Raw genomic sequence first — 115,343 nt, 5'->3', positions numbered from 1 at the left:
TCCTGAAACTCCTGCGGATCTTCGCGCGCCTCAGGGTCCTGACCATCCAAGTGAACGAGAATTGCCCGCTCACCACCACCGTGGCGCTCAAAGAACAAAGGAGACTCCTATCAGGCGTTACCTGGCTCAGCGTCACCTGCTTCGGATTCGGTTGCGCTAGGCAGACGAATTGGACGAACCGGCACCACTGTAGAGATAGCGTGTTTGTAAACCATTTGGCTAACGGTGTTTTTTAGCAGGATAACGAACTGGTCGAAAGACTCGATCGTGCCTTGCAGTTTGATCCCGTTGACCAGGTAGATGGAAACCCCCACTTTCTCTTTACGTAAAGTATTCAAGTAAGGGTCTTGTAGCGAATGCCCTTTTGACATGTGCCGCACTCCTTTAAGGATTCAATATAAAAAATAGGTAAACAAATGGCTTGGGGCCGTCACACCCCCAAGGATAGACGGCAATTGCAAGGACTCAGCTCAATATGGAGATGGTCCCGAGGTATTTCAAGGCGCGCGGCAGATTGTCGCAATCGAGGCTGTCCAACCAGTGTAAATCAGCCCAACTGCGCAGCCAGGTGAACTGGCGCTTTGCCAATTGGCGCGTGGCAATGATTCCACGCTCCTGCATCTCGGCTTGCGTCAGCTTGCCATCCAGGTAATCCCAGACTTGTCGATAACCCACTGCACGTATAGACGGCAACCCTGAATGCAGGTCACCTCTATCTCGCAGGGCTACGACCTCTTCGATGAATCCCTGTTCCAACATATTTGTGAATCTTTGTTTAATGCGCTCGTGCAGTACCTGGCGATTTGCCGGAGCGATGGCCAAGTTCGCGACAGTATAGGGCAATTGTTGCAGTCCCGAAGCGGCTGCTTCAGTACTTTGCGCAGATTGTCGCAAGCGTAGCTCAGTCATGCTCTGACCACTGACGCGATAAACTTCCAGTGCACGACTGAGACGCTGTGGATCGTTCGGATGAATTCGCGCTGCAGATTGCGGATCGATGACCGCCAATTGATCATGCAGGGCTTGCCAGCCAAGGCGCGCAGCCTCTTCTTCGATTTGCGCACGCACGTCTGGATCAGCCGCCGGCATGTCGGCCAGCCCCTCGATCAAAGCCTTGTAGTAGAGCATTGTGCCGCCTACCAGCAGCGGAATTTTTCCCCGAGCGGTGATCTCGGCCATGGCCTCAAGCGCATCACGACGAAAATCCGCAGCGGAATAACTCTCGGCCGGATCGAGAATATCGATCAACCGATGCGGAAACTCAGCCAGCAACTCTTTGGAAGGCTTGGCGGTGCCAATGTCCATGCCACGGTAAACCAGCGCCGAATCGACGCTGATCAGCTCGCAGGGTAGAACCTTGGTGAGTTCGATGGCCAGGTCGGTCTTGCCGGCAGCCGTCGGCCCCATCAGGAAAATCGCAGGAGGGAGCTGGCTCATCAACGACCGCGCAAAAACAGTTTGTCCAGATCGTCCAGGCCCAATTGGGTCCAGGTCGGTCGGCCATGGTTGCATTGACCGCTGCGTTCGGTGTTTTCCATGTCCCGCAGCAGACCGTTCATTTCCGGCAAGGCCAGACGCCGATTCGCGCGAATCGCGCCGTGGCAGGCCATGGTGCCGAGCAGTTCGTTAAGGTGTGCCTGAATCCGGTCACTGGTGCCGTATTCCATCAAATCCGCCAGAACGTCGCTGACCAATCGATTGGCTTCAGCCTGTTTCAGCAACGCGGGGATTTGCCGGATCGCCAGCGACTCCGGACCAAGACGCTGCAACTCAAAGCCCAGCCGCTGGAACCACGCGACATGTTCTTCGGCACAATCGGCTTCGCGCTGACTGACCGCCAGGGACTCTGGCACCAACAACGGCTGACCGCTCAGGCCTTCGCTGGCCATGGCGATTTTCAGGCGTTCGTACATGATCCGCTCGTGGGCGGCGTGCATGTCCACCAGCACCAGGCCTTGGGCGTTTTCCGAAAGAATATAGATGCCCTTGAGCTGCGCCAACGCGTAACCCAGCGGCGGAATGTCGTCCTGCCCGGCCGGCAGCGCTACCGCATTGGCTTCGGGCAACGGCGCGAAGAACTCGCGGTAGGCCGCTTGAGCTTCGGCGACGGGCACGCCGGACTGAGGTCGCGGAGAGTACTGATATTGATAACCGGCACCAGCGCCCGAGCCAGCCGGCGTGTTGAACGACGGTTGGGCCTGAGGCTGTTCCAGCAGCGCATTGGCCGCCAGGCGCATTTCACCCTGTGGACCGAACTCTCCCGCGTCGAGCCCGGTTGGCCGGACAATGGCGGTCGCGACAGGCGCGGCCAAATGATCTTCCGGCCGCACATCGCCAAGGGCGCGGTGCAAAGTGCCATAGAGGAAATCGTGAACCATGCGCCCGTCACGGAAGCGTACTTCGTGCTTGGTCGGGTGCACGTTGACGTCGACGCCTGCCGGATCGACTTCGAAAAACAGCACGAACGTCGGGTGCCGACCGTTGAACAGCACGTCGCGATAAGCCTGGCGCACTGCGTGGGCCACCAGCTTGTCGCGCACCGCGCGGCCATTCACAAAGAAATATTGCAAGTCTGCCTGGCTGCGGTTGAAGGTCGGCAACCCGACCCAGCCCCACAAGTGCAGGCCATTGCGCTCGATTTCGATCGGCAGCGCCTGCTCCAGAAAACCCGCCCCGCAGATTGCCGCCACACGCCGGGCGCGGGCCGCGTCATCGTGGGCTTCGTGCAGGCTGAGGATGGTTTTGCCGTTGTGGCGCAAATGGAACGCCACATCGAACCGCGCCAGCGCCAGACGCTTGATCACTTCTTGCAGGTGATCGAATTCGGTTTTTTCGGTCTTGAGAAACTTGCGGCGCGCCGGGGTGTTGAAAAACAAATCGCGCACTTCCACCGAAGTCCCCACCGGATGGGCCGCCGGTTGCACGCGCGGCGCCATGTCCCGGCCTTCGGTTTCCACTTGCCAGGCCTGATCGGCATCGCGAGTGCGGGACGTCAGGGTCAGACGCGCCACGGAGCTGATGGACGCCAGCGCCTCACCGCGAAAGCCCAGGCTCATCACCTGCTCAAGGTCTTCCAGATTACGAATCTTGCTGGTGGCGTGACGCGCCAGGGCCAAGGGCAGGTCATCGGCGGAAATGCCGCTGCCATCGTCGCGCACCCGCAGCAGCTTGACGCCGCCCTGCTCCACATCGACATCGATGCGTTTGGCACCGGAGTCGAGGCTGTTCTCCAGCAACTCCTTGATCACCGAGGCTGGGCGCTCAACCACTTCACCGGCGGCAATCTGGTTCGCCAGCCGTGGGCTGAGCAGCTCGATGCGCGCAGCGTTGGTCAGCACCTGGTTCATTCTTTGGCCGCCAGTTCTGTGCCGGGGATGGTCAACGTCTGACCAATCTTCAACTCATCGCTTTTGAGGTTGTTGGCATTACGCAAGGTGGCCGGAGATACCTGATAGCGCACAGCGATCATTGCCAACGTCTCGCCCGGGCTCACCCGATGGTCACGTGGACCTTGAGCAATTTTGCCGGAGTCGCGCAGCCAGGCAATGTAAGTGCCCGGCGGTGGATTCTGCTGGAAGAACTGCCGCACGCCGCTGCTGATGGAACGCGCCAGCGCCTGCTGATGGTTCGCAGCGGCAAGCTTGGAAGCTTCGTTGGCGTTGGAGATAAAACCGGTTTCCACCAGGATCGACGGGATATCCGGCGACTTCAGCACCATGAACCCGGCTTGCTCCACGCGCTGTTTATGCAGCGGCGTGACGCGACCGATGTTGCTCAAGACTTTCTGGCCAACGTTGAGGCTGGAGGTCAGGGAAGCAGTCATCGACAAATCGAGCAACACGCCGGCCAGCATGCGGTCCTTGTCGTCGAGGCTGACGTTGCCGGCACCACCGATCAAGTCGGAACGGTTTTCGCTGTCGGCCAGCCAACGGGCGGTTTCCGACGTAGCGCCGCGGTCGGACAGGGCGAACACCGACGCACCGAACGCGGCGGCCGATGGTGCTGCGTCGGCGTGGATCGAAACGAATAGATCGGCGCCCTTCTTGCGGGCGATTTCGGTACGGCCGCGCAACGGAATGAAGTAGTCGCCGGTGCGCGTCAGCTCGGCGCGGAAGCCTTTCATGCCATTGACCTGACGCTGCAGTTCACGGGCGATCGCCAGCACCACGTCTTTTTCACGCTGACCGCGAGAGCCCGAGGCACCCGGGTCTTCGCCACCGTGGCCGGCATCGATCACCACAATGATGTCGCGCTTGCCGGCTGGGGCTGGCGGCAGCTTGACCGGCGGATCTACCGGAGTGACCGGCACCGGGGCCACAGTCACGACGTTGGTCGGTACAGGAATTGGCGCGGCATCGGCGGCGTTATCGAACAGGTCGACCACCAAGCGATTACCGTATTGGGCGTTGGGCGCCAAGGTAAAACTTTTCGGCGTGACGGCCTTTTTCAGGTCGATGACCACTCGCAGGTCGGTCGGCGTACGTTGAGCCGAGCGCATGGCGGTGATCGGGGTGTTCGACGTGTTGACGTTCAACGGCGCACCGAGGGTCGCGCCATTGATGTCGATCACCAACCGGTCCGGGGAGGACAGGGTAAAGACACTGTGCTGGACGGGCCCTGTCAGGTCGAACACCAGTCGCGTGTTATCCGGAGCCCGCCACAGGCGAACGCTGTTGACCTTCGTCTCGGCCACAGCGTCGACGGTCACCGCCAGAAACAACAATCCTACGGCAGCAACCAACGCGCGAAAGCGCATACCTAACCCCATCATTTAATTGGATTCCAATGCCAAAGCGGCACACCACAACTCGCCACGCGAGCCTTGGGGCAAAATTTTCAGCGAACGCCCGCTGTCTTGCGGGCTAATGGTAATGGTAATGGTCAGGTCGGGCTTTGGCAAAAAGCCTGCACCGTTCCGGGGCCATTCGATCAGGCACAGTGCATCGTCTTCGAAATAGTCGCGGATGCCGAGGTACTCCAACTCCTCTGGATCGACCAGGCGATACAGGTCGAAATGGAAGGCGCGGACCTCCCCAATCTCGTAAGGCTCGACCAGGGTGAAGGTCGGACTTTTTACCGCGCCTGTATGCCCCAGGCCCCGGATGATGCCCCGGGACAGCGTGGTTTTCCCCGCACCCAGATCTCCCTCGAGAAAAATCAGACCGTGCCCTTCAGTGGTTTGTGCGATGCGCGCACCCAATGCGCTCATCGCCTCTTCATCAGCCAGGTACAGGGTTACTTCAGACACGGTGCTTGCTCCTCCAACAACTGACGAATGGCTGGAATCAGATCACTGGCCGCCAGCCCACGGCCGAATTCACTTTGTTGCGCGCCGGCATTGGCGTGCAGCCAGACCGCCAGGCATGCCGCGTCGTACGCGTCCATGCCCTGCGCGAGCAAGGCGCCGACCAGCCCGGCCAACACATCGCCCAAACCGGCAGATGCCATGGCCGGATGGCCCTGATGACACAACGCCAGACGACCGTCGGGGCTGGCGATCAAACTGCCAGCGCCCTTGAGGATCACCACCGCTGTATATTTTTTGCTCAATGCATGGGCAGCGGCCGGGCGGTCGGCCTGAACTTCCGCCGTTGATACCCCCAGTAATCGCGCCGCCTCGCCAGGGTGCGGCGTGATAACACAACCTGCGGGCAAACTCACGCCACCTTCGGCCAACAGGTTCAACGCATCGGCGTCCCAGACTTGCGGCAGCGGCGCATTGGCCGCGGCCGACAACAGACTGCGCCCCCAGGCTGCCTGCCCAAGCCCTGGGCCGACGACCAGCACCGTGACCTTCTCAAGCAGCCCCATCAATTGATTGGCCGACGAAGTGCCGAGCACCATAGCTTCCGGCAATCGCGCCAGAGCAGCCGGAACATGCTCGCTACGAGTGGCTACGGACACCATGCCAGCGCCGCTTCGCAAAGCACTTTGTGCACCGAGCAGGATGGCGCCGCCAAAACCGCGATCACCGCCGATCAGCAATACGTGGCCAAATTTGCCTTTGTGGGAAGTGGGAGCGCGACCGGTCGGACGGGGCACATTAGCGGCCGTCAGGCGACGAGCGCTGACCGTGGCCCCGATAAACGTCTCAGGCGCGGCTTGCAGATCATTGAATGCCAAATCGCCAACCACATCCGCAGCGTCACCGGTGAACAGGCCCAGCTTCAAACCGATGAACGTCACCGTCAGGTCCGCACGAACCGCAATGCCGAGCTGGCGCCCCGTATCGGCGCACAGCCCCGAGGGGATATCCACCGCTGCAACCGGCAGCCCACTGGCATTGATCCCGGCGATGACACTGGCGTATGGCTCGCGCACTTCACCGGTCAGGCCAGTGCCAAGCAAGGCATCCAGCACAATGCCGCGTAATTCGCAGTGCGCGTTCCAGTCTTGAATGGCGACGCCCTCGGCTACTGCCTCGGCATGGGCTGCAGCAGCATCGCCCTGCAAACGCCCGGGATCACCGGCGGCCAGCACCCGCACGTGCCAGCCGGCACGTCGGGCCAGCACGGCCACCAGGTAACCGTCGCCCGCATTATTGCCGTGGCCGGTGACCACGCTCAATTCGTGCGCCGTTGGCCAATGACGGACCAGCGCGCGCCAGGTCGCCCGCGCCGCACGCTGCATCAATTCGAAGCCCGGTGTACCGGCCGCAATCAGGCTCGCATCAAGCCCTCGGACTTGCGCGGCGCTATACAGCGCGTCGGGTAATTCATCTTTAGTGTGCGGCATGCGTCTTCAGGCTCCGATGTCTGGCAGAATTATACGCATCTCAGCTCCGGTTTCTCTCGTCTCATGCCCGCTATTACCACAGACCTGCCCGCCCTCGCCCAATCCATCAAGGACTGGGGCCGCGAGCTGGGCTTTCAGCAAGTCGGCATCAGCGGCCTCGACCTGGCCGAGCATGAGCAGCACCTGAAGCGCTGGCTCGCGGCCGGCTACCACGGCGAAATGGATTACATGGGCGCCCACGGCAGCAAACGCTCACACCCGGAAGAACTGGTGCCCGGCACCCTGCGGGTCGTTTCCCTGCGCATGGACTACCTGCCGGGCGACACCGAAATGGCCAAACGCCTGGCCGAACCGGAAAAAGCCTACGTCTCGCGTTATGCCTTGGGCCGCGATTACCACAAATTGATCCGTAAACGCGTGCAACAACTGGCGGAAAAAATTCAGGCGGTGATCGGCCCGTTCGGCTATCGCGCCTTTGTCGACAGCGCCCCGGTGCTGGAAAAAGCCATCGCAGAACAGGCTGGCCTTGGCTGGATCGGCAAAAACACCTTGGTCTTGAATCGCAAGGCCGGCAGCTACTTCTTCCTCAGCGAACTGTTCGTCGACCTGCCGCTGCCGGTCGACCCGCCCCACGCCACCGAACACTGCGGGCGCTGCACCGCCTGTCTGGACATCTGCCCGACCAACGCCTTCGTCGGTCCGTATGTGCTGGACGCCCGACGCTGCATTTCGTACCTGACCATCGAACTGAAGAGCGCGATCCCCGAAGATTTGCGGCCATTGATCGGCAACCGGGTGTTCGGTTGCGATGACTGCCAGATCGTCTGCCCGTGGAACCGCTTCGCCCGGCCTTCCGGCGAAAGCGATTTCAAACCGCGGCACAATCTGGACAACGCCGAACTGGCTGAGCTGTTCATGTGGGACGAGGACAAGTTTCTCAGCAGCACCGAAGGTTCGCCGCTCAGACGCGCGGGTTACGAGCGTTGGTTGCGCAATCTGGCGGTGGGCCTGGGTAATGCGCCGTCGAGCATTCCGGTGCTGGAGGCACTGAAGGCACGGCGGGACTATCCGTCGGAACTGGTGCGCGAACACGTGGAATGGGCCTTGAAACAACATGAGCAACGCGCTGGTAACAATGGATCACGCACTTAACAAATGGGGTAATTAGACGATGAATTACCCCATTTGAAGTCGAATTACCCCGTTAAGAGTAAATCGCACACACGACCAGCAACCTTCGATCAAGCCTCGTCGTTATAAACGAACTTGGGCATTTCCCAGTGGAAACGGATCGCCAGTAAACGCAGCAGGAAGCCGCCGAACAGGGTGATCAGGATCGCCTGTTCACCGGGTAATTGCAGGTAGATGCAAAGCAGATAGCACCACGCTGCGGCAAACGAGACGCTGGCATAGAGCTCGCGACGGAAGATCAGCGGGATGTCGTTGCAGAAAATGTCCCGCAGGATGCCGCCAAATACCCCGGTGATCACACCGCTGACCGAGGCCACCAGCATGCCGTGGCCCATTTCCAGGGCAGTCATGCAGCCGATCAGGGTGAACGCCACCAGACCCACCGCGTCGAGTACCAGAAACAGTGAGCGCAGATGACGCATCCAGCGGGCGATGAAGATCGTCAGCATCGCCGCGACGGAGGTCAGCACCAGGTATTCCGGGTGTTTGACCCAGGTCAGCGGGTAGTGGCCGAGCAGCACGTCGCGCACCGAACCGCCGCCCAGCGCCGTGACGCATGCAATCAGCACCACGCCAAACCAGTCCATGCCGCGACGACCCGCAGACAGGGCGCCGGTCATGGCTTCGGCGGTAATGGCGATCAGGTAGAGCATCAGCAACATGGTGGCGGTCCTTACAAGAAGGCGCGCAGTCTAGCCATTTAGGAACGGCACCAAAAGAGGGCAAGAGAAAGCACAGAGAACCTGTGGCGAGGGAGCTTGCTCCCGCTGGGCCGCGGAGCGGCCCCTTTGCTGACAGAGCGATTCTTCAGATAGACCGCGCCGGCTGACTTTACGACTGCTGCGCAGCCGAGCGGGAGCAAGCTCCCTCGCCACAAAAGCCCACCCTATGCCCAATCAGAACTTGATGAAATTCTTGCGGTAGTGCTGCAGCTCGGCGATCGATTCGCGGATGTCGTCCAGGGCCAAGTGGGTGCTGCCCTTTTTGAAGCTGTCGCGTACGTCCGGCGCCCAGCGCGCGGCCAGCTCTTTAAGGGTCGACACGTCGAGGTTGCGGTAGTGGAAGTAGCTTTCCAGCGACTTCATGTGGGTATAAAGAAAGCGACGGTCCTGGCAGATGCTATTGCCACAGATCGGCGACTTGCCCTTCGGCACCCATTTTTCCAGGAAGGCGATGGTCTCGGCTTCGGCTTCGGCCATGCTGATGCGGCTGTCGCGAACCCGCTGGGTCAGCCCGGAGCCGCCGTGCTGACGGGTATTCCACTCATCCATGCCGGCGAGGATCTCGTCGCTGTGATGGATGGCGATCACCGGACCTTCGGCCAAGGTGTTCAAATTACTGTCGGTGACGATGGTGGCCATCTCGATGATGACGTCGGTATCAGGGTTCAGACCGGTCATTTCCAGGTCGATCCAGATCAGGTTCAGCGGGTTTTGCATGAGTCGGCTCCTCGGCGTAGGAGCGCAGTTTAGCCTAGGGAGGCCATCGGGCGTGCTAAACTCGCGGCCGTTTTACCTAATCGCTGCATTCTCGATACGGAACACCCATGGCCAAACGCCAACTCAATCGTCGTCAAAACTGGCGCATCGAAAAGATTCAGGGCGAGCGCGCTGCCCGCGCCGCCAAACGCGAGTCCTCGGCTGTCGAGGCACTCGAAGGCGGCGACCTGGGTCCGGAACAGACGGGCCTGGTGATCGCGCACTTCGGTGTGCAGGTCGAAGTCGAGGCCCTCGATGGTGAATTGGCCGGCCAGGTGTTCCGTTGCCATTTGCGCGCCAACCTGCCAGCGCTGGTGACCGGCGATCAGGTTGTGTGGCGTGCCGGCAACCAGGGCATCGGCGTGATCGTGGCGCAACTGCCGCGTAAAACCGAGCTCTGCCGTCCCGACAGCCGTGGCCAGCTCAAGCCGGTGGCGGCCAACGTCGACTTGATCGTTATCGTCTTCGCGCCGCTGCCCGAGCCTCACGCCAACCTGATCGACCGTTATCTGGTCGCTGCGGAACACGCGGGTATTCGGCCGTTGCTGCTGCTGAACAAATTCGACCTGATCGACGAGCAGAACGCCCCGGCGCTGAATGCCTTGCTGGCGGTTTACCGCACGCTGGGTTATCCGGTGCTGGAAGTGTCGGCCCACCACGGCAATGGCATGGAGCAGTTGCAGAAGCAGCTGGACGGGCACATCAGCGTATTCGTCGGCCAGTCCGGTGTCGGCAAGTCGTCGCTGGTCAACAGCCTGCTGCCGGAAGTCGACACCCGTGTCGGCCCGCTGTCCGAGCTGTCGGGCCAGGGCACCCACACCACCACCACCGCGCGGCTGTTCCACTTCCCCGGTGGCGGCGAGTTGATCGACTCCCCGGGTATTCGGGAATTCGGCCTGGGCCACGTCAGCCGCGCCGACGTCGAAGCCGGTTTCATCGAGTTCAACGACCTGATCGGCACCTGCCGCTTCCGCGACTGCAAGCACGACCGCGAGCCGGGTTGCGCCCTGCTCAAGGCTCTTGAAGAAGGCCGCGTGCAGCAGCAACGGATGAACAGCTACCGCTCGATCATCGCCAGTTTGCCTGAAAGCAGCTATTAAACAGACGTGCCAACCGCCCCTGACTATTACGGGGCGGTAGGTCGTTCGTGGCGTCCTACAAAAACTCCCTCAATTAAACGTCAGACCTCTCTGTAAGGCTTCTTCGCGCCTGCCTGAAGGACGCGTCTCTTTAACCGCCAAGACCTTGTTGCGGCCACTCAAGTGCATACATTCGAGCCCTCATCGCATTTCTGGCGATACCGAGGGACAGCCATGCAAACCTATCATTTGTTCATCAGCCACTCGTGGAACTACTCAGACGCCCACGACAATCTGGTCCGCCTGCTCAATGCGAAACCCGGCTTCACGTTCAAGAATTTTTCTGTGCCGCCGGACAACCCGATCATCGGCGCGAAAACCGACAAACAACTTGAAGAAGCCATCGAAAACAAGATTCGGCTCTGCTCGGCAGTGCTGATCATGGCGGGGATGTATTCGACCTACAGCAAGTGGATCAACAAGGAAATCGAGATCGCCAGGCGCATGAACAAGGTGATCATCGCGATCAAGCCGTTTGGTGCGGAGCGGATTTCCACGGTGGTACGCCGGGCGGCGCACGCGGAGTGTGCGTGGAACACCAACAGCATCATCAGCGCCATTCGTACTCACGCGGCGGGCTGAACCATGCGCAAGGGACTGTTCATCGGCATTAATAACTACAGCCATGTTTCACAACTGAGTGGTTGCAACAACGACGCGATGGCCATGGCTTCGGTGCTGAAAACCGACGCCAATGGCGATCCGAATTTCAAGAACCTGGTCCTGACCTCCGCCGAAGATTATCTGAGCCGTGAAAAGCTCGAAGGGCATATCCAGGAATTGTTTTCAGGCGATTGCAGCGTTGCACTGCTGTACTTCGCCGGTCACGGCAACTTCGACGTCGATACGGACGAAGGCATGCTGATCCCCCAGGACTACAAATCCGCCAAGGATGGAATTCGCATCAGCGACATCCTGAATTGGGCGACCAAAGCCGTAAAAATCAAAAACAAAGTGATTATTCTCGACTGCTGCCAGGCAGGCTCGGCGGGCGAAGTGCGGGCGCTACGCAGCGAAAGCAGCATGGTGTGCGAAGGCATGACCATCCTCACCGCGTGCAAAAAGGAAGAACCGGCAATGGAGGGCGCCAACCATGGGGTCTTCACGGGGCTGTTACTGCAAGCCCTGCACGGCGGCGCCGCGAACATATTGGGAAAGATTACCCCTGGCAGCCTCTATTCATTCGTCGACAACGCTCTCGACGCGTGGGAACAGCGCCCGGTGTTCAAGACCAATGTGTCGCAGTTCATTTCATTGCGAGAGGTCTCACCGCTGATCCCCAAAGAGATTCTGCGCAAACTGCCCGATTGGTTCGAAGAGGCGGAGTCAATGTTTGCCCTCGACCCCAGCTACGAACCTACCGAAGCCACGTTCGACCCGGTGCACGGCGAAGTCTTCGCCCAACTGCAAAAGTGCAATCGCCACAGCCTGGTCGAACCGGTGGACGCCGAACACATGTACTACGCCGCCATCCATTCCACCGGTTGCCGCCTCACAGCGCTCGGCGCCTATTACCGCGAACTCGCGATCAAGGGACATTTCTGATGCCTGTGTTTATCAGCTACCGCCATAGCGATCGGCCCCACGCCATCGCCATCAACTCCCGTCTGAAGCAGGCAAACATCAAAACTTACCTGGATGTGCTGGATCCGGAGTCCCAGACAACCGACGACATCACTGGAGTGATCACCCGCAACATCACAGAATGCACACACTTACTCGCAGTCGTTTCTGAGAGGACCGCACATTCCTGGTGGGTGCCGTTCGAAATCGGCGAAGCGACCATCAGCAACCGACGGATTTGCTCGTACCAGATTGGCCCCAGCGCTTTACCGTTGTACCTCGACAAATGGCCAAAACTGAGTGGCGATACGGACATCAATTTTTTCATTGATGCTTATCGTGAGGAGGTGATAACCAAACGCTCGACAGGACTGGAATCGATCAGTGAGTCGGTTCGCGGAATCTACAAAGGTAATGCAGACCTGTTCCACGACCAACTCAAGAACCGCATCCGACGCGGTTTCTGACAGATCGAGTAGGAGGCGGATTTACATCCGCCGTCCTCTCACACCACCGTACGTACGGATCCGTATACGGCGGTTCAAGCTATGCGGCTAAGCCGGTTTATCGTATCCAGTACCGAGACCAACCCAAGTTGATCCCATAGCTTCTTCGGCAGCGCCTGATTCATATGAGATGCTCCCGAGCTCCACCATGGGCCTCGGCCATTGAAGGCTGATTTGCAGGCGCGAGCTTCGCTAAGCCCCAGGCGCATCAAGTTACGTGCCCTCGTTGAGGGCCGCTTCCATTGACGCCAGACGACGCAGCGAAGTTTGCGCCGCACCCAGCCGTCAATTTCCTCAAGTGGCCGTTTGCTCTGACTGAGCTTGAAGTAGCCTGCCCACCCGCGCAGTACAGGGTTTATCCGTTCGATGACATTCGCCATCTTGTGGCCCCGCGCCCCGCGCAGCAGGTCTCTTAACCGGTCGCGCAAGCGACCCAGACTCATCGTCGCCACTCTCAGCCTCGGTTGCTGATGCCAGCTCATCCCATAACCCAGATAGTCGCAGACCCAAGGCCGTGCTACGTGGCTCTTTTCCCGGTTCAGCGTCAGTTTCAGGCGCTGATTCAGGAAACGCTCAACACCGGCCATCACCCGTGTGCCAGCTCGCTGGCTGCGCACATAGATGTTCGCGTCGTCGGCATAACGCACGAAGCGATGGCCTCGCCGTTCAAGTTCGCGGTCGAGTTCGTTGAGCAGGATGTTCGACAGCAACGGCGAGAGCGGGCCGCCTTGCGGCGTCCCTTCCTGCCGTCGGCTGACGAGTCCGCCCGACATCGTTCCCGCTTCGAGGTAACGACGGATCAGCGTGAGCACACGCTTGTCTTCGATTTGACGCGCCACGTAGGCCATCAGGACATCGTGGTTGACCCGATCAAAGAACTTCTCGAGATCAAGTTCCACGCACCAGCGGTGACCCGCTGCCACGTGGCCGCGAGCGGTTTCGATGGCTTGGTGAGCGCTTCTACCCCGACGAAAGCCGTAGCTGTAGTCCGAGAACAGAGGATCGAAGATTGGCGTGAGCTGTTGCAGCAGTGCCTGTTGGATCAAGCGATCCACGACGCTGGGAATACCCAGTTGCCGTGTTCCACCTTTGGGTTTGGGGATGTCAACGGCGCGTACACCCTGCGGGTGATACTCGCCGGCCAGCAACCTCACCTTGAGGGTCGGCCAATACTGTTTCACGTAGTCCGCCAAGTCGTCGACCGTCATGCCATCGGCACCCGGTGCGCCCTTGTTGCTGACCACACGTTGATACGCACGCCTAAGGTTGACCGGTGCAAGCACCCGCTCCATCAGCGTGTCCGGCTCCGCGTTCGTCCACGTCACAGACGCCGCCGATACCTGTGCGCTGTCAGCCGTCATCCTCGGATACTGTCCGGGACTCGGAGTAACAGTCTTCTCTTGGAGAACTTTCTGCATTTCGGTATTCAACGAGACTTTGACGCCTACTGGCGGCATAACTTGTTCAGCCCTTGGTGACGGGGTTATTCGCCACTTACTACGGCCTCGGCTGACTTCTGCACGTTCATCCCGTCGCCTCTCGACGCTCGGTAGCACTGTGGCAAACGTGCAGATCTCCCAGGGTAATTCGCGCGACCTTCCTGCTTATGCCTGTCGGATCTACGTCGCAGCGTCCCGTGCAAGTATTGGGCTTTAGGGAAACACGCCCCTTTACCCCGCTGCGCCGCCTCTATCCGCTTGCTGTTCGTCAGGCCAGCATTTTGCCTCGGGCTTCCTTCAGATTCGCGGTCACCCGCGACACCCTTGCCTCTGGCTAACACTTCCCCTTGCCGGGTGTGTAGAGGACTTTCACCTCCAAGTCACCAGCGAGGCCACCACAGCCAAGCTGGTTGCGCTTGCGCGCAACGCGCCATGCCTGGCGCACGTGCAAAAAAGCCGCGATGATCGCGGCTTTCTGATCTTCAACAATCAGGACGACTGCGACGCCTTGAATGCGCTGGACAGAAGCTGACGCACAGCAAGCGATGCTGTTGAGCGGTAATCGACCAGCCACCACACCTTACGCCCAAAAATCGGCGTTACAGAGCCCTCTTAACGGCCAAATAACAGGCATTACGCACGCTATCAGCGCTTGTGATACCGTGCGAAAAAAATGAATTAATTGAGGCCGAAGGCTTCTTGAATGGTCTTGATCAAACGGTCGGCGTCCACCCCTTTGTAACCTCGGGGGTTTGACGCAAGCTCAGCGGGCACTTGGCTGAGAAATGACCTCAAATCAAGAGCCATTCGTTCAGGGAGCTTGGTCATTCCTTCTGTAAGACCGACAGAAAGCAAGATCACATCTCTGAAGTGCTTATTGATATCACGACTGTCCACTCGTACGCCGTTCTCGATCTGCGCCTTCTTGTTAAGCCAGGCATGAGCTTTGAGCGGAACGAGCCGATCGGCCCCAATGTGACTGATTTCCTGGGTGTGATCGACGCCGGCCAGGAGAAAGTTGTAATACTCATCATCGAGGATGATCGCAGAAAGGCTTGCGGCTTGCTCTTCTACGGGGATTTTGGTCATTCTGGCCGCTTCTTCGTACTCCAGGCCATCTGGTACACGAGAAAAAAGCTCGATCTGAACTGGAAAGGATTTGTCCTGAGGATCCTGGAAGCGATAGAAAACAGGGGAGTCCCCTTCGCTGTCGCCATTTTGGCGAATGGCATACCCGCCGTCCTTGATGAACTTCCAGAACTGACCTACGAACTCACGATTGAGAGCCTCAACGACCAGTACGACATCCAAATCCTTGGTGGCTCGAAATGGCTCATCCAGAAGCTCCATGGTAATGGATGCTGCCACCCCGCCAATCAGAACGTAGCTGCCCTGATAGTCTTTGAAATACTCTCGAAACCGTTCGATACCCACTACCATTTCACGTTCTCCATCATTTCATCCAGACACATTTGCACGCGGTCATCATGGTCATCCTTGAGGCTTAGATAGAGAGAAAATGGATCTACAGTCCCAGTAGCCATATTGCTGTGCAGTGGGTCATAGCTCCAAAACTGTATGCAGCATGCTGCATGGTTTTGCGGTACCTCAAAATAGGGGAACGTGGTCTCGAATTTCGATTTAGCCGTCTTTGAGGTTGAGCCCCAGAAGCCGATCTCTACCTCATATGCCGTATTCACTTTTTGGCGGCGATCAGACTGAGCGAGTTCTCGAATATGCTCGAACTGCGCAGTCGTCATTGCGAAGCAAGGTACTTTTGGACCGGCGAGTAGGCTCCTCTCTGCCAGGGCCGCCTCCCCCGCCAACAGCATTGGGGTCTCAAACGCCTCAGGGATTGCATTTAACCAAAGCGTTTTTTTGACCGGCGTACGCATGTAGTCTTTCGCCATTTCCCAAGTCTCTTTAGGAGGCAAGTGAAAAAAGATCGCGGCTTCACCCATTTCCTTTCCAGGCTGAACGATGTCCAGGTCGGTCAGCTCTTTGATGGCTCTGGTGACGGTCATTTTCGCGTAGGTAAAGGATTTCTCGAAAGTAGAGCGAGTGGTCAGTAGCCGGGACTGCCATCCTTTGATCAAGAATTGAATAAGCATGGATTGAGTGGCAGGGCTCAGTACCTGAGGTTTTTCCAGGCGCTGCCTGTAATACTCACGCAAATCCATTCCAAGCGCGGGAAGATAAAGCTGGTTTCCCGGCACGATGAATTGGACGCCTTTCTCGACCAGTCGTTTTCTGTCATAGCTCGGGAGCGTGTCTGTGACGAAAACCATGAGGTCACTGGTTTCGGGCGACTTCTTCGCCAGCAGCTTGTTGATTGCCTGCATATGCTTGGCGACATCCGCAACGCTAGCTTCCCGTTGTGGACGTTCCTTGAGGATGAGACACCTGCCCCCTAAGATTTCCGTGACAAAAAACTCGTATCGATCACGCAGCGCATATGGAAGGATTTTGACGTGTTCCCACGGTTTTAAGCGTAGCTTTAGGCCTAGCACGCTCTCTACATAGACCTTGAGCTCGATCAGATCGCGCCTCTCATAGAGGTCGTGGTCGTAGCTGGTAAAATCAACCATGGTCATTCTTCCGTATCACGATTTCATCACGATATCAGAGGCTCTGATAGCGTGCAAAATTCCTGATATTCTTCCGTGATTTCTGATGTAGAGTCTCTGCGAAGCGACATAAAAAATAATAGCCGGGGAGCGAATGACAGTCGCGGTAGGGAGAAAGTTATTTACAACCTCTACCGCGACCAAATGTGCGACGATCGCGACGTTCCAGTCTTCAACGTGCAGCTTTTTCCAGCTTCCAGCCCAGCGCATCCAAGGCGTCACAGCCGTCCTGAATCAACATGTGTGCAGCATTGGCGAAATGCTCCAGATCGTGACCTTCGGCGTTTTTGATGCACAGGCAGGTGACGCTATTGAGCAGATTGCGCGCGGCTTTGATTCGGTGGGTGGCGGTTTCGAGGAAATCCGAGGCTTTGGCTTCGGTGTCGATATACAGAGTCGGGCCGACGCTGAAATTGCCTTGCAGAGGGTGATACTTAGCCATAGGTCTAACTCCGGTCACTTGGGTGAGGTTCCATCTTTGTTTCGACCGGCTAAGATCGATCGCCGATTCGTCGGCGACGGGCGAACTATAGGCGAGCAACCTGGGGAAGTAAAACCCGGCCAATACGCCTCGGAACTGTCCTACACCATTCTCCTAACAAGCCTCACTCCTTGATTTTTTACCGCTGGCAGCGTCAGCCCACCGCACGGTGAATCAATCAATCCGCCTTCCGTTCGTTACTGCCTTTTTCAAGTTCCAGATCGACAATCCCTGCCCGCCTTTGCCGATCTCGATCATTTTCGTGACACCACGAAAATGATTAGCGGCATCCACTCCAGAGGTTTCGCCGTTGCAGCTGTGGCAAGGATTGATTGTCCGCGACAATAGATACAAAAAAGCCGACATCGCTGTCGGCTTTTTCATGGATCACTGCTTGGGCGGCTCACCCGGTTTCGGCGCAGGAGCATCAAACAGATTCAAACGTTCCCGAAGCTCATGAGCCGGCAGCGGTTCTTTATCCGCCGGCAATGCGTTCGGATCGACTGGCGGCGCAGGCACTTCGCCTGGGCCACCCTGCCCTTGCGTCGGCACTGGCGCGGGTTCGGCACCTTGCGAACCTTCGATGGCACGCTGGGCTTTCTTGGTCAGCACGACGATGTCGATTCGGCGGTTGACCGGGTTGAACGGGTTTTCCCGGTCGAACAACGCGGACGAGGCGTAGCCCACGACTCGCGCTACTTGAGAGTCCGGATAGCTGCCGGCGATCAATGCACGGCGAGCCGCGTTGGCGCGGTTGGCCGAGAGTTCCCAGTTACCGAAATCGCCGGTGCCCGAGTACGGCTTGGCATCGGTGTGGCCGCTGATGCTGATCTTGTTCGGCACCGCTTTGATGGTGTCAGCCATGGCCAGCAGGATGTCTTCGAAATACGGCTTCAGACGCGCACTGCCGGAGTCGAACATCGGGCGGTTTTCGGCGTCCACGATCTGGATGCGCAAACCGTCCTGAGTGATCTCGAAGAGGATCTGGTCCTTGAACTTCTGCAACTGCGGGTTTTCTTCGACCTTGTTCTGCAACTCTTGCAGCAGCAATTCCAGGCGCTCTTTCTCGACCTGCTCGGCCATGCCTTCGACCTGTTCGGAGTCGATCGTCACCTTGTCTGGCTGAGGCTGGGATTTCACCTCGGGGTTGAGGGTGCTCTCCGGCGCCAGGGTCGGCGTGCCGCCCAGATCGATGATGTACGGCGTGCCGCTTTCGGAAAACCCGACCGGATCCTTGAAGTAACCGGCAATGGCGATCTTCTGTTCCGGCGTTGCCGTGGACAACAGCCACAGCACCAGGAAGAACGCCATCATCGCCGTCGCGAAGTCCGCGAAGGCGATTTTCCAAGCCCCCCCGTGATGCCCGCCGGCGATGCGCTTGACGCGCTTGATGATTATCGGCTGGTTATTTTCCATGACTTAGCGACCGCGAACCGCTTGTTCCAGCTCAGCGAAGCTAGGACGGTGCGCCGGGTACAGAACCTTGCGACCGAACTCCACCGCCAGCGACGGCGGCATCCCGGACGCCGAAGCGACCAGCGAAGCCTTGATGGCTTCGTAGACGTTCAGTTCTTCCTTGGCATCGTGGCCCAGGGACGTGGCCAATGGGCCGAAGAAGCCGTACGCTGCGAGAATACCGAAGAAGGTACCGACGAGGGCCGCACCCACGTGCAGGCCGATGGATTTCTGATCGCCTTCACCCAGGGAAGCCATGGTCACCACGATACCCAGTACCGCCGCAACGATACCGAAACCGGGCATGGCGTCGGCAATGCCGTTCACCGCGTGGGCAGGGTGTTCCAGGTCTTCTTTGAGGCTGTAGAGTTCCATGTCGAACAGGCCTTCCAGCTCATGGGGAGCCATGTTGCCGGAGGACATGATGCGCAGGTAATCGCAGATGAACGCGGTCATGCGTTCGTCTTTGAGCACCGCCGGGTACTTGGCGAAGATCGGGCTCGCGGCGGCATCTTCGATGTCGCCTTCGATCGCCATCATACCTTCGCGGCGGCTCTTGTTGAGGATCTCGTAAATCAGGCCCAGCACTTCCAGGTAGAAGGTGTGGTTGAAACGCGAATTGAACATGCCCAAGGACTTCTTGAGCACATGCATCGTCATGTAACCAGGGTTGGCCTGCAGAAATGCGCCAAGGGCCGCCCCCCCGATAATCATCACCTCGAAAGGCTGGATAAGAGCGGCAATCTTGCCGTGGGAAAGCACGTATCCGCCGAGCACGCTCGCGAATACGACGATGATGCCGATAATTTTAGCCATAGGTAGGAGAGCACTTACTGAGTCGGGTTCAAGGTCATATTCGGAAGTTAAAAAATCTCTTCTTCTACTTATCGGCAAAACTGCGCCAGACTATAGCCAGTTCAGGCGAAAAGCTATTTTGACCCGCGCGGGGATAGGTAATGCAGACGATGATTGCGTCCAGACATGGCTAACGAAACGAACGTCCCAACGCCAAAACCAACCACGCTCGAAGGCTGGGTCAAGCTTCTCGATGGTGTGCGCCTGCCGGTTCCGCAAGCCAGTCACGATCGGGTCAGCAAAGCCATCCGCGATAACCGCAGTTCACTGCGAGACATCGCCGAACTGATGCAGGACAGCCCGGCCCTGGCCTTGAGCGTGATTCGCGAAGCCAACCGCCACACCCATGGCAGCATGACCGAGCCCGCTGAAAACCTTGAAGTGGCGATCAATCGTCTCGGCTTGAAACGCACCGAAGAATTGCTCGAGCGCCTGCCCGCCGAATCCGAATCGCAAATTCCTGTCGCCTTGCGCCAGCTTCAACTGATCAGCCAGCACGCCACCCAACAGGCCAATGGTTTTTTTGCCGGTCGCCTGGCGCGGTTGTGGCAGGACATCCACTGGGGCAGCCTGTTGTTTCTTTCGCCGCTGTGGCCCATGGCGTTGACCCATCCACAATTGCTTGAAGAATGGGAGCTGCGGGTCATCCATCAAGGTGAGTCGGCGCGCAAAGTCGAAAAGCAATTGTTCGGTGTACGCCTGCTGGAAATCTGTCTGGCGCTGGTGGACACCTGGCGTTTGCCGATCTGGGTGCAGCAGGGTTATCGGCTGCTGCGCAGCGAACAACGCGAACTGGTGAAAGTCCTGCGCATCGCTCGCGATAGCGATCACCCATTGCGCCAACAGAACCGCCTCGATGACGACCCTACGTTACGACGCTGGCTCAATCAGCCAGCCAATACCGTGCTGCTGGCCAATGGTCTGGCGTTGTCGGCACAACAGGCCTGGGACAGTCCCCACTGTGAACGCTGGCAGTACCTGGCCAGCCTTTACTTGCAAATGCCGATGGATGAGGTGCAACAACAATTGCACCAACAGGCCGCTAACAGCGCCCGCCACCACGCCATGCCAGACCTCTGGCACCCGGCCGAAGCGCTGATCTGGCCTTCGGGCATGAACCGTGTGCACGCTGGTTTGCTGCCGGCCCCGGCACCCACCGCCGAAGACCTGGCGAAGTGGCGTAAACAATGCGCCGAACTGCTGGTGGAGCCGAGCCGTTTTACCAATGCCATGCACTTGACCACATCGGCCCGAGACGCCTTGGTGGCGTGTGGCATGCGGCGGGTGATGATTCTGATGGCCGACCGCACGCACGCCAATCTGCGCGTGCATCAGACTGCCGGGCTACCAAAAGAAGTCGCCGGCCTGAACCTGGTGGTCAACCAAAGCACCGTGCTGCAGCGCCTGCTCGCGCAACAGGCCCAGGTGCGCCAGACGCCAGCCAACAACGCACAATTCTCGGCCCTGTTGCCGGCCAGCCTGCGCAAACAGTTCAGCGGTGAGCACTTGCTGCTGCGCTCCCTGGTCAACAACGGTCGGGTGATCATGATCGTGGTGGCGGATCAGGGTGGCGGGCCGTTCTCGGAAATTACCGTGCAAGCATTCGGCAAAACCGCACAGTGCATCGAAAAGGCCCTGCACAGCTTTAGCCACCGCTAGGGCCTGATGCCAGTCAGTTAAGTTGCGCACACTTGTGGGAGCGAGCCTGCTCGCGATGACGCCGGTAAATTCAGCATCAATATTGTCTGACCCTCCGTTATCGCGAGCAGGCTCGCTCCCACAGGGCTGGCCGAAATAACTGATAACAGACCCTCATGACGCTGCGCTACAATCCTCTCCCTTTGTGCTCTGGAGACCTCACATGTCTGACTTCTCTGGCTTGGCGCTGGTGATCGAGCCGAGCGACCTGCTCCCGCGTCTCGACTCCCGCGAACTGATTCTGGTGGACCTGACCAGCAGCGCCCGCTATGCCGCAGGGCATATCCCCGGAGCACGCTTTGTCGATCCAAAACGTACTCAACTGGGTCAGGCGCCTGCGCCAGGCCTGCTGCCGACCCAAGCCGCGCTTGAAGCATTATTCGGCGAACTGGGCCACAACCCCGATGCGGTCTACGTCGTCTATGACGACGAAGGCGGCGGTTGGGCCGGGCGCTTTATCTGGCTGCTGGATGTCATCGGCCACAGCAAGTATCACTATATCGATGGCGGCCTGCCAGCCTGGCTGGCAGAAGGCTTGCCCATGTCGATCCAGATCCCGCCAGCGGTCGGCGACCCGATCGCCCTGACCCTGCACGACGAACCCATCGCCACCCGCGAATACCTGCAAAGCCGTCTCGGTGCCACCGACCTGGCAATCTGGGACGCACGCGGGCCGCTGGAATACTCCGGCGAAAAAGTCCTGGCGGCCAAGGGCGGGCACATTCCCGGCGCGGTCAATTTCGAGTGGACAGCCGGCATGGATCAGGCGCGCAACCTGCGCATCCGCACCGACATGCCGAAAATCCTGGAACAACTCGGTATCACCAAAGACAAAGAAGTCATTACCCACTGCCAGACTCACCATCGTTCTGGCTTCACGTATCTAGTAGCCAAGTCGCTCGGTTATCCGCGAGTCAAAGGTTACGCCGGCTCCTGGGGCGAATGGGGCAACCATCCCGACACGCCCGTAGAGATTTAAGGTTTTTTAAGGACAGTTAATGAATAAGCGTTTGTTTATCCTCAGCCAATACCTGCTGCCCCACCACTTGCTCTCGCGACTGGCCGGCTGCATTGCCGAATGCCGCGTGCGCTGGTTCAAGAACGCCTTAACCGCCTGGTTCGCCAAGCGTTATCAAGTGGACATGTCCCAGGCGCTGGTCGAAGACCTGACGGCTTACGAGCACTTCAATGCGTTCTTCACCCGTGCCTTGAAAGATGGCGCTCGCCCGCTGGACCAAACCCCAGGCGCGATCCTCAGCCCGGCCGACGGAGCCGTCAGCCAGCTCGGCCCGATCGAACACGGTCGCGTTTTCCAGGCCAAGGGCCACAGCTTCAGCGTGCTGGAACTGCTCGGTGGTGACGCAGCCAACGCAGCGCCATTCATGGGCGGTGATTTCGCCACCATTTACCTGTCGCCCAAGGATTACCACCGCGTGCACATGCCGCTGGCCGGCACTCTGCGCGAAATGGTCTACATTCCTGGCCGTATCTTCTCGGTCAACCAGACCACCGCTGAAAACGTACCGGAACTGTTCGCTCGCAACGAGCGTGTGGCGTGCATTTTCGATACCGAGCGCGGGCCGATGGCCGTGGTGCTGGTGGGCGCGATGATTGTGGCGTCGATCGAAACGGTCTGGGCCGGCTTGGTGACACCGCCCAAGCGCGAGCTGAAAACCTTCCGTTACGACGAAGCCGCCCGTGCGCCGATCCATCTGGAGAAAGGCGCGGAACTGGGTCGCTTCAAGCTCGGCTCTACAGCGGTCGTGCTGTTTGGGCCGGATCAAGTGAAATGGGCTGAAGGGCTGGGCGCTCTTTCGCCAGTGCAGATGGGCCAGGGCATCGGTTTGCCGACTGCCTGACCCGGATGCGCCGCTCCGAATTTCTTCCGGGCGGCGCATCCCCCTGCAGGAGCTGCCGAAGGCTGCGATCTTTTGATCTTGATTTTCGGCGCGGCTGAAATTGTTGAAGATCAAAAGATCGCAGCCTCCGGGAGCTCCTACACAGACAAGCGTCGCGACATCCCCTCCAGCGTTCATAGCTGCTACAGTCAAGTCATTCACTGCCCATTTCCCGGTCGGAGTTTGTCTACGGCATGAATGAGACCAATCCTGTCCTGCTGCTACGCGCACCGATCCCGACGCAGTCGCGTCTGACTTTCTGCGAAGCCACGCCTCGCGACCTCAAGCGCTGGATCGCCAACCTGCCCAAAGCCAACATCGGCGAAACCGCTCGCCAGTTGTATCAAGGCTTGAGCGAACTCAACCAACTCCTTACACCCAGCGACAATCGCCTGCAGTTACTCGAACTGCTGCGGCCCGAGGTGTATTACGTCTGCAAGCACCTGGAGCGGCATTTCCTGCATCAGGCGATTGTGCTCGACGAGCGCTCGCGCAAGATCGCCAACCTTTGCCAGGCGCTGCAGAGCCACTTGGCGATCGGCTACAAGCAAATCGTCATCCACATTGCACCGCGCTTCAGCAAGGACCGTGCGCCGCTGCTGACCCAGGCTTTGCAACGGGCAATCCATTGCCTGAACGGCGCATTGATCCGCGCCACTCAACTCTATTGTCCGGCGCCCGAAAATCTGTGGCTCGAGTTACATCAGCTGTACCGGATTGGCTGTCAGTTCCAACTGCAAAATCTGGGCGTGCGCGATGAACTGGCCAGCCAGACACAAAGCCTGAGCATCGAGCAAACCTACGTCGTCGCCCTCCTCCTGGGTGCTTCACGCTGCAATCAACTGCGCCAGAACCAGATCGCCCGGCTCGCCGAGGTGCTCGAACCCTGGAGCCAGAGGATCAAGCTGCAACCGGCCAAACCGGACAACGGGCTGTTTGCCATCGCCCCGGATCTCGACACCGGGCCGAGTTACCGCTCCAAATTCCTCGCCGAACAACAGGAACGCTTGCTGGGGATTGACCCGCAACCTCTGGTCGCGGCCATCGAAATCCATCTGCAACAGCCGGCTGACAAGGTATTGCCGCTACCCGTTCCGGCGGGTCTGAGCCTGGACACGCTGCAACACCTGCATGCCGCCTGGGGCCAGGCCGCCGAGCGCAGTTTCCAGCGCACCGTCGGCCACGGCACGTTGACCCTGTGCGTGGGCATGAGCGCATTGCATTTTTATCTCGGCGGGCAACGCTCGTTCAACGACATATTGAAAAAACCCGGCGCCCGCCCGGCGCAGTTCTCGGCGACCGACCCGACAGGTCGCGCCGAAGACCAATGGCGCCACGCCTTCGACGCCGCTCCTCATGGCACCGCGGATACGCTGCTGCCCTACGAAGAGATCGAATACCCGCACCTTCAGAACGATGACAGCCACGAGGCATCCGATCGCCAGCAGCACTTCCCGACCCATGTGCTGCCGGTGATCAATCACAGCCCTGGCGGCTATTGCCTGGCCTGGCCCGGCGCCGTGCCCGCCGAGCTACAGGCTGGCGAAATGGTCGGCATCGAGGATGCTGCCGGTCAAGGCTGGAGCATTGCAGTGGTGCGCTGGATCCGCCAGGTGCGGGGCGGCGGCACGCAGATGGGTATCGAGCAAGTCGCGCCTTGTGCCGAACCCTGCGGCCTGCAACTGATACGCTCCGGCGACGAGCACAGCCAGTACTTGCGCGGACTGTCGCTGCCCGCCATCAGCGCCATCGACCTGCCGGCCACCCTGCTCACCCCGCGCCTGCCGTTCCAGGAAGGCAACAAGGTGCTGATCAATATCAACGGCGAGGAACACCCGGCCGAGCTGGAGCGTCAGGTGGCGAGCACCAACAGCTTTAATCAGTTTGCCTACCGTTCGCTTGAGACAGCCAGAAACGAAAACGCCGCGAGGAGCGGTGGAATCGGGGTAGCGGAAGAATTTGATTCGTTGTGGAAGTCGCTTTGAGAGTGAGCCCACGAAACTGCGGCGCGCCCAATCGCGGGCAAGCCCGCTCCCACAGGGTTTGCGCTGTCCTTGTGGGAGCGGGCTTGCCCGCGAAGAGGCCCGCCCAGACAACCTGAAACTCAGAGCTGCCCGTCGCGATCCCGGAAGCCCAGCAGATACAGCACGCCATCCAGCCCAAGGGTGGAAATCGCCTGTTTCGCCGATTGCTTGACCAGCGGCTTGGCGCGGAACGCCACACCCAGACCGGCAATCGCCAGCATCGGCAGGTCATTGGCACCGTCACCGACGGCAATCGTCTGCTCCAGACGCAAACCTTCCTTATGCGCCAGCTCACGCAGCAGATCCGCCTTGCGTTGCGCATCGACAATCGGCTCGACTGCCACGCCAGTCACCTTACCGTCGACCACTTCCAGTTCGTTGGCGAACACGTAGTCGATGCCCAGTTTGGCCTGCAGCTGCTTGGCGAAGTAGGTGAAACCGCCCGACAGAATCGCCGTCTTGTAGCCCAGACGCTTGAGTTCGGCGAACAGGGTTTCGGCGCCTTCGGTCAAGCGCAATGAGGCGCCGATGGAATCCAGTACGCTGACGTCCAGCCCTTGCAGCAAGGCCAGGCGCTCCTTGAAGCTGGCGCGGAAGTCCAGCTCGCCGGCCATCGCCCGCTCAGTGATCGCGGACACCTGGTCGCCTACACCGGCAGCCTTGGCCAGTTCGTCGATGACTTCGGCCTCGATCAGCGTCGAGTCCATGTCGAATACCGCCAAACGGCGGTTACGGCGGAACAGAGAATCTTCCTGGAAGGCGATGTCGACGTTCAATTCTTGAGCGACGCTGAGGAATTCGGCCCGCAGCGCTTGCGGATCCGCCGCCTCGCCGCGCACGGAAAACTCGATGCAGCCCTTGCCCTTGTCGGCCGGAGTGTCCAGCGGCATGCGCCCGGACAGGCGATCGATATGGTCGATATTCAAACCATATTTGGCGGTGATCGAGCTCACACGCTGCAATTGCTCGGCGGTCACTTTGCGGGTCAACAGGGTGACGATGTGACGTTTCTTGCCCTGATTGCCGACCCACAGCTGGTAATCCTCTTCGGACACCGGCGTGAAACGCACCTGTTGCTCAAGCTCATAGCCTTTGAACAGGATGTCTTTGAGCACCGAGTTACCTTGTTCGGTATCGGGAATTTCAACCAGGATGCCGAACGACAGGGTGTCGTGGATCACCGCCTGACCGATGTCGAGAATGTTCACACCACCCTGGGCCAGAACGCCGGTAATGGCTGCAGTCAGACCCGGACGGTCGACTCCCGTGATGTTTATCAGGACGATTTCGCGCAAGGCGCACCCCCGCAGGTGGAAAAAAACCGCATTCTACCCATTTTCAGTGACCATCGGGCACCGCGAGCGCTTTGACGACCTATGGCCTGTCGCTATACTGCGCGTCAACTTCACGGACAAAGAGCCGAGCTCAAGTGAACCGGCCCACGCCAGTTAAAACCGATAACTTCTTTCTGCTGATCTTCCGGGCACTGCGTCATCGCCGTGTACCGATCGCATTGCGCATTGCCAGCCATAACGTGATCCTGGTCGCTCTGGCCCTGGTGATCTACGCCTGCGTGATGGGTTTGCAGTTCAAGCAGGCCATGCACGAGCAGGCGGATGCCCTGGGCGAAAGCCTGACCACCCAGACCGCGACCTCGGCCACGGAGCTGTTGGTGTCCAATGACATCCTCAGCCTGAACGTGCTACTCAATAACCTGACCAAAAACAAGCTGGTGGCCCACGCCGCCATCTACAGCATGGACAACCGCATCCTTGCCGAGTCCGGCCAGCGGCCCAAGCACAGCCTGCTGGGCGAAGCCGAGGGTATTTACCAAAGCAAGATTACCTTCCAGGACGTGACCGCCGGGCAACTGCGCATCAGCCTGGACATGGATCAGTTCCAGCAGCCGATGACCATCAGCCTGCAAAGCATGGGCATTCTGAGCGCCATTCTGCTGGCGCTGTCCCTGGCCTTGAGTCTGCGTCTGGGACGCAATATCTCCACACCGCTGATGCAATTGCGGGTATGGCTGCGCAATATCGACGAATACACCCCGGCCACCGAGCGCCAGGATGAGGTCGGCGACCTCGCTCGTCAGTTGCACGCCAATTTTGCGCCAGAGCCGGCCGAGCCTGTGCCGGAACCGGAATATGACGACAGCGATTACGAAGACGCTGACGACAACGAGCCGACCTTCGAAGTACGCAACCTGCGCGATCCAGCTTTCGATGAAACCAAGCCTGTCGCCGGCCTCAAGCCTGCGCCGCGTCGCACTGTCAGCACCGTCGAAGACGATGAGGACGACGAAGATCCGTTTGCCGATCTGCGTGATGATTCGGCAGATAGCGCACCGAAACCAGTCGTAAAGCCGCAGGCATCGAACCTGCCGCAGCACAGCGCAGTACTGGCCGTGCAACTGGGCGCGCAAGATCAGCTGCGCCGCCTGCCCCGCGCACGCCTTGAAGAGCTGCTGAAACGCTACCGCGATTGCCTCGATCAGGCCGCGTCGCTTTACCAGAGCGAACTGCACACCCTGAACGATGGCAGCACGCTGATGCTGTTCCACACCGAAGACAGCGGCGACGACTACCTGACCAACGCCATTTGCTGCGGTGAGTTGCTGCGTGCCTTGGGCCATCAGTTGCAGATCGAAGTCGCCGACAGCGGCATCACCCTGCAATTGCAGTTGGGCCTGACGCTGGGTGACGAGTTGTTCGGCTTGAGCCAGATTGATCTGCTGCTGACTGAAACCGCTCAGGATGCACTGGCCTTGTCGCAACACAGCCGCAACCTGCTGCTGGTAGAGCGCAAGATCAGCGACGACGCACTGATTCGCCAGCGTGCGCGGATCCGCCCGATCGCAAGCCCTGAGGGTGCGTGCTGCGTAGAGCGCTTGATGGAGCCTTATCCGTCGATGCTGGAACGGCAACTGGCGCGGATGCACGAACGCCGGGCATAAGCCTTAGTCCTGCTGTAAAGAAGCCCGCGGATGAGTGATCGTCTGCGGGCTTTTTGTTGCCTGTCCCGGCCCCATCGCGGGCAAGCCTCGCTCCCACATTGACCGCTGCGAATACAAAACCTGTATACGACAGAAATCCCTGTGGGAGCGGGCTTGCCCGCGAAGAGGCCGGCAGCAGCGCTAGAGATCTCCAATCCGCAGAAACAACAAAGCCCGCAGAACGAGTGATCGTCTGCGGGCTTTTTGTTGCCTGCTCCGGCCCCATCGCGGGCAAGCCTCGCTCCCACATTGACCGCTGCGAATACAAAACCTGTATACGACAGAAATCCCTGTGGGAGCGGGCTTACCCGCGAAGAGGCCGGCAGCAGCGCTAGAGATCTCCAATCCGCAGAAACAACAAAGCCCGCAGAACGAGTGATCGTCTGCGGGCTTTTTGTTGCCTGTCCCGGCCCCATCGCGGGCAAGCCTCGCTCCCACATTGACCGCTGCGAATACAAAACCTGTATACGACAGAAATCCCTGTGGGAGCGGGCTTGCCCGCGAAGAGGCCGGCAGCAGCGCTAGAGATCTCCAATCCGCAGAAACAACAAAGCCCGCAGAACGAGTGATCGTCTGCGGGCTTTTTGGTCCCTGGCCCGCGAAGAGGCCGGTACTGGCGACGTATGAGGTGAGGCTGGAACGCGGAGCGTCCCTGGAGGCATTCCCACGCAGAGCGTGGGAACGATCGGTGCGCACCAGAAACAACAAAGCCCGCATCAAGGCGGGCTTTGCTTTGCATCCATCCAGGCTTAGAACCTGAACACTTCCATATCCGTGCGAATCGGCGAAGCCATCGGGATTTTCGGTTGTTTCTCTGGCTCTGCTGCCGGTGCCACAGGCTTGGCAGCCTGTTTGCGAGGCGCTTCGGCGATCGGCGGCTGGTTGGCCAGCGGCTTGAGCGCTGTCGACAGCTGCTCGGCCAGACGCTGCAGCAACACACCCTGAGCCTGAACCTGAGCTGCAGTCCCGCCAGTGTGCTGCTCCTGCAGATGAATGATGCGGTTATCGCGCACCTGACCACGACGGTCGATCAGGCGCCATTGCGCATCAAGGACTGCCGGTTGCGATGCACCCGAGTCCAGACGCGTGATCGTCAGCAGAACCTGAACATCCGGTGCGAAACCCACTGTCGCCGGTGCCAGGACAACGCGCTGGCTGTCCAGATGACCGGCGACCTGACGCAGCAACAGCTGATCAATGTCCGACGACAGGCTACCCGCCCAACGACCGTCAACCGAAGCTTGCAGGCTGCCATCGGGCTGGCGCTGCAACAAGGTTTCGCGTTGCAGGTAGTCGGCCACCGTTACCGGGCCAAGCAATACCGCCATGCCCGCGCTTTGCGCAGGCTGAGCCGGACTTCCGCTGTCCAGCTGATACAGCGACACCGGTTGGTGAACGCTGCAACCCGCCAGGCCAAGAACGCCGGCGAGCATCAAAATAAAAGGAAGGCGCAGAGCAGTCATCGTCCCATCCAGGTGGCTGCCACAAGGCTAACCACAGTGAAAATACTCAAAAAATATGAAGAACGCTCGGCTACGCCGGCGCTTGAAAGGCCATATCATCCGTGAATATGCGTTCCGACTCCAGCGGCAAAGCGCCGATCTACGCGTTAAATCGTAGATCGAGCGCTCTAGCACGCCTAATTGAGGTTTTCGACGAACAGCGCATCCACCCTCTGAAAGCCCCGTGGCAGTTTGTTACCGCGACGCCCACGCTCACCTTTGTAGTGTTCGAGGTCGTCCGCCTTCAGCGACAAGGTACGTTTTCCGGCTTGTAGCACCAAAGTGGCACCCTCCGGCAAAACGGCAATGTCCGTGACATATTCTTCGCGACTGGCAACACGTTCACCGGAAATCCCGATGATCTTATTCCCTTTACCTTTACCTAATTGTGGCAGATCGCTGATTTTGAAAATCAGCAGGCGACCTTCGGTGGTCACCGAGGCCAGCCAGTTCTGCTCACGATCGGCTACCGGGCGCGGCAGAATCACTTTGGCGTTGTTCGGCAGACTCAACAGCGCCTTGCCCGCCTTGTTCTTGGCTTGCAGGTCTTCACCCTTGACCACGAAACCATAACCGGCGTCGGAGGCGATCACATACAGCGAATCGTCTTCAGGCATCAGCACGCATTCAAAACTCGCCCCTGGCGGCGGTGTCAGGCGGCCGGTCAGCGGTTCGCCCTGGCCACGGGCCGATGGTAACGTGTGCGCCGCCACCGAATAACTGCGACCGGTGGAATCGATAAACACTGCAAACTGGTTGGAGCGACCGGCCGCCAAGGCCTTGAAGCCATCCCCGGCCTTGTAGGAAAGCCCGGTGGCGTCGATTTCGTGCCCCTTGGCAGAGCGAACCCAGCCTTTTTCCGACAGAACTACGGTCACTTTCTCGTTCGGCAGCAGATCGTGCTCGGTCAAGGCCTTGGCTTCTGCACGCTCGACGATTGGCGAACGACGGTCGTCACCGTAAGTTTCGGCGTCCTTGATCAGTTCGGTGCGTACCAGCTTTTTCAGCTTGGCTTCGCTGCCCAGCAGGGCTTGCAGCTTGGCTTGTTCCTTGAGCAGTTCATCCTGCTCGGCACGCAGCTTCATTTCTTCCAGTCGCGCCAACTGACGCAAACGGGTGTCGAGGATGTAATCGGCCTGGATTTCGCTCAGGGCGAAACGCTCGATCAGTGCGGCTTTCGGGTGTTCCTCGGTACGGATGATGTGGATCACTTCATCCAGGTTGAGGTAGGCGATCAGCAAACCGTCCAACAGGTGCAGGCGACGCTCAACCTTGTCCAGGCGAAATTGCAGGCGGCGACGCACGGTCTGCACCCGGAATTCCAGCCATTCGACCAGCAGCGCCCGCAGGTTTTTCAACTGCGGTTTGCCGTCCAGGCCGATGATGTTGATGTTGACCCGATAACTCGACTCCAGCTCGGTGCTGGCGAACAAGTGCTGCATCAGCGCGTCGTGGTCAAAGTTTTTGCGGGCGCCCGGAATGATCACGATCCGGCACGGGTTTTCGTGGTCGGATTCGTCTCGCAGGTCAGCGATCTGTGGGGCTTTCGACGGTTTGGCCTGCATCATCGCTGCGATCTGTTCCAGCACCTTGGCGCCCGAAACCTGATGCGGCAGCGCGGTGACGATGATGTCGCCGTCTTCGATGTGGTACACGGCGCGCATGCGCACCGAGCCCTTGCCGGTTTCGTAGATTTTCAGCAGGTCGGCGCGCGGCGTGATGATTTCCGCTTCGGTCGGGTAATCCGGGCCCTGAATGTGCTCGCAGAGCTGCTCGACTGTGGCTTTCGGCTCATCCAGCAAGCGCACGCAAGCGGTCGCGACTTCGCGCAGGTTATGCGGCGGTACGTCGGTGGCCATGCCCACGGCGATACCGGTGGTGCCGTTGAGCAGGATGTTCGGCAAACGGGCCGGCAACACCAAAGGCTCTTCCAGCGTGCCGTCGAAGTTCGGCCCCCAGTCCGCGGTGCCCTGGCCCAGTTCGCTGAGCAGCACTTCGGAATATCGCGACAACCGCGCTTCGGTGTACCGCATGGCGGCGAAGGACTTGGGATCGTCCGGCGCACCCCAGTTACCCTGACCGTCGACCAGCGTGTAGCGGTAGCTGAACGGCTGGGCCATCAGGACCATGGCTTCGTAGCACGCCGAATCGCCGTGCGGGTGGAACTTACCGAGCACGTCACCGACGGTACGCGCCGATTTCTTGTGCTTGGAATCGGCGTCCAGCCCCAACTCGCTCATCGCATAGATGATGCGCCGCTGTACCGGTTTCAGGCCGTCGCCGATATGCGGCAAGGCACGGTCCATGATCACGTACATGGAGTAGTTGAGGTAGGCATTTTCGGTGAAGTCAGCCAGTGACCGGCGTTCTACACCGTCCAGGCTGAGATCAAGGGAGTCGCTCATGCGGGCCTCATCAGTTCGTTGTCTGGCGCAGCAGCATGGTGCCACCGCGCTGGGTAAATTCAAGTTTGTTCAGTGCGCTCATACCGAGCAGCACCTGATTGCCGTGCAAACCGGGCGCCACCAGCGCGCGAACGTCACGCAGCACGATGTCGCCCAATTGCAGCCGGTCGAGGCGGGTTCGATAGCCCTCGCTCAAGCCATTGGCCGTGCTCAGGGTCACCCCAAAGCCTTTTTCCAGTTTCAGCCGCTCGGCCACTTCGGCCGGGATCGCCACATCGGTCGCGCCGGTATCGAGCATGAAATCCACGGGCTGGCCGTTGATCTGACCAGTGGCGATAAAATGCCCCTGGCTGTTGCTGATCAGCTTCACTTCGATAAAACCTTTTCCCTGCTCAGAGCTGACCACCCCATTCGGATTTTGCTGGCGCTCTTCCCATTGCCCGAAAAACCGCGTTGCCAGAAACAGTGCGGCGCACCAGGCCAACACCATCAACACCCGGCCGGCGCGTTTGCCCGGCGGTTGCTGACTCATGGCTTGGCACTCCAGCCACCTTCAGGCGCGGCAAAGCGCCAGACAATCGGGCGTTTCTCGCCGTCGGCGCGCGCACCATTATTGTTGTCGATACCGATCCAGGCACCGTCGGCGTCCACGATCAACGCTTCCGCCAGCCCAAAGGGCTGTGAATAACGACGTTTTTCCTGCAAGGCCTCGGCGGCAAACGACCAGCAGCGCTCGACCTTGGCCGTCACCGCATCGCGACGGCAAACCTGAAAGACATTGCGCTCAAGGGTAAACAGCTTGCCGTCGAACAATGACAGATCGGCAAAATCCCGGGAGCGTGCACGGGCCTTGGGAAATTGCGCTGGCTGCATCTCCACCCCCGCTTCACTCAGCAGCACACAGCCACCGTCGCAGTCCCACACCGTTTGTTTGCGCTTGATCAGCAGCAAACCACGGCGCTCACGCTCAGCGGCCAGCCACAGCGTGTCACCGGCCGGATTGATCGTCAGGCCTTCGAACAACGCATTGAAGTGCAGCAACATGCCGCTGGCCCGTGCTTCGCGTACCAGCATCGGCGAGATTTTCAGCCAGGACGCAGGCCCGATTGGCGGCACTTGCAGCACCGCGGCGTGTGCTTCGCTGACGATGTAACGATTACCGGCGCTGTCGCAGGTAATGCCTTCGAAATCCAGGTCCCCGCCCCGCACGAACGACGCCGCCCAGGTCCGGGAACGCAAGCCCCAGGGCAAACCGCTGTCGGGTACCAGAGGTACGTCAATGCGCACGGTTTCGGCTTGCCAGGTGTTGTTGCGGGTGTCGAGGCGATAGATTTGATCATCGTCCCGATCCGAAACAGTCCACAGGTCCTTGCCGCACTGGGCCAGCCCCGACAGATTGCCGCCGCGCATGCCGTCGACGGCATGCTCGGATAACAGGCGCAGCTCAGGAGGCTGCGCCGAAACCGTTACCGAGGTCAGCAGCAACGCACACGCCAGGGCCCAGCCAAATCGCATCAGCCCAGAACCTCGGCCAGGTTGCCCTTGGACTCCAGCCAGGACTTGCGATCGCCAGCGCGTTTTTTCGCCAGCAGCATGTCCATCATTTCCGAGGTCGCGTCGAAATCTTCCAGCGTCAACTGCACCAGACGCCGTGTGTTCGGGTCCATGGTGGTTTCGCGCAGCTGCGGCGGGTTCATTTCACCCAGACCTTTGAATCGGGTGACCTGTGGTTTGCCGCGTTTCTTCTCGGCTACCAGGCGGTCGAGAATGCCATCGCGCTCAGCCTCGTCCAGGGCATAGTAAATCTCTTTGCCCAGGTCGATACGGTACAGCGGCGGCATGGCGACGTAGACGTGACCGGCATCCACCAGCGGGCGGAAATGCTGGACGAACAAGGCACACAGCAATGTGGCGATGTGCAGACCGTCGGAGTCGGCGTCAGCGAGGATGCAAATCTTGCCGTAACGCAGTTGAGCGATGTCCGCCGAGCCCGGATCGACACCGATGGCCACGGCAATGTTGTGCACTTCCTGGCTGGCCAACACTTCGCTGCCGTCGACTTCCCAGGTGTTCAGAATCTTGCCGCGCAACGGCAGGATCGCCTGAAATTCTTTGTCCCGCGCCTGCTTGGCCGAACCGCCGGCGGAATCACCTTCCACCAGGAACAGCTCGGAACGCATCGGGTCCTGCCCGGCGCAGTCGGCGAGTTTGCCCGGCAACGCCGGCCCTTGGGTAATGCGCTTACGCTCGACCTTCTTGCTGGCCTTCAGACGACGGCCGGCGTTGTTGATCGCCAGTTCCGCCAGCAGCATGCCGGTTTCCGGGTGAGCGTTGAGCCACAGGCTGAAAGCGTCCTTGACCACACCGGAAACGAAAGCCGCCGCTTCACGGGATGACAGGCGCTCCTTGGTCTGACCGGAGAATTGCGGTTCCTGCATCTTCATCGACAGGACGAACGCAATGCGTTCCCAGACGTCTTCCGGCGCCAGCTTCACGCCACGCGGCAGCAGGCTGCGGAACTCGCAGAACTCGCGCATCGCATCGAGCAAGCCCTGACGCAGACCGTTGACGTGAGTACCGCCCTGGGCCGTCGGGATCAGGTTGACGTAGCTTTCCTGAACGCTGTCGCCGCCCTCGGGCAACCACAGCAGCGCCCAATCGACCGCTTCTTTATTACCAGCCAGGCTGCCGCAGAACGGCTCGTCCGGCAGGCGTTCGAATTCACTGACCGCGTCCACCAGGTAGGAGCGCAGACCGTCTTCGTAATGCCATTCGACTTTCTCGCCGGTGGCCTTGTCTTCAAAACTGACCAGCAGCCCCGGGCATAGAACAGCCTTGGCCTTGAGCACGTGCTTGAGGCGGCTGATGGAGAATTTCGGTGAATCGAAATACTTCGGGTCCGGCGCGAAGAACACGCTGGTGCCGGTGTTGCGTTTGCCGACGGTGCCAATCACTTCCAGCTCGGTCTTTTTGTAACCGTCAGCGAAAGTCATCTGGTATTCGTTGCCGTCACGCTTTACACGCACCCGGACTTCGGTCGACAAGGCGTTGACCACGGAAATACCCACCCCGTGCAAACCGCCGGAGAACTGGTAGTTCTTGTTGGAAAACTTGCCGCCCGCATGAAGCTTGGTGAGGATCAGCTCGACACCCGACACACCCTCTTCCGGGTGAATGTCCACTGGCATGCCACGGCCATCATCGCTGACTTCCAGAGAGTGATCGGCGTGCAGGATGACCTGCACCGATGTCGCATGCCCGGCCAAGGCTTCGTCGACGCTGTTGTCGATAACTTCCTGGGCGAGGTGGTTCGGCCGACTGGTGTCGGTGTACATGCCGGGGCGTTTGCGCACCGGGTCGAGGCCCGAGAGGACTTCGATGGCGTCTGCGTTATAAGAGCTAGCGCTGGGAGTGGCCATGGGGTCTCATCGTCCGCCTGTAAAAAGTGTTCTGTGAAAAAGAGGCGACAAATCACAGTGCAGTGAAATCAATCGCCTGATACAAATCTGCGCCGATGCCGGCGAAACTCAGCATTGCCGGCAATCGCTCGGCAAAACCCTGGAAACTATGGTCGCCGCCCGCCTGGATACGCAAGGCACAGGCCCGGTAATACTGTTGGGCGAGGCGATAATCCAGCGTTTCATCGCCGGTCTGCAACCATACTTGAAACCGCTGCGGATCCTTGGGCGCCGGCACTTCCAGCTCGGCCAGGGCCGTTACGTGGTCGTGGGTCAATTCCCAGGTCTCATCGGTGTACAGGTTTTTCTGCGTCCCCAAGAACCCGTCGAACATCTGGTGTGGGCTGACGGCAGGGTTGATCAACAGGGCTTTCAAGCCATGGCGCTCGGCCAAGTGAGTCGCATAGTAGCCGCCGAGTGAGCTGCCGACCAGCAGTGGCCGCCCCAGCTCGACAATCGCCTGCTCCAGCTGACCGATGGCCTCGCGGGGATGGTGATGCAAGGCCGGCACACGCAATTGATCGCTCAAGCCCAGCCGTTCCATCACAGTGATCAACTGACAGGCCTTTTTCGACGCCGGCGCGCTGTTGAAACCGTGGATATAAAGGATCGAGCCAGACATTTGAGCTCCCTGTGCGTCGGGTAAAGAGGCGCAGTTTACAGGGTGTCGGGGGAATCGGGGATATGCGTGAAAATCATGTCGCCTGAGCGAACGCCATCGCGGGCAAGCCCGCTCCAACAGGGGATTTGTGAGCGCCTCAGATCCTTGTGGGAGCGGGCTTGCCCGCGATGGCCACGCCTCGGTCTTTGGAAATGACAAATAAATCAGTAGCCATTGGAGCCGTAATCAACCTGAAAGTCGAAACCGGTGACGCGCTCAACACCTGTTTCCAAATGGCCATCCGGCAACAACCGCAACCACCGATACCCCGGCGCCTGCTCGCTCACCTTGAAATCATCACTGCCCGGCTCGAACTGAATACAGGTCGAGGGCGATGCAATCAGGCGAACACCGTTGCGCTTCTGGTCAATTTCCTGATGCACATGCCCCCACAACACCGCACGCACCTGCGGAAAGCGATCCAGCACCGCGAACAACGCTTCAGGATTGCGCAATCCAATGGGCTCCATCCACGCACACCCGATCGACACCGGATGATGATGGAAACACACCAAATGATGCCGCTGCGGTGCCTCACTCAATGAGCGGGCCAGCAACTGCAACTGTTCATCCTGCAAATACCCCGGCACCGAACCCGGCACAGCAGAATCGAGCAACGTAACCCGCCAGTTGCCGATGTCCACCACCGGTTCCAGCAGCGCACTCTGCACTGCCGCCTCGGCCATGATCTGCGGCTCGTCATGATTACCGGGAATCCAGCGTGCCGGCGCATCGATCTGTCGGGTCAGGTCACGAAACAGCTGATACGACTCCAGCGTCCCGTCCTGTGAAAGATCGCCACTGGCAATGATCAAGTCGATCTGCGGCTGCTGAAGCTTTACCAGCTCAATGACTTTTTGCAGGCTGTCGCGGGTATTCATCCCCAGCAACGTCCCGTCCGCCTCGGCAAACAGATGGCTGTCGGAGAGTTGCACCAGCAACGCCGGATCGGCGGTGGTCAATGTGGATACGCTCGGCAAGGCGTTCTCCCAGGGCGTGATCACGGGATGGGTAAGGGCCGCAATTATGCTGGGGGACGATCAAAAGAGGAAACCTGTGAACCGGACGCAGTTCACAACTACCGAACGACTGCGTACTCGTGCCCACATGCCAGACAGTGACTCAGCCATTCCCCCAGGAACAGATTGAGCTGAGCCTTTTCATCCGGCTGATGCATCGCGGCGTTGGGGTAAGGATAGATGCCCCGGAAGCGTCTTGCATGTTCGGCGCTGACCACTTCGGCCATGCAGGCGTCGTGATAGACCTGAACTTCAAGTTGAGGAACCGGCAGCCACGGCAGGCTGTGTTCCTGGCGTACTTGCAGCGTCGTGGTGTACGGACAGACTTGCAACACTTCCAGGGCCAGCACGCCAAGCATCTGGTCGCCGTGGGTCACGGCAATGCGCCGCGCCTGCGGCTCGCTACGCATGTCCGGTAACAATCGCATCAGGCGTGCATAGTTGGCCTCGCAGGAGGCTTGCAGCCCCACGAGGTCGATCCGGTAGCGATCGCGCAGCTTGTTTACGACCATAGCCCCCTCACTTCAACGCGATTCAAAGCCAGCCATTGCAAGGCAATGATGCTTGCCGCGTTGGCAATACGTCCGTCGCGTACGGCTTGCAGGGCATCTTCGAACGCCCAGACCGTGACGCGAATATCTTCTGCCTCTTCCTCCAGCCCATGCAGGCCGCCGACCCCGGTTGTCTCGCAACGCCCCAGGTACAAGTGCACGAATTCATTGCTGCCGCCCGGCGATGGAAAATATTTGGTCATCGGCCAGAGCGCCCCGAATACAAGCCCAGCTTCCTCCTGCGCTTCGCGGTGAGCAACTTCTTCCGGCACTTCATCCTTATCGATCAGACCGGCGACCAGTTCGATCAGCCACGGGTTGTCGGTCTTGCCCATGGCGCCAACGCGAAACTGCTCGATCAGCACCACTTCGTCGCGCTGCGGATCGTAAGGCAGTACGCACACCGCATCATGGCGCACGAACAGTTCACGATTGATCTCGCGACTCATGCCACCGGCGAACAATTCGTGGCGCAAGTGCACGCGATCGAGCTTATAGAAACCCTCGTAGCACTTTTCGCGCCGAACGATATCAACGGCGGTCGGAATGGCGTTGGCAAAATCAGTCATGACAATCCTCGTATCTACACCGAGGCTCCAGCCTCGACTTCGCGCCATCCTAACGCGCCCGCGATGTTTGATGCAGCCCCTTTCCAGTCAGCGGGATAGACGGTGAGGGCGAAACCAACTCTAATTAGCTTAGTGGCGAACTGACTGCTTCGTTAAGAGTCGAAGCGGGTAACTTTTCGCCTTTCCCTGTTTTATGAAGGACGCCCATGTCGCTTTTTAAAATCGCCTCTGTGGCCGCAATCGCCCTGACCCTGGGCGCCTGCCAGAGTTTGTTTCAGCCCAACTATCGGGCGCCGCTGGAAACCACCCGCGACGCATCGGAACAGTTGAAACCAGGCTGCACGACCCCTGACTGCCCGTTGGTGAACATCGATACGCTGCGTTTCCCGGATGAGCCTGCACTTGACGGCATCATCGAAAAACGCCTGCTGCAAATGACCCGCACCTCACCCGAAGCCCCCGTAGCGCCGACGCTGGCGGCCTATCGCGAGCAGTTTTTGAGCAGTGCCGGCCCGCGCTACAGCAGCTACCTGCAAGCCAAGGTACGTGAGCAGCATGACGGCTTGGTGATCGTTGAATTATCCAGCTACCTGGACACCGGCGGTGCCCATGGCACGCCGGGCCGCGGTTTCATCAACTATTCACGTCAGCAGCATAAAGTACTGACCCTCTCGGACATGTTGATCCCGGGCCAGGAAGAGGCGTTCTGGAAAGCGGCCCAAGTGGCGCATAACAGCTGGCTGATCAGCACCAAACTCGATCAGGAACCGGAGTTCGTGAAGAGCTGGCCCTTCGTGAAAACCCAGAACGTGGCGCTGACCTACGGCGGGGTGATCCTCAAGTACGAAGTAAGCACCATCGCGCCTTACGCATTGGGCCACGTCGAACTGAAGATCCCCTACCCGCGCCTGAACGGTATTTTCAAACCTGAGCTGTTTCCCGGCCGTAGCTGAAGGCTCGACCGAGCAGCAGTTGCAGCAGCCCTGCCAGTACCAGCGACGGCAGGGTTGCGCCGATGTCCGGATAGAGATTGGCCAGCAAATGATAGGTGCTCACCCCGCCCAACCAGGCGAGCAACGCCGGCCAGCGCAATGCGGCTGACGCTACATGAGCACTGCGTTTGCGCAGGATGAAATGATCCACCAGCACCACGCCGAACAGCGGCGCAAACACCGAGCCGATCAGCAGCAGGAAGTTCTGATACTGAGCCAATGGCGCCAGACAGGCGATCAGTGTGCAGATCACGCCGATGGCCAAGGCCAGATGCTCGACTTTCAAGCGCAACAGAATCCCGCTGGACACCGCCGCCGAGTGAATATCGGCAAAGGCATTTTCCGACTCATCCAGCAGAATCAGCAGCAACGGAATCCCCAAACCTGCACCGGCCAATGCCAGCAGCAACGCATTCACTTCACCGCTCGGCGCGAACGCCAGGGTGTAGGCCACGCCCAGGCTCATCAGCCAGAAGTTACCGATAAAGAAGCCCAGCGCCGTACCGCCGAAGACATTCTTCGCGCGTTTGCCGAAACGCGAGTAGTCGGCAATCAGTGGCAGCCAGGACAGCGGCATGGCGATGGCAATGTCGAAGCCCACGGCAAACGGCATCGAACCATCACCGGCCTGCGCCCACAACGCCGCCAGATCGGCTTTGGCGAACAGGTTCCAGGTCAGCCAGATGCACGCGGCCAGCAGCAGCCATATACCCCACTTGCGCAGGATTTTGCGCACAAAGGTCAATGGGCCGCTGACGGCCAGCAAAGTCGCCAAACCACCGAAGAAAACTGTCCAAAGCAGCGGATTCGACAGCAGGCTGCCTTCGCTGAAGGCACGGGCGCCAAGCAGGCTGGCGGCGTCGCGCATGACGATGATTTCGAACGAGCCCCAACCGATCAGTTGCAGCAGGTTCAACACCGCCGGAAGGCTCGCGCCATGACGGCCCAAGCTGAGTTTGAGCGCGGCCATCGACGACAGGCCGGTGTCGCTGCCGATTACGCCGACAGCGGCCAGCAACAGAACGCCGACCAGCGTGCCGAGAAAAATCGCCAGCAATGAGCCAGACAGGCCCAGACCCGGTGCGAGCAAAGCGCCGGTCTGCAACACCATCAGGCCGATGCCGAGGGAGAACCACAGGGAACACAGATCACGGCCGCCGAAGACACGCTTGTCGATCGGAACCGCAGAATCCGGGGAATAAGTGCTGAGTTGAATGCTCAAGGGGTGTTATCTCAGAGGGACATTTTTTGTTGTGTTGATAGCTATCGCGGGCAAGCCCGCTCCCACAGGTATCGTATCGATCACAAAATCTGTGTCCGACACAAATCCTGTGGGAGCGGGCTTGCCCGCGATGGGGCCCTTTCAGGCCCCACCTTTTCAGGTCAGATCAAACCTTCTTGTACAACTGACTACCTTCCTGCTTGAACCGCTCAGCCTGTTCTGCCAGACCTTGCGCAACTTCCGCATCGACAGTTTCAATCCGCTGGTTGGCCGCGTATTCACGGACTTCCTGGGTGATTTTCATCGAGCAGAATTTCGGTCCGCACATGGAGCAGAAGTGCGCGACCTTGGCCGAATCCTTAGGCAGGGTTTCGTCGTGGTACGAACGCGCGGTATCCGGATCGAGGCCCAGGTTGAACTGGTCTTCCCAACGGAATTCGAAACGCGCCTTGCTCAAGGCATTGTCACGAATTTGCGCGCCTGGATGCCCCTTCGCAAGGTCGGCAGCGTGAGCGGCGATCTTGTAGGTGATGATCCCGGTCTTCACGTCATCCTTGTTCGGCAGGCCCAAGTGTTCCTTCGGCGTCACGTAGCAAAGCATCGCGCAACCGAACCAGCCGATCATCGCCGCACCGATACCGGAGGTGATGTGGTCGTAGCCTGGGGCGATGTCGGTGGTCAGCGGGCCGAGGGTGTAGAACGGCGCCTCGTCGCAGCACTCGAGCTGCTTGTCCATGTTCTCTTTGATCAACTGCATCGGCACGTGACCCGGGCCTTCGATCATGCACTGCACGTCGTGCTTCCAGGCGATTTTGGTCAGCTCGCCGAGGGTTTCCAATTCACCGAATTGTGCGGCGTCGTTGGCGTCGGCAATCGACCCCGGACGCAGGCCATCGCCCAGCGAGAAGCTGACGTCGTAGGCCTTCATGATTTCGCAGATGTCTTCGAAATGGGTGTAGAGGAAGTTTTCCTTGTGATGCGCCAGGCACCACTTGGCCATGATCGAACCACCACGGGAAACAATACCGGTCACGCGTTTGGCGGTCAGCGGCACATAGCGCAGCAACACGCCAGCGTGGATGGTGAAGTAGTCGACGCCCTGCTCGGCCTGCTCGATCAGCGTGTCGCGGAACAGCTCCCAGGTCAGGTCTTCAGCGGCACCGCCGACTTTTTCCAGAGCCTGATAGATCGGCACAGTACCGATCGGCACCGGCGAGTTACGGATAATCCATTCGCGGGTTTCGTGAATGTGCTTGCCGGTGGACAAGTCCATGACCGTGTCCGACCCCCAACGAATGCCCCAGGTCAGTTTCGCCACTTCTTCTTCGATGGACGAACCCAAGGCGCTGTTGCCGATGTTGCCGTTGATCTTCACCAGGAAGTTACGGCCGATGATCATCGGTTCCAGTTCGGTGTGGTTGATGTTGGCCGGAATGATCGCGCGACCGCGGGCGATCTCTTCACGGACAAATTCCGGCGTGATGATTTTCGGCACGCTGGCGCCGAAGCTGTAGCCGGCGTGCTGCTGGTCCAGCAAGCCCGCGGCACGGGCCACTTCGAGCTTCATGTTTTCGCGGATGGCGACGTATTCCATCTCGGCGGTGATGATGCCTTTGCGCGCATAGTGCATCTGGCTGACGTTGGCCCCGGCCTTGGCGCGGCGCGGATTGTTCACGTGGGCGAAACGCAGCTTGGTCAATTCCGCATCGGCCAGGCGTTCCTGGCCAAAATTGGAGCTCAGACCCGGCAGACGCTCGGTGTCGCCACGGGACTCGATCCACGGCGAACGCACATCGGCCAGGCCTTTGCGCACGTCGATGATGACGTTGGGGTCGGTGTACGGGCCCGAGGTGTCATACACAACCACCGGCGCGTTGATTTCGCCGCCAAAGTCGGTCGGGGTCACATCAAGGCTGATTTCGCGCATCGGCACGAGGATGTCCGGGCGAGTGCCCTGGACATAGATTTTTTGCGAGCGGGTAAACGGCTGAACCGATTGCTGATCGACCTTGGCCGAGTCACTCAGATTGGTTTCGATTTTTGATTTTGTAGTCATCACGGGCTCTCCGAACACACATCCAGGCAGTGGATTTTTGTCGGAGCGAACCTGTAAACGAATGGACGCACGGGCGCTGGAGAAACCAGCTGGTGCTGTGCTCGGTGCTCGAGGGGTGTTCGATTGTCGAACAACATCCCGGACGAAGCACAAGAGGACTCGCCGGGTGACGAGAAATCTTGTTCCCTACGCAGGCGCTAACCTGATCAGGTTCAACGGGATCCGAAATTATTCGATCTCAGCCTCATAGCAAGGCACCCCGACAAGAACCCGGCCAGTCTAGACACAACCGGCAAAGAACGCCAACTCCGCAGCAAACACCATGATGAATGGCGCAATTACCGGATTGTTGCCGTGCCTGCGTGCAACTACACTCGCTACGCCGCGCCGCGCCTTGACGCTGCAGGCCGCCGCGCCGTAGCCTTGGCGCTCAAATTATCAGCGTAATTTTTAGGGATGGCCTCATGCTGCGCAAACTCTCACTGGCCCTTGCCGTGTCTTGTGCGTCCAATGGAATGGCCTGGGCAGCAGAAGCGCCCTTATCGACCAGGACTGACTTGGTCAGCGTCTATCAGGAAGCGGTGGACAACAACGCCGATATCGCCGCTGCCCGCGCCCAATACGGCGCTCAGAAGGAAGTCGTGCCCCAGGCCCGCGCCGGGCTGTTGCCCAACCTGTCTGCCGGTGCCGACCTGAACAACACCCGCACCTCGCTCGATCAGCCATCGCTGACCTCGACCCGCAGTGGCACGGTGTATCAGGCGACCCTCGCGCAACCGATTTTCCGCGCCGACCGCTGGTTCCAGTTGCAGGCTGCCAAGGACGTCAACGAACAAGCGGCGTTGCAACTCTCGGCCACCGAACAGAACCTGATTCTGCAAAGCGCCGAAAGCTACTTCAACGTGCTGCGCAGCCAGGACACCCTGGCCTCGACCAAGGCCGAAGAAGCGGCGTTCAAGCGTCAGCTCGACCAGTCCAACGAGCGCTTTGATGTCGGCCTGTCGGACAAGACCGACGTGTTGCAATCCCAAGCCAGTTACGACACGGCGCGGGCCAACCGGATTCTCGCTCAACGTCAGGTGGACGACGCGTTCGAAGCGCTGATCACCCTGACCAACCGCCAGTACAACTCGATCCAGGGCATCGTGCATACCTTGCCGATCCTGCCGCCGGCACCGAACGATGCCAAAGCCTGGGTCGACACCGCCGCCAAGCAGAACCTGAATTTGCTGGCCAGCAACTACGCGGTAAGCGCCGCCGAGGAGACTCTCAAGCAGCGCAAGGCCGGACATGCGCCCACCCTGGATGCGGTCGCGCAATACCAGAAAGGTGACAACGACGCCCTCGGCTTTACCAACCCGAACCCGAACGGCGTGCGTTACGGCGGCGATGTCGAGCAGCGCACTGTCGGCCTGCAATTGAACATCCCGCTCTACAGTGGCGGCCTGACCAGCTCGCAGGTGCGTGAGTCCTATTCACGGCTGACTCAGTCCGAGCAGCAACGCGAAGCGCTGCGTCGTCAGGTCGTGGAAAACACCCGCAACCTGCACCGCGCCGTCAACACCGACGTCGAGCAGGTGCAGGCCCGCCGGCAGTCGATCATCTCCAACCAGAGCGCGGTGGAAGCGACTGAAATCGGTTATCAGGTGGGGACGCGCAACATCGTCGACGTGCTCGATGCCCAGCGTCAGCTGTACACCTCGGTGCGCAACTACAACAACACCCGCTACGACTACATCCTCGACAACCTGCGCTTGAAGCAAGCCGCCGGTACTTTGAACCCAGGGGATTTGCAGGACCTGACGCGTTACCTCAAAGCCGACTACAACCCGGACAAGGACTTCCTGCCACCGGATCTGGCCAAGGCTGCGGCCGAACAGTTGAAGGCCCGGCCCTAAAGGAATTTTGTGGCAGGGCTAACCTGTGGCGAGGGAGCTTGCTCCCGCTGGGCTGCGAAGCGGCCCCAAACCCTGAGCATGTGGTCTGTCAGGCAGACCACATCGACTGATTCCACGACTGCTTCGCAGCCGAACGGGACGATGCGGCGTTCCGACAAGCTCCCTCGCCACAATTGATCAGTGACAAATTCAGGACTTGTCGATCAACCGCCCCAATCCATCCAGCAACCGCTGCAACGCGCCCTGATTGGTGCGCATCACTTTCAGCCCCGCCTCCGCCATCCGCTGCGCATCACTCGGCAATTCGAACAGCCGTTGCACCGCCAGCGCCAGACTTTCGGCATCATCGACCTCGGCCAACGCCCCGGCACTGCGCAACTGCGCGGCGATTTCGAGGAAGTTGAACAAGTGCGGCCCACTGAGCACCGGTTTGGCCAAGGCCGCCGGCTCTAGCAGATTATGGCCGCCATTGGGCACCAGGCTCCCACCGACGAATGCGCTGTCGGCCAAGGCATAGAGAAACAGCAACTCGCCCATGGTGTCGCCCAGCAGTACCGAAGTGCTTGCGGTAACCGGCTCGCCCGTCGAACGCCGCACCGTGGCGAAACCCTGCTGCCGGCACAACTCGAACACCGGGTTGAAGCGCTCCGGATGACGCGGCACCAGAATCAGCAAGGCATCGGGATGATTGGCCAGCAGCCGACGATGGGCAGCCAGCACTACCTCGTCTTCACCTTCATGGGTACTCGCGGCAATCCACACCGGGCGATCCTGTGCCTGCCACTGCGCACGCAATTCGCCGGCGCGCTGCAGCAGTTGCGGGTCGATGGTCAGGTCGAACTTGATCGAACCGGTCACTTCGACGGTTTCCGGGCGCGCCCCCAAATCCCGGAAGCGCTGCGCCTCGGCTTCGGTCTGCACCGCGAACAGGCTCATCTCGGCGAGCATCGGCCGGGTCAGTTTACGGAAACGGCCATAGCCTTTGGCCGAACGTTCAGACAGTCGCGCATTGGCCAAGGCCACGGGAATCCCGCGTTTGGCGCATTGGTGGATATGGTTGGGCCAGAGCTCGGTTTCCATGATTACCGCCAGTTTCGGCCGGGCCCGATCAAGAAATCGCTTTGCTGCGCAAGGCAAGTCATAAGGCAAATAGCAGTGCTGGATGCGCGGCTCGTTGGCGAACAGTGCCTGGATGCGCTCGGACCCGGTCGGGGTCATGCAGGTGACGGTGATCGGCAGCGTCGGATACCGTTGCAGCAAGGCACGAATCATCGGCGCTGCGGCGATGCTTTCGCCCACCGACACCGCGTGCACCCAGAGGCCGCCCGGCTTCATCGCCGGCAGCGCGAGGGAGAAACGCTCGCCAATGCGTTTGGCGTACGCCGGCGCCTTGCGCGCCCGCAGCCAAAGCCGAATCGCTACCAATGGCAGCCCCAGGTAAAACAGCGCGGTGTAGAGAGTTCTATTCATGGCGGCGGAGTTTATCGGTTTTTTAGCTGATCGCCTGCAAGTGCACGGCAAAACGTTCCGCCAGCCAACGAGCCGCCGGGCCGAGGGGCTCATCGCGACGCCAGACCAGTTCGACAATCAATGCCGGCGGCGTCCATTCGCTGTTCAGTTCGACCATCAGATCCTGATACGCCGGGTACTGCACCACATGTCGCGGCAACCAGGCCCAACCGAGACCGCGCATCACCCATTCAGCCATCACGTAGAAACTGTCGGCGCGCCAGACCTGCGGGCTGGCCGGCTCGCTGCCGGGATAGACGCTGGACTGCGTGGACATCAGCAACTGTCGATGCTGCGCCAATTGCTGGCAATCAACTTGCGCCTGCTTCGCCAAGGGATGCCCCACGCCGCACACCGTGACCATTTCGATGCTGCCCAGCACTCGCCGTTCGAGGGCTTCGGGAATCTGATCGTGATAAAACAGCAAGCCCAGGTCGGCCCGACGCTCCACCAGTTTGCGCGCGACATCACCTTGGGCGGCGCTGGTCAGCTGCACTTCGAGGCTGGGAAACTGTTCTGCCAGGGCCTCGAAGCTTTCAACCACCGCTTGATAGGGCATTGCTTCGTCCTGGGCCACACGCAGACTCGCTTCCTGGCCGCGCATCATCGCCAGTGCCCGGCCATTGAGGCGCTCGCATTGGCGCAGCACTTCCCGCGCCTCTTCAAGCAGCGCGGTACCGGCTTCGGTGAGTTTCGGCTGACGACCACTGCTGCGATCGAACAGGCTGACACCCAAGTCCTCTTCCAGCAGCGCAATCGAACTGCTGACCGCCGACTGCGCCTTGCGCTGATCCCGCGCCACAGCGGAAAACGAACGCTGTTCCGCGACGCTGACAAACAAGCGCAGCTGTTCCAGATTCCATTGCATGTTCATGGCTCAACCCATCTTCAGAACAGATAGGTAATGACTTTACCGCATCTGGCGAATCTCTAGAATGCCGACCTCAGAGAGCAACGCTTCATACGAGGATTGACCCATGACCGCTTACTACTACCTGGCCATCGCCATCTGCGCCGAAGTGATCGCTACTGTTTCGATGAAAGCGGTCAAAGGTTTCAGCACGCCACTGCCGCTGCTGCTGGTCATCGTCGGTTACGGCATTGCTTTCTGGATGTTGACGCTAGTGGTGCGCAGCGTTCCGGTGGGCGTGGCCTACGCAGTGTGGGCCGGCATGGGGATCGTGATGGTCAGCGTTGCGGCGCTGTTTATCTACGGGCAGAAGCTGGATGTGCCGGCAATGCTGGGGATGGCGCTGATTGTGCTGGGCGTTGTGGTTATTCAGCTGTTCTCGAAAACCGCCGGGCATTAAACCCGAAGCACTTTCCATTGTGGGAGCGAGCCTGCTCGCGATAGTGGTCTTGCATTCAACCCTTATGTTGCATGTGCAGGCCCCATCGCGAGCAAGCCCGCTCCCACAGGTTTTGCATCCTCCCTATTGATCACCAACAAATCCCCTCCGCATCGAGTCTGTATACTGCGCCCTCGTCTTGAACACTGAGGTCGCTGCATGCCATCCGTTATTTCCACCGACGTTCTGATTGTCGGCGCTGGTGTCGCCGGCCTCTGGCTGAATGCGCGCCTGCGCCGCCAGGGCTTTTCAACTGTGCTGGTGGAAAGCGCCAGCCTCGGTGGCGGGCAGAGCCTGAAGTCCCAGGGCATCATCCACGGCGGCGCCAAGTACGCGTTGCACGGTGCCCTGACCGGCGCCTCGGAAGCCATCGCCGACATGCCGCGTCGCTGGCGTGAAGCGCTGGCCGGCGACGGCGAACTGGACCTGTCCGGCGTGCGCGTGTTGTCCGACGCTCATTACCTCTGGTCCCCCGGCACCCTCGCCGGCAACCTCACCAGTTTTTTCGCCAGCAAAGCCGTGCGCGGGCGGGTCGATCAGGTAAAAGGCGATCAATTGCCGCCGGCGCTGCAAGACAAGCGCTTCAAGGGCAAGGTCTATCGCCTGACGGAACTGGTGGTCGACGTGCCGAGCCTGATCCAGCGCCTGGCCGATCTGGCTGGCGACGGTCTGCTGGCCGGTCAGCACATCGAACCGCTGCTGGAAAATGGCGAGCTGGTCGGCTTGAAAGTCGACGAACGTGAGATCCGCGCCCAGCGCATCATTCTCAGCGCCGGTGCCGGCACCGCCGACCTGCTCACGACGCTGGGCCTGAGCAAACCGGCCATGCAGCGTCGTCCCCTGCACATGATCATCGTCAAAGGCCCGGGCCTCAAACCGCTGTACGCCCATTGCCTGGGTGGCGGGCCGAAGCCGCGCGTCACCGTGACCACTCACCCGGCCGCCGATGGCCAGTGGGTCTGGTACGTGGGAGGCGACATCGCCGAAGCCGAAGGCGTTGCCCGCGAGCCTGCGGCGCAGATCGCCAGCGCGCAAAAAGAACTCGGCAACCTGCTGCCGTGGATCGACTTTAGTACCGCACAGTGGGCGACCTTGCGGGTCGAACGCGCAGAGCCGCTGCAATCGGGCCTGACTCGCCCGGACAATGCCTTCCTCGCCGAGCAGAATCGTCTGCTGGTGGGTTGGCCGACCAAATTGGCCCTGGCGCCGGACTTCGCTGACCGTGTCATCGCTTCGCTGCAGCGCGACGGCATCCAGCCGAGCCACCCGGCGCCGCTGCCGGAACTGCCGAAACCGCCGATGGGCGTCCCTGCCTGGGAGCAACTGCTGCCATGAGCCAACCGACCCTGCACGATCTGCATCGCCCTTTGGGCAGCACCGGCCTGCTGGTTTCGCCCCTGGGTCTGGGCACAGTGAAACTCGGCCGCGATCAAGGGGTGAAATACCCCAACGGCTTCCAGATCCCCGACGATGACGAAGCGCGCATGCTGCTCAAACTCGCGCGCGACCTGGGCATCAACCTGATCGACACCGCGCCGGCCTATGGCCGCAGCGAAGAACGTCTCGGCCCGTTGCTACGTGGTCAACGTCAGGATTGGGTGATCGTCAGCAAGGTTGGCGAAGAGTTTGCCGACGGCCAATCGCACCACAACTTCAGCGCCGCCCATACTCGCCTGTCGGTGGAACGCAGCCTGCAACGCCTGGAAACGGATGTTATCGATCTGGTGCTGGTGCACTCCGACGGCAACGACCTGGCAATCCTCAATGACAGCGAGGTCTATGCGACTCTTGCCGAGCTCAAGCGCGAAGGCAAGATTCGCGGTTTCGGTTTTTCCGGCAAAACCGTCGAAGGCGGCTTGAAGGCTCTGGAACAAGGTGATTGCGCGATGGTCACCTACAATCTGAACGAACAGAACGAGAAGCCGGTCATTGACTATGCTGCTGCTCACGGCAAAGCGATCCTGGTCAAAAAGGCCCTGGCCAGCGGCCATGTGTGCTTGAGCCCGGGCGTGGACCCGGTGCGCGCCAGCTTCGAGTTGTTGTTTGAACACCCGGGTGTGGCCAGTGCTATTGTCGGGACCATCAATCCGCTGCACCTCGCCCACAACGTCGCGACCGTTGCCCAGGTCCTTCGTAGCCATTGATGCCGCCCTCGCGGCCTTAAGCAGGAGCCGACATGCCGCGTACGCTGATAAGAAAGAACCCGAGCAACTTCAAGACCCTGCCGTTATTCGTCGAAGCGACTCCCGAAGGCCTGAGTTACCAGAGCGTCGGGATGCCGTTGAATTTCTCCCAGACCCTGCAACGTCGCCGCCCGGTGACGGTGCCCGACAACGAGCGGTTTGCCCTGGAGCTGGCGAACCTTGGGGTTTCGGTGCGCCTGACCCTGCATTGGCAGAATCGCGATTACTGGGTGTTGGTGCGTCAGCGCCGGCAGGACCGCGGCGATGTGGTGCTCAAGCTGATCTCGGGTTACGTGCCGGCCCATGAGCTGAACCTGCCGCTGCACACGGCAACCCAGGAAATCGCCGAAGAGTGCCTGTTGGAAACCCCGGAAGGCTGGCTCAGCGGGCGTTTCAACGACACCTGGCTGCCGGCGCCCTACTCGTCCGCCCTGCATTATCGCGAAGCCCTGCCGTTTCGCCTGACACCGTTGTCCGGTTCGGCGCGGCCGGTGCGCTGCGCCAACATGCCGCTGATCGAGCGCCCGCGGGCCTACGTGCATTTACCGACCGCGTCGTTGCAATTGATCTACGACTTGCGTCTGGATGTGCCCAAGGAAGCCAAATCCCTGAGCCTGTTCCATGTGGACGAACGTCTGGAAGGCGATCAATTGGTGGCCCGGCTCGATCGCAAGCGTCCCGATTTGTATTTGATGCCCCTTCAGGACGGCCAACCGATGGCCGAGCTCTATACCCTGAAAAAGGATCAGCTATACCCGGCGAGTACACGGGGATTGTATCTGGCGGAGAGTTTTGCCCGGCAGGAAGGGTGGCTGGTGAAGGATGAGCGGATTCGCTGGAAAGACTGGGTACGGCAACAGGGTTTGAGCCCGCCGGGGAAAGATTCCGGTTTAGCCCGCTTGCATGGAAAAGCAAAGCAACTGCTGAAAAGAATCGTGCCGCGCAAGGCCGCACGATAAAGAAACCTGTGGCGAGGGAGCTTGCTCCCGCTCGGCTGCGCAGCAGTCGTAAAACTCGCGACGCGGTCAATCTGAAAAACCGCGGGCTATGGCTTTGGGGCCGCTTCGCGATCCAGCGGGAGCAAGCTCCCTCGCCACAGTGACCGCGCCGTTTCAGTGATTGCGGATCTTCTCGACAATCGCCGTGGTCGAGCTGTTTTCCACCAGCCCCAGCACTTTCACAGTCCCGCCGTAAGCAGTGACGATGTCTGCGCCGACCACTTGATCGATCCCGTAATCCCCGCCCTTGACCAACACATCCGGCTTGACCTCGCGCAGCAGGTTTTCCGGGGTGCCCTCAGCGAAGCTGATTACCCAGTCCACGGCGCCCAGACCTGCCAGTACAGCCATGCGACGGTCGACGCTGTTGATCGGCCGACCCGGCCCTTTCAAGCGGCTCACCGACGCATCGTCGTTGACCGCTACGATCAGGCGATCACCTTGGGCACGCGCCTGTTCGAGGTAGGTCACGTGGCCGGCGTGCAGGATGTCGAAGCAGCCGTTGGTGAAGACGATCTTCTCATTGTGTGCACGTGCGTCGTCGACGGCCAGCAACAGTTGCTCCAGCCCCAACACGCCACGCTCGGAACCTTCTTCACGCTGAATCGCGCGACGCAGTTCCGGCGCGCTGATAGCCGCGGTACCGAGCTTGCCGACCACGATGCCCGCCGCCAGGTTGGCCAGAGCCACCGCGTGCGGCAGTTCTTCGCCAGCGGCGATTGCTGCCGCCAGGGTAGAAATCACCGTGTCACCGGCGCCGGTCACGTCGAACACTTCACGGGCACGGGCCGGCAGGTGCAGTGCCGGATGATCCGGGCGCAGCAAGGTCATGCCATGTTCGCCACGGGTCACCAGCAAGGCGCCGAGGTCGAGGTCGTGCATCAGCTGTGCGCCCTTGCTCACCAGTTCGTGTTCGTCGGCGCAACCACCGACAATGGTTTCGAACTCGCTGAGGTTCGGGGTGATCAGGCTTGCGCCACGGTAGATCGAGAAATCCTTGCCCTTGGGATCGGCCAGCACCGGAATGCCACGGGCACGGGCAGCCTGGATCAGTACCTGATGGTTTTTCAGCGCGCCTTTGCCGTAGTCGGACAGCACCAGCACCTTGATGCCTTCGAGCAATTCGTCGACTTGCTCGCCCAACGCCAGGGCATCGGTAGAGAAAGGTTCTTCGAAGTCGATTCGCAACAATTGCTGGTGGCGGCTCATCACCCGCAGCTTGACGATGGTCGGCTGGTGCGCGATACGCTGGAACAACGCCCGCACGCCGGCACCCTTGAGGCTATTGACCAAACTATCAGCCGCTTCGTCGTCGCCGGTCACGCCAACCAGCGAGGCCGGGGCACCCAGCGCGGCAATGTTCAGGGCAACGTTGGCGGCACCGCCCGGGCGGTCCTCGATTTGCTCGACTTTGACTACCGGTACCGGCGCCTCAGGGGAAATCCGTGAGGTACCACCATGCCAGTAACGGTCGAGCATGACATCACCGACCACCAGGACAGGGGCCTGATCGAATCGTGGCATGGATAACTTCATGGAAACTCCAGGGGCAATAAAAGCGTCGCGGATAATAACATAGCGAAAGAATACGGCTGCACGCGAGCAAAGAGGCTCAGCGGCGGTCATCCTGTGGAGGTGCATCCAGTGGACGCACCCAGAAAAGTTCGTGTCGGCGCACCGCTTTACGGAAGAACTCGTCTTCACCGGTGCGGGGCCAGCGACGCCCGGCCAATAACCGCTGAATCACCCGGCGCAGACGTCTTTTAAGCGGTGGACGGCCCTGCAAGTCGTGCTGCATGCCCAAGGCCATGGCTTTGTCCATGCGCGTTGGCGCGTCCAGCAACGGGCTCCATAGCCCATCAGCCGGCAACGGCTCGATGGTCGGCGGCAGAGCAATGCCATAATCCGCCGGGCCCATCGGCCAGCGGTCATTGTCATGCAGGTGATTGGCATAGAGCAGTAGAGTTCGCGGGCGCCAGGCACTGAGTTCAATCGCCTCCATCAAGGCGCGAGTGCTGGCGACATGATCGCTGTGGGGATCCAGTTCGGGATGGGGCGTCAGTACCGCGTCGGGCCGGTGATGCTCAAGCAGACTCGCCAGATCAGCCACCAGGTTGCGCCAATGCGGCTGACCATCGACGTCACCCGGCAGGCTCAGGGCATTGTGCCGACGCACCTCGCGTATATCACTCTCCCCCGACTCCCTGGAACCGAAGCTTTGCTCCGGCTGCTGCGCCATCGCATTCAGTTGCAAACAGTAGTAGCCCAATTGCACACATTGTTGTTGCGGCACCCCGCCCCACAGCGGCACTGCCTGGCTGTCCCAACTGCGCAGGCGCCCCTTGAGTCGGGCAGCCTGAGCGGTGTCGAGGCCCATATCGTGGTAGTTTTCGGCCTCAATCTCGCCTTGGGTGAGTGTGACGATAGCCACCTCGGACGCCCGGCTATAGAGACCGAAAGCCGCCAATTCGGCATCATCGGCATGGGGGGCGATAATGAGCAGGCGCTGCTGGCCAAAATCCGGATGACTCAAGGCGTGCAAAGTTGCCTGTGGCGCCAGGCTGCAAAAGCGTCCACGTAATGTCAGGGTCCCGGCAGCCAGCGCCGAGCCTTGCCCGGACAGATTGAGAAAACGCTCTCCCGCAACACCGCGCTCCAGATCCTGACGGTCGTCACCGATCCATACCTGGGGGTCAAGGAAGCGCCCCAGCCAATGGCTCTTGACCCGCACCTGCAAAACCAGGGTTTGCGCCACGCCAAAGTCACCCGTCACCTGTATGACACCTTTGGCCAGGGTGGTGGGGAATTGCGGCGTACCCGCCGGGAAGTCATAGCGATAATCGTCGCTTGGGGCATAGAACAAATGGTCGGCGAACCAGGCTTCATGAGCGACCCAGCCCAGCAGCAGGAACAGCGGCAATGGCCACCATGCGACAAAAAAGCCAAACAGCAATGCAGCCAACAATGCACCGATCAGCACCACGCGTTTGCGTTGGCGATGGCGTTTAAGCAATTGCTGCTTGCGTGCGCTCATGACTGCCTGTCCTCGCTCAAACCTGATAGACCGGAACCCGGTGACACCAGCGGTCCTTGTATTCGCGATCGGCGCGGCCGAACGAGTAACGCAGCGGCTTGCCCACGGCTCGGGCCTGCTCCCAAGCGGCTTGGGTGTTGACGAAACTGAGTACACTGCCGGGGCTGAACTCGCGATTCTGCGGATCGACACCGCCGTTAATGTATTCCAGGCTGACCCACTTCGGCGCCTCGACCCGGTACAGAATCTGGATCGCCACCGGCTCGTCGTTCAGATAGATCAAGGACCCGGTCATGAACTCACGTAACAGGCTGAACACTTCAGCCAGATGCGTCTTGCCCGGTGCTTCAAAGTTCCAGCGGCGCTGGAACAGGTCAGCATAGATGATCGCCTGTTCGCTGGCGCTCAGCTCCAGCATCGGCCGGATAATGCCGCCCGCCTCTTCCAGCAAACGCTGATCACGACGCTGGTTGTAGCGAAACTTCTTGCTGTAGTCCTCGGGCTCACGAGCCAGCGCCAGGCCTTCAGGCTGCTCAGTGAGGCCAGTGATGCTTTGGGCGTTGAGTTCGGACACATAACGTGCGCGATGTCGCACACGAATCTGGACGTCTTCGTCAACCGGCAGAATGATCTCGGCATTGCCGAGATCAAGCAGGCCACGTTTGCCTTCACGCTTGAGCACTTCCTTGGACAAGGCCACATGACGCCCCCAGGTCGGCATCGCGGCGCACAATTCACCGTCGACGAACCAACCCAGATAACGCACCGGAATGCCTACCAGCCCTGCCAGACGCTCAACCACTTCGGGATGAGTCGCCACGCTGCCGCCAAACTGTTGCCAGGCCTGGGTATAAGCCGTTGCATCGATGGGCGCCCAGCCGCTTTCTCTCCAGGCTCGCCAGTAACTCAAAATCAAACGTGGGACTCCGTCATCGCCTCGTCGGTGCTTTCGACGAAATCCTTCTCGTGCAGGCGTGCATAGAGACCGTTCAACGCTAACAACTCGGCGTGGGTGCCGCGTTCGACGATGCGGCCCTGGTCCATCAACAGGATCAGATCGGCCTTCTCGATGGTCGACAAGCGGTGAGCGATCACCAGCGTGGTACGGCCCTTCATTACTTGTTCCAGAGCCGCCTGAATATGCCGCTCGGATTCGGTGTCGAGAGCCGAGGTGGCCTCATCGAGGATCAACAATGGCGCATTCTTGAGCAGCGCCCGGGCAATCGCCAGACGCTGGCGCTGACCGCCGGAAAGCAGCACGCCATTTTCGCCCACCAAGGTGTCGTAGCCTTGAGGCATTTGGTCGATGAACTCGGCGGCGTAGGCATCTTCGGCCGCCTTGCGCACGTCTTCGAATGGTGCGCCAGCAAGGTCGCCGTAGGCGATGTTGTTCGAAACACTGTCGTTGAACAGGGTGACCTGTTGGGTCACAAGGGCAATGTGACGACGCAAGTTGGTCAGTTTGTATTCTTCGACATCCATACCATCGAGCAGGATCTGGCCCTTGTCGTGGTGATAGAAACGTGGAATCAGGTTGGCCAAGGTCGACTTGCCGCTGCCTGAACGCCCCACCAAAGCGACCATCTGGCCTTCTTCGGCGGTAAAGGAAATATCGTTGAGCACGATTTTCTCGGTGCCCGGGTACTGGAAGCTCAAGTTACGCACTTCCAGGCGACCGTTGACGCGCACCATCTCCTTGGTGCCAGTATCGACTTCCGGTACTTCGTCGAGCTGCTCGAAGATGCTCTCCGCACCGGCCAATCCCTTCTGGATCGTGGCGCTGACTTCCGACAACTGACGAATCGGCTTGGGTAACAAACCGGCGGCGGTGATGTAGGCAACCAGTTCGCCAGCAGAGGCATCGCCGCGAAGGTAAAGCACCAGATACATCAACACAGCCATGCCAACGTAAATCACCAGTTGCAGCATCGGCGTGTAAATCGACTGGGTACGGGTCATGCCCAGGCTGCGGTTCATGTTATCGGCGCTAGCCTTGTGGAACCGCTCGATTTCGTAGGTCTCACCGCCAAAGCTGCGAACCACGCGATAGCCCTGGATCGTCTCCGAAGCCACATGGGTCACATCGCCCATCGCCACCTGGATTTTCTTGCTTTGCTTGCGAAATTTTTTGCTGGCGCTACTCACCAGAATCGCGATGACCGGCAGGATCGCCAGCAATACCAGGGTCATTTTCCAGTTGCTGTACAGCAGGTAAACAAACAGGAACACCACCGTCAGGCCTTCGCGAATCACCACCTTGATCGCATCGGTGGCGGCGCCGGTGACCATGGTCACGTTATAGGTAATACGGGAAATAAGATGACCGGAGTTATGGTTGTCGAAGTAGCGGTTAGGCAAGGTCAACAGATTGTCGAACAAGGCGCAACGCAGGTCGTGGACCACGCCACGGGCAACCTTGGCCAGGTAATAGTTGCCGAGAAATGAGCCAATCCCCTGGTAGACCGCAATCAGCACAATCAACAACGGTACACCGAGCACCAGCGAGACACCCAGGAACTTGGTGTCATCGGGTTTCTGCAAGGCGTCGAGAAAATGCTTGAGCATGTCCGCCAGCATCGGCTGGCTGGATGCGAATAGCACGAAGCCGACAATACTGACGGCGAAAGCGCCCCAGTACGGGAGCACGTATTTCAGCAACCGCAGGTAAATCTTCATGCTTGATTGCTGGTCGGAATTGGCCATTCGGCGCGCCTCGTACGTTTGAAAAAGACAGACAACCTGTGGATTGTAACAGCGAACGAATTACAACATCGGCCCCGCCAGGACGAGGTGCCGAAAACGCTGTTTCAACACTTCGCTTCCGGTCCAGGAGCATCAGGGGTTGAAAAACTCCAAACGGAATCTTTGGTTTCATTGCTCCCACGAGCAGCCAACACGATGCTCAAGGCAATCGGCAACCAAGTGATCAACCAGTCCGCATTGGGCTTGAGCCAGAGACCAATGCCATCGGTCATCAACGACGCCCCGGAAAACACCCAGAGTGCCAGCAACACCTGCCCCAGTGGCTGTGCGCGCGAAATCCAGCCACGCCAGCCAACCGCCAGCCACAACCAGCCGAACAGCAGCAGACCAGGCACACCAAGACGCACACCGATATCCAGGAACAGGTTATGGGGATGTTTGAAGGCCAGTCCGATTTCAGGGACAGGAATCAGGTACTCATGGAATCCCAACCCCATCCCCCAATGATCCAGCATCAATTGAACGCCGCCGTTCCATAGCTCCGGACGGAAAGAAACGCCGCGCTGCAACAGGATTTCCGGCTTGAATACAGCAATGGACGCCAACCCCAGAATCACCAGAATGATCAGTCCGCCCGCCATGCGCGACGGTCGCGCCACTCCCATCACGAAGAGACAGGCCAGCAAGCCGATCCACACACCGCGGGTTTGGCTGAAGCCCAGAAATAGCGCATACCCCAGCGCCGGAATCAGCAGCAACGCCATCATCCAGGGATTGAAACGTTTGGTCTGCAACGTGAAGATGCCAAGAATCAGCAAGGCCCCCACCGCATGCGCGGCCATGATTGCAGTGTCCCACAAGCCAATGGCAATCAGCCTGCCGCTGAAAGGCTGAGCAGACACGTCATAAAAGTAGACCCAGGAAGCCGCAGCAAAAAAACCGCCCATGATCGATGCATACAACAACATGGACTCGAACCGCCACTTGCGGTTCTGCGCAGCCAGTAGCACACCTAACAGGGTAAGGGTCACATAGAGCGTCACCTTGCTTTTGCCGAAGACGTTATCGCCCCCCTCAACCATCAGCACCAATAATGTCCAGGCCACGAAAATGGCGAAGAGGATGCACTCCGGTTGTTTGAGCATCAGCCGAAAATCCCGATGGAACAGCGCCAACACGGCGGGCAGCCAGAGCAGGAAAATTATCATTTGGTGATAAAGTTTATTGTTCGGCAGTACCCACGCTCCACACAGCAGCACAAGAAAACCGATAGACGCCCACACTTCCAGGACATCCTTAGCGAAAAATCTCTTCATTCCTGTCAGCACTCGGCTTTACCCAGCATTCGATTGGCGACCCGCTGCAACTGGGCCTTGTCAGCGTTCTTCCAGCCACCCTTGATGCAATAGTGCTCGGAGAGGTAGTGGAGGAAGTTACGCCTCAACCGCTCATCGAGTGGCCATTGCGGGAATGCGCGCGCCAGTTCCATCACCTGCTCGGCGTTATCGGCATGCATCACCAGCCCCTCGATATTGAAAAACGCCTGACCCAGAGTCAGCACAGGCTTGCCCAAGAGTAGGCTTTCCAGGCCAACCGTCGAGTTCAGCGTGATCACAAACTGGCTGGACTCGATCAACTGCTGAGTGGCATTGCCGTTGGCGAACAACAGACGCTCGTGAGTACGCTCATGCAACTCGGGATACGTTTCGCGACTGGATGGATGCTCCTTGAACACCACGGTCAAACCAGTCTCTTTGGCCAAGCGCTCGCCCAACGCAAACATCTCGCGCATGTTCCTGATCCAGGGAGAAAACAGCCGAACCTGACTATCGCGGTCATCCTGGAACGGAATAAAGACGAACTGCTCCGGCAGCACAATCGGTGCCGGGCCGCTGGTACGAGGTTGGCGTGGGATCAGCACAGGCACTGCCTGACTTTCAGGCACGGGAAAAGGATAGTTGAGGTAAAAACCGGCCTCGCGCGGAACGGCGTTCAGGTAGTTCACGCCCTGCGGATCAACGGTTGTGGTGTCGGGCAACAGACCGTTCTCGAAGAAAAAAGTCTTACAACCCGGCGGCGCCAAGGCCGTCAGCAATCGGCAGTATCGATGGGCACCATTCCAGAACACCAGCGCGTCGGGGCGCTCGCGATCAAGCAAGGCCTGGGCGCGCAGCGCCATCCAAATCAGCTCAAGACGTAACAACAGACGATACAAGCGACCATCGTTTTTGTTCTTGACGCGCCGCTCCTCGCATTTTTCTTCGATCAGGCTCGGCCAGTCGACTCGCGAAAGCACTCTGGATGTCTGCAACAACCTTGGCCAGGGCATCTGTGGTGGGGTAACGACTTTACCTTGTAGCTCGGTTTCATTGAGTAACCGATTGAAGTAGAGGCCTTGATGTTTGGCCAGGGAAATGAACAGCATTGTCGTCATAGGGTGTCCAAAAAATAGGCCGCATCCACCCGCCAAAGCGCAAATATAACCACGTGCGACAAGTCCGCAGACATCAACACCCTGTTATTCGCCCGTCCGCGTATAGAAGTATAAAACCAGGTATCAGAAGCAAGCACTCTATGGTATTGCGCCAGGCAACCCCGTGAACGGGCAACTGCATCTTAAAAAGTGCGGCGATTGTACCACAGCGGTTTTTTGCAGCATGCGCACTGCGGTAACATAGTCGGCTGCCCATCCCATCAGAGGCCAAGCCCTGGAGCCTTGATGCAAACGCTCGACCATACCGCTTATCTCAACATGCGCGAGGGCGCCGACGTTCTCGAGGCCGATGGTAAAGGGGATAAAGTCTTGTGCCTGGCCGATGGCTCGATGCTCAAGCTGTTTCGCCGCAAACGCCTGCTGACCTCTGCACTTTGGGCGCCTTACGCCCGACGCTTCGCCGACAACTGCCGGGCACTGCACGAACGCAATATCGAATGCCCAACGGTTCGCCAGATTTATCGCATTCCCAGCATCAAGCGCGATGCCGTGCATTACGACCCCCTGCCCGGTCGCACCCTGCGTCAGTTACTGGGCACCGACAATAACGAATCTCTTCGGGCACAATTGGGTGAGTTCATTGCACGCCTGCATGAGGACGGCATCTACTTTCGCTCTGCACACTTGGGCAATGTGGTATTGACGCCTGAAAACACGCTGGGGCTGATCGACATCGCCGACCTGCGCACCTATCGCAAGCCGCTGCGCAAAGGCCTGCGTCTGCGCAATTTCAAGCATATGTTGCGCTATCGCCAGGATCGCGAGTGGCTGCTCAAGGACAACCAGTTCCTTGAGCATTACCTGAACCATCAACGCGTGTGCAATGTTCGGGAACTGAGCCTGGCGCTGACTCCTTAAACCCTAAGCCGCCAGCGTCAGCATCAGCCGGCGGCAGACAGCCTGAAGGTCTCGAAGTCTCGCGCCGGGTCTGCGCCTCGCAGCAAGTCATCAACCAGCTGAATGGTCTTTGCCAAACCCTGAGAACCGTATACCAGGTGGTAATCGGCAAAACGCCGGGCTTGGGCCACATGCCCCGGATAATCCTGCTCAAGCGCTTGCAACTGGCGGGAAAACTCATGTTCATCGCGCACTTGAGGCCCAAAAAACAGCGAGTGAGAGAAGATATCCACATCGCTGCCCGCATTCACATGGATCACCGGCCGACCCGCCAGCCCTGCCTCGATACCTGCATTGGACATGATATTGACCACAACGCTGGCCTGCGCCAAAGCGTGCGCCAATGAACACTTGCTATCCAGCAAGGCGACGCTGGCCAACTGCGCAGCGGCATCGCTCCAGAATTGCGCCTTGCTGCGCGGATGACGCTTGAACAGCACGCGATAGTGCGGATGCTGCTCGGCCCAGTCGCGCAGTAACTGATAGGTGCGCTGGTAGCCCGATTCTTTTTCCCGATCAGGGCCAACGCCCAGAATTAACAACGTCTGAAGCGCAGGATCGGCAACTGGCAGGTTATAGGTTTCATCGGCGAGGTAAGAACCGATCAGCACCACCGTCGACTCACCGAACCGCAATGTTCTTTCTTGCAAGGCAACCAGCGAACTATGGCCAAAGACGCCGTAGTAGTCGTAATCGTTCATCCCCAGTCGCCGCGAAGACTCCAGCGTCGTGGCATGAGCCAGCTGCAGCAGTCGAGCACCACGCGCTGCCAATGCCAAGCGCAGGAACGGCGCATGAAGACTACCGTTGCGTTCATTGATCAGCACCTTTGGCGAATAGGTCATCACCAACCACTGGGCATGGGCGGCGTACACCAGATAACGCAACGGTACGGACTGCGGCGGCGCCAGCAGCATGCGCTGGGCGCAGGCGTCCGAGGGAGAACGTAACGCTGCCTCTGTCACGTGCTGCCCGCGCTTGCGCAGGCCCTCGATCAGAATATTCTTGCGCTGCAACACCATGGACTTTGGTGCCGAATGCAACAACAGCACCTCACAAGGCGCAGCGACAACCGAATCACTCAAACACGCCTTGGCGCGTATCCCGACCACCACGTCCACCAGCACATCACGAACCAGACGCAAAAGACTACCGCAGCGACCATGACGCTCGCGCAGCAGCTTCCAGCGATAACGGTCCAGCTCACGCGCTTTTTGTGCCCAGCATCCCGGCGCCTGGAACACACTTGCGTCAGACGGCGGCGTGTTCACTTGAACAATAACCGGATGGCCTTGCGGGTATAGGACCAGCGCGCGAGCGAGCGCAGATCGGCGCGCACGGCGCGGGCGTAAAAAGCCTTGGCGTTGACATAATCGCCGGCACTGTAGCAATCGCGGAACAACGACAGGCAACGCTGAGCCAGGAAAGCCTGACGCAGGTCCTGCAGTTCTTCAGGCATGCGTTCCGAGGAAAATACCTCGTCAACCATCCCCACGCCCGCCGCCAGGCTTTGCTTGAGGTCATGCCGCATGCTATCGCCATGCTTGTAGATCAACGCCAGGGGCTGATCGAGCACGCTGCACGGGAAACGCGCCAGTACCTGAGCAAACACCGGAATATCCTCAACGTTGCGCAAGTGCTCAGGATAGTTGCCCGGCGCAAACACTTCGCGATGCATCGCACAGGCGCCGTTAGACAGCGATACCGTCTTGTCCAGCAAGTAGCCACGCACACGCTGGCGCGGGGTGGCTGGCAAGGGTTTTACGGTGTGCTGGACGCGACGACCGTCGTCGAACACCGACCAGTGACCGCCAATGATCAAACGGCTGTCAGGGTTGCTGGAGATATGCCGGGTCAACGCGGCCAGCGCACCAGGCGCCATCTCATCATCGGCATCGAGGAAGATCAGGTATTGCCCCCGAGCCTCCACGATCCCGCGATTACGCACCGAAGACAAACCGCCATTGGGTTTACGCAGAGCTCTAAAGCATCCTGCATGTTCAGCCAGGAGCTGCTCCAGAACGTGCGGCGTCGCATCAGTGGAACCGTCATCGATCACCAGCAACTCAGCCTGGGCATCACCCAACTGCGCCAGCACCGATTTCACCGCACGCGGCAGGGTTTTGGCGTAGTTATAAGCAGGAATAACGACACTGATCAGCACGTCAGTCAACCGCATACCCGTCCGCACCTTCTTTGACCACCAGAATGTCTTCCATGATCAGGTACTGCAGGTCGGAACCGAAGAACATGTTCAAGGCGTCGGTCGGCGAGCAGATCATCGGCTCACCACGACGGTTGAGCGAGGTGTTCAGCGACACGCCGTTACCGGTCAGCACTTCCAGCGCCTTCATCATGTCGTAGTAGCGCGGGTTGTATTCACGCTTCAACACCTGCGCCCGGGATGTGCCGTCTTCGTGGACGACTTCCGGCACGCGGGTCTTCCACTCTTCAGCCACTTCGAAGGTGAAGGTCATGAACGGCGCCGGGTGATCGATCTTGATCATCTGCGGTGCAACGGTGTCGAGCATCGACGGGCAGAAAGGCCTCCAGCGCTCGCGGAACTTGATCTGGTGGTTGATGCGGTCAGCCACGCCGGTCGCGCTCGGGCAACCGATGATCGAACGACCGCCCAGGGCGCGCGGACCGAACTCCATGCGGCCCTGGAACCAGGCCACCGGGTTGCCGTCGACCATGATTTTGGCGATTTTTTCCGGCATGTTGTCGAGCTTGCGCCATGCAGGCGCGCTCGGGTGACGGGCGCAGGCCGCGATCACGTCTTCGTTGCTGTAGGACGGGCCGAGGTAGACGTGTTCCATCTTCTCGACCGGTACGCCACGGGCGTGGGACACGTAAGCCGCAGCGCCGACCGCGGTACCGGCATCGCCGGACGCAGGCTGAACGAACAGTTCCTTGATGTCGTCGCGGGCAATGATTTTCTGGTTAAGCTTGACGTTCAACGCACAGCCACCGGCGAAGGCCAGTTTGCCGGTTTCCTTGAGCACATCGCCCAGGTAATGATCGATCATCTGCAACGCCAGTTTCTCGAACAGCGCTTGCATGCTCGCGGCGTAGTGGATGTACGGCTCGTCGGCGATATCGCCTTCGCGTTTCGGACCCAGCCACTCGATCAGCTTCGGCGAAAAGTAGAAACCTTTGCCCTTCTCTTTATAACGACGCAGGCCGATGACGTTGGCGTAGTCGGTGTTGATCACCAGCTCGCCGTTCTCGAACGAGGCCAGACGCGAAAAATCGTATTTGCTGGCATCGCCGTACGGCGCCATGCCCATGACCTTGAACTCACCGTCGAGCATCTCGAAACCGAGGAACTCGGTGATCGCGCCATACAAGCCGCCGAGGGAATCCGGATCGAAGAATTCCTTGATCTTGTGGATCTTGCCGTTTTCGCCGTAACCGAAGAAGGTCGTGGCGTACTCGCCCTTGCCGTCGATCCCGAGGATCGCGGTTTTTTCTTTGAAACCGGAACAGTGGTAGGCACTGGAGGCGTGGGCCAAATGGTGCTCGACCGGCTCGATCTTGATTTTCTTCGGATCGAAGCCCAGTTGCTCGAGGCACCAGACAATCTTGTTGCGATAGCGCTTGTAGCGACGGTTGCCCATCAGGATCGCATCGAGCGCACGGTCCGGGGCGTACCAGTAACGCTTGGCGTAGTGCCAGCGAGCCTTGCCGAACAGGCTGATCGGCGCGAACGGAATCGCAACCACGTCAACGTCGGACGGCTTGATGCCCGCCTGCTCGAGGCAGAACTTCGCCGACTCGTAAGGCATGCGGTTCTTTGCATGTTTATCGCGCACGAAGCGCTCTTCCTCGGCCGCCGCGACCAGCTTGCCGTCGATATACAGGGCTGCGGAAGGATCATGGCTAAGGGCGCCGGACAGGCCAAGAATCGTCAATGCCACAGGGGTCTAGCCTCTTTAGTCTGCATGCAGGCGCAACGCGCCTCAAAAATTAATGTGCCCTCGCAAGGGGCGAGAGACAGCTAAAGGGCGGGATTATAGCGTAAACATGCCGGGAATGAGCCTGCCCTTATCAGCGCTGTGAAGATGGGGTCGAGCCCACGCGTTCGCCTTCGCTCATCCGCGACCGGGGCGCCAGTAGATCCTGATAGAACCTATCTTCTAGATCTCGCAAGACCGGTCTGGCGCCATCGCGGGCAAGCCCGCTCCCACAGTGATCGCGCCGCACACAAAACTTATGCACACCACTGAACCTGTGGGAGCGAGCCTGCTCGCGATGGGATTCAGGCAGCGCCAGAGATATCCTTGGGCAAACGCTGATCAATCACCTGATGCAGCGCACTGCTCTCGGGCCAATTGCGCATAAACCGAGCCCGATCCCGCGCGTACGCCGGGGCAAAGCTACTGAGCGAACCGTGCTGACACATCGAATCCAGATCAATCAGCGCCCAGCGATCCTGCTGCCAGAACAGGTTATGCCCCTTGAAATCGCCATGGCTGATCCGCTCGCGAATCAGCTCGGCGAACAGGTGATCCAAAGCCTGCAACTCGGCTTGCGGCGCTTCGCCGCTTTCCACGTACGGCGCAAACCGCTCGATGATATCCGGCCCCGGCAAATACTCGGTCACCAGGTACGCCCGGCTGCGCAGCCAGAGAAAACGTTTCTCCAGTAACGCCAATGGCTTGGGCGTGGCGATACCCAGGAACGCCAGGCGATTGCCTTCACGCCATGAGTGCCAGGCGCGGCTCGGGCGCCAGAAACGTTTGAGCCAGTGGGCAAAGCCCTTGATGTTGTAGCGCTTGACCAGCAATGTGCGCCCGGCCACGTCGACCTTGCCGACGCTTGCCGCGCCGCCGGTCTTGTACAGATGACCCTGATCGAGCAAGGCATCGGCCTGCTCCAGCACCGGCAACATCGCAGCCTCTTCCTCACGGCGAATCGCCCGCAAGCCGAACGCTCCGCGCTGGACGCTGAACAACGTACATTCACGGCCGACCTTGATCAGGAAGTCCTTCAAACGCCAGCGGCGGACCTTGTCGATCTGCTTCTGCAACGCTTCCATGGGCAAGGCATGCTCGCCGTTCTCCAGCAGGTAATACACCAGCAATTCTTCGGTGAAGGGTTCCAGCGATTTGGGCAACTGGGCAAAAAACACCCCGAGGTTTTCCAGAACTTTGTCCTGTGACAGTGGCTTGCCAGCCGTATCGGCACAGATCCCGGCGCCATCGATCAAATATAATTGACCGCCATGGCGCAGCAGGTTGTCCAGGTGCAGGTCTTCCTGCCACAGTCCCTTGCTATGCAGATGACCTATCGCGCCCAAGGCTTCGGCCAGCACTGCTGACTGTTCATCCGCCAGTACCGGCAAATGTTCAACCTGTTTCCAGGCGTCTCCCAGGCTCTCGGCGCCTTCAAGGAAATCGAACAATAACCAGCCGCCCTCGCCGTCCTTCAGGCCATCAGCCAATAGCAACGGCGTGGTCAGCCCCTGAGCGGCGAGCAAACGCACGCCGTCCAGCTCACGCTTGAAGTGCCGCGCCGCTTTACCGCCGACCAGCAACTTGGCCAATACCGGCCGACCGCGCCAGACCCCGGCGCCCACATAACGTTGCCCTGGTAATACCCGCAGCAGGCTCAGCAATTGCAACTCTGCCGGCCCCGCGGCATCGGCCAGTGGAATGTTCAACGGCAGGCTTGGGCTGCGGCCAGCGTTTTTCAGTTCGGACAAACGCATCAACGCGCCTCCTTGTGACTGCGCCGCGCACTCAGGCGCGATACCCAACTGTCCACCAGCGAACTGCTCAATGGCTGATCCAGATAAACTGCCAACAGCTCTCGCAGCTGACTTTCGCTCCATTCCGGCGCCCGACGCAGCAATGGGTCCAGGTCCTTGACCCGATCACGTTGACCAAAGAACAGCGGGCGAGTTTTTTCCAGATCAATCAACCGAGCCTGATAACCATCACCGGTGGCCTGGAGAAAAATGTGCTTGGGATAGAAGCAACCGTGGAGTTGATGCACTTCGTGCAGGCGTCGCGCCAGTTGCCCACAGGCTTTCAGAATCGCCGAATGCTGCGCCGCGCCAAGGTCGGACCAGCGCTGCAACAGCGAATCCAGATCATCCCAACCGTCCAGCGCGCGGGTCAGCAGAATCGCCCGGACTTCGCCGTCGACTTTGCGCTCACCGAAAAACGCCGCCTGCAGCGCCGGTATACCCAGTTTCTGATAACGACTGATGTTGCGAAACTCACGGGCAAAACTCGGCTCGCCAAAGGGCGAATGCAATGTGCGTGTCAGGTAGTTGCTCTGGCGTTTGAGGTAATAGCTATGACCTTCCAGTTCCAGCCGAAACACACTGCTCCAGCCACCCCGACCAGTGTTGGGTTTGTCCACGGCTTCGAGCTGTTTGGCCCAGAGCGCGTCGAAGGTGCCGAGGCCATGACGCTCAAGCAGCGCACGATCTTCAGCAGCCAGAAAATCAGTCATTCCCGTCCCTCAAAAAATCTCACCACGTGCCGAATCCGCTTCTTGTCGACGGCATTGAGCCGGGTGCATTGGCGGTATTGCAGGTAGAAGCGCAGACGCTGGGTGGCCGACAGGTGATATTTGGCAACTTTGTCCAGGCAAGCCAGGTCTTTGGTGATCCGGTACTTGAGCCAGAAGCCGCGCCAGAAATCACCGTTGGGGCAGTCGATCAGAAACAGCCGCGCCTCATCATCGATCAGCAGGTTGCGCCACTTCAAATCGTTATGGGTAAAACGGTGGTCGTGCATGGTCCGGGTATAGCCCGCCAACTGTCGACTGATGTTGTCGACCCAGGCGCGGTCCGCCAGTTTCGGATCATGCCGGTCAGCCAGGGCCGACAAATCTTCGGTATGAGGCAGTTCGCGCGTGATCATTGCCCCACGGTCATATGCCACGCCGCGCCGTTCCAGCCCCCAGGCCACAACTTCGGCGGTAGGAATGCCCCATTTGGCGAAACGCTTGAGGTTCTGCCACTCGGCCTTCACCCGCGGCTTGCCCAGGTAACGGCGCAGGCCTTTGCCGGCGCCGACGTAGCGCTTGACGTAATAGTTGACGCCGTTGCGCTGGACGCGAATGACCTCGGACAGTGGATCGTGGGTCAGTCGTTCGCCCTTGAGCGCGAACACCGCGTCAAGACTGCCGAAGTCTTCTGCCAGATCGCTGTAAGCAGGTTCCAGTGTCCAACCCGACATCAGAGCGCGTCCCCGTATCGCTGCTTACGCTCGTAGAGCTTGTTGGCCTTGCCTTCGAGCCATGCCAGCAGTCCCGCTTCTTCAGCCAGTATCTGGCGCAGGGGCTGCTGGAAGTAACCCTTGAGGAAGCGAAGTTTGTCGCGACGAGTCAGGCCGATGTCGAGCGCCGAAAAATACAGCGCCGCCAAGTCCTTGTTGCGCCAGCGCTGGGTAATCGTCGGACGGGTCTGAGCACGGTGCAGATCGATCACCGAGAGCTTGAAGTCGTCGGCTGTCACCGGTTTGTCGGTGTGCAGTAGAAAATGACAGATATAGCAGTCGCGGTGGTTGACCCCGGCGCGGTGCATCATGCCGGTCATGCGTGCGACTTCGGCGATCAAGGCGCGTTTGAGTTTGGGCTCGGGCGGCTGCTTGACCCAGTCAATGCTGAAATCTTCGAGGCTGACGGTGGGCGCCAACTCTTCAGTGACGATGAACGAATGCTGGTCCGCCGGGTTGCTGCCCTTTTCGCCGTAGGCCACAGCGGTCATGGTCGGCACACCGACTTCTTGCAGGCGCTGAATGGCCTTCCACTCCTGGCCCGCGCCAAGCACTGGCAACTTGGCGGTCAGCAAGTTTTTGAAGATCTCACCCCAGCCGATGCCACGGTGGATTTTCACGAAGAACCCGTGACCGTCCACTTCTGTACGCAGTGTCCGGCGCGCTTCAAGCTCGCGGTACACCTCGCCCTTGAGGCCCTCGACTTCGGCGAACGGATCGCGTCCGGCCCAGAGGCTTTTGAACGGTTCAGCCAGCATCAACTTCATTAAGCGTGCTCCGCCAGAATCACATCGGCCGCGTGCTGCGGCATGCTGTAGAGGTCGGCCGTCGCGGCGAAAGCCAGACCGTTGCGGCTCCAGGCCGCCCGTGCATTTGCGTCGTTCAACATGCCGGTCAGGTACTGCGTCAGTTGCGCCTGATCGAAGGGCTCGTCCAGCACCAGGCCCGCGTCGGCCTCGGCGATGTAATGAGCGTACCCGCACACCGCGCTCACCAGCACCGGCAAACCAGCCACCACGGCTTCAAGCAGCACCGTCCCGGTGTTTTCGTTGTACGCCGGGTGGATCAACAGATCGGCACCGAGCAGGAAACGCGGGATATCGCTGCGGCCCTTGAGGAACTGCACGTTGTCGCCGAGCCCCAATGTGGCGCTCTGCAACTGGAATACTTTGGGGTCATCCTGGCCAATTACAAACAGCCGGGTGCGCTTTTTCAGTTCGGTGGGCAAGGCAGCCAGCGCCTTGAGACTGCGGTCCACGCCTTTGGTCTTGAACCCGGAGCCGATCTGCACCAGCAGCAGTTCATCATCTTTCAGGTTGAACTCGCGACGAAAATCGGCACGGATCTCGGCGGCATTGGCCGGTGCGCGACGGTCCTGAGAGATACCCGGCGGCAGTAAATGAAAGCGCGCAAGCGGCGTGTCGTAATGCTTGATGAACAGCGGCTGCTGCACTTCGGAAATCATCAGCACTTCGGTCTTGGCATCCTTGGCGAACACCGCGCGCTCGTACTCGGCGAAGTGCCGGTAGCGGCCCCAACGACGGTACAGCGAGTTGCGCAGGTTCTGCGCCTTATCTTCAAAGCAGCCATCGGCGGCGTAGTAAACGTCCAGGCCCGGCATCTTGTTGAAACCGATCAGGCGATCCACCGGACGCTTGGCCAGATCGGCCTCCATCCATTCGGTGAGCTTTTCGTTGCGCCGATGATTGAAGAACGCCTTGACCGGTGCCACCAGCACTTCGAAACCCGGCGGAATATCGCCTTCCCAGATCAGCGTATAGACGCGAATCTGATGGCCGCGCTGCTGGCATTCGAGGGCGATGCGCATGAAATCGCGCTGCAAGCCACCAAACGGAAAATATTTGTACAGGACAAATGCCAATTGCATCAGCGCAGCTCCTCAGCCAGTAACAACGTGCTCAGTCGGCTCGCGACACGCTCGGGATTCAGACGCGTGAAGCACAGGGGCCACTCGCGTTTCAGGTCGAACCGACGGGCATCGTCGGCTGTCGGTTGATAGGTGCATTTCTTTTGTAGGCACGGTGCGCAGGGAAAGTCGCTGGCCATGTGAATCTGCGACTTGCCGTACGCGCCGGTCAGGCCCGGGTTGGTCGGGCCAAACAGCGACAGAGTCGGCACGTCCAGCGCCGCAGCGAGGTGACCGAGACCGGTGTCCACCGCCACGCAGGCTTGCGCTCCGGCCAGGACTTTGCCGACGCCCGCCAGGTTCAGCTTGGGCAGCACTTCGACGTGCTTCATGTCTTTGCCGATGCGTTCGGCGCGGGCCTTTTCGACCGGATTACCCCACGGCAGCTTCACCGCCACACCGAGGTAACCCACCCGCTCGGCCAACTCGCGCCAATAGGCTTCGGGCCAGTGCTTGGTGTCCCAAGTGGTGCCATGGAGAAACACCACGTACGGATTCTTGCGCGGCAACTCCACCAGTCTCTCGACGTTCAGGCCATAGTCGCCCAACCCTTTTGGCAGGTCGTAACCCAATGCGACCGCGAACAGCTGACGCACTCGCTCTACCGCGTGCTGCCCACGGGCCACGGCCAGACGTCGGGAGTAGAAATGCGCGGCGATCGGTTCGCGGGCCGAGTTCTTGTCCAGCCCGGCCACCGGAGCTTTGGCATAGCGGGTCAGCAAGGCACTTTTCAGCAGGCCTTGGGCATCGATCACCAAGTCATATTTGGTCGCGCGAATGCTTTGCTTGAAGCGCTTCCACTCGCCACTCTTGATGGTCTGCCAGATGTTCTTGCGCCAGCGACGGATCGCCACCGGAATCACCTTGCCCACGGCCGGGTGCCAGGTCGGAATTTCGGCGAAGCCTTCTTCCACCACCCAGTCGAACGTGATGCCGGGGATCGCCCGCGCCGCGTCGGTCAACGCTGGCAACGCGTGAATCACGTCGCCCAGCGAAGAAGTCTTGATCAACAGTACCCGCAAACTATTTGACCTCGACCACAGTGCCCAGCAACCGCTGCAAGGCTTCGTTCACCGCTTTCGGCATGAGCTGGCGCAAGCAATTGTAATGACCGAAACGGCAGGTACGATCGAAGCACGGACTGCATTCGATGCCCAGGCGCACGATTTCGACGTGCTCGGCCAATGGTGGTGTGAAACCCGGCGAAGTCGAGCCGTACACCGCCACCAACGGGCGGTTCAGCGCAGCGGCCACGTGCATCAGGCCGGAGTCGTTGGAGACCACCGCGTCAGCGCAGGACAGCAGATCGATGGCCTCGGCCAGGGACGTATCGCCACTGAGGTTCACCGATTCTTCACGCAGACCGGGAATCAGCCGCGCGCGAATGTCTTCGCCCACCGCGTGATCGTTTTTCGAGCCGAACAGCCATACCTGCCAGCCTTCACGGATTTTCGCTTCGGCGACCTTGGCGTAGTGCTCGGAAGGCCAGCGCTTGGACTCGCCGAATTCGGCGCCGGGGCACAGCGCCAACACCGGGCGGTCGAGGGCAAGACCGAATTTGGCCAGTGCGCCGTCACGGGTCACCGGGTCGATTTGCAGGCTCGGCCGCGGATACGGTTTCGGCAACTCGGCACCGGGCTCAAAGGCCAGGGCCATGAAGCGCTCGATCATCAGCGGGTAACGTTCTTTGTCGAGCGTGCGCACATCATTGAGCAGGCCATAGCGGAATTCGCCACGCCAGCCGGTGCGTTTCGGGATACCGGCAAAAAACGGTACCAGTGCCGACTTCAGAGAATTGGGCAGCAGGATGGCCTGGTCATATTGACCGGCCAGGGATTTACCGATGCGCCGACGCGTCGCCAGCTCCAGCACGCCGTGGCCGAGCGGGAAGCTCAAGGCCTGGCGCACTTCGGGCATGCGCTCGAGAATCGGCCGGCTCCACTCGGGGGCCAGCACGTCGATTTCGCACTGCGGGTGGCGCTGTTTGAGACACTGAAACAGTGTCTGCGCCATCACCATGTCACCGACCCAACTGGGCCCAACGATCAGAATTTTCATGTGGTTTCCATAAACGAGCCGGGGAGGCATACGCCTCCCCGCCTCGAGAATCCAGCACCTTCGGGGTGAACCGTCAGGTCATTTGGACGAGCCGATTGGGGCTCGTCGGATCAAGTTAATACACATTCATGTCAATCAGCATAAGCCTCTGTGGCGAGGGAGCTTGCTCCCGCTGGGCTGCGTAGCAGCCCCAAAACTTGCCACCGCATTCTCACTGACAGACCGCACAAGCTGACTTGGGAGCGCTTCGCACTCCAGCGGGAGCAAGCTCCCTCGCCACAAAGGCTCGCTCCCACATTTGAATCTCGTTGCCGTTTCAGCTTAACCCCAGCTCGCGCCAGATTCGCATGACCTGCCGTCGTTCATCCACGAACTGGTCGCCCGGTATCACGCCGGCGTCCTTCTGCAAGGCCTCCCGGTGAGCGGCGGAGCGGTAAGCCTTATAGGCTTCACGCAACAGGCTGGCGTCTTCGGCGGGTATCAGCCCGACCTCCTCCAACCCTTCCAGAATGCGGATATTGTCGGTATAGCGCAGCAATGACGGATGCGCTTGCGACCACGCCAGAGCCGCGTATTGCACCATAAATTCAATATCGACGATACCTCCGGCGTCCTGCTTGAGATCGAACGGCGCCGTGGCCTCGAAGGCATTTGCCGCCGTGCCCGCCGCAGTGCTCTTGCTGCCCAGATTATCGCGCATCTTGGCGCGCATCTCGCTGACCTCCTGGCGCAAGGTCGCCAGGTCCCGTGACTTGGCCAATACCGCCGCGCGAACTTTCTCGAACGCCTGGCCAACATCCTGACTGCCCACCAGCACCCGCGCCCGCACCAACGCCTGATGTTCCCAGGTCCAGGCTTCGTTTTCCTGATACCGGGCAAACGCCCCCAGGGAACTCACCAGCAAACCAGACGCACCGGACGGTCGCAGGCGCATGTCCACTTCATACAACTGGCCGGAGTTGGTCTGCGCCGTCAGCAAATGAATGATGCGCTGCCCGAGCCGGGTAAAAAACTGTGCGCCGTCGATAGGCTTCGGCCCGTCGGTTTCGGCCTGCGGATCGCCGTCGTGGATGAACACCAGATCCAGGTCCGAACTGTGCCCCAATTCCAGGCCACCGACTTTCCCGTAACCGACAATGATGAAACCAGGGTCGCACAAAGTACCGTCGGTGCGCAGCGGCGAGCCGTACTTGGCCACAGTCTGACGCCAGGCCAGGGCCAGCACTTGTTCGAGGATCGCTTCGGCAAGCCAGGTCAGGTAATCACTGACCTTCATCAAGGGCAGGCTGCCGGCGATTTCCGAGGCGGCGACGCGCAAGCGGTGCGCCAGTTTGAAATGCCGCAAAGCTTCCATTTGTTGTTCGAGGTCGTCTTCGGGAATCCGCGTCAAACGCTCGCGCAATTCGGCCGCCAGTTCCGGCGCCAGCGGTGGCTTGAACAGCCGACCTTCGTTGAGCAATTCATCGAGTAGCAACGGGAAGCGCGTGATCTGTTCGGCAATCCACGGGCTCGCGGCGCACAGCGTCAGCAAGCGGCGCAGAGCCCCGGGGTTCTCGGTCAATAAAACGAGATAAGCGGAACGACGTGCCACGGCTTCCACCAGCGGCAGCACCCGCTCCAACACCAGATCGGGATTGGCATGCTCCACAGCCTGAGCCAGCAAGCGAGGAATAAAAGCATCGAGGCGTTCACGCCCCAGGCGCTGCATGGCGCGCAATTGTGGACTGCCGCGCAGACTGGCCAAGGCTTTCAGCGCCTTGGAGGCGTCGGCGAAACCACCCTCTTCCAGCTGACGGCACGCGGCCTCCTCGTCCTGCGCCTCTTCCCACAGCGGCAGCCATTCGCCGCCGACCACCACTTCGCTCTCGGCGCCGTCCTCTTCATCGGGATCAGCGATCACCTGAGCAAAGTGCCAGGCGACCCGGCCACGCCAGTACATCAGCTGCTCATGGAATGCCGTCCAATTGGCAAAGCCGAGCATAAAGGCAATGCGCGCCTGGTCCTGTTCGCCATCCGGGAGCATCTGGGTCTGGCGGTCGGCAATCGCCTGGATTGCGTGTTCGGTGTAACGCAGAAATTCGTAGGCTTCGCGCAATTCGCTGACCACCGCCGCCGGCAGGTAACCCTGACCTTCGAGGGTGCTCAGTACTTTTAATAGAGGACGCTGCTGCAGGCTCAGGTCGCGGCCACCGTGAATCAACTGAAAGGCCTGAGCGATAAATTCGACTTCACGAATGCCGCCGGAACCCAGCTTGATGTTGTCGGCCATGCCCTTGCGCCGGACTTCCTGCTGGATCAGCTGCTTCATGGTGCGCAGCGCTTCGATGGCCGAGAAGTCCAGGTAACGCCGGTAAACGAACGGCCGCAGCATCTCTTGCAGTTGCGCGCCCGCCACTTGATCGCCGGCCACCACGCGCGACTTGATCATCGCGTAGCGTTCCCAGTCGCGACCCTGATCCTGATAATACTGTTCCAGTGCATTGAAGCTCAGCACCAACGCGCCGGACGAACCATACGGGCGCAAACGCATGTCGACGCGAAACACGAAACCGTCAACGGTCATCGGATCCAGGGCCTTTATAAGACGCTGACCGAGGCGAATGAAAAATTCCTGGTTATCCAGCGATCGCTTCACACCGACAGTTTCGCCACCCTCGGGGTAGGCGAAAATCAGGTCGATGTCCGACGACAGATTCAGCTCCACGGCGCCGAGCTTGCCCATGCCGAGGATGACCATCTGCTGCGGCTCGCCGCTACGTCGCCCGGTGGGCGTGCCGAACTGCTGGCAATGGCGCTGATACAACCACTGATAGGCCTGATCGATGCTGGCATCGGCCATGTCCGAGAGGTCGCGACAGGTCTGGATCAGATCGGCCTGGCGGGTCAGGTCGCGCCAGATGATCCGCACTTGCTGACGGGCGCGCTGGCGGCGCAGGGCACGCCCAAGCTGGTCCTCGGTTTCGGCGGCGCTCACTGCCGTCGCAATCTGCGCGCACAACTCGCCCGGCGCAAACGCGCGGTCCAGTTCGCCGGACTGCACCAGCGCAAGCAACATCAAAGGGTCACGCAGACTCTGTTCAATCACAAAGTCGCTGGCAGCAGTGACACGGGAAAATTGCGCCCAGCGCTCAGGCGTCCAGGCGGACAGGCCATGATCATCGGGAAAAACCGAGACGGCAGTACGAAACGACTGCTCGGCACGGGTGACAAATGGCAACAGTACGTTGGGCAGTTCGGCAAGCGAAGGGAGGCTCATGGTCTATCCTTGATCGGCGTGCGAAGGGCTGCATGTAGTGATTTTGGATAATGCGCTACCTGACTGACTGTCGAACAAAGGTTAGAAATAGCTGAAATTTGTTTATTTTTGGCAGCGATCATCAAGCCTTCACCTTTTTTGGTTGGCAAAAGACCAACCTTAACGATTATTCTCACAACGCAGCCGGAGGCCACAAGCCGATCTTCTGTAGTTTTACTACTCGTCTATACATTCGAAAGGCTGAAATGCCCGATGATTTGTAGTAAAACTACACGCCGCCGGAACATACCTCTCGGCAATCCAAGAATTTATATCGTCTGCCCACAAGGCCAGTCGCAAACTCAGGCAACCGATTCTGGAAGCCTTTCCGCCCTGGAGCAAGCCATGCAAGACCTCGATCCCGTCGAAACCCAGGAATGGCTGGACGCCCTGGAATCGGTTCTCGACAAAGAAGGCGAAGACCGTGCTCACTATCTGATGACCCGTATGGGCGAACTCGCGACCCGTAGCGGCTCGCAGCTCCCTTACGCCATCACCACGCCTTACCGCAACACGATCCCCGTTACCCACGAAGCACGCATGCCTGGCGACCTGTTCATGGAACGCCGCATTCGCTCGTTGGTACGCTGGAACGCGATGGCCATGGTAATGCGTACGAACCTGAAAGATTCTGACCTCGGCGGTCACATCTCCAGCTTCGCTTCCAGTGCGACCCTGTATGACATCGGCTTCAACTACTTCTTCCAGGCCCCGACCGACGAGCACGGCGGCGACCTGATCTACTTCCAGGGCCACACCTCGCCAGGCGTTTACGCCCGCGCATTCATGGAAGGCCGCATCACCGAAGACCAGATGAACAACTTCCGCCAGGAAGTGGACGGTCAGGGCCTGTCGTCCTACCCGCACCCATGGCTGATGCCTGATTTCTGGCAGTTCCCGACTGTATCCATGGGTCTGGGCCCGATCCAGGCGATCTACCAGGCACGTTTCATGAAGTACCTGGAAGCCCGTGGCTTCATCCCGGAAGGCAAGCAAAAAGTCTGGTGTTTCCTGGGCGACGGCGAGTGCGACGAACCAGAATCCCTGGGCGCCATCTCGCTGGCTGGCCGCGAGAAGCTCGACAACCTGATCTTCGTTATTAACTGCAACCTGCAGCGCCTTGATGGCCCGGTTCGCGGCAACGGCAAGATCATCCAGGAACTCGAAGGCGTGTTCCGCGGTGCTCAGTGGAACGTGACCAAAGTCATCTGGGGCCGTTTCTGGGACCCACTGCTGGCCAAAGACGTCGACGGTATCCTGCAACGTCGCATGGACGAAGTCATCGACGGCGAGTACCAGAACTACAAAGCCAAAGACGGCGCGTTCGTGCGTGAACACTTCTTCAACTCGCCAGAACTCAAGGCGATGGTTGCAGACTTGTCCGACGACGAGATCTGGAAACTCAACCGTGGCGGCCACGACCCGTACAAGGTCTACGCGGCGTACCACGAAGCGGTCAACCACAAAGAACAACCGACCGTCATCCTGGCCAAGACCATCAAAGGTTATGGCACCGGTGCCGGCGAAGCGAAAAACACTGCGCACAACACCAAGAAAGTCGACGTCGACAGCCTGAAGTTGTTCCGTGATCGCTTCGACATTCCGGTCAAAGACGAAGAACTGGAAAACCTGCCGTTCTTCAAGCCGGAACCAAACAGCGCTGAAGCCCGTTACTTGAGCGAGCGCCGCACTGCACTGGGCGGTTTCGTGCCACAGCGCCGTGCCAAAAGCTTCGACATTCCGACGCCACCGCTGGATACCCTCAAGGCAATCCTGGACGGCTCGGGCGACCGTGAAATCTCCACCACCATGGCCTTCGTGCGGATCCTCGCGCAGCTGGTCAAGGACAAGGAAATCGGCCCGCGCATCGTGCCGATCATCCCGGACGAAGCCCGTACCTTCGGTATGGAAGGCATGTTCCGTCAGTTGGGCATCTACTCCTCCGTCGGCCAGCTCTACGAGCCAGTCGATAAAGACCAGGTGATGTTCTACAAAGAAGACAAGAAGGGCCAGATCCTCGAAGAAGGCATCAACGAAGCGGGCGCCATGAGCTCCTTCATCGCTGCCGGTACTTCGTACTCCAGCCACAACCAGCCAATGCTGCCGTTCTACATCTTCTACTCGATGTTCGGCTTCCAGCGTATCGGCGACCTGGCCTGGGCCGCTGGCGACAGCCGCACCCGTGGCTTCCTGATCGGCGGTACCGCAGGCAGAACCACGCTGAACGGCGAAGGCCTGCAACACGAAGACGGTCACAGCCACATCCTGGCTGCCACCATCCCGAACTGCCGCACCTATGATCCAACCTACGGCTACGAGCTGGCGGTGATCATTCAGGACGGCATGAAGAAGATGACCGAAGAGCAACAGGACGTCTTCTACTACATCACCGTGATGAACGAGTCCTACCAGCAGCCAGCCATGCCGGCCGGTGCCGAAGAAGGCATCAAGAAAGGCATGTACCTGCTCGAGGAAGACACCCGCGAAGCGGCGCACCACGTTCAGCTGATGGGCTCCGGCACCATCCTGCGTGAAGTCCGTGAAGCGGCGAAGATCCTGCGTGAAGAGTTCAACGTCGGCGCTGACGTGTGGAGCGTTACCAGCTTCAACGAACTGCGTCGCGATGGCCTGGCCGTCGAGCGCAGCAACCGTCTGCACCCGGGCCAGAAGCCTAAACTGAGCTACGTCGAAGAGTGCCTGAACGGCCGTAAAGGTCCGGTCATCGCGTCTACCGACTACATGAAGCTGTTCGCTGAGCAAATTCGTCAGTGGGTCCCGTCCAAGGAATTCAAAGTCCTGGGCACCGATGGTTTCGGCCGCAGTGACAGCCGCAAGAAGCTGCGTCACTTCTTCGAAGTCGATCGTCATTTCGTGGTGTTGGCAGCCCTGGAAGCTTTGGCTGACCGTGGCGATATCGAACCTAAGGTGGTGTCTGAAGCCATCGCCAAGTTCGGTATCAACCCGGAAAAACGCAACCCACTGGACTGCTGAGGAGACACTCTGTGAGCGAACTCATTCGCGTACCTGACATCGGCAGCGGTGAAGGTGAAGTAATTGAACTGTTTGTGAAGGTCGGCGACCGCATCGAAGCCGACCAGAGCATCCTGACCCTTGAGTCGGACAAGGCGAGCATGGAAGTGCCTGCGCCGAAGGCCGGTATCATCAAGAGCCTGAAAGTGAAGCTGGGCGATCGCCTGAAAGAAGGCGACGAACTGCTGGAACTGGAAGTCGAAGGTGCCGCTGCTGCGGCCCCTGCGGCTGCGCCGGCTGCCAAGGCTGAAGCCAAACCGGCTGCGGCACCTGCTGCCGCGCCTGCCGCTGCCCCTGCTGCCGCTTCGGTTCAGCAAGTGCACGTGCCGGACATCGGTTCGTCGGGCAAGGCCCAGATCATCGAGATCCAGGTCAAGGTCGGCGACACCGTCGCGGCTGATCAGTCGCTGATCACCCTGGAATCCGACAAGGCGAGCATGGAAATTCCATCGCCTGCCGCTGGCGTGGTCAAGGCCATCAGCGTCAAGCTCAACGACGAAGTCGGCACCGGCGACCTGATTCTGGACCTGGAAGTGGCAGGTGCTGCTGCGCCTGTTGCTGCCGCTCCGGCCCAGGCTGCTGCACCTGTCGCCGCTGCTCCAGCGCCTGCTGCTGCCCCGGCTGCTCCGGTTGCTGACAGCGTTCAGGACATCCACGTTCCGGACATCGGTTCGGCCGGCAAGGCCAAGATCATCGAAGTCCTGGTCAAGGCCGGCGACACCGTCGTCGCCGACCAGTCGCTGATCACCCTGGAATCCGACAAGGCGAGCATGGAAATTCCATCGCCTGCCGCTGGCGTGGTGGAAAGCATTTCCGTCAAGCTGGATGACGAAGTCGGTACCGGCGACCTGATCCTGAAACTGAAAGTCAAAGGCGCGGCACCTGCCGCGGCTCCAGCTCCAGCCGCTGCTGCACCTAGCGCGCCTGCTCCAGCCGCCGCAGCGCCTGCTGCTCCGGCACCTGCCGCACCTGCTGCTGCACCGGCCAAGCCAGGCGCCAAGGTTCACGCAGGCCCGGCGGTGCGCCAACTGGCCCGTGAGTTCGGCGTCGAGCTGAGCGCGGTCAGCCCAAGCGGCCCGCACGGTCGTGTGCTGAAAGAAGACGTGCAGGTTTACGTCAAGGCCATGATGCAGAAAGCCAAGGAAGCACCGGCCGCTGCGGCTGGCGCAACCGGCGGCGCCGGTATCCCGCCGATTCCGGTCGTGGACTTCAGCCGCTTCGGTGAAACCGAAGAAGTGCCGATGACTCGCCTGATGCAAATCGGTGCGTCGAGCCTGCACCGCAGCTGGCTGAATATTCCTCACGTGACTCAGTTCGATTCGGCTGATATCACCGATCTGGAAGCGTTCCGTAATGCTCAGAAAGCCGTTGCAGAGAAGGCTGGCGTCAAGCTGACCATCCTGCCGCTGCTGCTCAAATCCTGCGCGCACCTGCTCAAGGAACTGCCGGACTTCAACAGTTCGCTGGCGCCAAGCGGCAAGGCGATTATCCGCAAGAAGTACGTGAACATCGGCTTCGCGGTCGACACCCCTGAAGGCCTGCTGGTACCGGTCATCAAGAACGTCGACCAGAAGAGCCTGTTGCAACTGGCAGCCGAAGCCGCTGCGCTGGCTGCCAAAGCCCGCGACAAAAAGCTCACCGCTGACGACATGCAAGGCGCCTGCTTCACCATTTCCAGCCTCGGCCACATTGGCGGCACCGGCTTCACGCCGATCGTCAACGCGCCGGAAGTGGCGATCCTCGGTGTTTCCAAGGCAACCATTCAGCCAGTCTGGGATGGCAAAGCCTTCCAGCCGAAACTGATGCTGCCGCTGTCGCTGTCCTACGATCACCGTGTGATCAACGGCGCCGCTGCTGCACGCTTCACCAAGCGTCTGAGCGACCTGCTGGCGGACATCCGCACCATCCTGCTGTAACACCGGCCGGCCCTCCAACACCTGAGGGCCAGTCGCGTTCCATGTTTTCCGAGCGCCACGCTCGTACCTCAACCCCGCCAATTTGGCGGGGCTTTTTTTGCCCTGAAGAAAGCCCTCCTCTGCACCTTATTCCTACACTCATGGCTTACGTCGCCTACAACTCGAGTCCACTTCCGCCCGATATTTTTTGCGAACCAATAACTAGGCTTAGTTTGGAGATTCTCTAAAGGAAACTTCAGTAACTTAACCTGCTTAGTTAGCATTACTTCGAATGGATTCGAACATGTTCAAACCGACTGTCGGCCCGATTATTGGCCACACTACAACTAATCACACCCGTATTTTCTTGCGGGGTAATTCACAGAACAACGCACTGGCATTTGCAGGTATCCGTTATCGACGCGCCGGTGAGGAATACTGGTCCAAAGGCGTATTTGCAAAACTGACAAACGTGCGCGACATGTCTGATGTGATTGCACTCAACGATCTTGCCACCGATTCCGACTATGAATATCAGGCTGGCTGGTTCAGCCCCATGAACCCGGTGCATACCGTCGAGTCGGTTCAGGAACTGCCGCTGCAATGGCCGCGGGACATCTACCGCTTTCGCACGCAGTCCAGCAAAAACACCACGCCACGGGCCTATATCGTAGGCTCATGCCGTTACCTGCGAATGACCGCCGGCATTGCCTGGGCCCCGCATTTGGGCGACCGGATCTTTGCCTCGATCACAAGCCTGGCGGAACGCGCCGAGCCGCCGATCAGCGCCATGCTGATGACGGGCGACCAAATCTACGTCGATGACCTGAACCTCGTGGCCCCCGACCGGGAATACAAGGACATCCTCAACAAATACCGCACGGCTTTCTCTCAGCCTCATATTTCTAAGTTAATGTCCGGCGTACCGACTTACATGATCCTCGACGACCATGAAATCGAAGACAACTGGCCTGCCAATGAGAGCAAGGCCGATGCCTACTTATACAAAAACGCCATGGCGGCGTATGAGTTATATCAAGCCAGTCACAGCCCTGCTTATAAGTTGCTTGCCAACGGGCAAGTAAGCAAAAAACTGGAACAGTATTGGTATCAATTCTCCGATGGCGATATCGAATGGTTTATCACCGACAGCCGAACCCGACGCAATCTGTCGGCCAACGACCGGCGTATCCTTGATGAAGAGCAGGAACAAGCGCTACTCAAATGGTTGATCAACAGCCCGGCCCGGGTCAAATTCGTGGTCACCAGCGTCATGTTCTACCCCGACCGCAAACTTAACGGCGATGACGCCTGGAAAGCCTTCCCGGAACAACGACTACGGCTGCTGGAGACGATTCGTACGCACGGCATCAAGAACGTCTTCTTCATTTCCGGCGACGTCCACGGCTCGCTGACCAGTCGCCTGACCCACAGCGAGGACCCGCATTTCGAAGTTCATACCCTCGTGTCTTCACCGCTGTGCAACAGCAAACTGCTGCCGTATCCCAAAGCATCCACCTTCATCCTCGACCAGGCGTTGGCCCGAACGGCCGCGGGAGATTATCGGCATGAGCTGACCAGTGCGGTGATCAGCCAGGATAACTTCGCGCATCTGGTTGTCGATGCCGAACAGGTTCGCGTCAGTTATCACGATCGGGATGGCAAGCAACTGCAGTCGACAGCCATAAAATTGCGTTGATTCCGGAACAGATCGCAGCCTTGCAGGAGCTACCGAAGCTGCGATCTTTTCGGCCAAATACATTACTTCTGGCCCCTCGCTGGAGAAATCTTCGCCCCTGCCGACATATTCTTATAGCACTTGGCCTTCATGTCTCTTGTCAGTCGGTGTTGCAATGATGCAACCTTGCCGCAGGCAACAGAAAAGAGGGCGAGAGCCCGGCGCGATCAGCATTTTCGAAGCGAGTTTCCCTCCATATGAAGAGCCAACCCGATGCCGCCAGCCGTATGGTGGCCGAGGTAGTGACGCAATTGCCTGTGCCCTCGCGGCTCGGCATGCTGCGTTTCGAACGGCTGAATGAACCGAGCTGGGCGCTGCTGTTTCTCGACCCCAATTGCGAACGACAGTTTGGCCTGCCGGCGGTGGAGCTCTGTGCCCTGGTCGGCTCGCCTTACGCCAGCCTGATGGAGCCCGAGGCGCGCTATCAACTGCACGACACGATCCAGCAGCAACTTACCGATAGCCCGCATTACCTGATCCGCTATACCTTGCACACTGCCGCAGGCGTCCTGAGCCTGCTGGAACTGGGCGAAGCTTACAAACAACACAATCGACACCTGCTGCGCGGCTACCTGATGGTGGTGGACGGTCTGTTCGACGGCGAACCGCTGCTGCCGGCGCTGGACCTGGAAACCCAGAACTCACGCCTGCAAATCGCCCTGGAACTCAATCAGCGCGCCCAACAGGAACAACTGCAGCACCTGGACCGGGTGCGCGCCCAGCAAGACCTGATTCTGCTGCTGACCCGCCAGCGCTACAGCACCAACAATTCCCTGCAAGAAGCCGCCGAGCTGATCACTCGCAGTGCCTGCGACATCTATGAAGTCGACTGCGCCAGCCTGTGGAACCTCGACGGCTCGCTACTGACGCCGATCTCCGCCTATCACCGCGTCACCCGGGGTCACCGACTGCCGGAACCGATCGACGTCAGTGTTTTTCCCGATTACCTGGACGCCTTGCACGCCGGGCGCGCTATCGATGCCCACAACGCCATGCGCGACCCGCGCACCCGGGAAATAGCCGAGAGCCTGCGCCCGCGCGACGTCAATGCCATGCTCGACGCCAGCATCCGCATCGATGGCCAAGTGGTCGGTGTACTCTGCCTGGAGCAGACCGGTGTGACCCGCGCCTGGCAGTCGGACGAAATCGCCTTTGCCGGCGAACTGGCGGATCAATTCGCCCAAGTCATCAACAACCACAACCGCCGCACCGCCACCAGCGCGCTGCACTTGTTCCAGCGTGCGGTGGAGCAAAGCGCCAACGCCTTTCTGCTGGTCAATTGCGATGGCGTGGTGGAATACGTCAATCCAAGCTTCACTGCGATCACCCAGTACACCACCGAGGAAGTCCACGGCCAGCGGCTGTCGGAACTGCCGGCGCTGGAAAACCTCAGCGAACTGTTGTTCGACGCGCCGTCGGCGCTGGCCAAGAGCAACAGCTGGCAGGGCGAGTTCAAGAGCCGGCGTAAAAACCTCGAACCCTACTGGGGCCAGTTGTCGATTTCCAAGGTCTACGGCGACAACCGTGAGCTGACGCACTACATCGGCATCTACGAAGACATCACCCAGACCAAGCTCGCCCAGCAGCGCATCGAGCGCCTGGCTTACACCGACAATCTGACCAACCTCGGCAACCGCCCGGCGTTCATCCGCAACCTCGATGAACGCTTCGCCCGAGACAGCGACACGCCGATCAGCCTGTTGCTGGTGGACATCGACAACTTCAAACGTATCAACGACAGCCTCGGCCACCAGACCGGCGACAAACTGCTGATCAGCCTGGCGCGACGCTTGCGCAACAGCCTGAGCCCTAGCGGCAGTCTGGCGCGCTTCGCCAGTAACGAATTCGCGGTGCTGCTGGACGACACTGACCTCTCGACTGGCCAGCAGGTCGCCAACCAATTGCTGGCGACCCTCGACAAACCGATGTTCGTCGATAACCAGTTGATCAGCGTCACCGGCTCCGTGGGCCTGGCCTGCGCGCCACTCCACGGTCGTGACCCACAGACGCTGATGCGCAACGCCGGCCTGGCGCTGCACAAGGCCAAGGCCAACGGAAAGCACCAGGTTCAAGTCTTCACCGAAGCGCTGAACGCCGAGGCCAGCTACAAACTGTTCGTCGAAAACAACCTGCGCCGCGCCCTGACCCAGAACGAGCTGGACGTGTTCTACCAGCCCAAGCTGTGCCTGCGCAGCGGTCGCTTGCTGGGGATGGAAGCGCTGCTGCGCTGGAACCATCCGGAAAAAGGCATGATCCGACCGGACCAGTTCATCAGCGTCGCCGAAGAAACCGGGCTGATCATTCCGATCGGCAAATGGATCGCCCGCCAGGCCTGCCGCATGAGCAAAGACCTGACCGCCGCCGGCCTCGGCAATCTGCAAGTAGCGATCAACCTGTCGCCCAAGCAGTTCTCCGACCCGGACCTGGTGGCGTCCATCGCCAATATCCTCAAGGAAGAAGAGCTGCCGGCGAACCTGCTGGAGCTGGAGCTAACCGAAGGCCTGCTGCTGGAAGCCACCGAAGACACCCACTTGCAGCTCGACCAGCTCAAGCGCCTGGGCCTGACCCTGGCGATGGACGACTTCGGCACCGGTTACTCGTCGCTCAGTTACTTGAAAAAATTCCCGATCGACATCATCAAGATCGATCGAAGCTTCATCCACGAAATCCCCGACAATCAGGACGACATGGAAATCACCTCCGCGGTGATCGCCATGGCCCACAACCTGAAACTCAAGGTTGTGGCTGAAGGCATCGAGACGGCCGAGCAGCTGGCCTTCCTGCGCCGCCACCGCTGCGATGTCGGCCAGGGCTACCTGTTCGACCGACCGATCCCGGGTTCCGAGCTGATCGAAAAGCTCAAACGCTACCCGCGCGGCCCAATCGCCTGACCCCACACTGGTCCGATTACTTTTCAGCCAAAACATAAATCCTGTGGGAGCGAGCTTGCTCGCGATAGCGGAGTGTCAGTCAGCATTTTTGTCACTGATACACCGCCATCGCGAGCAAGCTCGCTCCCACAGGGGTAGTGCGTAACTGACCGGCATTAGGCACACTGGCAGTCTGTGTATTTACATCTCAACCTGACTGAGAGGACTGATCATGGTTCTGCGCTCGGAAATCCTGGTGAACAAAAACGTGCTCCCGACTAAAGAACAAGCTCTGCCTGGCCGCGAAACCCCAATGACCGTGCCGGAAAAACACTTCGTCCACGACGCCCCCCTGCTGGGCCCGTTCGTCACCGACGTGGATTTCGCGATCTTCGGCCTGGGCTGCTTCTGGGGCGCAGAGCGCAAATTCTGGCAGCGTGAAGGCGTGGTGAGTACGGCGGTGGGTTACGCCGGCGGCTTTACCCCGAACCCGACGTATGAAGAAGTCTGCTCGGGCCTTACCGGCCACAGCGAAGTGGTACTGGTGGTCTACGAACCGGCAAAAGTCAGCTATGAAGCACTGCTGAAGATGTTCTGGGAATTGCACAACCCGACCCAGGGCATGCGCCAGGGCAACGACATCGGCACCCAGTACCGCTCGGTGATCTACGCCACCAACCCGACTCAACTGGCAGCCGCCAAGCACAGCGAGCAAGTTTTCCAAGTGGAACTGACGAAGGCTGGCAAAGGCACCATCACCACCGAAATCGAAGAAGCCCCGACGTTCTACTTCGCCGAGGCGTATCACCAGCAGTACCTGGCCAAAAACCCTGAAGGGTATTGCGGGATTGGCGGTACGGGCGTGACCTGCCCGATCTGATTTTCGGGCCCTGAAAGCATCGCGGGCAAGCCCGCTCCCACAGGTGATGTGTCTGACCACTATGTTGTGATCGACATAAATCCCTGTGGGAGCGGGCTTGATCTGGCCTAATAATTCCGGACACCTCTTAAGGGCGATATGATTTCGCCAATTTGGAGGTTCCATGAAAGAAAGAAGAGTCTTTTCCCGCGAGTTCAAACATCGTGCAGCCAGCATGGTGATTGATGACGGTTGTTCGGTACAGGAAGTCTGCGCGTCGCTGGACATTAGCGCCACCGCGTTGCGGCGCTGGGTGGATCAGGTTCGCAAGGAACACAAGGGGCAACCGGTTCAAGGCACCAAGGCCATTACTGAGGATCAGCGCCAGATTCAGGATTTGAAAGCCAAGATCAAACGCATGGAAATGGAAGCCGAAATCTTAAAAAAGGCTACCGCTCTCTTGATGTCGGATCCCGATCGTTTTCGATGATCGCGGAGCTAAGAGAGTCATTCCCGACCGCCATCCTGTGTCGCGTTTTCGATGTGAAGCGCAGCAGCTTTTACGAATGGCTACAGCGTCTCTCGCGGCCTAAGATCGAGCGCGAAGAGCTCAAGGGGAAGGTGGTCGAACTGCACAGCGAAAGCCGGGAAGCCATGGGGTCCAGAACGATCAGCAAGCATCTGCAGGCCCAAAACATAGCGGTCGGAAGAAGCCTTGTTAAAGCCCTGATGAGGGAAGCCAACATTGTCAGCAAACAACGCCAGCCTCATCCATTCAGATCCAAAGGAGTTGAAGCATTTGTCGCGCCCAACCTGCTCAAGCGCAATTTCAAGCCGACCGCGGTCAATCAAGTCTGGTGTGGCGACGTTACAAGCTTGATGGTAGGCAAGCGCTGGGTTCATCTGGCCATCGTGATCGATTTGTTTGCTCGTCGGGTCATTGGTTGGGCATTTTCGCTGGTCAATGACGCCAACTTGGTGAGTAAAGCGCTACGCATGGCGACAGAGCTTCGAACCTGCCCACCTGGGTTGATGTTCCATTCGGATCAGGGCTGTCAGTACACCAGTCGCAAGTTTCAAGAAGAGCTGATGCGCCATGGCATTTTGCAGAGCATGAGTCATCGCGGGCAGTGTTGGGACAATGCTCCAACGGAACGCTTTTTCGGCACCCTGAAGTCAGAATGGGTCCCTCGCAACGGCTACAGCACGAGCGAGGAAGCACAAACCGATATGGTGCGTTTCTTCATGTACTACAACCGCACCAGGCTCCACAGCTACAACAACTACCTGTCGCCAATAGCTATGGAGCTAAAAGCGGCATAAACACCGTAACTGGTGTCCGGGATTACTTGACCAGATCAGCTTGCCCGCGATGGCGTCGGATCAGACGCCACTAATGCATGTATCAACTCTCGGCAATCAACCAATCCATCTGCCACCCACCCTGGGTCTGTCCAAGCTTCTTGGACAACCACGGCAGCAACTCACGCAACTCCTCTTCCAGCCCCCACGGCGGATTGGCAATCGCCAACCCCGAACCATTCAAGCTATTGGGCGTATCCAACGGATGCACCAACAACTCCACGCGCAACAACTTCGGCGCGCCCGTGCCAGCCAGGTCCTGATAAAAACGCCGCAACATGCGCTGATCCTTCACCGGGTACCAAATCGCTGCCACCGTCTGACGCATCCGGCCAATCGCTTCTTTCAGCGACGCCGCACAACGCTGCATCTCATCGAGCTGCTCGAACGGCGGATCAATCAACATCACCGCCCGCTTCTCCTGCACCGGCAACATCGCACGCGGCACATGCCAGCCTTCGCCCAAGTGAACCTTTACCCGACGATCACCGGCCATGTTGTCCTTGAGCAGCAAGCCGTCTTCGGGGTGCTTCTCATTGAGCATCACCCGATCCTGCGGCCGCGTCAGACGCCGCGCCAACTCCGGCGACCCCGGGTAATAGCGCAACTGGCCATCCGGGTTCATGTCGTGCAGCACCTTCATGTAATCGGCAGTCAGCGCCGGCAAATCCGGCTGATCCCACAACCGCGCGATCCCTTCCAGGTACTCGCCGGTACGACTGGCCTGATCGCCCTGCAGGTCATACAGACCAATACCGGCGTGAGTGTCGAGATAGGCAAACGGCTGCTCCTTGCGCGACATCAAGGCGATGATGCGGGTCAGAGTCAGGTGTTTGAACACATCGGCGTGATTGCCGGCATGGAAGGCGTGACGATAATTCATGATTGCTCCTGCGAAGGCCGGGAAGTTTACCTTGTACCGAGGCGAACGTCAGGGCCTCGCAGCCGAGCGGACAATCTGCCCGGCAATCATCCCAACGCAGAAGCAAGAAAACGATCACACCCCCTAAGCTGCCGAAGGCTGCGATCTGTTGATCTCGCCCTTGTGGCGAGGGAGCTTGCTCCCGCTGGGCTGCGCAGCAGTCCCAAGAAACCTGAAACCACTACAAAACCCCGTGGCGAGGGGGCTCGCCCCCCGTTCGACTGCACAGCAGTCGCCAAACCAACCCCCGCGGTCTGCCTGACAAAACCGGATTGCTGATTCTGGGGCCGCTCCGCAGCCCAGCGGGAGCAAGCTCCCTCGCCACAAAAGCTCCCTCGCCACAAAAGCCACTCGACGCTAGTCCGAAGGCCGAGCCCGCAACCGCCGCCCAATCACATCCAGCACATCACACCCATCGCGCAATGGAATGGCGCAGAGCAAGGCAAAGTCACTGAGAATGAAGGATTCGCACTCAACCGAACCGCGCATCGACATGTTCTCAAGCACCTGGGTGACTGCGCGAATTCGATAGCTGGCGGCGTCGTATAAAACATCGAGCGGCGCGTGGGTATCGACGAACAGCGTGGGCATGTCGGTGCAGTTGCTGGTGAGCGCCATGAAGCGGTTATTGGGGTGGGGGATTGGTTTTTCGTAGGGTGGATCGGGTGTAAGCGTTTTCATTAGAGACTCCCAAAGAATAATAGGAGCTGCCATCAGCCTTCCTACAGGCTAGGGGTGGCAGCTATACGCGAGGTAGGAATATCGAGACCTTTGGGAAAACTCGACCACGCCGAAGCGTGCCCGCGCATAGCCGCCGCAACTGATCTTACGGACGCATGTTAACGACCGCAAACCAAGCATTGACACTATGAGCATCCCATCGGTCTTGAAGGGTTCCTACACCCCGCCACTGAAATTTCAGTGACCACCAGAGACTATCGATGGAATACATTTCAAACCAGTTCACGAAAACCGCCACAACTTGAAGGAAACTTCCGATGACCTTGCCCGGAAATTTCGCCTGGCCCTACACCCGATCAATCCAGTTCCGCCATCAAGTGCTCCAACAACTCAGCTTTTGGCCCGGGAGGTAGGCCTGGCATCGCAAGAAACGTCTCAACCTTCCTGCGCAAAACGCTTTCTGAAAACGCCTCGAGCAGACCCGGATGCTCTTCACTCAACCAGCGCATCAGGTTATTGATAAGTGTCGAAGCATCTTCAGCACCGAGGTGTTGCAGCAGGGATTGAGAAACCTCCCACCACGGGAAAACCTTCGACGTTTTCAGCGCGCTAACGCCTATATCAACCGACTGCCCATTGATCAAACACCTGCGGATCACCGGCAACAGTTCCGAGGTATTCAAATCAGCAGACTGCAAAATCGGCAGCAAATAACGCCCATCCCAAAAGCGGAAAAACACCGCTTTACCATTTGGCAACATGACTTGCGTAAGGCTGCAAAAATGCTCGACCAGCACTTCATGAGAAGCAGAAGAAACCGCCAACCACCCCCAATCGCGAGACTCAGTGGTGGCAACCCACTCCAAAAAATCACTGCCCGCAGCGACGATTCCGACATAGGGCATCACCGCTTCCCACTCGGCATACGCGGTGTCAGCCCAGATCGGGCTCGGCGCTTGAGTCATGATCGAGCGTTGCCAGGCTTTGAACGGTTCAGCAGCACTGGCACTGCTGAAAATCGCAAACAGTTGCTCCGACGGTTTCAGCGGCTGGCGCTCCAGCCAGGCGTGAGGGGACAAAACTTCAGGCAGCACAAACACCGTCCTTGCAGCGCTCGCATTCTTCGCAGAATGGCGCGTCGCTTTGCAGGCTGAGTATTTGTGCGGCACTGAGCAGCGCCGCCGGGGCCGCCGCAAGTTTCAACGGAACATCCGGCAGGCTCGGCGCCGCAGCCATGGCCGCCATCGGTGCGCCACCGACCTGAATCGGCACGCTGCTGAAAATCCCGCCGGGGCCGATGTTGATCCACTGCCCGCCCGCCTGAATGGTCGCACTGGCGCCGCCGTCGATGACCACTTGCTGGCCGGCGCTGACGTGGAATTGCTGACTGGCGTTGAGGGCCTGACTGGTCACGCGAATGTGTCGGTCGCCGACCACCACCAGGTGATCGTCCAGCCGCACTTCGGTCTGGCGCTGACCGTGGGTGATGCGCTTTTCGTCGGCCTTCAGTTCGTGGCGAGCGGTGCCGGTGACGACGATGCTGCGGGCGTTATCGACCTGCACCTGTTGATCGTTCAGTACATGCTGAGTCCAGTTTCGCTGGGCGCGCAGGTAGATTTCCTCGGCGCCCTTGCGATCCTCGATGCGCAATTCGTTGTAACCGCCGCCACCGGGAGTACTTTGGCTGCGGAAAATGCTGCGGGTTTTGTCTGCCGGCAGATCGAGCGGCACCGGGGTCGCCGCGTTGGGCAGGCAACCCATCACCAGCGGTTTGTCGGCATCGGCGTCGACGAATCCCACCAGCACTTCCATGCCGACGCGCGGAATCATCACGCTGCCATAGCGGTCATGCGCCCAGCCAGTGGCGACGCGCAACCAGCAACTGGAATGCTCGTTGAGCTGACCGTCACGGTCCCAGGCGAGTTGAACCTTGACCCGACCGTACTCGTCGCAGTGGATTTCGCTGTCAGTCGGGCCGGTGACCACGGCAGGTTGATAGCCGAGCATCCGTGGTTTTTCTGGCCCCAGCGGCGAGCGAAAGGAAACGTCCCACGGCGTCGCCAGAAAGGTATTGCGATAGCCCTGGAAATCATCCGGGCTGTCGCTGGTGGCCGACTCTTCCAGCACCTGCGGCTGCCGGCCACGGTGTTCGATTTCAGTGATCAACCACAGGTCATTCCACGTCTGACGCGGGTGTTCGGCGAGGTGTAGGAAATGCCCACTGACCAAAGCAGATTCGTCGCCGCGACCTTCAGCCTGGCGGTAATCTGCCCCGTGGCGCTCCAAGATCCGTTGAGCCAGATGCTTGCCGTGTTCGCGATCGGTGAATTGGCCGGGAAAGTGGTAGTCCTCAAGCACCGGTCGCTGCTCGCTGTCGAGGCGGCTTTCGAGTTGCAAACGCGGTTTACGGAAGTCGTAGTCCCTGCGAGTGACCGCTGTAGTCCGGGTTTCCAGCCGCACGCTGAAACGCTTGATCGCTGGCGCATCCGCTGCCATCCCGCTGCCCGGCAGGTACAGCGTCGGTTCGGGCAGGCGGGGGAAAACCGTCTGGTCATCGCCGAACACCAGCAGGTGCCCATCGGGGCTGTGCTGGAAGTGGTAATGAATACCGACTTCTGCACACAACCGCTGGATGAACGCCAGATCGCTTTCGGCGTACTGCACGCAATACTCGCGCTCGGGGTAGTCGCTGCCGAGCTGGAACTCGAAGGCATCGCGCTGGATGCCGTGGTCTTTGAGGATTTGCGTGACGATCGCCGGCACGCTTTTGTGCTGGAAGATTCGCTGATTGATGCGCCGAGCGAGGTACGCCAGGCGCGGTACGAGACTGATTTGGTAGCCCGTCAGGCGTTGGCCGGAATCGCTCTGGCCGACGCGAAAAATCTGACCGTGAATGCCGGAGCCTTGTGCATCGAAACTCAGAAACGCCTGACAGTGCAGCAGGCTTTCGAGGTCAATGTCGGGCCGCTCGCTGACCAGTTCCAGGTCAAAGCGATAGGGTTGGCTGATGGCTTCCTTGCCCGTGAACTCAAGTACCTTGAGCTCATTCTGGACACCGTCGAGGGTCAACGTGAAACGCGGTTGATTGGCAGGCGCGAACATCCGATGTGTCTCTGCAGAATGAAGGCGGGGGATTCTGCATGAGCGACAAGGGGTGTTGACGGAGGGACAAGGAAATCAGATTTGCCCTGTTTTTTTAGGGAATTTTCCTTCACAAGTTGAGATATAGAACTACAGACATTCCTGTCAGAAGCACCACCGAACAACTGTGGGAGCGGGCTTGCCCGCGATAGCGGTGGGTCAGGCAATGTATTTGTGACTGACAGGGCCCTATCGCGGGCAAGCCCGCTCCCACAGTGGAATTTCGATGCTTCATGCCCTACGTCAAAAGAAATAGCGCAAAAAAACGGCCCGCCTCCAAAAGGAAGCGGGCCGTTTTCATGTTCAGCGAAAGATCAGAGCATCAGCTCACCCCATCACTGATTCAGGCGGAAATCCTTCTCGGCCGCTGCAAAGCGATGAAGCATGCCGGCGGTCGGGGTGCCCATTTTGCTGACGAAGTAGATCGCCAGGCTGGCGAAGATGAAACCAGGGATGATTTCGTACAGGCCCAGCAGTTCGAAGTGTTTCCAGACGATCACGGTGATCGCGCCGACCAGGATGCCGGCCAGTGCGCCGTCGCGGGTCATGTCTTTCCAGATCACGGAGATCAGGACAACCGGACCGAACGCAGCACCGAAACCAGCCCAGGCGTAGCTGACCAGACCCAGTACACGGTTTTCCGGGTTAGCCGCCAGAGCGATGGCGATCAAGGCAACCAGCAGCACCATGGCACGGCCGACCCAGACCAATTCAACCTGAGAAGCAGTTTTGCGCAGGAAGGTTTTGTAGAAGTCTTCGGTCAGGGCGCTCGAGCACACCAGCAGTTGGCAGCTCAGAGTACTCATTACCGCCGCCAGAATGGCCGACAGCAACACACCGGCAACCCATGGGTTGAACAGGATTTTCGCCAGTTCGATGAACACACGTTCGTGGTTTTCGGTCACAGGACCGGCCACTTCAGGGTGCGCCGAGAAGTAAGCGATACCGAAGAAACCTACAGCGACGGTGCCGCCCAGGCACAGGATCATCCAGGTCATGGAGATGCGACGAGCGTTGGCGATCGACTTGACCGAATCCGCCGCCATGAAACGCGCCAGGATGTGCGGCTGGCCGAAGTAGCCCAGACCCCAGCCCATCAGCGAAATGATGCCGATGAAAGTGGTGTTTTTCAGCATGTCGAAGTTGCTTGGATCTTGCGCTTCGATGGCCAGGAACGTGGTGTCGACGCCGCCGGTAGCCAGCAGCACGATGATCGGCGTCAGCAGCAGGGCGAAGATCATCAGCGTGGCTTGTACGGTGTCAGTCCAGCTCACTGCCAGGAAACCACCGACGAAGGTGTAGGCAATCGTCGCCGCAGCACCGGCCCACAGCGCTGTCTCGTAGGACATGCCGAAGGTGCTTTCGAACAGACGGGCGCCGGCCACAATGCCGGAAGCGCAGTAGATGGTGAAGAACACCAGGATCACGACCGCGGAGATGATCCGCAGCAGGCCGCTTTTATCTTCAAAACGGCTGGAGAAGTAATCCGGCAGGGTCAGTGCATCGCCGTTGTGCTCGGTCTGCACGCGCAGACGGCCGGCGACGAACAGCCAGTTCAGGTAAGCACCGATGATCAGGCCGATGGCGATCCAGCTTTCGGAAAGACCGGACATGTAGATAGCGCCTGGCAGGCCCATCAACAACCAGCCGCTCATGTCGGAAGCGCCCGCGGAGAGTGCGGTCACGACGCTGCCCAGGCTACGACCGCCCAGAATGTAGTCAGAAAGGTTGTTGGTGGAGCGATAGGCCATGAAGCCGATCAGCACCATTGCTGCGATGTAGATCACGAACGTGATCAGAGTTGGATTGCTTACGCTCATTGAGTTACGCCCTGGCATTGTTTTTATGTAACGGCGGCTAGTGAACCGCTCGCAAACGATGACGTTTGACAGACGATTCCGGATCCCGCGCATTTATGACTGATGTTTCCCCAGGAAAGCCATCAGCCGGCACACCGATCTTTTTGACCGGTTGCACCTTGACCGCGAATGCTATTCAACAAAGCAAATAAGGTGCAACCAGTTTCGTGCGAATAAGTTGCACCTAGTCGGATTTACCTGAAAAGGGTCGGTTTTTGCTCCTTTTTAGGGCGTTTTCCGGGTTTCGCTAGAAGTAAAAGCACCAAGCAGGCGCGGGAGGGATGTACCAGAATTGATTTCCTGACGAGCTGCTTATTATTCCGACAAAAAAAGGGTTGCACCCGGTTGCACCTCGACCGACGCACAGCTAATCTTGCCGCCAGCTGATGCCACGCGGTCGTGGCAAACATGAGGATAAAAATATGGCTACCACCACTCTTGGGGTCAAACTTGACGACCCGACCCGCGAACGCCTCAAGGCCGCCGCGACCTCGATTGATCGCACGCCGCACTGGCTGATCAAGCAGGCAATTTTCAATTACCTGGAAAAACTCGAGGGTGGTGCAACCCTGTCCGAGCTGAACGGCTTGAACGGCAAGGAAGTTGACGAAGCGGGCGAGATCCACGTCGATCACGCGCATCAGTGCTTCCTGGAATTCGCTGAAAGCATCCTGCCGCAATCGGTGCTGCGCGCCTCTATCACTGCCGCCTACCGTCGCCCGGAACCTGAAGTGGTGCCGATGCTGATCGAGCAGGCGCGCCTGCCGGCCGCGATGGCCGACGCCACCAACAAACTCGCCGCCTCGATTGCCGAGAAACTGCGCAATCAGAAAAGCGCTGGCGGCCGTGCCGGGATTGTTCAAGGCCTGTTGCAGGAGTTTTCCTTGTCGTCCCAGGAAGGCGTGGCGCTGATGTGCCTGGCCGAAGCACTGCTGCGCATCCCGGACAAAGGCACCCGTGACGCCCTGATCCGCGACAAAATCAGCACCGGTAACTGGCAGCCGCACTTGGGCAACAGCCCGTCGCTGTTCGTCAATGCCGCCACCTGGGGCCTGCTACTGACCGGCAAACTGGTCGCCACCCACAATGAAGCCGGCCTGACCTCGTCCCTGAGCCGAATCATTGGCAAGAGCGGCGAGCCGATGATCCGCAAGGGCGTCGACATGGCCATGCGCCTGATGGGCGAGCAGTTCGTCACCGGCGAAACCATCGCCGAAGCGCTGGCCAACGCCAGCAAGTTCGAAGCCAAAGGCTTCCGCTATTCCTACGACATGCTGGGTGAAGCTGCACTCACTGAACATGACGCCCAGAAGTACCTGGCCTCGTACGAACAAGCCATCCACTCGATCGGCAAAGCCTCTCACGGTCGTGGGATTTATGAAGGCCCGGGCATTTCGATCAAGCTGTCCGCCTTGCACCCGCGTTACAGCCGCGCCCAGTACGAGCGCGTGATGGAAGAGTTGTACCCGCGCCTGCTGTCGCTGACTCTGTTGGCCAAGCAATACGACATCGGCCTGAACATCGACGCCGAAGAAGCCGACCGCCTCGAGCTGTCGCTGGATCTGCTGGAGCGTCTGTGCTTCGAGCCGCAACTGACCGGCTGGAACGGCATCGGCTTCGTGATCCAGGCCTACCAGAAGCGTTGCCCGTATGTGATCGACTACGTGATTGACCTGGCTCGCCGCAGCCGTCATCGCCTGATGATCCGTCTGGTAAAAGGCGCGTACTGGGACAGCGAAATCAAGCGCGCCCAGGTCGAAGGCCTGGAAGGCTATCCGGTCTATACCCGCAAGGTGTACACCGACGTTTCCTACATCGCCTGCGCCCGCAAGTTGCTGTCGGTGCCGGAAGTCATTTATCCGCAGTTCGCCACGCACAATGCCCATACCTTGTCGGCCATCTACCACATCGCCGGTCAGAACTATTACCCTGGCCAGTACGAGTTCCAGTGCCTGCACGGCATGGGCGAGCCGCTGTACGAACAGGTTGTAGGTAAAGTTTCCGAAGGCAAGCTGAACCGTCCGTGCCGCGTGTACGCACCGGTTGGCACACACGAAACATTGTTGGCGTATCTGGTGCGTCGTCTGCTGGAGAACGGCGCGAACACTTCGTTCGTTAACCGCATCGCCGACCAGTCTATTTCGATTCAGGAGTTGGTGGCCGATCCAGTGGCCAGTATCGAGCAGATGGCGACGCTGGAAGGCGGCTTCGGCCTGCCGCACCCGCGTATCCCGCTGCCGCGTGATCTTTATGGTGCCGAGCGCGCCAACTCCAGCGGCATCGACATGGCCAACGAACATCGTCTGGCTTCCCTGTCGTGCGCCCTGCTGGCCACTGCTCACAACAACTGGAAAGCCGCGCCGATGCTCGGTTGCGCGTCCAGCACCGAAACCCCTGCGCCAGTCCTGAACCCGTCCGATCTACGTGACGTGGTTGGCCATGTGCAGGAAGCCACCGTCGAAGACGTCGACAATGCGATCCAGTGCGCCCTGAAAGCCGCGCCGATCTGGCAGGCGACCCCGCCGGCCGAACGCGCCGCGATTCTGGAACGTGCCGCCGATTTGATGGAAGGCGAGATCCAGCCGCTGATGGGCCTGTTGGCTCGCGAAGCCGGCAAGACCTTTGCCAACGCCATCGCCGAAGTGCGTGAAGCCGTGGACTTCCTGCGTTATTACGCGGTGCAGGCTCGCAACGATTTCACTAACGATGCCCACCGCCCATTGGGTCCGGTGGTCTGCATCAGTCCGTGGAACTTCCCGCTGGCGATCTTCAGTGGTCAGGTCGCTGCTGCACTGGCCGCCGGTAACCCGGTACTGGCCAAACCTGCCGAACAAACCCCGTTGGTGGCCGCTCAAGCCGTGCGCTTGCTGATCGAAGCCGGGATTCCGGAAGGCGTGCTGCAACTGCTGCCGGGCCGTGGTGAAACTGTCGGCGCCCGTCTGGTCGGCGACGATCGCGTCAAAGGCGTGATGTTCACCGGCTCCACCGAAGTCGCTCGTTTGCTGCAACGCAACGTCGCGGGTCGTCTGGATGCTCAAGGTCGCCCGATTCCACTGATCGCCGAAACCGGTGGCCAGAACGCGATGATCGTCGACTCTTCGGCACTGACCGAACAAGTTGTGATCGACGTCGTATCCTCGGCTTTCGACAGCGCCGGTCAACGCTGCTCGGCGCTGCGTGTACTGTGCCTGCAGGAAGATTCCGCTGACCGTGTCATCGAAATGCTTAAAGGTGCCATGGCTGAATGCCGTCTCGGCAACCCTGAGCGCCTGTCCGTGGACATCGGCCCGGTGATCGACGCCGAAGCCAAGGCCGGTATCGAGAAGCACATCCAGGCCATGCGCGACAAAGGTCGCAACGTGTACCAGGTGGCAATTGCCAACAGCGAAGAAGTCAAACGCGGCACCTTCGTGATGCCGACCCTGATCGAACTGGAAAGCTTCGACGAACTGCAACGGGAGATCTTCGGCCCAGTACTGCACGTGGTTCGCTACAAGCGCAAAGAGATCGATCAACTGATTGGCCAGATCAACGCTTCCGGCTACGGCTTGACCCTGGGCGTGCACACTCGCATCGACGAGACCATCGCCAAGGTGATCGACAACGTCAACGCGGGTAACGTTTATGTGAACCGCAACATCGTCGGCGCTGTGGTCGGCGTGCAACCGTTCGGCGGTGAAGGCCTGTCGGGCACTGGCCCGAAAGCCGGTGGTCCGCTGTACCTGTACCGCTTGCTGTCGACACGTCCTACCGATGCGATTGAACAATCCTTCGCTCGCGGCGATGCAATCGCTGCACCGGACGTCCGCCTGCGTGATGCCATGAGCAAACCGCTGACTGCGCTGAAAGCCTGGGCCGACAGCAACAAACTCGCAGACTTGAGCACCCTGTGCGTACAGTTCGCGGCGCAATCGCAAAGCGGGATCACCCGTGTTCTGGCGGGCCCGACCGGTGAGCGCAATAGCTACGCGATCCTGCCGCGCGAACACGTGCTGTGCCTGGCGGACGTCGAAGGCGATCTGCTAACTCAACTGGCGGCGGTGTTGGCCGTAGGCGGATCGGCGGTGTGGCCGGACGCTGAACCGGGCAAGGCTTTGTTCGCACGCTTGCCGAAAGAAATCCAGGCGCGGATCAAGCGGGTTGGCGACTGGACCAAGGATGAGGTGGTAATTGATGCGGTTCTGCATCATGGCCATTCCGATCAGTTGCGTGCGGTCTGCCAGCAAGTGGCCAAGCGTGCCGGCGCGATTGTTGGGGTTCATGGTTTGTCCCAGGGCGAAACCAACATTGCGTTGGAACGTCTGGTGATCGAGCGTGCATTGAGCGTTAACACCGCTGCGGCGGGTGGCAACGCCAGTTTGATGACGATCGGCTAAACCGCAACAAGACCGGGCACCTGCAATGGGTGCCTGGTTAGCAGGACCCTTGTGGGAGCGGGCTTGCTCGCGATAGCGATGTATCAGTCACTGATGATATTGACTGGTCTGACGCCATCGCGGGCAAGCCCGCTCCCACAGTTGCTTGTGGCGCCTGCTAAGCCGCCGCCCTGCTCCACCATCACCCACATCAATCATCCTTTCAGCCCGCCCTCCCCACGCCTAGACTCGGTCCATTCCAAAAAAAGGTAGACCGCCATGTCCGAGACGTTGCTCAGTTCCCGCAATCTGGCTTTCGAGCTGTATGAAGTCCTTGATGCCGAGGGCCTGACCCAGCGTGAGCGGTTCGCCGAGCACAACCGCGAGACCTTCGATGCGGCTATCGGCACTGCCCGCAGCATCGCCGAAAAATTCTTCGCCCCGCACAACCGCAAGGGCGACGAGAACGAACCACGCTATGAGGACGGTCAGGCGATTCTGATTCCGGAAGTGAAACCGGCGGTGGATGCCTTCCTCGAAGCCGGTTTCCTCAATGCCGCGCGCAGTTTCGATGCCGGCGGCATGCAACTTCCTACATTGCTATCCCAAGCCTGCTTCGCGCACTTTCAGTCGGCCAACGCGGCGTCGACCTCCTACCCATTCCTGACCATGGGCGCGGCGAATCTGATCGAAAGCTTCGGCACCGATGAGCAGAAACAGCGATTCCTGCAACCGATGATCGACGGCCGCTTCTTCGGCACCATGGCCCTGACTGAACCTCACGCGGGCTCCTCGCTGTCGGATATTCGTACACGCGCGGAGCCTGCGTCCGACGGCACCTATCGACTCAAGGGCAACAAGATTTTCATCTCCGGCGGCGATCACCCGCTGTCGGAAAACATCGTGCATATGGTGTTGGCCAAGCTGCCGGATGCACCGGCCGGGGTGAAGGGCATATCACTGTTCATCGTGCCCAAGTTTCTGGTCAACGATGACGGTAGCCTGGGCAAACGCAACGACGTGTTGCTGGCCGGGTTGTTCCATAAGATGGGCTGGCGCGGCACTACGTCCACCGCGCTGAACTTCGGCGACAACGGCGAGTGTGTCGGCTATCTGGTAGGCAAGCCGCACCACGGTTTGAGCTACATGTTCCAGATGATGAACGAGGCGCGGATCGGCGTCGGTATGGGCGCGGTGATGCTGGGTTATGCCGGTTACCTGTATTCCCTGGAGTACGCCCGCGAACGTCCGCAAGGTCGAGTGCCGGATAGCAAGGATCCGAGCACCGCACCGGTGGCGATCATTCAGCATGCCGATGTCAGACGTATGCTGCTGACGCAAAAGTCCTACGTCGAAGGGGCCTTTGACCTTGGGTTGTACGCAGCGCGACTGTTTGACGACACCACGACCCTTGAAGGCGAAGCCGAGCGCAAACAGGCTCATGAGCTGCTGGATCTGCTGACGCCGATCGTTAAATCCTGGCCGTCGGAGTTTTGCTTGAAGGCCAACGAACTGGCGATCCAGATTCTCGGTGGCCACGGTTACACCCGCGAGTACCCGGTGGAGCAGTACTACCGCGACAACCGCCTGAACCCGATTCATGAAGGGACTCACGGCATTCAGTCGCTGGATTTGCTGGGGCGCAAACTGGCGCAGAACGGGGGCGCGGGGCTCAAGCAACTGATCCGCCTGATCGCCAACACCGCCGAGCGAGCGCAGGCGTATGAATCACTGACGTTGCTGCGTGAACCGCTGGAGAAACTGGTGGCTCGCCTGCAAACCGTGACCATTGGCCTGCTGACCGATCTGGCTCAGGGCAAGGTCAATAGCAGCCTGGCGAACTCAGCGCTGTATCTGAAAGTGTTCGGCCACACGGTGATTGGTTGGCGTTGGCTGGAACAGGCGATTCGTGCAGAGGAAGGGTTAGCCAAAGGGAACGCGGCGGATGTGAGCTTTTATAAAGGCAAGCTGCAGGCGGCGCGATATTTCCTGACGTGGGAAGTTCCGGGTTGTCACCATGAGCTGGCGATTCTCGAGGCGCGGGATGATGTGTGCCTGGGCATGCAGGATGAGTGGTTCTGATTAGAACTCTGTGGCGTAGCTGAAACCCAATCGCGGGCAAGCCCGCTCCCACAGGGATCTCTGTTGTTCACAGATAATGTGTTCAACACCCAAATCCTGTGGGAGCGGGCTTGCCCGCGATGGCGTCGGTACAATCAACGCGATGTCAGCTCAACCGAAACCCGCTCATCTGCCGCGCCAGATCATCCGCCAACCGCTGCAACGTCTGACAGTCTTCCCGACAAGCCCTGACCTCCCCCGCTGTAGCCCGCGCCAAGTCAGAAATCCCCTGCACATTCCGGTTGATCTCTTCCGTCACCGCCGACTGCTCTTCCGTCGCCGTGGCCACCTGATGGTTCATGTCGCTGATCCGCTCGACCTGCCCGGTGATCGCCGTCAACGACGCCCCGGTGCGCTGACTCGACTCAACGCCGGTGCCGGTCGCTGCTTGCCCGGCGTGCATGGAAGACACCGCATTCTCCGCGCCCTGCTTGAGGCTGCCGATCATCTGCTGGATCTCGTCGGTGGACGACTGAGTCCGCCGCGCCAGAGTCCGCACTTCATCGGCTACCACGGCAAACCCGCGCCCCATGTCCCCGGCCCGCGCCGCTTCGATGGCGGCGTTGAGCGCCAGCAAATTGGTTTGCTCGGAAATCCCGCGAATCACCGCCAACACCTGATCGATGGACGCCACTTGATGGGCCAACTCGCCCACCGCACCGGCGGCTATGCCAATCTCGTCGGACATGCTTTCTATATGCCGGATCGATCCGCCCACCACTTCCCGCGCCTGCAGCGCTTCATCCCGCGCGGTTTGCGAAGCGACGGCCGCGTTACCGGCGTTTTGAGCGATTTCCTGCACGGTCAGGCCCATCTCGTGGACAGCAGTGGCGACCATGTCGGTCATTTCCTGCTGACGGCCCGAGCGTTCGGCCGTGTTATCCACCACCCGTGCCACTTGGCCAACTGCCGAGCGCAAACGCTCACTGGTGGCCAGGACTTCGCCGATCATGTCGCGCTGACTTTCCAGGAAGCGATTGAAACCGCGAGCGAGGTCACCCAGTTCATCGGCGCGGCTGGAATCTAACCTGTGGGTCAAATCTCCACCACCGCTACCGATGGCTACCAGCGCCGCTGTTACCTGACGAATCGGTCGCACCAATCCACGGGCCAGAAACACCACCAACAACAGGCACACCAGCGCCACCGCCAGACCGATGGCGCTGCTCATCCACATCGCGCGACGGGATTCGGCATAGATTTGCGACTGCGGCACTTCGGCCACCAGGGTCCAGCCCAGATCACGCAGCGGCAGGCTCAAGGCCAGAAAATCTTCGCCATCGCGGACAAAACTGCTGGTGGCGGACGCTGTGGAGGTCGAGAGCTGCCCCATGACCGCTTGCGCCGCCGGGGCGCCGATCTGTTCGACCAGCGTGCGCTTGCCGCTGAACTGCGCCTCGGGATGAACCTGGATCAAACCGTCGGAACGCACGAGATAGACCTTGCCACGCTCACCGAAGTTGAAATTCTGGATCAGCTCCGACAGCTCTTTCATGCTCAGCCCGAGACCAGCGACGCCCACGACTTTGTCGGCCTGCTCGACCTTGAAGTCGATGAACAGCGCCAATTCGCCGGTGGCGGTGTCATTGTCGATATTGAGGGTGCGCGGTTGGTTGCTGTCGAGGAAAGCATAGAACCAGGCGTCCTTTGGATTGGAGCGACTGAGGGTCCGGTCCAGGCCTTTTTCAGTGAAGTAATGGTTGGACGCGGTGCCGACAATAATCGCGGTAAAGGCTTTATGCTCGGCGCGGATGCCTTCCAGATACTTTACGAATGTGTCGGTCTGGGCACTGTTCTCGCCCCCGCCCAACCAGTCGCGAACCATGCTGTTACTGGCGATGTCCTTGGCGGCGGTGAGGGGTTGAACGAGGATTCGTTCGATGTCATTGCGCATCGCTTCGATGCTCGACGGCAGCGCTTGTTCGACCAGATAGCGCTGGGCGAGGCGGTTGACCACGAGGGTATAAACGCCAACCACGATCAGAATACTGATCAGCAGGGCGGTGCCCATGCTCAGGATCAACTGCCATTGAATACTGCGTCGCCAGAACTGCATGGAGCACCCCCAAAGAATAAGAGGCTGAAACACTGCAACAGCCATGCCGATTGTATACAACGTAAACGACAATTTATTCTTTGGTTGTGCGCAAAGCTGATCAAGCCTGATTGATTGTCTTGGCGATCACTTCAACCGTGGCGCTGACTTGCTCTTGGTAACGGTTGAGTTCCTCTTGATGACGCTTTTGCATTTCGATCTGCTGCGAGCACAGATTCATCGCCGCCAACACCAGCAAGCGGTCACCGATCAGCGTCGGGTATTTCTTTTTGGTCTCGGCCAGGGCGGCCTTCAACATCAATGCGGCGTCCAGCAGGGTCTGTTCTTCCCCGGCCGGCGCCTTGATCGAATAGTCCTCCCCCAGAATCGAGACGACTTTTACCCCTGCGGCGCCGTAACTCATGCGCTGACAGGGCCGGCGCTGACGCGCTCAACCAAGGCCTGAATGCGTGCCGCGGTGGCACCTTGTTTCTCTTCCTGTTCCATCAGGCTCAGTTGCAGGCTTTCGTTTTCATCCTTGACCTGGGCCAGTTCTGCACTCAGGGATTGATGGGTGCCGAGCAGGGTCTGGTTCTGCTGCACCAGGTCGCTGACCAGTTGTTCCAATTGGCTTAGGGATGCTTCCAACATTTTGATTTTCCGGGCATTTTCAAAGGGCGCGTACGATAAAGAAAAGTCACCACTGACGCCAGGGTTATTCGGGCGCAAGGCCTTGATTTTGCTGGCGGGCGACCTTCCTCGCGAGCTTTAAAGACTGTGTTTGGCGGATCTGGTTCCTGCACTTCGTCGCCGCGGCCCTTCTGCGACAAAAACGCGCAGCGCCTCAAGACTTTAGTCGTATGACCGATAAGTCATCCATACAACAGTCTCAGCGCCGCACGAATGCGCTTTTTTCGGTGAACACCATGTCCCTACGTAATATGAATATCGCACCGCGGGCGTTCCTCGGCTTCACCCTGATTGGCGCCATGATGCTGATCCTGGGGGTGTTCGCCCTGAACCAGATGAGCAAGATTCGCGGCGCCGCCGAGGAGATCACCTCGAACAGCGTACCGAGCATCAAAAGCCTCGACGAGTTCACTCAACTGACCCTGCGCCTGCGTGTCCTGGCTTATCGCCTGTTGGTGAATCGCGAGCCGGACGTCCAGCAGAAAACCATGGACCTGCTGGAAACCCGTAACCAGCAGATTCGAGCGGCTCAGACCTCCTATGAAAAACTGATCGCCAGCCCGCAGGAACGTGCAACCTATGATCAGTATGTGCAGTTACTGGGTCAGTACCGCCAGATCGAAGACCGGATGAAGAGCCTGTCGCGCAACAATCAGGTCGACGAACTGCGCACACTGGTCAACACCGATTTGCTGAACAACTCTGAAGCCATCAACACCGTGCTCAACCGCTTGCTGGAGATCAACACCCAGCAGGCCGACAGCGCCAACCAGCAAGCTACCGACCAGTACTCGTCAGCCTTCAACCTGGTGGTGACCCTGCTGGTCATCGCGACCGGCCTGACCCTGCTGTTCGCCTGGCTGCTGACTAACAGCATCACCAAGCCGATCGCCAACGCCTTGAGCGCGGCTGAAGAAATCGCCGAAGGTAACCTGACGCGGCCGATCACCGTCGATGGCGAAGATGAAGCCGGTCGTCTGCTCGCCGCGATGGCGAAGATGCAGGAAAAACTGCGCGATACCCTGCAACGGATTTCCGGTTCGGCCACGCAACTGGCATCTGCCGCGGAAGAACTCAACAGCGTCACCGACGAAAGCGCTCGTGGCCTGACTCAGCAAAATAACGAAATCGAACAGGCCGCCACCGCTGTCAATGAAATGACCAGCGCCGTGGAAGAAGTCGCCCGCAACGCCGTGAGCACCTCCGAAGCCTCGAAAAACGCCACCTCCTCGGCGGGCGACGGGCGTGACCTGGTTCAGGAAACCGTGAGCGCCATCGAGCGCATGAGCGCCGACGTACAGAGCACCGCCAGCCTGATCGGTGATCTAGCCAACGAGTCGCGAGACATCGGCAAAGTGCTGGACGTGATTCGCGGCCTGGCGGACCAGACCAATCTGTTGGCGTTGAACGCCGCCATCGAAGCGGCCCGTGCCGGTGAAGCCGGTCGTGGTTTTGCGGTGGTCGCCGACGAAGTGCGTGCCCTGGCCCATCGCACTCAACAGTCGACCAGCGAAATCGAGCGCATGATTGGCAGCATCCAGAGCGGCACCGAACACGCCGTGGATTCGATGCGCAACAGCACCGAGCGCGCTGAATCGACCTTGAACATCGCCCGTGGTGCAGGCATGTCGCTGGACACCATCAACAGCGCCATCGTCGAAATCAACGAACGCAACCTGGTGATCGCCAGTGCCGCCGAAGAACAGGCGCAAGTGGCCCGTGAAGTAGACCGCAATCTGGTGAACATTCGTGACCTGTCGGTGCAATCGGCCACCGGTGCCAACCAGACGAGCGCGGCCAGCAACGAGCTGTCGCGACTGGCGCTGGACCTGAACAACATGGTTGGGCGGTTTAGCCTGTAACGGCTACACCACCACTGTGGCGAGGGAGCTTGCTCCCGCTCGGCTGCGCAGCAGTCGCAATTGGCCCACGCGCTGAAACTGACACACCGCAGCGTCGGTTTGGGGTCGCTACGCGACCCAGCGGGAGCAAGCTCCCTCGCCACAGTGGTCTCACCCAGCTCGAGCGGATGTACATCGTAAAAAGCTTTTTGACAGCATCACATTTCAACAGGTTAGAATCGCTGGCACGCAGACTGCATGGTCAGTTTGTGCCCGCCTTTAGCTTTCTGGAGTACTGCCTTTGAATGCGACGACCATCAACAGCCTGTTCTTGATCGGCGCGTTGCTGGTAGGTGCGAGCATTCTGGTGAGCTCACTTTCATCGCGCCTCGGTATCCCGATTCTGGTGATTATCCTCGCGGTGGGCATGTCGGCCGGTGTCGACGGTGCCGGCATTATTTTCGATAACTACCCAACGGCTTATCTGGTCGGCAACCTCGCCCTGGCAGTGATCCTGCTCGACGGCGGCTTGCGCACCCGGGTGGCGAGTTTTCGCGTGGCGTTATGGCCGGCATTGTCGCTGGCCACAGTCGGAGTCTTGATCACCACCGGGCTGACCGGGATGGCGGCGGCGTGGCTGTTCGACCTGAACATGATTCAGGGCTTGCTGATTGGCGCCATCGTCGGCTCCACCGACGCCGCGGCCGTGTTCTCGCTGCTGGGCGGCAAGGGCCTGAACGAACGGGTGAGCGCGAGCCTGGAGATCGAATCCGGCAGCAACGACCCGATGGCGGTGTTCCTAACCGTGACCCTGATCGACATGCTCGCCAGCGGCGAGACCGGCCTGCACTGGAATCTGCTTGTGCATTTGGTGCGCGAGTTCGGCATCGGTGGTGTGATCGGCCTCGGCGGTGGTTGGCTACTGCTGCAACTGGTCAACCGTATCAACCTGGCCACCGGTCTTTATCCGATTCTGATGATTGCTGGCGGTCTGGTCGTGTTTGCCTTGACCAACGCCCTGCACGGCAGTGGCTTTTTGGCGGTGTACCTGTGCGGCCTGGTGATCGGCAACCGCCCGGTCCGCAGTCGCCATGGCATTTTGCATATGCTCGACGGCATGGCCTGGCTGGCCCAGATCGGCATGTTCCTGGTGCTGGGGCTGTTGGTTACGCCCCATGACCTGCTGCCGATTGCTTTGCCGGCGCTGGGCCTGGCGCTGTGGATGATTCTGTTTGCCCGTCCGCTATCGGTGCTGGTCGGCCTGCTGCCCTTCAAAGCGTTCCATGGTCGCGAGAAGGCATTCATTTCCTGGGTTGGCCTGCGCGGTGCCGTACCGATCATTCTGGCGGTGTTCCCGCTGATGGCGGGGCTGCCCAATGCTCAGCTCTACTTCAATCTGGCGTTCTTTATCGTGCTGGTCTCGCTGCTGGTGCAAGGTACAAGCCTGCCCTGGGTTGCCAAGCTCTTGAAAGTGACGGTCCCGCCGGAGCCCTTGCCGATCTCCCGTTCTGCGCTGGAAGTGCATGTCACCAGCGAGTGGGAGCTGTTCGTGTATCGCCTCGGTGCCGAGAAATGGTGCATTGGATCCCCTCTTCGCGAGCTGAAAATGCCCGAAGGCACCCGTATTGCAGCCCTGTTTCGTGGCCAACAACTGCTCCATCCGTCGGGTAGTACGGTGCTCGAAGTCGATGATTTGCTCTGCGTCATCGGCCATGAACACAACCTTCCGGCCCTCGGAAAACTCTTCAGTCAGGCACCACAGCGGGGTCTGGATTTGCGCTTTTTCGGCGACTTCGTACTCGAAGGAGACGCCCAGCTGGGTGCGGTTGCTGCCCTGTACGGGTTGAAAGTCGAAGGCATCGATCCGAACATGTCCCTGGGCCACTTCATTGCCCAGAAAGTGGGCGGTGCGCCGGTAGTCGGTGACCAGGTGGAATGGAACAACACCCTCTGGACCGTCGCGGTCATGGAAGGGAACAAGATTGGTAAAGTGGGCGTCAGATTCCCCGAAGGAAGTCGCCCCGGACCCGGACTCTTCCTCTAAACTCCACACTTCGTCTCGCTTTCGATCGGTTTCTATGTCAACTCTGCGCACCTTTTTCATCATGGCCCTGCTGGGCTTGAGTCTTTCCATCAGCACGCTGCAAGCCGCCGAACCGCCGTCCAGCGAAGCCGTGCAGGCGAGCCTGGACAAGATCGCCGACCGCAAACTGCCGGAAGCCGATCAAAAAGCCCTGCAAGCGGTCCTGCAGAGCACGCTCACTCAGCTTAACAACCAGCGTGATTACGATCAGAAGCTGATCGATCTCAAGCAGCAGTTGACCAGCGCGCCAAGGCAGAACATCGAGAACCAGCGCGAGCTGACCCGTCTCAAGGCCACCAAAGTGGTACCGGTGGCGCAACGCTATACCAAAGAGACCATTCAGCAGCTTGAGCAATTGCTGACCGAACGCTCGACCCAGCAAAGCGATCTGCAGAAAGCCCTGGCTGAAGCGAACAGCCTGATCATCACCGCCCAGACCCGCCCCGAGCGCGCCCAGGCCGAAATATCTGCCAGCCAGACGCGCATCCAGCAGATCAACAACATCCTCAAGATCGGCAAGGACAGCGGCAAGACCTTGACCCCTGAGCAACGCGACCAGCTCAACGCTGAACTCGCGGCACTGAACGCCTTGATCCCGTTGCGTCGCCAGGAACTGGCCGGCAACAGCCAGTTGCAGGACTTGGGCAACAGCCAGCATGACTTGCTGTCGGAAAAATCGGCGCGCCTGGACCAGGAAATTCAGGAACTGCAAACCCTGATCAACCAGAAACGCCTGGCCCAGTCGCAAGAAACGGTGACCCAGCAATCCATCGAAGCGCAGAAGGCTGGCGGCAGCAGCCTGCTGGCTACCGAAAGCGCGGCCAACCTGAAGCTCTCCGACTACCTGCTTAAAAGCACCGACCGTCTTAACGAAGTCACCCAACAGAACCTGCAGACCAAACAGCAACTGGACAGCGTGACCCAGAGCGATTCGGCGCTGGACGAACAGATCAGCGTGCTCAAGGGCAGCCTGCTGCTCTCCAAGATTCTCTACAAACAGAAACAGGCCCTGCCGCGCCTCAAGCTCGACCGCGATCTGGCCGACCAGATCGCCGACATTCGCCTGTATCAGTTCGAAGTCAGCCAGCAACGGGAACTGCTCAGCAACCCGACAACTTATGTCGATAACCTGCTGGCGACTCAGCCGCCCGAGCAAGTCACCCCGCAACTGCGCAAGAGCCTGCTGGAACTGGCCACCACCCGCGCGGACCTGCTGGAGCGTTTGTATCGCGAACTGAACGCGGTGCTTAACGAATCCATCACGCTGCAACTCAACCAGAAGCAACTGCTCAGCACCGCGCAAAGTCTGCGGGCGACCCTCGACGAGCAAATGTTCTGGATTCCCAGCAACAAACCGCTGGACCTTGAGTGGATGCACGGCGTGCCGGAACGCCTGGAACGTCAGGTCACCACCTTGCCTTGGGCCTCAAGCCTGAGCGAACTGACCGATGGCCTGACGCAGCGACCGCTACTGTTCCTGCCGCTGGCCTTTCTGATCGGGGCGCTGCTGTGGCGCCGCAAAAATCTCTATGCCCGCCTGAACAAAGTTCACCTGGACATCGGCCATTTCAAGCGCGACAGCCAGTGGCACACACCGCAAGCGATTCTGATCAACATCCTGCTGGCGATGCCGGTATCCCTGGGTCTGGCCTTGTGCGGCCTGGCTTTGCAGATCGACGCTCGCGGGCAGAACGCCAATATGGGCGCGGCGCTGCTGCAAATGGCCCAGGCCTGGCTGGTGTTCTACACCGCCTACCGCATCCTCGCACCGGGTGGCGTGGCCGAACTGCATTTCCGCTGGGAAAAACCTCAGGTCGAATTCCTTCAGGGCTGGATTCGCCGGCTCGGGCTGGTGGTGATGGCCTTGGTGACCGTGGTGGCGGTCGCTGAACTGCAACCGGCGGCGCTCGCCGATGACGTGCTCGGCATGCCGGTGGTGCTGACCTGCTACGCCTTGATGGCCTGGCTGCTCAGTCGCCTGCTGGTCAGCAGCCCGACCCACCAGAATGCTTCGCTGTTCCGCAAGGCCGTGGGAGTCATGTTCACTGTCCTGCCAATCGCGTTGTTCGTCGCCGTGTGCTTTGGTTATTACTACACCGCGCTGAAACTCAGCGACCGGTTGATCAACACGCTTTACTTGCTGATGTTCTGGCTGGTGATCGAGGCCACCTTCGTGCGCGGCCTCAGCGTTGCCGCACGGCGCCTGGCCTATCAACGCGCCCTGGCCAAACGCCAGGCCGCCAAAGAAGCCGGCGACGGTGAAGCGGTGATCGAAGAGCCAACCCTGGACATCGAGAAGGTCAACGAACAGTCACTGAGACTGATCCGCCTGGCCTTGCTCGGCGGTTTCATCGCGGCGTTGTATTGGGTCTGGTCGGACCTGATTTCAGTGTTCTCGTACCTGGACAACATCACCCTCTACGAATACACCAGCGGCACCGGCGCCAACATGAGCATGGTGCCTATCAGCATCGGCGACATGCTCGGCGCGCTGATCATCATCGGCATTACCTTCGCGCTGGCGCGCAACCTGCCGGGCTTGCTGGAAGTGTTTGTGCTGTCGAAGCTGAACCTGGCCCAGGGCAGCTCCTACGCCACGACCACGCTGCTGTCCTATGTGATTGCCGGCGTCGGTTTCGTTTCGACCCTGTCCACGCTCGGCGTGAGCTGGGACAAGTTGCAATGGCTGGTGGCAGCGCTGTCGGTCGGTCTCGGTTTCGGGATGCAGGAGATCTTCGCCAACTTCATCTCCGGCATCATGATCCTGTTCGAACGCCCGGTGCGGATCGGCGACACCATCACCATCGGCAACCTGTCGGGCACGGTGAGCAAGATCCGCATCCGCGCCACGACCATCACCGACTTCGACCGCAAGGACATCATTGTCCCGAACAAGACGTTCATCACCGGGCAACTGATCAACTGGTCCCTGACCGATACCATCACCCGAGTGACTCTCAAGCTCGGCGTCGACTACGGCTCGGACCTGGACTTGGTGAAAGAGCTGCTGCTCAAGGCAGCCCGCGACAACCCGCGCGTGCTGAAGGACCCGGAACCCCACGTGTACTTCCTGAACTTCGGCGAAAGCACCCTTGATCACGAATTGCGCATGCATGTGCGCGACCTCGGCGACCGTAACCCGGTGCTCGACGAGGTTAACCGCTTCATCAATCGTGAGTTCAAGAAGCAGAAGATCAACATCTCGTTCCGGCAAATGGAGGTCTACCTCAAGAACCTTCACGGCCAGGAGTACAAGATGGTGCCGGTCGAGCCGGAAACCAAAACCATCGTGCCGCTGCCCGATGGCAAATCGCACCGAGAGCCTCCGCCGGTCGAACTCGACTAACCGGTCTATCCCTAGCAGAATGCTCGGACATTCTGCTGGAGATGGCCGTTGAAAGCCCTCGACGAACTGACCTTCGACAATCGCTTCGCCCGCCTGGGCGACGCGTTCTCAACCCATGTGCTGCCCGAGCCCATCGCTGCTCCGCGACTGGTGGTCGCCAGCCCCGCCGCCATGGCGCTGCTGGACCTGGACCCGACGGAGGCCGAGACACCGGTGTTCGCCGAGCTGTTCGGCGGCCAGAAGCTCTGGGCCGAAGCCGAGCCGCGGGCGATGGTCTATTCCGGGCATCAGTTCGGTTCTTACAACCCGCAGTTGGGCGACGGTCGTGGTCTGTTGCTGGGCGAGGTCTATAACGAGGCCGGCGAGCATTGGGACCTGCACCTCAAGGGCGCCGGCCAGACGCCTTACTCGCGCATGGGTGATGGACGCGCGGTGTTGCGTTCGTCGATCCGCGAGTTTCTTGCCTCCGAAGCCCTGCATGCCCTGAATATTCCCACTACTCGCGCACTGTGCGTAATCGGCTCCGACACACCGGTCTGGCGCGAGAAACAGGAACGCGCAGCCATGGTCTTGCGCCTGGCACCGAGCCACGTGCGCTTCGGGCATTTCGAATTCTTCTACTACACCAAGCGCCCCGAGCAGCAGAAAGAACTCGGCAACCATGTGCTGGCCATGCATTTCCCGCACTGCCTGGAACAGCCGGAACCGTACCTGGCGATGTTCCGCGAAATCGTCGAGCGCAACGCCGAGCTGATCGCCAAATGGCAGGCTTACGGGTTCTGCCATGGCGTGATGAACACCGACAACATGTCGATCCTGGGCATTACCTTCGACTTCGGCCCGTTCGCCTTCCTCGACGATTTCGACGCCCACTTCATCTGCAATCACTCCGATGATCAGGGCCGTTACTCCTTCAGCAACCAGGTGCCAATCGGCCAGTGGAACCTCAGCGCCCTCGCCCAAGCCCTGACGCCGTTCATCAGCGTCGAAGCCCTGCGCGAAACCCTGGGCCTGTACCTGCCACTGTTCCAGGCCCACTACCTGGACCTGATGCGCCGCCGCCTCGGTCTCACCACTGCCGAAGACGACGACCAGAAACTGCTGGAGCACCTGCTGCAACTGATGCAGAACAGCGGCGTCGACTACAGCCTGTTCTTCCGCCGCCTGGGGGATGAGTCACCCGAACTGGCCGTCGCCCGTTTGCGCGATGACTTCGTCGACATCAAGGGCTTCGATGCGTGGGGCGCGCTCTACATCGCCCGGGTTGCTCGTGAAGGTGTGATTGATCAGCAACAGCGCCGCAAACGAATGCATGCGGTCAATCCGCTGTACATCCTGCGTAACTATCTGGCGCAGAAAGCCATCGATGCGGCGGAAAGCGGCGACTATGCAGAAGTTCGTCGTTTGCATGCGGTATTGAGCAATCCATTCGAGGAACAGCCTGGAATGGAGAGCTATGCCGAGCGGCCGCCAGAGTGGGGCAAGCATCTGGAGATCAGTTGTTCGTCGTGAGACTTAACAACACTGAATTGATCCGTCAGGGACACCAGCACTCGTAGGGTGTATCTCTAACCAAGGAAGGTTATTGCCTACAAACTTCTGCCTTGATAAACATCATTTCCGACTCCAGATCAGTGCCATAGATTGCCTACTCATCCGGAACCCGATCATGCCTGACCCACTCCTCATCCCCTGCCCCCACTGCAACGGCCTTAACCGCATCCCCGCCGAACGCCTCGACGACCATCCAAAATGCGGCCGCTGCAAGGCCGAAGTCCTGCTCAACAAGCCGTTCGAATTGAAGCAAGGCGATTACGCCAGTCAGATCAAGGGCGACCTGCCGTTGCTGGTGGACGTGTGGGCGGACTGGTGCGGGCCGTGCAAGTCGTTTGCGCCGGTGTTCGAGCAGGCGGCGGGGCAGTTGGCGGGCAAATGTCGGCTGGCCAAGCTGGACAGCGAGGCGAATCAGCAGTTGTCGGCGCAATTGGGGATTCGCTCGATCCCGAGCCTGATTCTGTTCAAGAATGGCCGGGAAGTGGCTCGCCAGAGCGGAGCCTTCCCGTTACCGCAATTGATGAGCTGGTTGCGTAGCCAAGGGATTTAGAGCCACCACAAATAAATGTGGGAGCGACGGTGCGACGATTCGACCTGCTCGCGAAGAGGGCTTCGCATTCAACATCTCTGTTGACTGGACTTCCGCTTTCGCGAGCAGGCTCGCTCCCACAGTGGTTCGGTGTTGTTTACAGGAATCAGGCATTTTCCAACAGATTGTGCAGGTCGACGAACTGCTGGGTCAGTTTATGCCGCGGGTCGAGGTGGATCAGCGGCGTGTTGGCCTGGTGGGATTCGCGCATGCGCACCGAACTGGCCAGGTACACTGGCAACACCGGCAGGCCCTCGGCGATCAGTTCGTCGAGGATTTGCTGAGGCAAACTGGCGCGGGCCTGGAACTGGTTGACGACGATGCCTTCAACTTCCAGCCCTTCGTTGTGGTCCTCCTTCAATTCTTCGATTTCCGCCAACAGGCCATACAGCGCCTGGCGCGAGAAACTGTCGCAGTCGAAGGGAATCAGCACACGATCAGCGGCGATCAAGGCCGAGACGGCATAGAAATTCAGTGCTGGCGGCGTATCGAGGTAGATTCGGTCGTAATCGCCGTCCAGCTCCTCGAGCAATTTGCGCAGCTTGTTGATCTTGTGCTTGGCCTCAAGCTTGGGCTGCAAATCAGCCAGCTCGGCGGTGGCGGTGACGACGTGAAGGTTGTCGAATGGGGTTTCGTAGATGTCGACCTGGTTTTTCTTCGAGAACGGACCCGAGGACAGAGTCTGCTTGAAGAAGTCAGCGATCCCCATCGGGATATCATCGCCGGTAAGTCCCGTCAGGTATTGAGTGGAGTTGGCCTGAGCATCGAGATCCACCAACAACGTGCGATAGCCTTCGCTGGCGCTGACCGCCGCCAGATTACAGGCAATGCTTGACTTGCCCACGCCACCTTTCTGATTGAACACCACGCGCCGCATGTCAAAACCTCCGTGTATCAAAGAATGACCGAGTGTAGTAGTCCACGGCGCTGCTTAGCTACCTCGCCGGCATCGGGACTACACAGTCATTGGAAAAAATCCGGCGGAAAAGCCGCCAACTTGCCCATCGATAGCCGATAGAGCTGACAGACATGTCCGCTGCAACGTGGATAATGGCCAAACGACAGTTTTTTCGCGAACCAGACGGTACATTTCGTTGCGCAAAATGTAACCAGCATTTGCTACACGCCCGCCGCACCGGGATAATGCGCGCCACTCGGCGTTAAGCGCCACGTAAGGTCAGCCGCGTTTTTTGCGACTTGCCGCGGTCAAGGAAGCCCCGCAGGGGCGGGATGAATGTCTGTGATCAACTTCAACATCGCCCAATGGCGCGCGTGGGCCCCTGGGCTTGAAAGCGTGGATGATTGGCAGGCCTGGAGCCGACAACCGGTCGTGCTCGAGCCTAGCGATGCCGCCCCCGATGTATCGTTTCTGCCGGCCATGCAGCGTCGGCGACTCAGCCGTCTGGCGCGGATGGCGTTTAGTGTCGGCTGGCCTTTGGCCGATGGTCGCCAGGACCTGCCGTTGGTCTTTATTTCGCGCCACGGCGAAACTCCACGCACTTTCGAAATTCTCAGCGATCTGGCGACTGACCAACCGTTGTCGCCCACCCAGTTCAGCCTGTCGGTGCACAATGCGGTCATTGGCCTGTGGTCGATCATGCGTGGTGAAACCAGCGAGATGACCGCCCTCGCCGCAGCTGGCGATGGCCTTGAACACGGCATGCTAGAGGCGGCGGCATTGCTTGAGGAAGGAGCGCCTGCGGTACTGCTGGTAGTGACTGAAGAGCAACCGCCCGCGGCCTACTCGGCCTGGATCGACGACGTGCCATTCCCTTACGCGGTCGGCCTGCTGATTACGCCCGGCAATCAGTGGCAGCTGTCGCTGAACAGCACCTCACAAGCGTTGTCCAAACCCCACTGGCCTCATGCCCTGAATCTGTTGCGTACCCTGCTCAGCCAGCAGACCACCTGCCAACATGCCTGGAAAAATCGTCTATGGACCTGGCAACGCAACCCGTAACCGATAAAAACCGCGACGCTTATTACTGGCGTCTGCTGGCCACTGCCGCAAGCTTCACCCTGTTCGGGTTGGGCGGGCTTTGCCTGCGACTGGTGGTGTTCCCGCTGTTGAACTGCCTGCCGGGAGACAACCAGGCCCACCGTCAGCGGGCACGACAGACCGTCAGCCGGTGTTTCTGGTTTTTCATCCGATTCATGGCTCGCACTGGCGTGCTGACCTATGACATTCAGGGGGCGGAAAAACTCGGACGGCCAGGTCAGATGATCGTCGCCAATCACCCCTCGCTGATCGATGTGGTGTTTTTGATCGGCCTGGTGGGCCACGCCAACTGCGTGGTCAAGAAAAGCCTCTGGGAAAATCCGTTCACCCGCGGCCCGCTACGCCGCACCGATTACATCAGCAACGACGGCAGCATGGACATGCTCGACGCCGCTGCCGACGCACTGAAAAGCGGTCAGACCCTGATCATTTTCCCCGAGGGCACCCGCACCCAACCCGGTAAACCGCCGGCCTTTCATCGGGGGGGCGCGGCAATCGCCCTGCGCGGTGCGAGAATCCTCACCCCGGTGATCATCAAGGTCAGCCCGACCACACTGACCAAGGCCGAACCCTGGTATCGGATTCCCAAACGCCGCGTGCACTTCAGTTTTCGTGTCGGGGCCGATATAGACCCACAGGCCTTCGCTACGCAGGGGCCCGCGCCCCAGGCCTCGCGCAAGCTCAATGATTATTTGCACCATTACTTTATTAAGGAGCTCGCCGAAGATGAGCGATCTGCACCGTGAAATCAAAGAACTGATCATTGACGCCCTGGGCCTCGAAGACATCAGCGTCGCCGACATTGGCGATGAACAAACGCTGTTCGGCGAAGGCCTGGGCCTGGACTCTGTAGACGCCCTGGAACTCGGCCTGGCGATCCAGAAAAAGTACGGCATCAAAATCGATGCCGACGCCAAGGACACCCGTAATCACTTCACCAACGTGACGAGCCTTGCGGCGTTCGTCACTGCAAAACAGGCAGCTTGAGACCGGACCATGCAAACTCGTGACGATATTTTCAATACCCTGCGCGATGCTCTGGTCGAACTCTTCGAGCTGGAGCCCGAGCGCATCAGCCTGGGGTCCAACCTGTATCAGGATCTGGAAATCGACAGCATCGATGCGGTCGACCTGATCGATCACATCAAACGCCAGACCGGCAAGAAAATCGCTGCCGAAGAATTCAAATCGGTGCGTACCGTCAGCGATGTGGTCGACGCGGTCTACCGCCTGGTTCAACCGGCCGCATGAGCCGACTGATCGGCCTTGGCCTGCTGCTGGCAGGCCTGCTGTACCCCTTTGCGGTGTATTTCGGCATGGAGCATTTTGCCCCGTGGCAGTTCGGTCTGCTGCTGGGTAGCCTGTGGCTGGCGCGAGCGCTGACTGGCGAGCGGCGTCCCGGAAGCCTGTGGATGGCCACGGCCGCCATCGGGTTTTGCCTGCTGCTGGCGCTGTTCGACAGCCCGGTGCTGCTGCGCTGGTACCCGGTGCTGATCAGCGTCTTCATGCTGGTGCTGTTCGGCCTGAGCCTGAAATACGGCCCACCGATGATTGAACGCCTGGCCCGTCTGCGAGAGCCGGAATTACCGGCCAGGGCCATTCGCTACACCCGCCAGGTGACGATGGCCTGGAGCGTGTTTTTTCTCTGCAACGGCTTGTGCGCCGCCGCCCTGACTCTTTGGGCGCCGCTGAGTTGGTGGATGTTGTACACCGGCCTGATCTCCTATGGATTGATCGGCCTGATGTTTGCCATTGAATGGCTGATACGACAACGGGTAAGAGGCCGCCCATGAATTGGATAACACTTGAGCAACTGTTGCTCAAGGCTCAGCCGGACCGTGCTGTGACGGTGGAACCTGCGTTGAATCATGCACAGATGTGCGAACAGGCCCTGAGCCTGGCCGCCGGCCTGCAAGCTCAGGGGGTGCAGCGCATCGCCGTGCACCTCGAAGACGCCGCCGACCTGGCCATTGCCCTGCTCGGCGCCTGGCGTGCCGGGGTCAGCGTACTGCTGCCCGCCGACTTGCAAGCGCAGACTCGCCAGCGCTGGTCGACCGAGGTCGATCTGTGGCTGACCGATCAGACCGATGATGCTCATTTGAGCGATTATCGGTATTCACCGTTGCCGGCCAGCCTACTGGATCTGGATCGCTGTCAGCTGAGCCTGTGCACCTCCGGCTCCAGTGGCGAACCCAAGCGCATCTCTAAAACCCTGCGCCAATTGGCCAATGAAGTCGAAGCGCTGGAACACCTGTGGGGTGCAGATCTGGG

The 115,343-nt window shown here is 59.6% G+C and carries 93 protein-coding genes and 1 riboswitch (2 of these 94 only partly in view); of the genes, 37 read left to right on the top strand and 56 right to left on the bottom strand.

Annotation, left to right across the window (positions count from 1 at the left end):
• The 7 genes from hflX to AB3226_RS17365 form a co-directional block, all read right to left on the bottom strand.
• Positions 1-98, bottom strand: partial view of a ribosome rescue GTPase HflX gene (gene hflX / locus AB3226_RS17395; RefSeq protein WP_008009827.1) — the beginning only. 1,204 nt of this gene lie to the left of the window's left edge; the window shows 98 of its 1,302 coding nt (coding positions 1-98); it begins with the start codon at positions 96-98; its stop codon lies beyond the left edge, outside the window.
• A 12-nt stretch (positions 99-110) separates the two neighbouring features.
• Positions 111-371, bottom strand: coding sequence for an RNA chaperone Hfq (gene hfq, locus AB3226_RS17390; protein WP_007902656.1), 261 nt, complete (start codon positions 369-371; stop codon positions 111-113).
• 94 nt (positions 372-465) lie between these two features.
• Positions 466-1,437: a tRNA (adenosine(37)-N6)-dimethylallyltransferase MiaA gene (miaA, locus tag AB3226_RS17385; RefSeq protein ID WP_367373953.1), complete on the bottom strand. Its 972-nt coding sequence runs from the start codon at positions 1,435-1,437 to the stop codon at positions 466-468.
• Positions 1,437-3,335, bottom strand: a complete 1,899-nt coding sequence (mutL, locus tag AB3226_RS17380; protein WP_367375810.1) for a DNA mismatch repair endonuclease MutL — start codon at positions 3,333-3,335, stop codon at positions 1,437-1,439. The genes miaA and mutL overlap by 1 nt, the downstream gene beginning before the upstream one ends.
• Before the next feature lie 8 nt (positions 3,336-3,343).
• On the bottom strand, positions 3,344-4,771 hold the full coding sequence (locus AB3226_RS17375) for an N-acetylmuramoyl-L-alanine amidase (RefSeq protein ID WP_367373952.1): 1,428 nt from the start codon (positions 4,769-4,771) through the stop codon (positions 3,344-3,346).
• Entirely contained in the window at positions 4,772-5,248 is a 477-nt protein-coding gene (gene tsaE / locus AB3226_RS17370; protein ID WP_367373951.1) for a tRNA (adenosine(37)-N6)-threonylcarbamoyltransferase complex ATPase subunit type 1 TsaE, read from the bottom strand.
• Entirely contained in the window at positions 5,236-6,735 is a 1,500-nt protein-coding gene (locus tag AB3226_RS17365; protein ID WP_367373950.1) for an NAD(P)H-hydrate dehydratase, read from the bottom strand. The genes tsaE and AB3226_RS17365 overlap by 13 nt, the downstream gene beginning before the upstream one ends.
• A gap of 63 nt (positions 6,736-6,798) precedes the next feature.
• Between AB3226_RS17365 and queG the strand changes: the two genes are divergently transcribed.
• Positions 6,799-7,887, top strand: a complete 1,089-nt coding sequence (queG, locus tag AB3226_RS17360; protein WP_367373949.1) for a tRNA epoxyqueuosine(34) reductase QueG — start codon at positions 6,799-6,801, stop codon at positions 7,885-7,887.
• Between the two features lie 89 nt (positions 7,888-7,976).
• On the opposite strand, the gene AB3226_RS17355 is transcribed toward queG, so the two are convergent.
• Together AB3226_RS17355 and orn are read right to left on the bottom strand one after the other, a co-directional pair.
• Positions 7,977-8,588 carry a trimeric intracellular cation channel family protein gene (locus tag AB3226_RS17355; protein ID WP_030128339.1) on the bottom strand — a complete coding sequence of 204 codons (612 nt, stop codon included), beginning with the start codon at positions 8,586-8,588 and terminating at the stop codon, positions 7,977-7,979.
• A 234-nt stretch (positions 8,589-8,822) separates the two neighbouring features.
• Positions 8,823-9,365: an oligoribonuclease gene (gene orn, locus AB3226_RS17350; RefSeq protein WP_008068863.1), complete on the bottom strand. Its 543-nt coding sequence runs from the start codon at positions 9,363-9,365 to the stop codon at positions 8,823-8,825.
• A 107-nt stretch (positions 9,366-9,472) separates the two neighbouring features.
• Between orn and rsgA the strand changes: the two genes are divergently transcribed.
• The 4 genes from rsgA (at position 9,473) to AB3226_RS17330 (ending at position 12,573) form a co-directional block, all read left to right on the top strand.
• Positions 9,473-10,504: a small ribosomal subunit biogenesis GTPase RsgA gene (gene rsgA, locus AB3226_RS17345; protein ID WP_007902636.1), complete on the top strand. Its 1,032-nt coding sequence runs from the start codon at positions 9,473-9,475 to the stop codon at positions 10,502-10,504.
• Between the two features lie 213 nt (positions 10,505-10,717).
• A complete protein-coding gene (locus AB3226_RS17340; RefSeq protein WP_367373948.1) occupies positions 10,718-11,125 on the top strand; it encodes a TIR domain-containing protein in 408 nt (135 codons plus the stop codon).
• Positions 11,126-11,128: 3 nt separating this feature from the next.
• Positions 11,129-12,088: a caspase domain-containing protein gene (locus AB3226_RS17335; protein ID WP_367373947.1), complete on the top strand. Its 960-nt coding sequence runs from the start codon at positions 11,129-11,131 to the stop codon at positions 12,086-12,088.
• Positions 12,088-12,573: a toll/interleukin-1 receptor domain-containing protein gene (locus AB3226_RS17330; protein WP_367373946.1), complete on the top strand. Its 486-nt coding sequence runs from the start codon at positions 12,088-12,090 to the stop codon at positions 12,571-12,573. The genes AB3226_RS17335 and AB3226_RS17330 overlap by 1 nt, the downstream gene beginning before the upstream one ends.
• 74 nt (positions 12,574-12,647) lie before the next feature.
• On the opposite strand, the gene ltrA is transcribed toward AB3226_RS17330, so the two are convergent.
• The 7 genes from ltrA to motA all read right to left on the bottom strand — a co-directional run bounded on the left by ltrA (position 12,648) and on the right by motA (position 19,430).
• Positions 12,648-14,069 carry a group II intron reverse transcriptase/maturase gene (gene ltrA / locus AB3226_RS17325; protein ID WP_367372100.1) on the bottom strand — a complete coding sequence of 474 codons (1,422 nt, stop codon included), beginning with the start codon at positions 14,067-14,069 and terminating at the stop codon, positions 12,648-12,650.
• A gap of 660 nt (positions 14,070-14,729) precedes the next feature.
• On the bottom strand, positions 14,730-15,491 hold the full coding sequence (locus AB3226_RS17320; protein ID WP_367373945.1) for a hypothetical protein: 762 nt from the start codon (positions 15,489-15,491) through the stop codon (positions 14,730-14,732).
• Positions 15,485-16,639 carry a hypothetical protein gene (locus tag AB3226_RS17315; protein WP_367373944.1) on the bottom strand — a complete coding sequence of 385 codons (1,155 nt, stop codon included), beginning with the start codon at positions 16,637-16,639 and terminating at the stop codon, positions 15,485-15,487. Before AB3226_RS17315 ends, AB3226_RS17320 begins: the two co-directional genes overlap by 7 nt.
• 211 nt (positions 16,640-16,850) lie before the next feature.
• Complete coding sequence (locus AB3226_RS17310) at positions 16,851-17,120, bottom strand: hypothetical protein (protein WP_367373943.1); 270 nt, start codon at positions 17,118-17,120, stop codon at positions 16,851-16,853.
• A 213-nt stretch (positions 17,121-17,333) separates the two neighbouring features.
• Positions 17,334-17,543, bottom strand: coding sequence for a hypothetical protein (locus AB3226_RS17305; protein WP_367373942.1), 210 nt, complete (start codon positions 17,541-17,543; stop codon positions 17,334-17,336).
• A 3-nt stretch (positions 17,544-17,546) separates the two neighbouring features.
• On the bottom strand, positions 17,547-18,575 hold the full coding sequence (gene motB / locus AB3226_RS17300; protein WP_367373941.1) for a flagellar motor protein MotB: 1,029 nt from the start codon (positions 18,573-18,575) through the stop codon (positions 17,547-17,549).
• 3 nt (positions 18,576-18,578) lie between these two features.
• Entirely contained in the window at positions 18,579-19,430 is an 852-nt protein-coding gene (motA, locus tag AB3226_RS17295) for a flagellar motor stator protein MotA (RefSeq protein ID WP_367373940.1), read from the bottom strand.
• Between the two features lie 165 nt (positions 19,431-19,595).
• On the opposite strand from motA, the gene AB3226_RS17290 reads away from it, so the two are divergent.
• The 4 genes from AB3226_RS17290 to AB3226_RS17275 all read left to right on the top strand — a co-directional run bounded on the left by AB3226_RS17290 (position 19,596) and on the right by AB3226_RS17275 (position 25,050).
• Positions 19,596-21,128 (top strand): HDOD domain-containing protein, encoded by a 1,533-nt coding sequence (locus tag AB3226_RS17290; protein WP_367373939.1) that lies wholly within the window; start codon positions 19,596-19,598, stop codon positions 21,126-21,128.
• 202 nt (positions 21,129-21,330) lie between these two features.
• On the top strand, positions 21,331-22,146 hold the full coding sequence (locus tag AB3226_RS17285; RefSeq protein ID WP_367373938.1) for a rhodanese-like domain-containing protein: 816 nt from the start codon (positions 21,331-21,333) through the stop codon (positions 22,144-22,146).
• Between the two features lie 19 nt (positions 22,147-22,165).
• Positions 22,166-23,026, top strand: a complete 861-nt coding sequence (asd, locus tag AB3226_RS17280; RefSeq protein WP_367373937.1) for an archaetidylserine decarboxylase — start codon at positions 22,166-22,168, stop codon at positions 23,024-23,026.
• Between the two features lie 233 nt (positions 23,027-23,259).
• Positions 23,260-25,050: a molecular chaperone gene (locus tag AB3226_RS17275; RefSeq protein WP_367373936.1), complete on the top strand. Its 1,791-nt coding sequence runs from the start codon at positions 23,260-23,262 to the stop codon at positions 25,048-25,050.
• Between the two features lie 119 nt (positions 25,051-25,169).
• Here AB3226_RS17275 and serB read toward each other — a convergent pair whose 3' ends face one another.
• A complete protein-coding gene (serB, locus tag AB3226_RS17270; RefSeq protein ID WP_007902606.1) occupies positions 25,170-26,384 on the bottom strand; it encodes a phosphoserine phosphatase SerB in 1,215 nt (404 codons plus the stop codon).
• Between the two features lie 134 nt (positions 26,385-26,518).
• Between serB and AB3226_RS17265 the strand changes: the two genes are divergently transcribed.
• Positions 26,519-28,048, top strand: a complete 1,530-nt coding sequence (locus AB3226_RS17265; RefSeq protein WP_367373935.1) for an AhpA/YtjB family protein — start codon at positions 26,519-26,521, stop codon at positions 28,046-28,048.
• 788 nt (positions 28,049-28,836) lie between these two features.
• Here the strand turns inward: AB3226_RS17265 and AB3226_RS17260 are convergent.
• The 9 genes from AB3226_RS17260 to AB3226_RS17220 form a co-directional block, all read right to left on the bottom strand.
• Positions 28,837-29,550, bottom strand: coding sequence for a membrane integrity-associated transporter subunit PqiC (locus tag AB3226_RS17260; protein ID WP_367373934.1), 714 nt, complete (start codon positions 29,548-29,550; stop codon positions 28,837-28,839).
• 176 nt (positions 29,551-29,726) lie between these two features.
• Positions 29,727-31,994: a DNA topoisomerase IV subunit A gene (gene parC, locus AB3226_RS17255; protein WP_367373933.1), complete on the bottom strand. Its 2,268-nt coding sequence runs from the start codon at positions 31,992-31,994 to the stop codon at positions 29,727-29,729.
• Between the two features lie 10 nt (positions 31,995-32,004).
• The gene (locus tag AB3226_RS17250; protein WP_367373932.1) at positions 32,005-32,526 is read right to left on the bottom strand and encodes a TIGR02281 family clan AA aspartic protease; all 522 of its coding nucleotides are present in this window, start codon (positions 32,524-32,526) and stop codon (positions 32,005-32,007) included.
• Positions 32,523-33,509, bottom strand: a complete 987-nt coding sequence (locus AB3226_RS17245) for an esterase-like activity of phytase family protein (RefSeq protein WP_367373931.1) — start codon at positions 33,507-33,509, stop codon at positions 32,523-32,525. The genes AB3226_RS17250 and AB3226_RS17245 overlap by 4 nt, the downstream gene beginning before the upstream one ends.
• The gene (gene parE / locus AB3226_RS17240) at positions 33,509-35,413 is read right to left on the bottom strand and encodes a DNA topoisomerase IV subunit B (protein WP_007902595.1); all 1,905 of its coding nucleotides are present in this window, start codon (positions 35,411-35,413) and stop codon (positions 33,509-33,511) included. The genes AB3226_RS17245 and parE overlap by 1 nt, the downstream gene beginning before the upstream one ends.
• Before the next feature lie 52 nt (positions 35,414-35,465).
• A complete protein-coding gene (locus AB3226_RS17235; protein WP_367373930.1) occupies positions 35,466-36,074 on the bottom strand; it encodes a YqiA/YcfP family alpha/beta fold hydrolase in 609 nt (202 codons plus the stop codon).
• 203 nt (positions 36,075-36,277) lie between these two features.
• On the bottom strand, positions 36,278-37,093 hold the full coding sequence (cpdA, locus tag AB3226_RS17230; protein WP_367373929.1) for a 3',5'-cyclic-AMP phosphodiesterase: 816 nt from the start codon (positions 37,091-37,093) through the stop codon (positions 36,278-36,280).
• 98 nt (positions 37,094-37,191) lie between these two features.
• Positions 37,192-37,644: a DUF1249 domain-containing protein gene (locus AB3226_RS17225; RefSeq protein WP_007902592.1), complete on the bottom strand. Its 453-nt coding sequence runs from the start codon at positions 37,642-37,644 to the stop codon at positions 37,192-37,194.
• Positions 37,635-38,252 carry an NUDIX domain-containing protein gene (locus AB3226_RS17220; protein ID WP_038978686.1) on the bottom strand — a complete coding sequence of 206 codons (618 nt, stop codon included), beginning with the start codon at positions 38,250-38,252 and terminating at the stop codon, positions 37,635-37,637. Before AB3226_RS17220 ends, AB3226_RS17225 begins: the two co-directional genes overlap by 10 nt.
• 206 nt (positions 38,253-38,458) lie before the next feature.
• On the opposite strand from AB3226_RS17220, the gene AB3226_RS17215 reads away from it, so the two are divergent.
• Positions 38,459-39,205, top strand: coding sequence for an RsiV family protein (locus AB3226_RS17215; protein ID WP_367373928.1), 747 nt, complete (start codon positions 38,459-38,461; stop codon positions 39,203-39,205).
• Here AB3226_RS17215 and cytX read toward each other — a convergent pair.
• Positions 39,174-40,466, bottom strand: coding sequence for a putative hydroxymethylpyrimidine transporter CytX (cytX, locus tag AB3226_RS17210; RefSeq protein WP_367373927.1), 1,293 nt, complete (start codon positions 40,464-40,466; stop codon positions 39,174-39,176). The genes AB3226_RS17215 and cytX overlap by 32 nt on opposite strands.
• 166 nt (positions 40,467-40,632) lie before the next feature.
• The gene (gene thiC / locus AB3226_RS17205) at positions 40,633-42,522 is read right to left on the bottom strand and encodes a phosphomethylpyrimidine synthase ThiC (RefSeq protein WP_123721515.1); all 1,890 of its coding nucleotides are present in this window, start codon (positions 42,520-42,522) and stop codon (positions 40,633-40,635) included.
• A 166-nt stretch (positions 42,523-42,688) separates the two neighbouring features.
• Positions 42,689-42,794, bottom strand: a riboswitch (TPP riboswitch).
• Positions 42,795-42,986: 192 nt separating this feature from the next.
• Between thiC and AB3226_RS17200 the strand changes: the two genes are divergently transcribed.
• The gene (locus AB3226_RS17200) at positions 42,987-44,420 is read left to right on the top strand and encodes a TolC family outer membrane protein (protein ID WP_367373926.1); all 1,434 of its coding nucleotides are present in this window, start codon (positions 42,987-42,989) and stop codon (positions 44,418-44,420) included.
• A 189-nt stretch (positions 44,421-44,609) separates the two neighbouring features.
• Here AB3226_RS17200 and waaA read toward each other — a convergent pair whose 3' ends face one another.
• On the bottom strand, positions 44,610-45,890 hold the full coding sequence (waaA, locus tag AB3226_RS17195; RefSeq protein WP_367373925.1) for a lipid IV(A) 3-deoxy-D-manno-octulosonic acid transferase: 1,281 nt from the start codon (positions 45,888-45,890) through the stop codon (positions 44,610-44,612).
• Positions 45,891-45,912: 22 nt separating this feature from the next.
• Positions 45,913-46,803, bottom strand: a complete 891-nt coding sequence (locus tag AB3226_RS17190; RefSeq protein WP_367373924.1) for a LysR family transcriptional regulator — start codon at positions 46,801-46,803, stop codon at positions 45,913-45,915.
• A gap of 103 nt (positions 46,804-46,906) precedes the next feature.
• Here AB3226_RS17190 and AB3226_RS17185 point away from each other — a divergent pair, with 103 nt between their 5' ends.
• The 4 genes from AB3226_RS17185 (at position 46,907) to AB3226_RS17170 (ending at position 50,420) form a co-directional block, all read left to right on the top strand.
• Complete coding sequence (locus tag AB3226_RS17185; RefSeq protein ID WP_008004867.1) at positions 46,907-47,239, top strand: multidrug efflux SMR transporter; 333 nt, start codon at positions 46,907-46,909, stop codon at positions 47,237-47,239.
• Positions 47,240-47,437: 198 nt separating this feature from the next.
• Entirely contained in the window at positions 47,438-48,613 is a 1,176-nt protein-coding gene (locus AB3226_RS17180; RefSeq protein WP_367373923.1) for an NAD(P)/FAD-dependent oxidoreductase, read from the top strand.
• Positions 48,610-49,422, top strand: coding sequence for an aldo/keto reductase (locus tag AB3226_RS17175; RefSeq protein ID WP_367373922.1), 813 nt, complete (start codon positions 48,610-48,612; stop codon positions 49,420-49,422). The genes AB3226_RS17180 and AB3226_RS17175 overlap by 4 nt, the downstream gene beginning before the upstream one ends.
• A gap of 32 nt (positions 49,423-49,454) precedes the next feature.
• On the top strand, positions 49,455-50,420 hold the full coding sequence (locus AB3226_RS17170; protein WP_038978677.1) for a hypothetical protein: 966 nt from the start codon (positions 49,455-49,457) through the stop codon (positions 50,418-50,420).
• 153 nt (positions 50,421-50,573) lie between these two features.
• Here the strand turns inward: AB3226_RS17170 and hldE are convergent, their stop codons facing one another.
• The 6 genes from hldE to AB3226_RS17140 all read right to left on the bottom strand — a co-directional run bounded on the left by hldE (position 50,574) and on the right by AB3226_RS17140 (position 58,630).
• Positions 50,574-51,995 carry a bifunctional D-glycero-beta-D-manno-heptose-7-phosphate kinase/D-glycero-beta-D-manno-heptose 1-phosphate adenylyltransferase HldE gene (hldE, locus tag AB3226_RS17165; RefSeq protein ID WP_030130457.1) on the bottom strand — a complete coding sequence of 474 codons (1,422 nt, stop codon included), beginning with the start codon at positions 51,993-51,995 and terminating at the stop codon, positions 50,574-50,576.
• A gap of 76 nt (positions 51,996-52,071) precedes the next feature.
• Complete coding sequence (locus AB3226_RS17160; RefSeq protein WP_367373921.1) at positions 52,072-53,493, bottom strand: PIG-L deacetylase family protein; 1,422 nt, start codon at positions 53,491-53,493, stop codon at positions 52,072-52,074.
• A gap of 16 nt (positions 53,494-53,509) precedes the next feature.
• Positions 53,510-54,406 (bottom strand): GNAT family N-acetyltransferase, encoded by an 897-nt coding sequence (locus AB3226_RS17155; protein ID WP_367375809.1) that lies wholly within the window; start codon positions 54,404-54,406, stop codon positions 53,510-53,512.
• On the bottom strand, positions 54,406-56,196 hold the full coding sequence (msbA, locus tag AB3226_RS17150) for a lipid A export permease/ATP-binding protein MsbA (protein WP_367373920.1): 1,791 nt from the start codon (positions 56,194-56,196) through the stop codon (positions 54,406-54,408). Before msbA ends, AB3226_RS17155 begins: the two co-directional genes overlap by 1 nt.
• Before the next feature lie 104 nt (positions 56,197-56,300).
• Complete coding sequence (locus AB3226_RS17145) at positions 56,301-57,404, bottom strand: O-antigen ligase family protein (protein WP_367373919.1); 1,104 nt, start codon at positions 57,402-57,404, stop codon at positions 56,301-56,303.
• 113 nt (positions 57,405-57,517) lie between these two features.
• Entirely contained in the window at positions 57,518-58,630 is a 1,113-nt protein-coding gene (locus tag AB3226_RS17140) for a capsular biosynthesis protein (RefSeq protein ID WP_367373918.1), read from the bottom strand.
• 285 nt (positions 58,631-58,915) lie between these two features.
• On the opposite strand from AB3226_RS17140, the gene AB3226_RS17135 reads away from it, so the two are divergent.
• Complete coding sequence (locus AB3226_RS17135) at positions 58,916-59,548, top strand: toluene tolerance protein (RefSeq protein WP_367373917.1); 633 nt, start codon at positions 58,916-58,918, stop codon at positions 59,546-59,548.
• A gap of 23 nt (positions 59,549-59,571) precedes the next feature.
• Here the strand turns inward: AB3226_RS17135 and AB3226_RS17130 are convergent, their stop codons facing one another.
• The 11 genes from AB3226_RS17130 to glnE form a co-directional block, all read right to left on the bottom strand.
• The gene (locus AB3226_RS17130) at positions 59,572-60,858 is read right to left on the bottom strand and encodes a capsule biosynthesis protein (protein ID WP_367373916.1); all 1,287 of its coding nucleotides are present in this window, start codon (positions 60,856-60,858) and stop codon (positions 59,572-59,574) included.
• A complete protein-coding gene (locus tag AB3226_RS17125; RefSeq protein ID WP_367373915.1) occupies positions 60,855-61,766 on the bottom strand; it encodes a glycosyltransferase family 2 protein in 912 nt (303 codons plus the stop codon). Before AB3226_RS17125 ends, AB3226_RS17130 begins: the two co-directional genes overlap by 4 nt.
• Positions 61,753-63,507 carry a carbamoyltransferase gene (locus tag AB3226_RS17120; RefSeq protein WP_030130449.1) on the bottom strand — a complete coding sequence of 585 codons (1,755 nt, stop codon included), beginning with the start codon at positions 63,505-63,507 and terminating at the stop codon, positions 61,753-61,755. Before AB3226_RS17120 ends, AB3226_RS17125 begins: the two co-directional genes overlap by 14 nt.
• A gap of 341 nt (positions 63,508-63,848) precedes the next feature.
• Positions 63,849-65,300, bottom strand: a complete 1,452-nt coding sequence (locus AB3226_RS17115) for a lipopolysaccharide kinase InaA family protein (RefSeq protein WP_367373914.1) — start codon at positions 65,298-65,300, stop codon at positions 63,849-63,851.
• Entirely contained in the window at positions 65,300-66,052 is a 753-nt protein-coding gene (locus AB3226_RS17110; RefSeq protein WP_367373913.1) for a lipopolysaccharide kinase InaA family protein, read from the bottom strand. Before AB3226_RS17110 ends, AB3226_RS17115 begins: the two co-directional genes overlap by 1 nt.
• Positions 66,049-66,783 (bottom strand): lipopolysaccharide kinase InaA family protein, encoded by a 735-nt coding sequence (locus AB3226_RS17105; protein WP_367373912.1) that lies wholly within the window; start codon positions 66,781-66,783, stop codon positions 66,049-66,051. Before AB3226_RS17105 ends, AB3226_RS17110 begins: the two co-directional genes overlap by 4 nt.
• Positions 66,783-67,589: a lipopolysaccharide core heptose(I) kinase RfaP gene (rfaP, locus tag AB3226_RS17100; RefSeq protein WP_123358730.1), complete on the bottom strand. Its 807-nt coding sequence runs from the start codon at positions 67,587-67,589 to the stop codon at positions 66,783-66,785. The genes AB3226_RS17105 and rfaP overlap by 1 nt, the downstream gene beginning before the upstream one ends.
• Positions 67,589-68,710 carry a glycosyltransferase family 4 protein gene (locus AB3226_RS17095; RefSeq protein WP_367373911.1) on the bottom strand — a complete coding sequence of 374 codons (1,122 nt, stop codon included), beginning with the start codon at positions 68,708-68,710 and terminating at the stop codon, positions 67,589-67,591. The genes rfaP and AB3226_RS17095 overlap by 1 nt, the downstream gene beginning before the upstream one ends.
• Positions 68,710-69,771, bottom strand: coding sequence for a lipopolysaccharide heptosyltransferase I (gene waaC / locus AB3226_RS17090; protein ID WP_367373910.1), 1,062 nt, complete (start codon positions 69,769-69,771; stop codon positions 68,710-68,712). Before waaC ends, AB3226_RS17095 begins: the two co-directional genes overlap by 1 nt.
• 1 nt (position 69,772) lies before the next feature.
• On the bottom strand, positions 69,773-70,807 hold the full coding sequence (gene waaF / locus AB3226_RS17085) for a lipopolysaccharide heptosyltransferase II (protein WP_008074620.1): 1,035 nt from the start codon (positions 70,805-70,807) through the stop codon (positions 69,773-69,775).
• A 316-nt stretch (positions 70,808-71,123) separates the two neighbouring features.
• Positions 71,124-74,063, bottom strand: coding sequence for a bifunctional [glutamate--ammonia ligase]-adenylyl-L-tyrosine phosphorylase/[glutamate--ammonia-ligase] adenylyltransferase (gene glnE, locus AB3226_RS17080; protein ID WP_367373909.1), 2,940 nt, complete (start codon positions 74,061-74,063; stop codon positions 71,124-71,126).
• A 384-nt stretch (positions 74,064-74,447) separates the two neighbouring features.
• Between glnE and aceE the strand changes: the two genes are divergently transcribed.
• From aceE to AB3226_RS17045, 7 genes are all read left to right on the top strand, one after another.
• Positions 74,448-77,093 carry a pyruvate dehydrogenase (acetyl-transferring), homodimeric type gene (gene aceE, locus AB3226_RS17075; protein ID WP_367373908.1) on the top strand — a complete coding sequence of 882 codons (2,646 nt, stop codon included), beginning with the start codon at positions 74,448-74,450 and terminating at the stop codon, positions 77,091-77,093.
• Positions 77,094-77,104: 11 nt separating this feature from the next.
• Entirely contained in the window at positions 77,105-79,048 is a 1,944-nt protein-coding gene (gene aceF / locus AB3226_RS17070; RefSeq protein WP_367373907.1) for a dihydrolipoyllysine-residue acetyltransferase, read from the top strand.
• Positions 79,049-79,331: 283 nt separating this feature from the next.
• The gene (locus AB3226_RS17065; protein ID WP_367373906.1) at positions 79,332-80,726 is read left to right on the top strand and encodes an alkaline phosphatase D family protein; all 1,395 of its coding nucleotides are present in this window, start codon (positions 79,332-79,334) and stop codon (positions 80,724-80,726) included.
• Between the two features lie 236 nt (positions 80,727-80,962).
• On the top strand, positions 80,963-83,656 hold the full coding sequence (locus AB3226_RS17060; protein WP_367373905.1) for a putative bifunctional diguanylate cyclase/phosphodiesterase: 2,694 nt from the start codon (positions 80,963-80,965) through the stop codon (positions 83,654-83,656).
• Between the two features lie 211 nt (positions 83,657-83,867).
• A complete protein-coding gene (gene msrA, locus AB3226_RS17055; protein ID WP_367373904.1) occupies positions 83,868-84,515 on the top strand; it encodes a peptide-methionine (S)-S-oxide reductase MsrA in 648 nt (215 codons plus the stop codon).
• Positions 84,516-84,678: 163 nt separating this feature from the next.
• Positions 84,679-84,984, top strand: coding sequence for a transposase (locus tag AB3226_RS17050; protein ID WP_229801896.1), 306 nt, complete (start codon positions 84,679-84,681; stop codon positions 84,982-84,984).
• A complete protein-coding gene (locus AB3226_RS17045) occupies positions 84,981-85,817 on the top strand; it encodes an IS3 family transposase (RefSeq protein WP_367372336.1) in 837 nt (278 codons plus the stop codon). The genes AB3226_RS17050 and AB3226_RS17045 overlap by 4 nt, the downstream gene beginning before the upstream one ends.
• An 82-nt stretch (positions 85,818-85,899) precedes the next feature.
• Here AB3226_RS17045 and AB3226_RS17040 read toward each other — a convergent pair whose 3' ends face one another.
• From AB3226_RS17040 to putP, 5 genes are all read right to left on the bottom strand, one after another.
• Positions 85,900-86,739: a 23S rRNA (adenine(2030)-N(6))-methyltransferase RlmJ gene (locus AB3226_RS17040; protein WP_010464314.1), complete on the bottom strand. Its 840-nt coding sequence runs from the start codon at positions 86,737-86,739 to the stop codon at positions 85,900-85,902.
• Positions 86,740-87,135: 396 nt separating this feature from the next.
• Complete coding sequence (locus AB3226_RS17035; RefSeq protein WP_367373903.1) at positions 87,136-87,459, bottom strand: hypothetical protein; 324 nt, start codon at positions 87,457-87,459, stop codon at positions 87,136-87,138.
• Between the two features lie 356 nt (positions 87,460-87,815).
• Positions 87,816-88,553: a DUF4123 domain-containing protein gene (locus AB3226_RS17030; RefSeq protein WP_367373902.1), complete on the bottom strand. Its 738-nt coding sequence runs from the start codon at positions 88,551-88,553 to the stop codon at positions 87,816-87,818.
• Positions 88,543-90,561 carry a type VI secretion system tip protein VgrG gene (locus AB3226_RS17025; RefSeq protein ID WP_367373901.1) on the bottom strand — a complete coding sequence of 673 codons (2,019 nt, stop codon included), beginning with the start codon at positions 90,559-90,561 and terminating at the stop codon, positions 88,543-88,545. The genes AB3226_RS17030 and AB3226_RS17025 overlap by 11 nt, the downstream gene beginning before the upstream one ends.
• Positions 90,562-90,935: 374 nt before the next feature.
• Complete coding sequence (putP, locus tag AB3226_RS17020) at positions 90,936-92,420, bottom strand: sodium/proline symporter PutP (RefSeq protein WP_367373900.1); 1,485 nt, start codon at positions 92,418-92,420, stop codon at positions 90,936-90,938.
• A 461-nt stretch (positions 92,421-92,881) separates the two neighbouring features.
• On the opposite strand from putP, the gene putA reads away from it, so the two are divergent.
• Both putA and AB3226_RS17010 read left to right on the top strand, forming a co-directional pair.
• Entirely contained in the window at positions 92,882-96,835 is a 3,954-nt protein-coding gene (gene putA / locus AB3226_RS17015) for a trifunctional transcriptional regulator/proline dehydrogenase/L-glutamate gamma-semialdehyde dehydrogenase (protein WP_367373899.1), read from the top strand.
• Between the two features lie 258 nt (positions 96,836-97,093).
• Positions 97,094-98,896, top strand: coding sequence for an acyl-CoA dehydrogenase (locus tag AB3226_RS17010; protein WP_367373898.1), 1,803 nt, complete (start codon positions 97,094-97,096; stop codon positions 98,894-98,896).
• Positions 98,897-99,041: 145 nt separating this feature from the next.
• On the opposite strand, the gene AB3226_RS17005 is transcribed toward AB3226_RS17010, so the two are convergent.
• From AB3226_RS17005 to AB3226_RS16995, 3 genes are all read right to left on the bottom strand, one after another.
• Positions 99,042-100,991, bottom strand: a complete 1,950-nt coding sequence (locus AB3226_RS17005) for a methyl-accepting chemotaxis protein (RefSeq protein WP_367373897.1) — start codon at positions 100,989-100,991, stop codon at positions 99,042-99,044.
• A gap of 100 nt (positions 100,992-101,091) precedes the next feature.
• Positions 101,092-101,394, bottom strand: a complete 303-nt coding sequence (locus AB3226_RS17000) for a cell division protein ZapA (RefSeq protein ID WP_048396096.1) — start codon at positions 101,392-101,394, stop codon at positions 101,092-101,094.
• Positions 101,391-101,621, bottom strand: coding sequence for a hypothetical protein (locus AB3226_RS16995; RefSeq protein WP_367373896.1), 231 nt, complete (start codon positions 101,619-101,621; stop codon positions 101,391-101,393). Before AB3226_RS16995 ends, AB3226_RS17000 begins: the two co-directional genes overlap by 4 nt.
• Before the next feature lie 275 nt (positions 101,622-101,896).
• On the opposite strand from AB3226_RS16995, the gene AB3226_RS16990 reads away from it, so the two are divergent.
• From AB3226_RS16990 to trxC, 5 genes are all read left to right on the top strand, one after another.
• Positions 101,897-103,522: a methyl-accepting chemotaxis protein gene (locus tag AB3226_RS16990; protein WP_367373895.1), complete on the top strand. Its 1,626-nt coding sequence runs from the start codon at positions 101,897-101,899 to the stop codon at positions 103,520-103,522.
• Positions 103,523-103,802: 280 nt separating this feature from the next.
• Complete coding sequence (locus AB3226_RS16985) at positions 103,803-105,545, top strand: potassium/proton antiporter (protein ID WP_367373894.1); 1,743 nt, start codon at positions 103,803-103,805, stop codon at positions 105,543-105,545.
• Positions 105,546-105,579: 34 nt separating this feature from the next.
• Positions 105,580-108,930: a mechanosensitive channel MscK gene (gene mscK, locus AB3226_RS16980; RefSeq protein WP_367373893.1), complete on the top strand. Its 3,351-nt coding sequence runs from the start codon at positions 105,580-105,582 to the stop codon at positions 108,928-108,930.
• 48 nt (positions 108,931-108,978) lie between these two features.
• Positions 108,979-110,442, top strand: coding sequence for a protein adenylyltransferase SelO (gene selO / locus AB3226_RS16975; RefSeq protein WP_367373892.1), 1,464 nt, complete (start codon positions 108,979-108,981; stop codon positions 110,440-110,442).
• A 157-nt stretch (positions 110,443-110,599) separates the two neighbouring features.
• Entirely contained in the window at positions 110,600-111,034 is a 435-nt protein-coding gene (trxC, locus tag AB3226_RS16970; protein ID WP_367373891.1) for a thioredoxin TrxC, read from the top strand.
• Positions 111,035-111,179: 145 nt separating this feature from the next.
• Here trxC and AB3226_RS16965 read toward each other — a convergent pair whose 3' ends face one another.
• Complete coding sequence (locus tag AB3226_RS16965; RefSeq protein WP_008009127.1) at positions 111,180-111,950, bottom strand: ParA family protein; 771 nt, start codon at positions 111,948-111,950, stop codon at positions 111,180-111,182.
• Positions 111,951-112,307: 357 nt separating this feature from the next.
• Here AB3226_RS16965 and AB3226_RS16960 point away from each other — a divergent pair, with 357 nt between their 5' ends.
• The 6 genes in view from AB3226_RS16960 to AB3226_RS16935 are tightly spaced (at most 9 nt apart) and all read left to right on the top strand, a layout consistent with a single transcriptional unit that may run on beyond the window.
• On the top strand, positions 112,308-113,033 hold the full coding sequence (locus tag AB3226_RS16960; RefSeq protein ID WP_367373890.1) for a beta-ketoacyl synthase chain length factor: 726 nt from the start codon (positions 112,308-112,310) through the stop codon (positions 113,031-113,033).
• On the top strand, positions 113,009-113,818 hold the full coding sequence (locus tag AB3226_RS16955) for a lysophospholipid acyltransferase family protein (protein WP_367373889.1): 810 nt from the start codon (positions 113,009-113,011) through the stop codon (positions 113,816-113,818). Before AB3226_RS16960 ends, AB3226_RS16955 begins: the two co-directional genes overlap by 25 nt.
• A complete protein-coding gene (locus tag AB3226_RS16950) occupies positions 113,799-114,059 on the top strand; it encodes a phosphopantetheine-binding protein (RefSeq protein WP_367373888.1) in 261 nt (86 codons plus the stop codon). Before AB3226_RS16955 ends, AB3226_RS16950 begins: the two co-directional genes overlap by 20 nt.
• A gap of 9 nt (positions 114,060-114,068) precedes the next feature.
• Complete coding sequence (locus AB3226_RS16945; protein ID WP_367373887.1) at positions 114,069-114,323, top strand: acyl carrier protein; 255 nt, start codon at positions 114,069-114,071, stop codon at positions 114,321-114,323.
• Positions 114,320-114,865 carry a hypothetical protein gene (locus AB3226_RS16940; RefSeq protein WP_367373886.1) on the top strand — a complete coding sequence of 182 codons (546 nt, stop codon included), beginning with the start codon at positions 114,320-114,322 and terminating at the stop codon, positions 114,863-114,865. The genes AB3226_RS16945 and AB3226_RS16940 overlap by 4 nt, the downstream gene beginning before the upstream one ends.
• On the top strand, positions 114,862-115,343 hold the beginning of the coding sequence (locus AB3226_RS16935; protein ID WP_367373885.1) for an AMP-binding protein. 1,201 nt of this gene lie beyond the right edge of the window; the window shows 482 of its 1,683 coding nt (coding positions 1-482); it begins with the start codon at positions 114,862-114,864; its stop codon lies off the right edge, out of view. Before AB3226_RS16940 ends, AB3226_RS16935 begins: the two co-directional genes overlap by 4 nt.

The organism is Pseudomonas lini, assembly GCF_964063345.1.
In the GTDB taxonomy this organism is placed as follows: domain Bacteria; phylum Pseudomonadota; class Gammaproteobacteria; order Pseudomonadales; family Pseudomonadaceae; genus Aquipseudomonas; species Aquipseudomonas lini_B.
This window is presented reverse-complemented; position numbering and strand designations above follow the sequence as displayed.

Excerpts from the sequence above, each read along its gene's own strand:
- hfq (WP_007902656.1), bottom strand. The coding sequence starts at position 371 with ATGTCAAAAGGGCATTCGCTACAAGACCCTTACTTGAATACTTTACGT.
- miaA (WP_367373953.1), bottom strand. The coding sequence starts at position 1,437 with ATGAGCCAGCTCCCTCCTGCGATTTTCCTGATGGGGCCGACGGCTGCC.
- AB3226_RS17375 (WP_367373952.1), bottom strand. The coding sequence starts at position 4,771 with ATGATGGGGTTAGGTATGCGCTTTCGCGCGTTGGTTGCTGCCGTAGGA.
- AB3226_RS17365 (WP_367373950.1), bottom strand. The coding sequence starts at position 6,735 with ATGCCGCACACTAAAGATGAATTACCCGACGCGCTGTATAGCGCCGCG.
- queG (WP_367373949.1), top strand. The coding sequence starts at position 6,799 with ATGCCCGCTATTACCACAGACCTGCCCGCCCTCGCCCAATCCATCAAG.
- AB3226_RS17355 (WP_030128339.1), bottom strand. The coding sequence starts at position 8,588 with ATGTTGCTGATGCTCTACCTGATCGCCATTACCGCCGAAGCCATGACC.
- orn (WP_008068863.1), bottom strand. The coding sequence starts at position 9,365 with ATGCAAAACCCGCTGAACCTGATCTGGATCGACCTGGAAATGACCGGT.
- rsgA (WP_007902636.1), top strand. The coding sequence starts at position 9,473 with ATGGCCAAACGCCAACTCAATCGTCGTCAAAACTGGCGCATCGAAAAG.
- AB3226_RS17340 (WP_367373948.1), top strand. The coding sequence starts at position 10,718 with ATGCAAACCTATCATTTGTTCATCAGCCACTCGTGGAACTACTCAGAC.
- AB3226_RS17335 (WP_367373947.1), top strand. The coding sequence starts at position 11,129 with ATGCGCAAGGGACTGTTCATCGGCATTAATAACTACAGCCATGTTTCA.
- AB3226_RS17330 (WP_367373946.1), top strand. The coding sequence starts at position 12,088 with ATGCCTGTGTTTATCAGCTACCGCCATAGCGATCGGCCCCACGCCATC.
- ltrA (WP_367372100.1), bottom strand. The coding sequence starts at position 14,069 with ATGCCGCCAGTAGGCGTCAAAGTCTCGTTGAATACCGAAATGCAGAAA.
- AB3226_RS17320 (WP_367373945.1), bottom strand. The coding sequence starts at position 15,491 with ATGGTAGTGGGTATCGAACGGTTTCGAGAGTATTTCAAAGACTATCAG.
- AB3226_RS17315 (WP_367373944.1), bottom strand. The coding sequence starts at position 16,639 with ATGGTTGATTTTACCAGCTACGACCACGACCTCTATGAGAGGCGCGAT.
- AB3226_RS17310 (WP_367373943.1), bottom strand. The coding sequence starts at position 17,120 with ATGGCTAAGTATCACCCTCTGCAAGGCAATTTCAGCGTCGGCCCGACT.
- AB3226_RS17305 (WP_367373942.1), bottom strand. The coding sequence starts at position 17,543 with ATGAAAAAGCCGACAGCGATGTCGGCTTTTTTGTATCTATTGTCGCGG.
- motB (WP_367373941.1), bottom strand. The coding sequence starts at position 18,575 with ATGGAAAATAACCAGCCGATAATCATCAAGCGCGTCAAGCGCATCGCC.
- motA (WP_367373940.1), bottom strand. The coding sequence starts at position 19,430 with ATGGCTAAAATTATCGGCATCATCGTCGTATTCGCGAGCGTGCTCGGC.
- AB3226_RS17290 (WP_367373939.1), top strand. The coding sequence starts at position 19,596 with ATGGCTAACGAAACGAACGTCCCAACGCCAAAACCAACCACGCTCGAA.
- AB3226_RS17285 (WP_367373938.1), top strand. The coding sequence starts at position 21,331 with ATGTCTGACTTCTCTGGCTTGGCGCTGGTGATCGAGCCGAGCGACCTG.
- asd (WP_367373937.1), top strand. The coding sequence starts at position 22,166 with ATGAATAAGCGTTTGTTTATCCTCAGCCAATACCTGCTGCCCCACCAC.
- AB3226_RS17275 (WP_367373936.1), top strand. The coding sequence starts at position 23,260 with ATGAATGAGACCAATCCTGTCCTGCTGCTACGCGCACCGATCCCGACG.
- AB3226_RS17260 (WP_367373934.1), bottom strand. The coding sequence starts at position 29,550 with ATGACTGCTCTGCGCCTTCCTTTTATTTTGATGCTCGCCGGCGTTCTT.
- parC (WP_367373933.1), bottom strand. The coding sequence starts at position 31,994 with ATGAGCGACTCCCTTGATCTCAGCCTGGACGGTGTAGAACGCCGGTCA.
- AB3226_RS17250 (WP_367373932.1), bottom strand. The coding sequence starts at position 32,526 with ATGAGTCAGCAACCGCCGGGCAAACGCGCCGGCCGGGTGTTGATGGTG.
- AB3226_RS17245 (WP_367373931.1), bottom strand. The coding sequence starts at position 33,509 with ATGCGATTTGGCTGGGCCCTGGCGTGTGCGTTGCTGCTGACCTCGGTA.
- parE (WP_007902595.1), bottom strand. The coding sequence starts at position 35,413 with ATGGCCACTCCCAGCGCTAGCTCTTATAACGCAGACGCCATCGAAGTC.
- AB3226_RS17235 (WP_367373930.1), bottom strand. The coding sequence starts at position 36,074 with ATGTCTGGCTCGATCCTTTATATCCACGGTTTCAACAGCGCGCCGGCG.
- AB3226_RS17225 (WP_007902592.1), bottom strand. The coding sequence starts at position 37,644 with ATGGTCGTAAACAAGCTGCGCGATCGCTACCGGATCGACCTCGTGGGG.
- AB3226_RS17220 (WP_038978686.1), bottom strand. The coding sequence starts at position 38,252 with ATGACTGATTTTGCCAACGCCATTCCGACCGCCGTTGATATCGTTCGG.
- AB3226_RS17215 (WP_367373928.1), top strand. The coding sequence starts at position 38,459 with ATGTCGCTTTTTAAAATCGCCTCTGTGGCCGCAATCGCCCTGACCCTG.
- thiC (WP_123721515.1), bottom strand. The coding sequence starts at position 42,522 with ATGACTACAAAATCAAAAATCGAAACCAATCTGAGTGACTCGGCCAAG.
- AB3226_RS17200 (WP_367373926.1), top strand. The coding sequence starts at position 42,987 with ATGCTGCGCAAACTCTCACTGGCCCTTGCCGTGTCTTGTGCGTCCAAT.
- waaA (WP_367373925.1), bottom strand. The coding sequence starts at position 45,890 with ATGAATAGAACTCTCTACACCGCGCTGTTTTACCTGGGGCTGCCATTG.
- AB3226_RS17190 (WP_367373924.1), bottom strand. The coding sequence starts at position 46,803 with ATGAACATGCAATGGAATCTGGAACAGCTGCGCTTGTTTGTCAGCGTC.
- AB3226_RS17185 (WP_008004867.1), top strand. The coding sequence starts at position 46,907 with ATGACCGCTTACTACTACCTGGCCATCGCCATCTGCGCCGAAGTGATC.
- AB3226_RS17180 (WP_367373923.1), top strand. The coding sequence starts at position 47,438 with ATGCCATCCGTTATTTCCACCGACGTTCTGATTGTCGGCGCTGGTGTC.
- AB3226_RS17175 (WP_367373922.1), top strand. The coding sequence starts at position 48,610 with ATGAGCCAACCGACCCTGCACGATCTGCATCGCCCTTTGGGCAGCACC.
- AB3226_RS17170 (WP_038978677.1), top strand. The coding sequence starts at position 49,455 with ATGCCGCGTACGCTGATAAGAAAGAACCCGAGCAACTTCAAGACCCTG.
- hldE (WP_030130457.1), bottom strand. The coding sequence starts at position 51,995 with ATGAAGTTATCCATGCCACGATTCGATCAGGCCCCTGTCCTGGTGGTC.
- AB3226_RS17160 (WP_367373921.1), bottom strand. The coding sequence starts at position 53,493 with ATGAGCGCACGCAAGCAGCAATTGCTTAAACGCCATCGCCAACGCAAA.
- msbA (WP_367373920.1), bottom strand. The coding sequence starts at position 56,196 with ATGGCCAATTCCGACCAGCAATCAAGCATGAAGATTTACCTGCGGTTG.
- AB3226_RS17145 (WP_367373919.1), bottom strand. The coding sequence starts at position 57,404 with ATGATAATTTTCCTGCTCTGGCTGCCCGCCGTGTTGGCGCTGTTCCAT.
- AB3226_RS17140 (WP_367373918.1), bottom strand. The coding sequence starts at position 58,630 with ATGACGACAATGCTGTTCATTTCCCTGGCCAAACATCAAGGCCTCTAC.
- AB3226_RS17135 (WP_367373917.1), top strand. The coding sequence starts at position 58,916 with ATGCAAACGCTCGACCATACCGCTTATCTCAACATGCGCGAGGGCGCC.
- AB3226_RS17125 (WP_367373915.1), bottom strand. The coding sequence starts at position 61,766 with ATGCGGTTGACTGACGTGCTGATCAGTGTCGTTATTCCTGCTTATAAC.
- AB3226_RS17115 (WP_367373914.1), bottom strand. The coding sequence starts at position 65,300 with ATGCGTTTGTCCGAACTGAAAAACGCTGGCCGCAGCCCAAGCCTGCCG.
- AB3226_RS17110 (WP_367373913.1), bottom strand. The coding sequence starts at position 66,052 with ATGACTGATTTTCTGGCTGCTGAAGATCGTGCGCTGCTTGAGCGTCAT.
- AB3226_RS17105 (WP_367373912.1), bottom strand. The coding sequence starts at position 66,783 with ATGTCGGGTTGGACACTGGAACCTGCTTACAGCGATCTGGCAGAAGAC.
- rfaP (WP_123358730.1), bottom strand. The coding sequence starts at position 67,589 with ATGAAGTTGATGCTGGCTGAACCGTTCAAAAGCCTCTGGGCCGGACGC.
- AB3226_RS17095 (WP_367373911.1), bottom strand. The coding sequence starts at position 68,710 with ATGCAATTGGCATTTGTCCTGTACAAATATTTTCCGTTTGGTGGCTTG.
- waaF (WP_008074620.1), bottom strand. The coding sequence starts at position 70,807 with ATGAAAATTCTGATCGTTGGGCCCAGTTGGGTCGGTGACATGGTGATG.
- glnE (WP_367373909.1), bottom strand. The coding sequence starts at position 74,063 with ATGAGCCTCCCTTCGCTTGCCGAACTGCCCAACGTACTGTTGCCATTT.
- aceE (WP_367373908.1), top strand. The coding sequence starts at position 74,448 with ATGCAAGACCTCGATCCCGTCGAAACCCAGGAATGGCTGGACGCCCTG.
- AB3226_RS17065 (WP_367373906.1), top strand. The coding sequence starts at position 79,332 with ATGTTCAAACCGACTGTCGGCCCGATTATTGGCCACACTACAACTAAT.
- AB3226_RS17060 (WP_367373905.1), top strand. The coding sequence starts at position 80,963 with ATGAAGAGCCAACCCGATGCCGCCAGCCGTATGGTGGCCGAGGTAGTG.
- msrA (WP_367373904.1), top strand. The coding sequence starts at position 83,868 with ATGGTTCTGCGCTCGGAAATCCTGGTGAACAAAAACGTGCTCCCGACT.
- AB3226_RS17050 (WP_229801896.1), top strand. The coding sequence starts at position 84,679 with ATGAAAGAAAGAAGAGTCTTTTCCCGCGAGTTCAAACATCGTGCAGCC.
- AB3226_RS17045 (WP_367372336.1), top strand. The coding sequence starts at position 84,981 with ATGATCGCGGAGCTAAGAGAGTCATTCCCGACCGCCATCCTGTGTCGC.
- AB3226_RS17040 (WP_010464314.1), bottom strand. The coding sequence starts at position 86,739 with ATGAATTATCGTCACGCCTTCCATGCCGGCAATCACGCCGATGTGTTC.
- AB3226_RS17035 (WP_367373903.1), bottom strand. The coding sequence starts at position 87,459 with ATGAAAACGCTTACACCCGATCCACCCTACGAAAAACCAATCCCCCAC.
- AB3226_RS17025 (WP_367373901.1), bottom strand. The coding sequence starts at position 90,561 with ATGTTCGCGCCTGCCAATCAACCGCGTTTCACGTTGACCCTCGACGGT.
- putP (WP_367373900.1), bottom strand. The coding sequence starts at position 92,420 with ATGAGCGTAAGCAATCCAACTCTGATCACGTTCGTGATCTACATCGCA.
- putA (WP_367373899.1), top strand. The coding sequence starts at position 92,882 with ATGGCTACCACCACTCTTGGGGTCAAACTTGACGACCCGACCCGCGAA.
- AB3226_RS17010 (WP_367373898.1), top strand. The coding sequence starts at position 97,094 with ATGTCCGAGACGTTGCTCAGTTCCCGCAATCTGGCTTTCGAGCTGTAT.
- AB3226_RS17005 (WP_367373897.1), bottom strand. The coding sequence starts at position 100,991 with ATGCAGTTCTGGCGACGCAGTATTCAATGGCAGTTGATCCTGAGCATG.
- AB3226_RS17000 (WP_048396096.1), bottom strand. The coding sequence starts at position 101,394 with ATGAGTTACGGCGCCGCAGGGGTAAAAGTCGTCTCGATTCTGGGGGAG.
- AB3226_RS16995 (WP_367373896.1), bottom strand. The coding sequence starts at position 101,621 with ATGTTGGAAGCATCCCTAAGCCAATTGGAACAACTGGTCAGCGACCTG.
- AB3226_RS16990 (WP_367373895.1), top strand. The coding sequence starts at position 101,897 with ATGTCCCTACGTAATATGAATATCGCACCGCGGGCGTTCCTCGGCTTC.
- mscK (WP_367373893.1), top strand. The coding sequence starts at position 105,580 with ATGTCAACTCTGCGCACCTTTTTCATCATGGCCCTGCTGGGCTTGAGT.
- trxC (WP_367373891.1), top strand. The coding sequence starts at position 110,600 with ATGCCTGACCCACTCCTCATCCCCTGCCCCCACTGCAACGGCCTTAAC.
- AB3226_RS16965 (WP_008009127.1), bottom strand. The coding sequence starts at position 111,950 with ATGCGGCGCGTGGTGTTCAATCAGAAAGGTGGCGTGGGCAAGTCAAGC.
- AB3226_RS16960 (WP_367373890.1), top strand. The coding sequence starts at position 112,308 with ATGTCTGTGATCAACTTCAACATCGCCCAATGGCGCGCGTGGGCCCCT.
- AB3226_RS16955 (WP_367373889.1), top strand. The coding sequence starts at position 113,009 with ATGGACCTGGCAACGCAACCCGTAACCGATAAAAACCGCGACGCTTAT.
- AB3226_RS16950 (WP_367373888.1), top strand. The coding sequence starts at position 113,799 with ATGAGCGATCTGCACCGTGAAATCAAAGAACTGATCATTGACGCCCTG.
- AB3226_RS16945 (WP_367373887.1), top strand. The coding sequence starts at position 114,069 with ATGCAAACTCGTGACGATATTTTCAATACCCTGCGCGATGCTCTGGTC.
- AB3226_RS16940 (WP_367373886.1), top strand. The coding sequence starts at position 114,320 with ATGAGCCGACTGATCGGCCTTGGCCTGCTGCTGGCAGGCCTGCTGTAC.